The organism is Pseudarthrobacter sp. B907 (assembly GCF_040137805.1).
Lineage (GTDB): Bacteria > Actinomycetota > Actinomycetes > Actinomycetales > Micrococcaceae > Arthrobacter.
On sequence record NZ_JBEEQE010000013.1, the window covers coordinates 1 to 110,351 of the forward strand.

Genomic DNA, 110,351 nt, shown 5'->3' on the forward strand with positions numbered 1-110,351 from the left:
GCGTCTGCAGGCCCGAGGCCAGCGAGTTGTACATCCGCGACAGCACCAGGTTCGACGCCGCCCCGGCGAAACCCAGATCCGATTCCGGCTCAATGAAATTTCCTGTGGCAGTGTTCACGGGATCATTCGCGTACCCGCTGGTCGGCATCGCACCGGCCGCCATCGGCGGATCAATCACCAGCCCGGACCGGTTCGCACTCACCCCTGCGGCCACCAGGGCCTCATTCACCGCCGCGTCCGAAAGCGTCGAGACGCTGCCCTCACCGCCGGCGGCCGCAAACGCATCGGCGATGGTCACCGCCCACTTCGCATCGTTCTCGTTGGCTCTCAGGTACTCCCGGTAAGCCCTGACAACACCCGACGCCTCGATGCGCCCCCAGTAGCAGTTGGAGGCGAAGGAGGACAGCTGCCCCTCCAGGGTGCCAGGAGCCGAGGACACCCCCTCGTCCAGGCCACGCGAGTTAGCCGCGAAAGACCTCAGATTGGCAGGACGCGCCGAGGACGTCCCGCCCCCATACCCGCCGCCGGGCTGCGGGGTATCCCGGGACCCGGTAGCGGCCGCAGCCGGGGCGAACGTCGGAGCCTGACCCGGCTCCGCGTTCGGCCGCGATTCCTCACCGAAGAGCCAGTCACCGGCCTGCTCAAACACATTCCGGTTGTTGTGTTCCCGAACCCACTCGTTGTTCTTCTTCCGCCGGGCGTCCTCTTCCTGCGCGGCGTCGATCATCTGGCCCACGTAACCGGCCACCGTCCGCAGCGCCGATACCAACGCTCTCGCGTCGTTCCTCGCCGTGGCAGCGTTAGCCTCAAAAACCTCCGAAAAGTGCCCCTTGAAGTCCTCCTTCGCCGACGCGACGAACGACACCCGCGAACCCGCCTGCTCTTCAAGCCTTGAGGCCGCCGACTCGAACGCCGACCTCACCGACCCCGCCACGGTGTAGCTGAACCGCCCACCATCAGAAGCATCTGAAGCCGGCAACAACGGCATCTCAACGAACTCGGTCACAACCAAGGCCCCCCACTGGACACGAACTGGAACAACAAGAACTGGAACATCAAGAACAACCATCACGGAAGCCCAAGAAAGACCGGACCGGGCAAACCCAGGGCCGGCCGAAAGACCAAAACGGTGCAATGGCCAGGTAACCGCCCGCTCACCAGAGCGGAGCGGCTACCTGGCCCTCACAAAACCACCGGGAGGCTCAGGCGCCGCCGCCAGCGGAGAAAATGTCCTGCGAAATCTTCTGCAACTGCCCCCGCAGCTGCTCCAGCTCCTCCTTGGCCTTATCCAAGGCAGCCTTCGTCTCCGGCCACGTCGAACCCCGGAACTGCGCAGCCAAGGGACCATCCCAAATATTCGGATCCGACAAAATCTTTCCCTGCGCATCCAGCGCCGAAATCTGATCCGTGAAACCGCCGTTCACGATCGACTGCACCTGCCCGATCGCAGCCTTCGCTTGCTCAGTAGACAACACACGCGACATAGAAAATTCCTCCCCAAAAGACAACCATTTACCGCCGGCCACACACAGGCCGAGGCCCAGACCTCGCTGACGCTACCAACACCAGCCAATAAATCCAACAAAAGCAGAAACACGGTTGCGGTCCATGACCCGGGAACCCAGCTAGTCTTCCGGCCCGCCGACCAGCACAACGGCAGCCGGGGTCACGTCGCGCCAGGAGGCGGTGTTCGACGCGGCGGACCGGGCGCGGGGGGTCTGGGCAGCAGTCACAGAGGTTTCCTCCCGGAGAATCGATTGCAGACTCTAAGCCTGCCACGGCCCTGGCGGTGCACCATGCCAGGTCGTGACCCTCCCGGCGGTGCCAGCATGCCGTCACCGCGGGGCAGGATTCGGTTGAGTAGGGCCACGGTCCGGCGGTGCGCCGTGAACGCCAGGTCTACCGTTCGGGCGGGGTGGAAAAGCAACCACCACGCTGTGAAGGTGCAGGCTGCGAAGAGCGCCATGGTAGCGGCGCCAAAGGCACCTTCAGGCCATGGCAGGACGGCGCCGGGCAACCCGGCGAAGAAGCGGGCGACTGCTCCGACCCCGGCGGCGTAAGCCGCAGCGATGCCCAGCGGCACAGCGGCGAGGGCCGGGGCCAGCGGCACCAGCGGCACGGCCGCGGTCCCCAGCAGCGTGACCGGGGCGACGAGGACCGCGGCGGCCATATTGGCGGGCAGGGCGTAGCTTGAGAACTGCGGCTGCAGCAGCACGATCGCCGGTCCGCAGAAGGCCTGTGCGGACAGCGGCACAGCCAGCCCCGCGGCGAGCCAGCGCGGCACCGCTGCCGGGAACCAGGCCATGATCGGCCTGCCCGCCACCACGATGCCGAGCGTCGCCAGCACGGAGAGAAGGAATCCGAAGCTGGTGGACAGCGCCGGCTGTGCCAGCACCAGCACGATCACGGCCAGGCACAGGAAGCTCAAACCCCGTCCGGGTCGGCCGCCGGCCACGGCCAGGAGCCCGATCGCGCCCATTACGGCGGCCCGCAGGACGCTGGCGTCGGGGCCGACCATCAGGACGAACAGGCCCAGCCCAGCGATGCTGAGGACGGCCGAGAAAGCCCGGCTGAAGCGCAGGCTGCGGGCGGCCAGCATTAGGGCGCCAAGGATTAGGCTGCAGTTGGCGCCGCTCACCGCCGTCAGATGGGTCATCCCCACCGTCTTCATGGCAGCGGCGAGCTGCGGGTCCAGCGCCGCGGTGTCACCGGTCACCATGCCGGGCAGGAGCCCGCGCGCGTCGCCCGGCAGCCCGGCCGCGGCGGCGCTGAAGCCGTGCCGCAGGCCGGCGGGGGCTCGTTGCCAGCCGGCGGGCGTCGACAGCCGGACCGGGGCGGAGGAGGCGGTCAGCATTCCGGCCTCCGCTCCGCCGGCGCCGGCCGGCTTGAGCCTGCCGGTGGTCCGGATCCGCTGGCCCGGTTCGGCAGTTGCCCAGTCGTCCCCGCCCAGCACCAGCAGCGCCGTGCGGGACTCCACCCAGCGGCCGTCAAAGACCAGCACCAGGGCCGTGGCGGGGACCGCCCAGCGGGCGGTGAGTCGGGGGGCCGCCGCTCCCCCGAGCTGCCGCGGCACACCTGCGACTTCCAGTTCGGCTATCACGGAGGCGCCGCCGGCGACTGCCTCCGCGACGGCACCCTCATGCCGTTGCATGGACGCCACCGCCGCGTGGGCGGCAGTCGCGCAGGAGAGCAGCAGCGCCGCGGCCGCGGTGGCTCGCAGGCTGCGGGTGGCGGGCATGGGGCGCCCGCGCCGGTGCCGGTGCCGGTGCCAGTGCCAGTGCCAGTGCCAGTGCCAGGGTGCCAGCAGCGCCAGGGCAGCCGCCACGAGGCCGGTGCACAGGCCTGCGATCGCCGGAGGTTCCAGCCGACCGGCGGCGAGGGCCGTCCCCCAGACCAGCAGCGCCGCGGGCACCAGCCGGAGGTCGGTGCGGCGCCGCCGCCCGGGCTCGGTGGACCCGGTGCTCCGTCCTTGCTGCGCGGCCCGGACACGGTGATGGATCCAGGTCAGGGCGGCCTGTCCGGATCCTGCAGCCCGGATTCCCAGCCGCGCCCAGGCGCCCGGCGCCCCGTCTTCAGGTGCGGTGGCCGGGGCCGTGGTTGCCGCGGCCGCGTCACGGAAGGACTGCCAGCGGCGGCCCTGTTCTCCGGCCATGTCAGACCCGCACCAGCGGTAGCAGGGCCTCGAGCAGTTTAGGGCCCACCCCTTCGACGGCGTCGAGTTCCTCAACGCTGCCGAACCGGCCGTGCTGCTTGCGCCAGTCCACGATCCGCTGGGCCAGGACCGGCCCGACCCGGGGCAGCGTTGCCAACTCTTCGACGTCGGCGGTGTTGAGGTTGACCTTGGCCGGGGGGCCGGTGCCGCCCGGAGCACCCGACCCGTCGGCTCCGGCGCCGGGGACGGCGGCGTCGGCGCTGCCCCGCTCGGGGACAAGGATCTTTTGGCCGTCCTCAAGCAGGGCGGCGAGGTTGAGCCGGTCCAGGTCGGCGGTTCCCGTGCTTCCGCCGGCGGCGGTGATCGCCTCGTGGAGCCGACTGCCCGTCGGGAGCTGCACAATGCCGGGGCGCGCCACGGCACCGGCAACGTGGACCACGATCGAGCCGCCCGTCGCTGTGCCGGAGGGCTCGGCTCCGGCCGGGCCCGAGCCGTCCTGCCCGCCGGGACGCGGCTCACCAGCCCCGGCACCGGCAGGACCCGCACGGTCCTCGGCGCCTGCGCGGGACGGTTCCCCCAGGGGCTGGGCCCGGGGTGCGCCGACGGCGGCCTGCCACCAGAACCAGCCGCCCAGCAGCACCGATAGTGCCGCAAGCAACGCCGTGGCACGGCGGCCGGTCCGCCATCTGAACCTTGCGGCCGGGAGCCCCGCAGCGGCGCCCGCCTCCGGGGCTGCTGTGGTCGGTGCCACCGCCGCCGGCGCGGCGGCGAGCAAAGCGTCCTGCCGCGCCGGGCCCAGGCTGGCGGTCCAGCGGTGCCGGGCTGGGCCCGTGACCGGGTGGACTGCGCTGCGGGCTTCGACTCCCGGATCTCGGCGCGACATGGAACCCAGCCTAGGGACGGCGCCGCACCCTCGGCAGGCGCCGGATCGGCTATGTGGAAAGCGGCCTGGGGCCTCCGAGCCCCCCGGGCCCCGTGGACGCCGCGGCGGGACCGGACGCCCCCGGCAGCGGGGTGCTGCTCTCCCCCACAATCACGGCCAGCACGCCGAGTCCGGCGTGGGCCGCCAGCACGGCGGGCAGCGAACTGATCTGGGCCGGCGGGCAATCCGGAAGCATCCGTGCAAGCCGGGACGCCACTTGCTCCGCCTCGGCCCGGTTGCCGAAGTGGTGCACCGCAATCCGGGCTTCCCCGTCGGGTCTGGTCAGCGCATCCGCTGCGGCGATTTCCTCGAGCCGGGCAATGGCCCGGGCCGCGGAGCGGACCTTTTCCAGCGGCACGACTTTGCCGCCTTCGACCGCGAGTATCGGCTTGATCGAGAACATGGTCCCCCAGAGCGAGGCGGCCGCGCCGATCCGGCCGCCGCGGCGCAGCTGCTCCAGGCTCGGGACGTAGAAGTAGACCTTGGTGCGGGCCAGTCGCTCCTCGGCAAAGGCCTTGACCTCGTCGGCACTCCTGCCGTCGGCGGCCGCGACGACGGCGCTCTGCACGCCCATGCCTTGCGCCATCCCGACGGTGCGGGAATCCAGGACTTCCACCGGTATACCCACCCGGGCCGCCGCGAGGCGCGCCGAGTCGGCGGTGCCGGAGAGTTCGCCGGAAATGTGGATGGAGACCACCGCTTCGAAGCCACGGGCCGCCGCGGCGAGGTACGCCTGTTCAAACTGGCCGGGTGAGGGCCGGGAGGTCCGGACCGGAACCCCGCCGGCCAGGGCGACGGCGATGGTCTCTGCGATGTCGTCCTCGCCCTCGCCGTAGATCTCCTCGCCCACCATCACCGGCATCGGAACCACGCTGAGGCGGCCGTCGGCGGTGAAGTCGCGCACCCAGTCCGCCGGCAGGGCCGCCGCGGAGTCGGTGACCACGGCCGTGCGCACGGCCACCGCCGGCACCGGTTCAGGTACCGCTTCGGGCCGGGCGGCCTGGCGGAGCCGGATGAGGCGCTCGCGCAGCCACGGCCAGCCCGGGGGCTCACGGTCCGGCACGGGGCACCTCCTGGAAAGGGTTCCGGCCGCCGGCGAGTGCCGGCGGCCGGTTCAAACGCTGGCCTGCCCGGCTAGGCCGGGACGATGTTGACCAGTTTAGGCGCCCGCACAATCACGGTGCGGATACCCCGGCCGTCCAGCGCGCGCTGGACGTTCTCCGAGGCCAGCGCCAGTTCGCGCAGTTCGTCCTCGGAGATGCCCGGGGACACCTCGAGGCGGTCGCGCACCTTGCCCTGGACCTGGACGACGGCGGTGACCGTGTCCTGCACCAGGAGGGCTTCTTCGTGCGTGGGCCAGCCGGCATTGGCGACGGACGCCGGGTGCCCCAGCGCGTTCCACAGGTCCTCGGCCGTGTAGGGGGCGAACAGGCTCAGGATGACCGCGACGGCTTCCACCGCTTCGCGCACCGCAGGATCCGCGCCGCCGGCGCCGGCATCAATGGTCTTGCGGGTCGCGTTGACCAGCTCCATCAGCTTGGCCACGACGACGTTGAACTTGTTGGAGTCCAGCAGCGCCTCGGCATCCGCGATGGTGCGGTGCGTGACGGTGCGCAGCGCGCGGTCGCCGGTGGCGAAGTCGACGCCGGGTTCGCTCGTGACGTCCTGGCCCAGCCGCCAGGCGCGGGCCAGGAACTTCGCGGAGCCCGACGGCGAAACATCCGCCCAGTCGACGTCGTCCTCCGGCGGGGACGCGAAGATCATGGTCAGGCGCACGGCGTCGACGCCGAACTTGTCCAGCTGCTCACCCAGGTCCACGCCGTTGCCGAGGGACTTGCTCATGGCCTTGCCGCCGTTGAGTACCTGGCCCTGGTTCAGCAGCGCCCGGAACGGCTCGTCCGCCTCGATCAGGCCCAGATCGTGGATGACCTTGGTGAAGAAGCGGGCGTACAGCAGGTGCAGGATGGCGTGCTCGACGCCGCCGACGTACTGGCCCACCGGCATCCAGTCGTTGATCTTGGCCGGGTCGAACGGGCCCTCGGTGTACTCCGGCGAGACGAAGCGCAGGAAGTACCAGGACGAGTCCACGAAGGTGTCCATGGTGTCCGTGTCGCGCTTGGCCGGACCGTGGCAGCTGGGGCACTCCACGTTGACCCACGCCTCGGCGGCGGCCAGCGGGGACGTCCCCTTCGGGGACAGGTCTTCGCCGCGCAGATTCTCCGGCAGCGTAACAGGCAGCTGCTCGTCCGGGACGGGCACCTCGCCGCACGCCGGGCAGTGGATGATCGGGATCGGGGTGCCCCAGAACCGCTGACGGCTCAGCAGCCAGTCACGCAGGCGGAAGTTCACAAACTTCTCCCCGGTGCCCTGCTGCTCCAGGATCGCAATGGCCGCCGGGATGGCTTCGGCCTTGGGCAGGCCGTCCAGGGCGCCGGAGTTGATCAGCGTTCCTTCGCCGGCCGTTGCCGTGCCGGAGACCGCGGGGTCTTCCTCGCCGGTGTCCAGCACCGCCCGGACCGGCAGGTCAAAGGTCTTGGCGAAGTCCAAGTCACGCTGGTCATGGGCAGGGACTGCCATGATGGCGCCGGTGCCGTAGTCGGCCAGGACGTAGTCGGCGGCCCAGACGGGCAGCTTCTCGCCATTGAGCGGGTTGACGGCATAGCGGCCGGTAAAGACGCCGGTCTTTTCCCGTTCGGTGGACTGCCGCTCGATCTCGGAGAGCGCCTTGACCTGTTCGCGGTACGCGTCCAGGGCCTCGGCGTGTTCCTCGGTGACCAGTTCGACGGCGAGCGGCGCGTCCGCGGCCACCACAAAGAACGTCGCACCGTACAGGGTGTCCGGGCGGGTGGTGAAGACGGTGACGTCCTTGGCGGGCTTGCCGCCGTCGGCCTCGACCACGAAGGTGACGTGGGCGCCCTCGGAGCGGCCGATCCAGTTCTTCTGCATGGCCAGGACCCGCTCGGGCCAGTGCCCGCGCAGCTCGTCCATGTCGTCCAGCAGACGGTCGGCGTAGTCGGTGATCTTGAAGTACCACTGGTTCAGCGACTTTTTCGTCACGGCGGTGCCGCACCGCTCACAGGCGCCGTTGACGACCTGTTCGTTGGCCAGCACGGTCTGGTCCTTGGGGCACCAGTTGACCGGCGAGTCCTTGCGGTAGGCTAGGCCGCGCTCGTAGAAGCGCTTGAACAGCCACTGGGTCCAGCGGTAGTAGCCGGGGTCCGAGGTGTGCAGCCGGCGGGACCAGTCCGCGGAGATGGCGTAACGCTTGAACGATGCCGCCTGCGTATCGATATTGGCGTAGGTCCACTCGCTGGGGTGCGCGTTGCGCTTGATCGCGGCGTTCTCGGCCGGCAGGCCGAAGGAGTCCCAGCCGATCGGGTGCAGCACGTCATAACCCTGCTGGCGCAGGTAGCGCGCGACGACGTCGCCCATCGCGAACGCCTCGGCGTGGCCCATGTGGAGGTCGCCGGACGGGTACGGGAACATGTCCAGCACGTAGCGGCGTTCCTTCGAACCGTCATCCAGGGGCGTGAAGACCTTGAGGTCTTCCCAGACCTGCGGCCACTTGGCCTCCATGGCGGCGAAGCTGTAGGCGCCCTCTTCGGGGCCTTCGTTCGCTGCGGCTGCTGCTGTTCCGGTTTCTGTCTCCGGCTGAACGCTCACTGCTGGCCTCTTCTGTCTTTCAGGCTTGTGTTTCCAAGCGCTGGTCCTGTCAAGCTTCCGCCCCGCCGGGATGGTTTCCCGTCCCCGGCAGCTGATCTTTCGCGGCCTTCCTGCCGCCGGCCCGGGGAGCCCCAGACACACAAAAGCCCCTCGACATGGAGGGGCTGCCGCTCGGCAATCCGAGATGGAGTTCGGGATGCCGGGCGGCTAGCTAAGCAGAAGGATCGCGCGCATGGAACTACTTTAGCGCCTTCGCGCGGCGTCCGGGGCGAGGCCCGCTCGAAATTGGGCCGCACAATCCCCTCGGGCGATACCAAATTGTTATATTCCCCCGGTGAATAGGCGGTGGTACTTACGCCGATATCGGGCCCCCGGACTCCCGTAGCGTAGAAATACGCAACGAGTAATACAACTCTAAAGACAAGTAGCCGGCCGTCAGTTTATGGGTATTGATTCGGTCCTCGGCAAGTAGTTTTTCGGCGGCCGGGAAAGGTACCCGCAGCGGGCGCCACTGAGGCATGATACGGGCGTTTTTGGGGACTGGGCGGGGGAAATCCTGAGAGGTTGCTAAAAGTTTCGAACAGGGACACTATGCACTCAAGATCTCGGGGGGGATTCGTAAATGGTCTCGGGTTGAGGAGCCTGATATGTATCGTTTGCGTGCGTCTGCCCTGCCACAATTCGCTAAACTGCCACCGCGCTCCCGCGCGGCCGGCAGCCGCCCGGAAAAGGTCTAGCCATGTTCGGCTGGATTACCCGGTTCAGTATGCAGTTCCGCATCCTGGTTCTGGCTCTCGCAGCCGGGCTTGTCACCTTCGGCGTTGTCAATGTGCCCCGGATGGCTGTGGACAGCATGCCCGAGTTCGCCCCCGCGCAGGTCGAAATCCAGACCGAGGCCCTGGGCCTCTCCGCTGTTGAAGTCGAACAGCTCATCACCTCACCGATGGAAGCCGACCTCCTCAACGGGGTGGCCTGGCTGGACGAAATCCGCTCGAAATCGGTTCCGGGCCTGTCCTCCATCGAACTCGTCTTCCAGCCGGGCACCGACCTGCTCAGGGCCCGGCAGCTCGTGGCGGAACGGATGACCCAGGCACACGCCCTGCCGAACGTGTCGTCCCCGCCGCTGATCATGCAGCCGATGTCATCGACCAGCCGCGTGATGATGGTCCGGATGAGCTCCAAGCAGCTCTCAGGCATCGAAATGTCCGTCCTGGCCCGGTGGAAGATCAAGCCGCGGCTGATCGGCATCCCGGGGGTGGCGAACGTGGCCATCTGGGGCCAGCGCGAACAGCAGCTGCAGGTGGAGGTTACCCCCACCCAGTTGCAGGAGAAGGGCATCACGCTGGAGCAGGTGATCAAATCCACCGGCAACGCCGTCTGGGTTTCGCCGCTGAGCTTCCTTGAAGCGTCCACGCCGGGCACCGGCGGCTTCGTTGAGTCCCCCAGCCAGCGACTCGGCATCCAGCACGTCCTGCCGATCCGCACCCCGGCGGACCTCTCCAAGGTCAGCGTCGAGGACACCAACCCGCGGTTGCTCCTCGGGGACATTGCCAAGGTCCGCGAGGACCACCAGCCGCTGATCGGCGACGCGGTGGTCGGACAGGATCCGGGCCTGCTGCTGGTGATCGAGAAGTTCCCGGGGACCAGCGCGCTCGAAGTCACCAAGGACATTGAAGCGGCTCTGAAAGACCTCGAACCGGGCCTCGCCGGCGTCCAGATGGACACCTCGGTGTTCCGCCCGGCGGCGGCACTGCAGGACTCGGTGGACGGCCTGGCGCTCGCGCTGCTGTTCAGCCTGCTGATCGCCGTTGCCCTGTTCTGGCTGTTGTTCCGCTCCTGGCGGGTGGCCGTGATCGGCCTGGTTGCCCTGGCCACCTCGGTGACGACGGCAGCCGTGGTCCTGCAGCTGCAGGGGGCCACTTTGAACGTGGCGGTCCTGGTCGGTATCTTCCTGGCCGTCGCCCTGATTGTGGGCGACATCATCGAGGATGTGCAGGCCCAGCGCCGGCGCCGGGCCGACTACGACGGTTCTTCCGACCCTGCCGCGGACTTCCGCTCACGGATCGGGTACGCCGTCCACAGCGTGCGCACCCCGCTGTTCCACGCCTCGCTCATCATGCTGATCCCCCTGGTACCGTTGCTCTTCGCCTCCGGGATCGGCGGGGCGTTCTTCCGTCCGCTGATCTGGGCCCTGGTGCTGGCCCTGCTTGCCTCGCTGATCGTAGGCCTCGCCGTCACACCCGTGCTGGTGCACCTGCTCCTGCCCCGTGACGCGTCCTTCCGGCGGGAATCGGCGGGATTTGACCGGGCCCGCGCCTCCTACCAGCGCACCCTGACGGCAGCCCGCTCCCGCACGGCCCTCGGCATCGCTGCCGTCGCCGTCGTCGGCGTGCTGGGCCTGGCGGCCGCATCCCAGCTGGTTGGCAACCGCCCTGTGGTTCCGACGCTGCCGGACAGGACCCTGCTGGTCCAGTGGGACGCCATGGCGGGCACCTCCAACGCGGAAGTCACCCGGATCGCAGCGCGCGCCTCGGACGAACTCCGGACGGTGCCTGGCGTATCAGGGGTCGGCGGGCACGTCGGCCGGGCGATCGCCGCGGACCAGGTGGTCGGCAACAGTTCCGCGGAACTGTGGGTGTCCATCGCGGCGGACGCGGACTACGCGGCAACCGAAAGCGCCGTCCGTGAAGTCGTCAAGGGCTACCCGGGCATCGCGAACAACGTCGTCAACTACTCCCAGCAGCAGATCGGCGAACTCCGCAGCACCCTGGACCCGGGCTTCGCGGTCCGCGTCTACGGCACGGACATGACCGTGTTGCAGCAGAAGGCCGAGGAAGTCCGGAAGGCAATCGCCGGCGTCAGCGGCGTGGGAAACCCCCGGGTCAACTCGACGCCCAAGACGCCCATCGTGGAGGTCGAAGTCAACCTGGAGGCGGCCCAGAAGGTCGGCATTAAACCAGGTGACGCCCGGCGCGCCGCGGCAGCCCTGATGCAGGGCATCGTCGTTGGCAACCTCTTCGAACAGCAGAAGGTGTTCGAGGTTGTGGTCCGGGGCGCCGTCGATGTCCGGGACGACCTGACCAGCGTGCGGGACCTGCTGCTGGACTCCCCCGACGGCGGCCACGTCAAGCTCGGCGACATCGCCGCGGTGCGGCTGGTTCCCAACGAGGTGGTGATCATGCACGATGACACCTCGCGGAGGATCGACGTGATCGCGGACGTCAGCGGCCGTCCCCTCGCGGACATCCAGCGGGACATCAACGATGCCGTCCGGAAGATCGAGTTCCCGCTCGAGTATCACGCCGAGATCCCGACCAAGTACAGCGAGAACCAGGCGGCCGACACCATGGTGGTCGGTCTGGCCATCGCAGCCTTCCTGGCCGTGCTGATCCTCCTGCAGACGGCGCTGCGGAGCTGGAAGCTCGCCCTCGCGGTCTTCCTGTCCCTGCCGGCGGCCCTGGCCGGCGGCACCGTGGCGGCATGGCTGTCCGGGGCGGTGAATTCGCAGATTGTGCTGACGGCGTTCGCGGCGGTCCTGGCCATCACGGCCCGGAACGCGGCGCTGCTCTCGGCGCGCTGCGACGAACTGTGGCGGGAAGATCCGGCAGCCTCCCGGGCGGCGGTTGTGATGGCGGCAGCCCGCGACCGGATCTCCCCGGTTCTCAAGACCGCCCTGATCACCGTTCTGGTGCTGATCCCGCCGGCTGTCTTCGGCGGAGTCATCGGCCAGACCGTCCTGGGCCCGATGCTGCTGATCATCGTCGGCGGCCTCGTCACCGCGACGCTCTGTGCGCTCTTTGTGTTCCCGCTCCTGGTGTTCTGGTTCGGCCCGAAGGAAGGGCCCGAGGAATGGGAATCCGTCAATGAATCCGAAGTTCCCGTAATGCAGGAAAAGGTGGAAGTAAAATGACCAGCCAAAAGCCCCTCCGGCGTCAGCCCCTGGCGGCCGCTGTCTGTGCAGCACTCCTGAGTTCCCTGCCTGCCTGCGCGGCGACTCCGGCGGCCAGCAGTTCCTCGGTCCAACTGGCCAACGACCCGGCCAAGGTGGAGAAGAACGCCACCACGGGAATCGCCAAGATCACCCTCAATGCCCGCGCTGTGCAGCGGCTTGAGCTGAAGACGGACACGGTCAAGCCGGGAGCGACCGGCACCGAGGTGCTGCTTCCGTACGCGTCCCTGCTCTACGACGCGAGCGGCAAGACCTGGGTGTACACGAATCCGGAGGAACGTGTCTACCAGCGCCAGGCGGTCACGGTCGCGAAGGTCGAAGCCGGCGTCGTGACCGCCACCGCCGGCCCGCCGGCGGGCACCGCCATCGTCACCGTCGGCGCGGCAGAACTGTTCGGCGCAGAGTTCGATACGGCGCACTGACATGCGCCGGATCATTGCGACGAGCCTAAGGTTCCGGTCCATCATCGTTGCGATGGCCGCTGCCTTGATGATCGTAGGCAGTGCCCAGCTCAGCACAGCCTCGGTGGACGTGTTCCCCGAATTCGCGCCGCCCAAGGTCGAGGTGCAGACCGCGTGTCTGGGCCTGACGGCGTCCGAGGTCGAGGAACTCGTCTCTGTCCCGATGGAGGAGGCGTTCAACGGGATCGACGGCCTGGACCACATGCGGTCCAAGTCAGTGTCCCAACTCTCCTCCATCGTGCTCGAGTTCAAACCCGGGACCGATGTCCTCAACGCCCGGCAGATGGTGTCCGAGCGGATGGCGACCGTCATCCCGACGCTGCCCACCTGGGCGGCGCCGCCGGTGATGCTCCAGCCGCTGTCCTCGACGAGCCGGGTCATGAAGATCGGGTTGTCCTCGGACACGCGCTCGCTGATCGAAATGTCGATGATCTCCTACTGGAACATCCGGGCCCACCTGCTGCGGGTACCGGGCGTGGCCAACGTGGCCATCTGGGGTGAGCGCCTGCAGATGTTGCAGGTCCAGGTGGATCCGGCCAAGCTGGCCGCCCACGACGTCACGCTGGAAAACGTGATGAACTCCACCTCGGACGCTTTGGACGCCGGGCTGCTCAAGTACTCCCCCGGCGCCCTGATCGGCACCGGCGGCGCACTCGAGACGCCGAGCCAGAGCCTGAGCATCCGCCACGTCCAGCCGATCACCGGTCCGCAACAACTGGCCCAGGTCGCGCTGGAACAGCGTGAGGGGCAGGAACCGCTGCGCCTCGCCGACGTTGCCACCGTTGTCGAGGACCACCAGCAGCTGATCGGCGACGCCGTCATCAACGGCGGACCCGGCCTGATGCTGATCGTGGAGAAGCTCCCCTGGGGCAACACGCTGGAGGTCACCCGCGGCGTGGAGGAGGCCCTGAAGGAGCTCCAGCCAGGCCTGACCGGCATCGCGGTGGACACCACGCTGTTCCGGCCGGCGACCTTCATCGAGGAATCCCTGGGCAACCTCAGCGTGGCGCTGCTGCTGGGCTGCCTGCTCGTGATCCTGGTCCTCAGCGTGTTCCTGTTCCAGTGGCGCACCGCGCTGGTCAGCGTGGCGGCCATCCCGCTCTCGCTACTCACGGCGGCCCTGGTCCTCTACTGGACAGGAGGCACGGTCAACACGATGGTGCTAGCGGGATTGGTGATCGCCGTCGGGGTGGTGGTGGACGATGCCATTATCGACGTCGAAAACATCGTCCGCCGGCTCCGCCAGCACCGGGCTGCCGGCGGCACCGACAGCGCGGCGCGGGTGGTGGTCAACGCCTCCCTGGAGGTCCGCGGCCCGATTGTCTACGCGACCCTGATCATCGTCGCGGCCACCGTGCCGATCTTCTTCCTGGACGGCCTCACCGGATCCTTCTTCCGCCCGCTAGCCATCTCCTACACCCTGGCCGTGTTCGCGTCCATGCTGGTGGCCCTGACCGTTACCCCGGCCATGGCGTACATCTTCCTGCGCAACGCGAAGCTTGAGGACCGCGACCCGCCCCTGGTTCGGGTCCTCAAGCGCTGGTACGGCGCCGGGCTCCGGCCCATCGTCCGCCGCCCGCTCCCGGGCTACCTGTCGCTGGCCGCGCTGGGTGTGGTGGGCATTGTGGCCGCGCCCCTCCTGGGCCAGTCGCTGCTCCCGTCCTTCAAGGAACGCGACTTCCTGATGCACTGGGTCACCCAGCCGGGAACGTCGAATTCCGAGGAGGTCCGGGTCAGCCAGTTGGCCTGCAAGGAGCTGATGACGGTGCCCGGGGTGCGCAACTGCGGATCCCACATCGGGCAGGCGTTTGCGGCCGATGAAGTCGTCGGCGTCAACTTCGGCGAAAACTGGATCAGCATCGATCCCGCGGCGGACTACGGCAAGACCCTCGCCTCGGTCCAGGAACTGGTGGACGGCTACCCCGGCATCCACCGGGACGTCCAAACCTACCTCAAGGAACGCGTCCGGGAAGTGCTCACCGGCACCGGCTACGCCGTTGTCGTCCGGGTGTACGGCGACGACCTCGCAGTTCTCCGGAAGGAAGCGGACAAGGTCAAGAAAATCCTCGGCGGAATCGAGGGTGCCGTCGGCGCGAAGATTGCGCTGCAGGTGGACGTGCCGCAGATCGACGTCGAAGTGAACCTGGCCGCCGCCAACCAGTACGGGCTCAAGCCGGGTGACGTGCGGCGTGCCGCGGCCACCCTGGTCGCCGGCGAGGAGGTCGGCGACGTCTACCGCGACGGCAAAGCCTACGACGTGCAGGTCTGGAGCCCGCCGGAGACGCGCACCAGCGTCACCAGCATCGAGAACCTGCAGATGGACACCCCGAGCGGGCAGCGGATCAAGCTCGCCGACGTGGCCAAGATCTCGGTCAAGCCGACCCCGAACGTGATCGAGCGTTCGGAGGGCTCACGCCGGCTCGATGTCAGTGCCAACGTCAAGGAGGGCGACCTGGTCAAGGTCGTGGAGGAACTGAAGGGCAACCTCGAAACCGTGGAGTTCCCGACCGGCTACCACGCCGACGTCCTCGGTGAGTACGCGGAACGGCAGGCCGCCTCCCAGCGCCTGCTGGTCTTCTCGGTGGGCGCCATCGCGGTGATCTTCCTGCTGCTGCAGGCGGCTTTCCGCAGCTGGCGGCTGGCGACCCTGGTGATCCTGACCCTGCCGGTGGCCCTGGTGGGCGGTGTCCTCGCAGCGCACCTCAGCGGCGGGATCCTGTCCCTGGGCTCGCTGGTTGGCTTCCTCACGGTGATGGGCATTGCCGCCCGCAACGGCATCCTGCTGATCAACCACTGCCAGCACCTCGAACAATTCGAGGGCGTGCGGTTCGGCCCCGGACTGGTGCTGCGCGGCGCCGCCGAGCGGTTGTCCCCGATCCTGATGACCACCCTGGCCACGGCCCTGGCCCTCGTGCCGCTGGTGGTCATGGGCAACATTCCGGGGCATGAGATCGAGCACCCCATGGCCGTCGTCATCCTCGGCGGCCTGGTCACCTCGACCCTGGTGAACCTGTTTATCGTCCCCTCGCTCTACCTGCGGTTCGCCAAGGGCCGCGCGGAGCGCGAGCACGGGCTCCATGCGGCCCAGCCGGCCACCGCCGGCTAGCCGCGGCACACAACCCCAAAGAGAGGCGTGTTTCATGATTCAGCGACGAAGGCGGTTCACCGCCTACGGCTCGGCTGCCCTGCTGGTGCTGGCGACGTTCACCGCGACGTCGGCACCGGCGGCCGCCGCCGCGCCGTCGGGCCAGGAGCTCTGCGGGCCGGGGTCGGCGATCAGGTTCGACCGGGACGATTATCCGTCGTCGCCGCGGATCGACAATAAGTGGTTCCCGCTGGTCCCCGGCATGCAATTCACCACAACAGGGACGGTCACGGACGCCGGGGGCACAAGCGCCCACACCGTGGTCCACACGGTCACCGGCCTGACCAAGGTGATCGACGGCGTCAAGACCCTCGTGATGTGGGACCGGGACTACTCCGACGGCGAGCTCACCGAGTCCGAACTCGCGTTCTTTGCCCAGTCGGACAAGGGCGACGTCTGGTTGTTCGGCGAATACCCCGAGGAATACGAAAACGGAACATTCGTCGGTGCGCCCAGCACCTTCATCAGCGGCATCCAGCGGGCACAGGCCGGCATCGCGATGCAGGCGGAACCGCACCGCAACACCCCCGCCTACGTGCAGGCCTACGCACCGAAGGTGGACTTCCTGGACTGCGGGGACGTGCTGTACAAAAACCTGCGGGTCTGCGTCCCGACGGGCTGCTACAACGATGTGATGGTGATCGACGAGTTCAACCCGCTGGATCCGCCGAGCGCGGGCCACCAGCGGAAGTACTACGCCCCCGGCATCGGGCTCGTGAAGGTCACGGCTTCCGGCGGTGACAGCCAGGAGTTCATGGACCTCGTCAAGATCAAGAAGCTCAGCCGCGCCGAACTCGAGCATGTGAACGCCCAGGCACTCGCCCTGGACGGGCGGGGCTACACCGTGAGCAAGGACGTCTACGCCAAGACGCCGCGCGCCGTCGTCGCGTATCCGCGTACCGGCTCCTGACGGGCGCGGCCCGCAGCCGGCACCGGCCCGCGGTTCCCGCCCCACACGGAAGAGCTCCGGTCAGCCTGGCTGACCGGAGCTCTTCCGTGCTGCGGGTGACCGCCGGGAGGAAGGCTACTTCACGTCCTCGTCGACCCAGTCCATGGACTTGGTGACGGCCTTCTTCCAGAGACGCATCTGGCGCTCGCGTTCAGCCTGGTCCATCTTCGGTTCCCAGCGCTTATCCTCGGACCAGTTGGCCGAGCACTCGCCCAGGTCCTTCCAGAAGCCGACGGCGAGGCCGGCCGCGTAGGCGGCGCCGAGCGAGGTCGTCTCGACCACCTTCGGCCGGATCACCGGGACACCCAGGATGTCGGCCTGGAACTGCATCAGGGCGTCGTTGGCGACCATGCCGCCGTCGACCTTGAGCTCGGTCAGCGGCACACCGGAGTCGGCGTTGACGGCGTCGAGCACCTCGCGGGTCTGGAAGGCGGTGGCCTCCAGGGCCGCGCGGGCGATGTGGTTCTTGTTCACGAACCGGGTGAGGCCGACGATCGCGCCGCGGGCGTCGGAACGCCAGTACGGGGCGAACAGGCCGGAGAATGCCGGCACGATGTACACGCCGCCGTTGTCCTCGACCGACGCCGCCAGTGCCTCCACTTCCGGGGCGCTGCCGATCATGCCGAGGTTGTCGCGCAGCCACTGCACCAGGGATCCGGTGACGGCGATGGAGCCTTCCAGGGCGTAGTGCGGGGCGGCGTCGCCGAGCTTGTAGCCGACCGTAGTCAGCAGCCCGTTCTTGGAGTGGACGATCTCCTCACCGGTGTTGAAGATGAGGAAGCAGCCCGTGCCGTAGGTGTTCTTGGCCTCGCCGGCGTCGAACGCGGCCTGGCCGAACGTCGCCGCCTGCTGGTCGCCGAGGATGCCGGCCACCGGCACCTCGCGCAGCAGCTGCGACGTGTGGACGGTGCCGTAGACCTCGGAGGAGGACTTGATGGCCGGCATCATCGAGGCCGGGACACCGAAGGCGTCCAGGATTTCCTGGTCCCAGGACAGCGTCTCGAGGTCCATGAACATGGTCCGCGAGGCGTTGGTGACGTCCGTGACGTGCACGCCGCCGTCGGTCCCGCCGGTGAGGTTCCAGAGCACCCAGCAGTCGGTGTTGCCGAAGACCAGGTCCCCGGCCTCGGCCTTGGCGCGGGCGCCCTCGACGTTGTCCAGGATCCACTTAATCTTGGTGCCGGAGAAGTAGGTTGCCAGCGGCAGTCCCACCTTCTGCTTGAAGCGCTCCGGGCCGCCGTCCTTGGCCAGCTCGTCGACGATCGACTGGGTGCGGGTGTCCTGCCAGACGATCGCGTTGTACACCGCCTTGCCGGTGGTCTTGTCCCAGACCACCGCGGTTTCGCGCTGGTTCGTGATGCCGACCGCGGCAATGTCGTGGCGGGTCAGGTTGGCCTTGGACAGTGCGGAGGCGATGACCTCGCGGGTGTTGTTCCAGATCTCGGCGGGGTCGTGTTCCACCCAGCCGGCCTGCGGGAAGATCTGTTCGTGTTCCATCTGGCCGGAGGAAACGATGTTGCCGCTGTGGTCGAACACGATGGCGCGGGTGCTCGTGGTTCCCTGGTCAATGGCGATTACATACTGGTTCATGCTGACGTCCTTGTCGGTTGGGCCTGCGGTTGAAATTGATGCGTACGGCTGTGATTCCTAGGAGGCTGCGGCGGTCGCGATGATCGGCACCACGGCTGCCACGATGCCGGCGAGTCCGCCGCCGACGAGCGGTCCGACCACCGGGATCCACGAGTAGCTCCAGTCGGAGGAACCCTTGCCCTTGATCGGCAGCAGGGCGTGGGCGATGCGCGGGCCCAGGTCACGGGCGGGGTTGATGGCGTAGCCGGTGGGGCCGCCGAGGGAGACACCGATGCCGACGACCAGCAGGGCCACGGCCAGCGGGCCCAGCCCGGAGGGGGTCCCGCCGAAGGTCAGGATGACGAACACGAGGACAAAGGTGCCGATGATTTCCGTGACCAGGTTCCACGGGGTGGAGCGGATGGCCGGGCCGGTGGAGAAGACGCCCAGCTTGCTGGCAGGCTCGGGTTCGACGTCGAAGTGCTGCTTGTGTGCCAGCCACATCACGACGGCGCCCAGGAACGCCCCGAGCAGTTCACCGCCGAAGTAGGTCAGGGTGGAGCCGAAGTCGACCGCGACCCCGGGGGCGTACTCCTTCTTGCCGTTGAGCAGCAGCCCGAAGGTCACGGCGGGGTTCAGGTGCGCGCCCGACTTGGCGGCGACGTAGACACCGGAGAAGACGGCAATGCCCCATCCCCAGGTGACCATCAGGAACCCGCCGTTGTTGCCCTTGGTGCCTTTGAGCGCGACGTTGGCCACAACGCCGCAACCCAGCAGGGTCAGCATTGCGGTGCCGAATACTTCGGACAGGAAAACTATTCCAAGAGACATCTTTGACTCCTCTATTTTCTGTTGTCAGCCCTTCGCGAGTTTGAAGGGCCGTTGGGCCGGCAGCGGTTTCGCGCTGCCGGCCGGCCACTGCCGGGCCCGCCAGGGGCCCTGCAGTCTTTGCGCCCGGACAAACCCGTCCGGACACGCAAGCTTTAGGCGACCAGGCTGTGGACCTGGACACCGTGGAACCATTCGAGCACCTCCTGGGCGTGGTGGATCTCGGCGGTCCGTGCCGCGGCGTCCCAGCCCAGCGGGCCGGACAGGACCTCGGCTACCTCGTTCAGCAGTTCCCCGGTCACCAGGCCGCGGAAGGCGAGCGACGTGCGGCGGATGAGCACGTCAATCAGGTGGCCGAGCTGTTCGTTCTGTGCCATGTACTCCAGTTCCCGCACACTCAGTTCGCGGGTGGAGTGCAGCAGCCGGTCTTCCCCGGCGTCGAGGTAGGCCATCACGTCCGCGGCGCGCGTTCCGTAGCGGGTCAGCAGGACCGCGGTCCGGTCCGCGTCACGGCCGGGGCCCATGTGGGCCTTGATCCAGCGCTGAACGCCATCCTCGGTGCCCGGGAACCCGGCGCCGCCACCGATGGCGAGCTTGGCCGTCGAGACTTTCCGCTCCAGGCCGAGCTCGGCCAGCACGTCGTTGCTCAGGTGCTCGGCGAGGGCCCGGAAGGTGGTCCACTTACCGCCCACGAGGCTGAGCACGACGGGGCCGCCGGCCTCGCGCTGCGCCGAACCCTTGGCCGGGCCGCGGCGTTCGATCCGGTAGTCGCGGCTGACAAAGCCGGGCTGCGTGGCGTCGTGCTTCGGCAGGGGACGGACGCCGGAGAAGGTGTAAACGATCTGCTCCCGGTCCACCCTGATTTCGGGGAAAACGTGGCCGATCAGGTCGAAGAAGTAGTCGATCTCGGCGTCGGTGCAAATGGCGTCCTCGGCCATGTCGGCGTCGACGTCGGTGGTGCCGACGAGGACGCGGTCACCCATCGGGTAGATCAGCACGATCCGGCCGTCCGTGTGCTCGAAGAAGATCTCCCGGCCCTGGCAGGCTTCGAGGAGTTCCGGGTGGTCCAGCACGATGTGCGAGCCCTTGGTGCCACCCATAAAGGCCGAGGCGGCTCCCATGGCCTGGTTGGTCAGGTCCACCCAGGCGCCGGTGGTGTTGACCACAACGTCGGCGCTGAAGTCGAAGACCTCCCCGGTCAGTTCGTCGCGGAGCTGGACCGTGCCGGAGCCTGCGGCCTCCCCCGCCCCGTTCATGGAGACGAGGGACAGGTAGTTGCTGGCGCGGGCACCGTTGCCGCCCGCCTCGCCGGCCTTCTCGCCGTCCTGGAGGACGTCCAGGGTGAGCCGCTCCGGATTGTGCACGGACGCGTCAAAGTAGGTCGCCGCGTATTTGATGCCCGGGTGCAGCCGCGGCAGCTCGGCGAGGGCGCGTTTGCGGCCGCGGAACTGGTGGCGCGGCACGGTGCCGCCGTCGCGGGAGAAGAAGTCGTACATGCTCAGGCCGAGCTTGATCAGGAAGGCGCCGCGTTCCGTGGGCGCGCCCTGCTGCTTGTGGGTCAGGAACCGCAGCGGCGCGGCGAGGATGCCGGAGAAGGTGCTGAAGATCGGGATGGTGGTCTGGAGCGGCTTCACGTAGTGCGGCGCGATGCGCAGCAGCCGGTTGCGTTCGACCACGGATTCCTGGACGAGGCGGAACTCGCCGTTTTCGAGGTACCTGATGCCGCCGTGGATCATGTGCGAGGAGGCGCCGCTGGCGCCCTGGCAGAAGTCGCCGCGTTCCACGAGGGCCACGTCCACGCCCTGCAGGGCCAGGTCACGGAAGGTCCCGACTCCGTTGATGCCGCCGCCGATGATGAGCACCTGCGCGTGCGGCCGGTTCCGCAACTGCTGCACGGATGTGCGCCCGCTGCTCGACGCCGGATGGCCGGATGAAACCTTGTTTCCCAAAACTGCTCCTTGGGGCTTGGTACTGCGCGGCGCGCCGTCTGGCACGTCGCCGTTCAACACTATTCTTTGGAGTAATGGAAAATGGAGTCAAGCACTATGCACAAACGTGCAGAATGGATATGCAATGTCGCCGACCCGCCAGTCCGACGCCCTCCGGGCCGCCCAGCTGTATTACCTCCAGGACCTGACCATGGACGCGATCGCCCGCGAGCTCCGCACCTCCCGGTCGACCGTTTCCCGGCTGCTCTCCGCGGCCCGTGAATCCGGCCTCGTGCAGATCCAGATCCGCAGCCCGCTCGACACGGGCCCCGAACTCGAAGGCATGATCCGGGACGAATACAAGGTCGATGTGCACGTTGTGCCGGTGGTGGACACCCTCAATGAGGCGGAAACGCTGGACCGGGTGGCGATGCAGGCCGCGCGCACCATCGGCCCGCTCGTGGACTCGAACGCCATCATCGGCGTGGCCTGGGGCTCCACGCTGAGCGCGGTCAGCCGGCACCTGACCCGGAAGATCACCCACGACAGCGTCATCGTCCAGCTCAACGGGGCCGGAAACATGCAGACCACCGGCATCACCTACGCCTCGGACATCATGCGGCGCTTCGGCAGCGCCTACGGTGCCCGGGTGGAACAGTTCCCGGTGCCGGCCTTCTTCGACCACGCGGCCACCAAGGAGGCCATGTGGAATGAACGCAGTGTTCAGCGCATCCTGCGGCTGCAGGCCCGGATGAGCATCGCGATCTTCGGCGTCGGATCGGTCGACGCCGACTACCCCAGCCACGTCTACGCCGGCGGCTACCTGGATGAGGACGACCTGAACGTGCTGGCCGGTTCCGACGTCGTCGGGGATGTGGCCACAGTGTTCTTCCGCGCCGACGGCTCCTCCGACGGGATCACCCTCAACGAACGGTCCACCGGGCCGGACCTTGCCCAGCTCCGGCAGGTCCGGCGCCGGATCTGCGTGGTCTCCGGTGCGTCCAAGATCAACGGCCTGCGCGGTGCGTTGGCGGCGGGCCTGGCCACGGACCTCATCCTCGACGAGGCCACGGCCCGGCGCCTGGTCGGAACCGAGCACCCAGCCTGAGTGCCGTTCCGCACCGGCCGGGCCGCCGGAATGGGTAGAGTCGATGCTATGAGAATTTTGCCCCGGCTGACCCTAAACAACGGTGTCCTGATGGACCGCCTCGGGTTCGGGCTCTACAAGGTCCCGCCGGCCGACGCGGCCGGGCTCGTCACCATGGCGCTGGAGGCAGGCTACCGGCACTTGGACACGGCCGCCATGTACGGAAACGAAACCGGCGTCGGGAAAGCTATCGGCGCCCTGTCCGCCTTCGACGGCTCCGCCGGCGGTTCCGGCGAACTGCACCCCCGGCTCGCCCGTGAGGACCTTTTTGTGACCACAAAGCTCTGGAATGACGACCAGGGCTACGACGCGACGCTTCGGGCCTTCGACACCTCCATCGCCAAGCTGGGCCTGGAATACCTTGACCTCTACCTGATCCACTGGCCGTGCGCCCGGCGCGGGCTGTACACGGAGAGCTACCGCGCCCTCGAAACCCTTTACCGCGAAGGCAGGGTCCGCGCGATCGGGGTGTCCAACTTCCAGCCCGCACACCTGGAGAACCTGCTCCAGAGCGCGGAAGTGGTGCCCGCCGTCAACCAGGTCGAGCTGCACCCGTGGCTGCAGCAGGACGAGCTGAGGGCCCTGCACGCCTCGCTGGGCATCACCACCGAGGCCTGGAGCCCGCTGGGCCGGGGCCAGGTGCTGCAGGACCCCGTTGTGCTCGAGCTCGCCGCGGCGCACCGGCGGACGGCCGCGCAGATCATCCTGCGCTGGCACCTGGAACTGGGCAACGTCGTCATTCCGAAAGCCAGCTCCTACACCCGGATCCGGGAGAACCACGACATCTTCGGCTTCAGCCTCGGCACCGCCGACCTGGACGCCCTGGCCGGCCTGGAGCGGGGCCACCGCACCGGCTCGAACCCCGACAACGTCAACTAGGATCCGATCGAATGGAACACGTGGCCACCGAACCATCCCCCGCACCTCCCCTGCTCAGCGCGGAGCTGGCGTCTCGCAGCAGCGCCTCCGCCGTGGACCTGGACGGCACGAGGGTCGCCTACTGGAGCTACGAACCGGTCCGGGAGACACCCGCAACCCGGACCATCCTGGTGATCCATGGGTTCCGCGGCGACCACCATGGCCTGCTCCGCGTGGTCGACCAGCTCCCCGAGATGCGCCTGCTCATGCCGGACCTGCCGGGATTCGGCGCCTCCGGCGCCTTCCCGCCCGGCGGTCACAGCGTGGAGGGCTACGGCCGGTTCATCAAGGACTTTATGGAAGCCCTTGGCCTCGGCCCGGACACCGTGCTGCTGGGCCACTCCTTTGGTTCGATCGTCACCAGCCACTTCGTGGCCGACCACCCCGGCGCGGTCGCCGAACTGATCCTGATCAACCCCATCGCCGCACCGGCCCTCGAGGGGCCCAAGGGACTCATGACCAAGGCGGCTGTGCTGTACTACGAGGCCGCCGCCCGGCTCCCCCGCCGCCTCGGGAACTCCCTGCTGCGCAACCAGCTGATCGTCCGGGTGATGAGCGAGACCATGGCCAAGACCAAGGACCCGGTGGTGCGCGGGTTCGTCCACGCCCAGCACAGCGCCTACTTCTCCGCCTTCGCCGACCGCGACAGCCTGCTGGAAGCCTTCAAGGCCTCCGTCGGCAGCAACGTCGCCGAGGTGGCGCCGCGCCTGGCGCTGCCGGTCCTTCTCGTGGCCGGCGAGAAGGATGAGATCGCCACCCTCCCGGACCAGCACAAGCTGTTGCCGCTGCTGCCGGACGGAACCCTCGAGGTCATTCCCGGCGTCGGGCACCTGATCCACTACGAAACCCCGGAACCCGCCGCGGGCTTCATCCGACGCTTCCTGAAGGACCACGCCGCGTGAAAATCCTCATTGACGCCCGCTTCACCAGGCTCGACCACCACGACGGCATCAGCCGCTACGGCGCCAGCCTCATCGCCGCCACCGCCAAAATCGCGGACGTCTCCATGCTGATCAGCGACACCCGCCAGCTGGCGCTGCTTCCCAACGTGCCGTACACGCTCATCAACAGCCCGCTCTCACCGGCCGAATTGTTCGTCGCGGCCAAGGTCAACCCGCTCGGGGCCGACGTGGTGGTCTGCCCGATGCAGACCATGGGCAGCTGGGGCCGTAACTACGCGCTGGTCCTGACCCTGCACGACCTGATCTACTACGAGCACCCCGCGCCCCCCGGGTTCCTCCCGGCCCCCGTCCGGGTGCTTTGGCGGCTCTACCACAAGGCGTTCTGGCCGCAGCGGGTGCTGCTGAACCGGGCCGACGTCGTCGCGACCATCAGCTCCACCACGGAATCCCTGATGGCGAAGTACCGCCTGACGAAACGGCCGGTGCGGATCGTGGGCAACGCTCCGCAGCCAGGGCTCACGCCGCGGGACCCCGGCGCCGGGGCGGACAAGACCCTGCTCTACATGGGATCGTTTATGCCGTACAAGAACGTGGAAACCATGGTCCGGGGCATGGCCGAGCTCCCGGACATGACCCTGCACCTGCTGAGCCGGATCACGCCCGAACGCCGGTCAGAGCTGGAGGCCCTGGCCCCGGCCGGAGCCAACATCGTGTTCCACAACGGCGTGACGGATACCGAATACGAGGAGCTGCTCGCCCGGACCACCGCGCTGATCAGCCTCTCCAAGGCGGAGGGGTACGGCCTGCCCCTCGTCGAGGCCATGTCCCACGGCACCCCGGTCATTGCCAGCGACATCCCGATTTTCCGCGAAGTCGGCGCGGACGCGGTCAGCTACGTCGATCCGGACTCCCCGGCAGCCTTTGCCGCGGCCGTGCGCGAACTCGAGGCGCCGGAGCAGTGGAAGGACCGATCCGCCCGCGCGGTCCGGCGCGCGGCCGAGTTCAGCTGGGATGCGTCCGCGCAGCGCCTGCTGGCCGCGGCCGAGGAAGCGGTGGCGTTGCGCGCACGCAAGCACCGCTAGAGCACATTGATTAGAGCACGTCCACGCCGTCGAGCCGCAACTGCACCGGGTCGTCGGCACGCTTGGCGGCCGCCGCGGCCTTGACTGCGCGCATGGCCCTGGTGGCGTCGGCGGCCTGGGCATACGGGATAAACATCAGCGTCCGGACGTCCCCGCCGCCGTGCCGCTCGGCGCCCGGCGCCCGTGAAGGCGGGGCGTCCGCCGGCGGCGCCCCGGCCCCGCCGGCGCCCGGCAGCGGCGCGGGTCCGGCCGACCTGAGCACGATGCCCTGCTTCGCCAGCGCCTTCTCGACGGCCTCGGTGAAGTGCCCGACGGCGGTCCGTCCCCCGGTGACGGACGCAATCCTGACCGCCGGCGGCAGCGCGAGCTCCTGCCGCAGGGCGAGCTCCCGCCCGGCGTAGCCCGCCGGGTCCCAGCGCAGCAGCGCCCCGACGCCGGCGGTGTCCTCAGCGGTGATGACCACCAGGCCGCCGTCGGCCGCGGGTCGGACCAGGGCGGCGGCGTTGAACCAGCGCCGGACGGCATCTTCTCCGGCCCGGAGGTTTTCGCGGCGCAGCAGCGAGTCGCCGTCGAGCAGCAGCGCGGCAGCGTAGCCGCCGGCCGCCACCGGCTCGGCGCCGACGGTGGCAACAACCAGGGCCTTGGAGTCCGGGACCGTGGCCAGGACCCGGTCACCGGAGGAGGTGAGGACGGGCTTTCCCGGAAACGCCCGGCCGAGCTCCTCAGCGGTCCGCAGCGCCCCGGTCGCGCCCCGGCGGAGCCGAACCCCGTTGCAGTGCACGCAGCGCCATTCGGGGGCGGCCGCCGAGCACCAGCGGCACACGGGCACGGCTGCGCTGCCGCCAGGTCCGGCGATGGCCAGCGGGCCGTTGCAGGCGGTGCAGCGTGCGGGTTCGCGGCAGCGTTCGCAGGCCAGCGACGGCGCGTAGCCGGCCCGGGCCACCTGGACCAGGACGGGGCCGCGTTCCAGGCCCTCCTTCGCGGCCCGCCACGCGGCGCCCGGCAGCCGCGCGATCCGGGCCAGCGGGTCGCGTTCCTGCTCAAAGCTGTCCGCGGTGTTGAGCACGCGGGGCGCCGTGCGGCGCACCACGGCCCGGTTTGCCTCTACCGGGCGCGCCCAGCCTGATTCCACCAGCCGCTGCGTCTCGGTGCTACGTGCATGGCCCGCGAGCAGGCAGGCGGCGCCTTCGTGCGCCGCCCGGAGCAGGAGGACCTCGCGGGCATGGGCATACGGGGACCGTTGCTCGGTGTGCAGCTCATCGCCGTCGTCCCAGCAGACCACCAGGCCCAGGTTGTGCACCGGCGCGTACGCGGCCGAGCGGGTTCCGACGGCCACGCCCGCGGCGCCGCTGAGCACCCGCAGGAAGCTGCGGTAGCGGGGGGTCGGGCCGTCATCCGCGGTGAGCCTGGCCACGTCGCCGGCCGGCAGCAGCTCCAGCAGGGCTGCCTCCGCCCGGTCCAGGTCGCGGTAGTCCGGGACCACCACGACGGCGCCCCGGCCGGAGCGGCGGACGGCGGCCACGGCCTCGGCGACCAGCCGCGGCCACCCGCCGGGGCCGAATCCCTGCAGGGCGCCCAGCGCGGCGCGGGGCGACTCCCCCGCGCCCAGGTGCTGCAGGAACGCCGGCCCGTTGTGGTACCCCGCCCACCCGGAGGTGCCGGGCTCCGACGGCGCGGCGGGAGCTCCGGCGGGAGCGCCGGCGGGAGGGGCCGCGGCGAAGAGGGCGGGATCCAGCAGGCCGCCGGGAGCGAACTCCTTTTCCAGTTTGGCCATCCGCGGCGGGACGGCGACCCGCAGCACGTCGCTGACCGTGCCGGCGTAGCGCGCCGCGACCCTGCCGGCGAGGTCGGACACCGCCGGAGTGAGCACCGGAACCGGGGACACGACCTTGTACAGCGGCACCAGGGGGTGGCCGGCGTCGGAAGCGGCGGCGCGTTCGAGCAGGTAGCCGCCGAGCTCCTGGCCGCTGAACTTTACCCGGACCCGGACGCCGGGCAGGGCGGCCGCGTCGAGCTCTGCAGGCACGCTGTAGTCGAACGGCCGGTCCAGGTGCGGGAGGGATGACTCCAACTGCACCCGTGCAACCGGCAGATCGGCGGCCAGGGCGGGTCCGGCCGCGGCCGCCGAGGCGGGGAAACCGTGCAGCAGCGAGAGCTGCAGCGGCTCTTCCGGGGCGCCGCTTCGGGCTGGGGTCATGGCGACTGCCTCCCTTCGACGGCTGGTCCGGTCATGAACATTAAGAAAAGTAGCCAGGCCGCCGTTCGGCGGCCTGGCTACAGCACATCACAGGGCTGTGACATTCAGAAAACAGGCAGGGTCCGTCAACACGCTGGAAAAGAGCGCTGACGGGCCTTACGCGTTGAAGTAGGCCTTCAGCTCGTCGACGCGGTCCAGGCGTTCCCAGGTGAAGTCGGGCTCGTCGCGGCCGAAGTGGCCGTGGGCGGCCGTCTTGGCGTAGATCGGCCGCTTCAGGTCGAGCGCGTCGATGATGGCGCGCGGGCGCAGGTCGAAGATCTCCGCGATGGCAGCGCTGATCCTGGCCGGATCCACGGTTTCGGTCCCGAAGGTCTCCACGTACGTGCCGACGGGGCGGGCCTGGCCGATGGCGTAGGCGATCTGAATTTCGGCGCGCTTCGCGAGTCCCGCGGCCACAACGTTCTTGGCTACCCAGCGCATGGCGTACGCGGCCGAGCGGTCCACCTTCGACGGGTCCTTGCCGGAGAAAGCGCCGCCGCCGTGCCGGGCCATGCCGCCATAGGTGTCGACGATGATTTTGCGGCCGGTCAGGCCGGCGTCGCCCACCGGGCCGCCGATCACGAAGGCGCCGGCCGGGTTGAGGATGTTGTGCGAGCGGGAGGTGTCCAGGTTGGACAGCGCCATGACCGGGTTGACCACGTGTTCGGCGAGGTCGGCCCGGAGCTGGTCGAGGCTGGCGCCTTCGGCGTGTTGGCTGGAAATGACGACCGTTTCGACCGAGACCGGGCGGTCGCCGTCGTAGCCCACGGTGACCTGGGTCTTGCCGTCGGGGCGCAGGTACTCCAGCAGGCCGGACTTGCGGACCTCGGTGAGGCGCTCGGACAGCCGGTGCGCGAGCCAGATCGGGACCGGCATGTAGGAGGGGGTTTCGTCGCTGGCATACCCGAACATGAGGCCCTGGTCGCCGGCGCCCTGGAGGTCGTAGTCGTCCTCCTGGCGGCCTTCGCGCGCTTCGAGGGAGTTGAACACACCTCCGGCGATGTCGTTGGACTGCTGGCCGATGGAGACGGAGACGCCGCAGCGGGCGCCGTCGAAGCCGTTCGCGGAGGAGTCGTAGCCGATCCCGAGGATGGTCTCGCGGACGATCTGCGGGATCTCCACGTAGGCGTCCGTGGTGACTTCGCCGGCGACGTGGACCAGGCCGGTGGTCGCCAGGGTTTCCACGGCAACGCGGGACTCGGGGTCCTTGGTCAGCAGGGCGTCGAGGATCGCATCGCTGATCTGGTCACAGATCTTGTCGGGGTGTCCCTCGGTCACCGACTCGGACGTGAAGAGCCGGAGCGAAGCGGGCGTGGATCCGTGGAAGTCTGGGATGTGCAGCGGTAAAGTCACTCAACTACCTTACTGGTTGGGAAACGGACGTCCGGCGGCGTGTGTCCCCCTGCTAAGGAGACGTTGCTTACGCCAGCGCTCAAGCGGGCGGGACAACCCGGCTCAGCTCGGCGCTGATGCGGTCAATCACGGCAGCCGCGACGTCGGATTTGGAACCCGACGCCTCTTGGGGTTCGGAGCCGGTGCGCGAAAGGATGACTACGGCGTTGGTGTCCTCGCCGAACACCTTGTCCTGCCCCACGTGGTTGACCACCAGCAGGTCGCAGGCCTTGCGGCGCAGCTTGGCGGCGGCGTATTCCAGCACGTCCCCGTCGGCGTCGCCGGTCTCCGCCGCGAAGCCCACAATCAGCTGGTTCCGGGAGGCGGCGTCGCGGACTTCGACCAGCTCGCGGAGGATGTCCGGGTTGCGGACCAGGGAAATTACCGGGTCCGCGGTGTCGTCGCGCTTCTTGATTTTGGTTCCGGAGACGTCCGCGGGGCGGAAGTCCGCGACCGCGGCGGCCATGATGACGACGTCGGAGTCCGCGGCTGCGTGGAGAACTGCCTCGCGCAGTTCCAGCGCGGTCTCGACCTTGACGACATCGACGCCGGCGGGGGCCGGGACGTCCATATGCGCCGCGAGCAGCCGGACCCGGGCGCCGGCTTCCCGGGCCGCGACGGCGAGGGCCACGCCCTGCTTGCCGGAGGACCGGTTGCCGAGGAAGCGGACCGGGTCGAGGGGTTCGCGGGTGCCGCCGGCGCTGATCGTCACGGTGAATCCGGCCAGCGGCCGGCCAGCCGAAGGTGCGGCTGTCAGGTCCGACGTCGCCAGGTCCGACGTCGCCAGGTCCGACGTCGTCAGGTCAGGTGCATTGGGCACCCCGGGGGCGCCGGCCAGCGCCAGCGCGGCGGCGAAGATCGCCTCCGGTTCGGGCAGCCTGCCGGGGCCGGAATCCGCTCCGGTCAGCCGGCCGGTGGCGGGCTCCAGCACGGTGATGCCCCGCCTGCGGAGGGTTTCGACGTTGGCCTGGGTTGCCGGGTGGCGCCACATTTCCGTGTGCATGGCCGGGGCCATCAGGACCGGACCGCCCGCCATCAGCAGGGTGTTGGTGAGCAGGTCGTTGGCCTGGCCGGTGGCGGCACGGGCCAGGAGGTCCGCGGTGGCCGGGGCGACGACGATCAGCTCCGCCTCGTGGCCGAGCCTGACGTGGTTGACGGTGTGCACCTCGTCGAAGACGCTGTTGCTGACCGGATGCCCGGACAGGGCCTCCCAGGTGGCCACGCCGACGAACCGGGTGGCGGCCTCGGTGGGGATGACGGTGACGTCATGGCCGGCTTCAGTAAAAAGCCGGAGGAGCGACGCCACCTTGTAGGCGGCAATCCCTCCCCCGACTCCGAGGACTATGCGCACGTGACCTCCGTCAGGCAGCAGCGTGGTTACTCTGCTGCGGCTTCGATCGGCGTGGAAACGAGCTTGCCTTCGTTGATTTCGCGCAGGGCGATGGAAAGCGACTTTTCGTTCAGCTTGGTGTCAACCAGCGGGCCGACGTACTCGAACAGGCCCTCGTGCAGCTGGGCGTAGTAGGCGTTGATCTGCCGGGCGCGCTTGGCACCGAAAATCACCAGTCCGTACTTCGAATCGGCAGCCTTCAGCAGCTCGTCGATCGGCGGGTTGATGATGCCTTCAAGGTTCGTGGACACGAATTCTCCAAATTCTAACGGGCCAATCCGACCCTGCGGTTAATGCGGGTGCGGCGTTAGCCCCATGAGTGAAACAAGCTCATCCGCTGCCCGACGTACGTCATCATTGATGACCGTGTGATCGAACTCCGGTTCAGCGGCTAGTTCTACTTTACCGGTTTCCAGCCGTCGCTGCTGTTCTTCGGCGGATTCAGTGCCGCGCCCCACCAGGCGGCGGACCAATTCTTCCCAGCTGGGCGGGGCGAGGAAGACGAACTGCGCGTCCGGCACGGCCTTCTTCACCTGGCGTGCGCCCTGCAGGTCAATCTCCAGCAGCACCGAGCGGCCCTCGGCAATCGCCGCGTCGACCGTGCTCTTGAGGGTGCCGTAGGTGTTCTGCCCGTGCACCACGGCCCATTCCAGCAGTTCCCCCGCCGCGACGAGGGCGTCGAACTCTTCCTTGGACTTGAAATAGTAGTGCACCCCGTCGATCTCACCCGGCCGCGGCGGACGGGTGGTTGCCGACACTGAAAGCCAGACTTCGGGATAGTTGTCCCGGATGTAGGTGGACACGGTGCCTTTGCCGACGGCCGTCGGACCGGCGAGGACTGTCAGTCCGGGTTTCTTGCTCACGTATTCCTTTGGGCGGTGGTGGAAGCTCGGCGGGCCGGGCTATTTCTCGTCTATAAAATCTACCAGCGCGCGGCGCTGGTGGATTCCCAGGCCCCGCACCCGCCGGGACGCCGCAATGCCAAGCCGCTCCATGATCGCGGCGGCGCGCACCTGGCCGATGCCCGGCAGCGCTTCCAACAGCTCGACGACGCGCATCCGGGCGATCGCCTCGTCCGTCTCGCCCGCGCTGAGCAGCTCCGCGATGGACAGCTCCCCCGCCTTCAGCCGCTCTTTCGCCGCCGCCCGCGCAGCCCGGGCCGCGGCGGCCTTGTGCAGGGCATCGGCACGCTCGTGCGGCGTGAGGGGTCGCAAGCTCACTGACGTCCTCCCTGCATTGTCGGACGGCCCAGGCAAACAGGCCGCCCGGGCGAACCGTCCAGCACCCGGCTGGGACCACGGACTTCTCCTGAACCTACCTTCTGGCACAGGCTGAAATCAATGGATGGTTGCCCCGGCCCGGGCGGGTCCGAAGCGATGGCCGGGCGCAGCACTCGGGCGGCGACCCGGCGGCGGCGCGACTGCGGCCATGCGGCTGCGGCCATTCGCCACAAACGGCCGGAAAGCCGCCGCCCATAGCGGCCACGTGAGTCAAATGGGGCTCCGCAACGCGGGGACGACGCCGGCGCTGCTGCGGTCATTCGTCAAGAATGGCCGGAAAGCGCAGCCAAAGCGGCCATCTGCGACTAATCAGCGCATCTAGGGCCGCGGACTTGCTCCGGCCGTGCCTAGCTGGACCGCAGGCGTCGCCCATTTGTCCCAGGTGGCCGCAATGCGTCGTCCATAACGGCCATCTTTGGCCAATCGGCCCGGCTAAACCCCAAGGCCCGCCCACGCGCCGCTGCGGCCAGGGTCCGGGCTACGCGGTGCGGAGTTCGTCGAGGGTGCGCTGCGCGGCGTCCCGCAGGTCCTGGACCCGCGGGCCGGCGGCAAGGATGTCCCGGCTGGAGGTGCCGAGCACCTGGCCGTAGGCACTCCCGAAGGTCCGGCGCAGGTCAGCCGCGGTGGCGCCCTGCGCGCCCAGGCCCGGGGCCAGGATCGGGCCGCGGACCGCGGCAAGGTCCAGGCCCAGATCCGTCAGGGCCGAACCGACGGTCGCACCGACGACGAGGCCGACGGAACCCAGGTCCCCGGCATCCTGGTCAACGCCGTACCGCTGGTTTTCCGCAGCCGCGGCCCGGACAATCCGCCGGGCCACGGAGTCCGTGCCGCCGACGTGCTGCACGGACGCGCCCTCGGGGTTGGAGGTCAGGGCCAGGACGAACACCCCGCGCCCGGCCTCGGCCGCGAGGTCCAGGGCGGGACGCAGGGACTCGAAGCCCAGGTACGGGCTCAGAGTCACCGAGTCCGCGGCCAGGGCGGAGCCGTCGCGCAGCCACGCGTCGGCGTAGGCGGCCATGGTGGAGCCGATGTCGCCGCGTTTGGCGTCGGCGATGCTGAGCACAGCGGCCTCCGCGGACGCCGCCAGGACCCGTTCCAGCACGGCCATGCCGGCCGAGCCGTGCCGCTCATAGAGCGCCACCTGCGGCTTCACCGCGGCGGCCAAGGAGCCGACGGCCTCGAGAACGGTGAGTGAGAAGCGCTCCAGCCCGGCGGCGTCGTCGTTCAGGCCCCAGCGCTGCAGCAGCGCCGGATGCGGGTCGATGCCCACGCAGAGCGGGCCGCGCTCCGCCATGGCCCGGCCCAGCCGGCAGCCGAAGGACTCCCGGCCGGCCGTGTCAGCGGCAGCCTCAGGCACCGGCCTTCGCTTCCTGCGCGACCCGTTCCTGCGAAGCAGCCAGGGCGGCGGCGTGCTCCTGCAGGCTCGTAACGGACCACTCGTAGGTCCGCATCGCCTCGATGGCCTGGACGGCGGCGTTGAACTCGGCCACCGTGGTGATGCACGGGATGCCGATCGAGGTGGCGGCCGCGCGGATTTCGTAGCCGTCGCCGCGGGCCTCGCCGCCGGACGGGGTGTTGAAGACCATATCGATCTCGCCGGCGACGATCAGGTCCGCGATGGTGCCCTCGCCCTCGGCGCTGGAACCCTCGGCGACCTTGCGGACCGTAGTGGCCTGCAGGCCGTTGCGGCGCAGCACGTCGGCGGTGCCGCCGGTGGACACGATCTCGAACCCGAGGTCCGAGAGGCGCTTGACGGCCATGATGACGGCGCGCTTGTCCCGGTTCGCGACCGAAACGAAGACCTTGCCCTCGGTGGGCAGCGCGTTGTTGGCCGCGGCCTGGCTCTTGGCGAAGGCGGTGTCGAAGTGCTTGTCGATGCCCATGACCTCGCCGGTGGAGCGCATTTCCGGGCCCAGCAGGGAGTCGACGACCTTGCCCTCGAGGGTGCGGAAGCGGCTGAACGGCAGCACCGCTTCCTTGACCGCCACCGGGGCGTCCAGCGGCAGCGTGGAGCCGTCCCCGGATTCCGGCAGCATCTTGTAGGCGGTGCGGAGTTGGTTGACGGTGACGCCGGTGCCGATCAGCGCCGCGGCCTTGGCCATCTGCACGCCGGTGGCCTTGGAGACGAACGGCACCGTGCGGGAGGCGCGCGGGTTGGCTTCGAGCACGTAGAGCACGTCGGAGGCCAGCGCGAACTGGATGTTGATCAGGCCGCGGACGCCGACGCCTTCAGCGATGGCCCGGGTGGCGGTCCGGACCCGGTCGATGACGTTGTTGCCCAGGGTGATGGGCGGCAGCACACAGGCGGAGTCACCGGAGTGGATGCCGGCTTCCTCGATGTGCTCCATGATGCCGCCAAGGTACAGGTCCTTGCCGTCGTAGAGGGCGTCGACGTCGATCTCGACGGCGTCTTCGAGGAAGCGGTCGATCAGGACCGGGTGGTCCGGGGTGATTTCGGTGGCGTTGGCGATGTACCGGGAGAGGTTGGCCTCGTCGTAGACGATCTCCATGCCGCGGCCGCCGAGGACGTAGGAGGGACGGACCAGGACCGGGTAGCCGATCTCGTCGGCGATCTTCTTGGCGTCCTCGAAGGAGACGGCGGTGCCGTTCTTCGGCGAGATCAGTCCGGCCTCGTCGAGCACCCGGGAGAAGGCGCCGCGGTGCTCGGCCAGGTCGATCGCCTCCGGGGAGGTGCCGAGGATCGGGACGCCCGCGTCGGCGAGCTGCTGGGCGAGTTTGAGCGGGGTCTGGCCGCCGAGCTGGACGAACACGCCCATCACGCCACCGGTGCGCTCCTCGGCCGCGATGACCTCGAGGACGTCCTCGAGGGTGAGCGGTTCGAAGTAGAGCCGGGTGGACACGTCGTAGTCGGTGGAGACGGTTTCCGGGTTGCAGTTGACCATCACGGTCTCGTAGCCGGCCTTGCGCAGCGCCATCGAGGCGTGCACGCAGGAGTAGTCGAACTCGATGCCCTGGCCGATCCGGTTCGGCCCGGAGCCGAGGATGATGATGGACGGTTTGGCGTGCAGCGCCACCTCGTCCTCCTCGTCGTACGAGGAGTAGTGGTAGGGGGTGTACGCGGCGAACTCGGCGGCGCAGGTGTCCACAGTCTTGTAGACCGGGCGGATGCCCAGGGCCTGCCGGACGCCGCGGACGACGGCCTCGGAGTTGTGCGTCAGGGCGCCGATCTGCGCGTCGGAGAAGCCGTGCCGCTTGGCGCGCTGCAGCATTTCCTGGGTCAGCGCGGTGGAGCGGCGGATCTCGTTGGAGATCTCGTTCAGCAGCTGGAGCTGGTCCAGGTACCAGGGGTCGATCTTGGTGGCCTCGAAGAGCTGCTCCACGGTGGCGCCGCCGAGCAGGGCGCGCTGGACCTGGTGCAGGCGTTCGGTGCTGGGGCGTTTGGCCTTTTCGATCAGTTCCGGGACTTCCCATTCCGGGACCGGGCCGAAGTCCAGCTGCGAGCCCTTCTGCTCCAGGGACCGGAGCGCCTTCTGCAGGGCCTCGGTGAAGTTCCGGCCCATCGCCATGGCCTCGCCCACCGACTTCATGGTGGTGGTCAGGGTGGAGTCGGCGGCCGGGAACTTCTCGAACGCGAAGCGCGGGACCTTGACGACGACGTAGTCCAGGGTCGGTTCGAAGGACGCCGGGGTCTTCTGCGTGATGTCGTTCGGGATCTCGTCCAGGGTGTAGCCGAGCGAGAGCTTGGTGGCGATCTTGGCGATCGCAAAGCCGGTGGCCTTGGAGGCCAGGGCCGAGGAGCGGGAGACGCGGGGGTTCATCTCGATCACCACAACGCGGCCGGTGTCGGGTTCGACGGCGAACTGGATGTTGCAGCCGCCGGTGTCGACGCCGACCTCGCGGATGACGGCGATCGAGATGTCGCGCAGGCGCTGGTATTCGCGGTCGGTCAGGGTCAGGGCGGGGGCGACGGTGATGGAGTCGCCGGTATGCACGCCCACCGGGTCGAAGTTCTCGATCGAGCAGACCACCACGACGTTGTCGTTCTTGTCCCGCATCATCTCGAGTTCGTATTCCTTCCAGCCGAGGATGCTCTCTTCGAGCAGCACCTCGGAGGTCGGGCTGTACTGCAGGCCCTGGCCGACGATCCGGCGCAGGTCCCCCTCGTTGTAGGCCAGGCCGGAGCCGAGGCCGCCCATGGTGAAGGAGGGCCGGACCACCATCGGGTAGCCCAGGTCTTCGGCCGCGGTGAGGGCCTCGTCCATGCTGTGGATGATGTGGCTGCGCGCGGATTCGGCGCCGCAGCGCTCGACGACGCCCTTGAACTTCTCGCGGTCCTCGCCGAGTTCGATCGCGGCGATGTTGGCGCCGATCAGCTCGACGTTGTACTTCTCCAGGACACCGTTCTTGTCCAGCGCGATCGCCGTGTTCAGGGCCGTCTGGCCGCCCAGGGTGGGCAGCAGGGCGTCGGGGCGTTCCTTGGCGATGATCTTCTCGACCACCTCGGGGGTGATCGGTTCGATGTAGGTGGCGTCGGCGAACTCCGGGTCGGTCATGATGGTGGCCGGGTTGGAGTTGACGAGGATGACGCGCAGGCCTTCCTCCTTGAGGACGCGCAGTGCCTGCGTGCCGGAATAGTCGAATTCGGCCGCCTGGCCGATCACGATCGGGCCGGAACCGATGACCAGGACGCTCTTAAGGTCAGTTCTCTTGGGCATTACTTCTTGTCCTCAGTCTTGGAGTCGGTGGAAGTCTTGGTGTCCGTGGCGGTGGCGGCGCCGGCCTGCTTGGTGTCCGCCATCAGCTCGATGAAGCGGTCGAAGAGGTAGGCGGCGTCGTGCGGGCCGGAAGCGGCTTCGGGGTGGTACTGGACCGAGAAGGCGGGAATGTCCAGGCAGGACAGACCCTCGACGACGTCGTCGTTAAGGCTCACGTGGCTGACCTCGACGCGGCCGAAGCGCTCTTCCGGGGCCTTGGTGGCGCCCTCGAGCGGGGCGTCGACGGCGAAGCCGTGGTTCTGCGAAGTGATTTCGACTTTGCCGGTGCGGCGGTCCATCACGGGCTGGTTGATGCCGCGGTGGCCGTAGCGGAGTTTGTAGGTGCCGAAGCCCAGCGCCCGGCCCAGGATCTGGTTGCCGAAGCAGATGCCGAAGTAGGGCAGCTTGGCGTCCAGTACTGAGCGGAGCAGGTTCACCTGGTTGTCGGCGGTGGCGGGGTCGCCGGGGCCGTTGGACATGAACACGCCGTCGGGTTTGACCGCCTGGACGTCCTCGAGCGTGGCGGTGGCCGGCAGGACGTGGACGCGGACGCCGCGTTCGGCGAAGCGGATCGGGGTCATGCGCTTGATGCCAAGGTCGATCGCGGCGATATTGAACCGCGGCTCCCCTTCCCAGCCCCAGTCGGCCGGTTCGACGGTGTATGCCTCGTCGACGCTGACTTCCTCGGCGAGCCGGGAGCCTTCCATCGGCGCACTCGCCAGCACGGTATCCACGAGTTCCTTGTCCGTGGCCGCGGCGGCGTCGCCGGAGAAGATCCCGGCGCGCATGGTCTTGTGTTCGCGCAGGTGCCGGGTGATGGCGCGGGTGTCGACGCCCTGGATACCGACGATGCCCTGCTCGACGAGTTCCTCGTCGAGGGAGCGTTCCGAGCGCCAGTTGGACGGCCGGCGGGCGGCGTCGCGGACGATGTAGCCGGCCACCCAGATGCGGCGGGATTCGGCGTCGTCGCGGTTCACACCGGTGTTGCCGATGTGCGGGGCGGTCTGCACCACAAGCTGGCGGGCGTAGGAGGGATCGGTGATGGTTTCCTGGTAGCCGGTCATGCCGGTCGCGAAGACTGCTTCGCCGAGCGCGGTGCCGGTGGCGCCGTAGCTGCGGCCGCGGAAGATCCGGCCGTCCTCAAGGACGAGCACGGCGGGGACGGCGGCTGCTGCGTTTTCTGTCATGTTTTCTTCTTCTATCACTGCTGTTTCTGACACTTCGTGGGTTTCCGTCACGTCGTTACTTTCCACTATCGGCATCTGCCTGAGGGGCTGCGGAGATCAAATCTTGGAGGGTGGCCAGGAGCAGGGCCTTGTCCTCGGCCCGGCGGGTGCGGAACCCGGTGTCGAGTTCCCGGGAGCCGAGCATCCAGCTGAGCACCAGCAGACCGTCCTTTTCGACGAACTTTCCGGCCATGCCGCTCTCCTGCCGGACGCCGCTGAGCCGCGCGGCCGGGATAAAGACGGGCCCGGCGCCGGAGCGTTCGAAGAGCACCCCTTCGGGGTGCACGCTGAGCACGGCGTTGGTGCGGATGCCCAGCTGGTGGACGGCGATCCTGTCGAGCCAGTCCCCGGCGGTGGTGGAGGCGACGTACTGGCCGTCGGCGCCCGCCAGCGGGCTGCCCAGCACGGCGGGAACCGCGGGGAGGGGTTCGACGTCGGCCTGGCGCCGCAGCCGGTTCCGCCAGCCGAGCCAGATCAGCGCCAGCGCGGCGGCGATCAGGACCAGGGTGAACAGCAGGGAGAGTTCCTTGACCATCAGGGGCGGCCCGCCGCCGCGGTGTCGGCGGTCTCTGTGCCGTCGGGGAGCCACCGGTACGGGCTGTTGAGTTCGCCGTTCAGCACGGTCGGATGTCCCTTGAAGAAGGTGGCCACCACCTTGCCCGGGAGTTCCCGGCCGGCAAACGGAGAGTTACGGCCCATGGTTGCCATCTTAGAAGGGTCCACGGTCCAGCGCGCAGCCGGGTCCACGAGTGTGACGTTGGCGGGTTCGCCGGGCTCCAGCGGCCGGCCCTGGTCTGCGAGCCGGCCAATCGTGGCGGGAGCGGTGGAGGTCACGCGGGCGAAGTCGGCCCAGGTCATCAGGCCGGTCTCGATCATGGTGTGCTGCACCACCGACAGGGCGGTCTCCAGCCCGGTCATGCCCATCGCGGCCTGCGCCCATTCGCATTCCTTGTGTTCGCTCGGGTGCGGGGCGTGGTCGGTGCCAACGACGTCGATGGTGCCGTCCGCCAGTGCCGCGCGCAGGGCCTGGACATCCTGGTCGGTGCGCAGCGGCGGGTTGACCTTGTAGACCGGGTCGTAGCTGCGGACCAGTTCATCGGTCAGCCAGAGGTGGTGCGGGGTGACCTCGGCCGTGACATTGATGCCGCGGGATTTAGCCCAGCGCACAATTTCCACGGAACCCGCGGTGGACACGTGGCAGACGTGCAGCCGGGATCCGACGTGCTGGGCGAGCAGCACGTCGCGGGCGATGATGCTTTCCTCGGCGACGGCGGGCCAGCCGGTGAGGCCGAGCACCGCGGAGACCACCCCCTCGTTCATTTGCGCACCGGCGGTGAGCCGCGGTTCCTGCGCGTGCTGGGCGACGACGCCGTCGAACGCCTTGACGTATTCCAGGGCCCGGCGCATCAGGACCGGGTCGCTGACACAGATCCCGTCGTCGGAGAAGACCCGCACCTTAGCGCGGGAGTCGGCCATGGCGCCGAGTTCGGCGAGCTGCTCGCCGGCCAGGCCCACGGTGACGGCGCCGACCGGGTGGACGTCCACCCAGCCGGCGGCGCGGCCCAGGGTGAGGACCTGTTCGACGACGCCGGCGGTGTCCGCCACCGGGGTGCTGTTGGCCATCGCGTGCACCGCGGTGTAGCCGCCCAGCGCCGCGGCGCGGGTGCCGGTCTCGACCGTTTCGGCGTCTTCGCGGCCGGGTTCGCGCAGGTGCGTGTGGATGTCCACCATGCCCGGCAGGGCCACGAGGCCGGCGGCGTCAATGACGGTGGCGCCGTCGGCGGCGAGGTCCCGGCCGCGGGCGGCGATGACGCCGTCGCGGATCAGCAGGTCCTCGGCGGCCCCGCCGAGGATCGAGGCTCCCCGGATGAGGTAGGCGCCGGTGCTGCCTGCGTCCTGTTGCTGTGATGCCATCAGTGGCTCTCCTTGGAGTAGGCGGCGGTGGGGGTTGCTGGTTCGCGGGTGTCCCCGGAGAGCAGCAGGTAGAGGGCGGCCATCCGGACGGACACGCCGTTGCGCACCTGTGCCAGCACGGTGGAGCGGGGCGAGTCGGCGGCGGCCGAGGAAATTTCCAGCCCGCGGTTCATCGGGCCGGGGTGCATGATGATGGTGTCCTTCAGGCCCAGGCTGTCGAGCGCGCGGAGCCGGTTGTCGTCAAAGCCCCAACGCCGCGAGTATTCGCGGGTGGTCGGGAAGAACGAGGCGTTCATCCGCTCGCCCTGTACGCGGAGCATCATCATCGCGTCCACGCCCCCGGCGAGGGTCTCGTCAAGGTCGTAGCTGACGGTACACGGCCACTGCTCGACGCCGACCGGCAGCAGGGTGGGCGGGGCAACGAGCGTAACTTCGGCGCCGAGGGTGCGCAGCAGCCAGACGTTGGAACGGGCGACCCGGGAGTGCAGGACGTCCCCGGCGATCGCGACGCGCATGCCTGCCAGGTCGGCCCCGGCCGACGGGGTGCCCGCCAGTTTGGACCAGTGCCGGCGCATGGTGAACGCATCCAGCAGGGCTTGGGTGGGGTGTTCGTGGGTGCCGTCGCCGGCGTTGATCACGGCGGCGTCGATCCAGTCCGTCGCGGCCAGCCGGTGCGGGGCTCCGGAGGCCCAGTGCCGGATCACGACGGCGTCGGCCCCCATCGCGGCGAGCGTCTGGGCCGTGTCCTTGAGAGATTCGCCCTTCGAAACGGAGGAACCCTTGGCGGCGAAGTTGATGACGTCCGCCGAGAGCCGCTTGGCGGCCGCCTCGAAGGAGATGCGGGTGCGGGTGGAGTCCTCGAAAAACAGGTTCACCACGGTGCGGCCGCGCAGCGCCGGGAGCTTCTTGACCTCGCGCTCGCCCACCGCGGCCATCTCTTCGGCGGTGTCGAGGATGCGGATGGCGCTGGCGCGGCTGAGGCCTTCGGTGGAGAGCAGGTGCCTCATGCGGTCGCCTCGATGACAACTTCATTCACGGCGCCGCCGTCGGTGGAATCGGTTTCCTCGAGCCGGACGCGGACCTTTTCCGCGGAGGAGGTGGGGAGGTTTTTGCCGACGTGGTCGGCGCGGATCGGCAGCTCCCGGTGGCCGCGGTCGATCAGGACGGCGAGGCGGACGATCCGGGGCCGGCCGAGGTCGATGATGGCGTCCAGCGCGGCGCGGATGGTGCGCCCGGAGTACAGGACGTCATCGATCAGGACCACGACTTTGTTGTCGATCCCGGTGCGGGGCAGCTGGGTAGGGTACGGCGGCCTGGTCGGCTGGTGCGAGAGGTCGTCGCGGAACATGGTCACATCCAGCTGGCCGACGATCGCGGCAGGGTCCACGGTGGGGTCGGCGGCGGCGATTTTTGCGGCGAGCCGGACGGCGAGCGGGTAACCCCGCCGCGGGATGCCCAGCAGGACCAGGTCCTGGGAGCCCTTGTTGGACTCGAGAATCTCATGGGCGATACGAGTGAGTGCACGGTCAATGTCAGCCTGGTTGAGGACAACCCTGCTGAGCTGGACCTTGGCCGGAACCGGTGCTTCTGGAACAGAAGTCAACGCTCGTCTCCCCTTTCCCCGCCTCACGGGACGGAATTAAAAAAGGATCATTTGCTCTTTCAAATTACCACACAGGCAGCCGCCTCCCGGCGCCGGGAAGGGCGGTGTGCGTCACATCCGCGGCCCCGCGTCTTGGGCCGCGCGGCGCCCGCGCCCTAGGCTCGTGCCATGACAAGCTTCGATCCCCCGCCCGGCCGGCAGGCCCCGCCCGGCCAGAGCCCGCAGCAGGCCAACCCCAGCTGGCTGGGCCAGGTCCAGCCGGAGTACTACCGGCCGGCGCCGGGCCTCGGCCAGACGCCGTCCGCCACCACGTTCGGGCAGCCGGGACTACCGCCGGCATCCACCGCGCCGCGGGCCCGCGCCTCGGCCGGCGGGGCGGCGCTGGTGCTGGGCGGCGGGGTCCTCGCCTTCGTGAGCCTGTTCCTGGTGCTGCCCTATCTGCTGGAAAACACCGGGCCCGGCGGTTTTGTGGTGGGGTTCATCGCCTCGCTGTTGCCGCTCGGCTCGGTCCTGCTGGCGGTCCGCTACATCGACCGCTGGGAGCCCGAGCCGAAGCGGCTGCTGTTCTTCGCGTTCGGCTGGGGCGCGCTGGTCTCGGTGTCCGTCACGATGCTGCTCCAGCCCTTCTTTTCGCTCGCCGCGGGTCCGGCGTCCGGACTGGACTACACGACCTTCGCCGTCACCATCCAGGCGCCGGTTGTGGAGGAGTTCGCAAAGTCGCTCGGATTGTTGTTGCTGCTGGTTTTCGCCCGGAAGCAGTTCGACGGGCCGGTGGACGGCGTCGTTTTCGCGTTCACCATTGCGGGCGGGTTCGCCTTCACCGAGAACATCCTGTACTTCGGCCGGGCCATCGCCGAGTCCAGCACCCCGGGCGTGGACCTGGCCGTGGTGTTTTTCCTGCGCGGGGTGATGTCCCCGTTCGCCCACGCCATCTTTACCGGCACCACCGGACTCATCCTGGGCTTGGCCGCGCGCCGCGGGCACTCGGGCCTCACCCTGCTCGCGTTCCCGGCGGGGCTGGTCCCGGCCATGGTCGTGCACAGCGGCTGGAACTCCATGGGCCAGGATTTCCTGGCGCAGTACATCCTGGTCCAGGTGCCGATCTTCCTGCTTGCCGTGCTGGTGGTGGTGCTGCTCCGCGTGGCCGAGCGCCGGCTGACCCGGCAACGGCTGCAGGAGTACGCGGCGGCGGGGTGGTTCACCGGCCAGGAGGTGGCGATGCTGGCCACCCCGGCAGGGCGCAGCGCGGCGAAGCGCTGGGCCCGGTCAATCGGCCGGGCATCGGACATGAAGGCGTTCCTGCACGCCGCCACCCGGCTGGCCTTCACCCGCCAGCGGATCCTCAGCGGCCGGGACGTTGCGGCGAACCAGCTCGACGAGCGCCACCAGCTGGATGAGGTCCGGGCCCTGCGCGCGGCCCTGCTGCGCTGACCGCCTCGGGACCGAACCCCTTCGGACACGCTGCCCCGGGGCCGGGCAGAAACGCCAAGGGCCGGCGCCCGCCTCGCGGCGGGCTCCGGCCCTTGATGCTGTTTCGGTGCGCGGTGCGGCTAGGCCAGCAGCGACGGCTTGAGCTGCTGGAGGCGGCCCAGCAGGCCGTTGATGAACTGCGGCGACTCGTCGGTCGAGAGTGTCTTGGCCAACGCCACCGCCTCGCTGACGGCAACGCCGTCGGGTACGTCGTCGTTGTAGAGCAGCTCCCAGGTGCCGATCCGCAGGATGATGCGGTCCACCGAGGGCATCCGCTCCAGCGACCAGCCCTGCGAGTAGGTTTCGAGGAACTCGTCGATAGCCGTCTGGTGGGACACAACGCCCTCGACGATTTCCAGCGTGTACGGGTTGATGATCTGGTCCGTCTGTTCACGACGGGAACGCAGCACATCGAAGGCCGAGGTGGAGCGCTGCTCCGCCTCGAAGAGAACATCCAGGGCCCGGTTACGGGCCTTACCGCGGGCGCTCACTAGTCGTTGACCCGGCCAAGGTAGCTGCCGTCGCGGGTGTCGACCTTGACCTTGGTGTTGTTCTCAACGAACAGCGGCACCTGGATCTCGTAGCCGGTCTCGAGCGTGGCGGGCTTGGTACCGGCCGAGGAGCGGTCGCCCTGCAGGCCCGGCTCGGTGTAGGTGATTTCCAGCACGACGCTCGGCGGCAGTTCGATGTACAGCGGGTTGCCCTCGTGGATGGCGATGTTCACCATCTGGTTTTCGAGCATAAAGTTGGTGGCGTCGCCGACGGTGGCGGCGGACACGGTGAGCTGGTCGAAGTCCGAGGTGTCCATGAACACGAAGTCGGCGCCGTCCTGGTACAGGTACTGGTAGTCGCGGCGGTCCACCGTGGCGGTCTCGATCTTGAGGCCGGCGTTGAAGGTCTTGTCGACGACCTTGCCGGACATCACGTTGCGCATCTTGGTCCGCACGAAGGCGCCACCCTTGCCGGGCTTGACGTGCTGGAACTCGATGATGTTCCAGAGCTGGCCCTCAAGCTTCAGCACGGTTCCGTTCTTGATGTCGTTAGTCGTTGCCACAGTATCCTCAGGTTTCCTCGTGGACTGGTTCTAGCTGCCAGCCGCTTATGCCAGGCAGGCGAGCCGAAAAGGGCCTGCCAGCGCGTATTTATCAAAAATCCAAGAACCATTCTACCGGTTTTGCGCCGGGGCTGCCGGACGGGCCGTCAGCAGGCAAGGTCCAGCACGTCCCGGGCGCGTTGCAGCGCCACCGTCGAGGAGTAGATCAGCGACGCGTCCGCGGCGCCGGCCACCCGCAGGTCCAGCGCCCGGGCGAAGGACTCGACGGCGGCGGCGATGTTGCCGGCGGCGAAGTGGGACCGGCCCAGGTGCTGCCGGACGGCCGCCTCTTCCGGGGTGCCTTGCGCCTCGGCGAGGAGCTGGCGGTAGAGTTCGACGGCGCGGTCGAAGCGGTGCGATACCCGCAGGACCTCCGCCTCGAACATCCGCAGCCGGAAGGAGTCCGGGTCCTTGTACCGGGCTTCGGCCAGCAGCTCGGCGGCTTCGCCCGGGTGACCCTCCACAAGGCGCACGAAAATCCGGTCGGTGGGGTCAGTGGAGGCGGCCAGCGCCGCGGCGCAGGCTTCCCCGTTGACGAGCTGCGGCATAAGGGTTTCCGGGTTGATCCGGATGCCGGGGAACCCGCCGTCCGGCCACTCGCTGGTCCCGGCGCTGTCGCTGATCATCAGGACGCGATTTCCTGGTACGCGGCAAAGAGCAGTGAAGTGTCCGGAACGTCCAGGATGCCGGGGCGTCCCACGCCGTCGAGCACCACAAAACGCAGCAGGTCGCCGCGGGACTTCTTATCCCGCCGCATGCCGTCCAGCAGTGCCTGCCAGCGGTCGCGGCGGTAGCTGATGGGAAGCCCGAGGCTTTCCAGGATGTCACGGTGCCGGTCGGCGTCGGCATCGCTGAGCCGGCCGACGCTGCGGGCCAGTTCGGCGGCGAACATCATGCCCACCGAGACGGCGGCGCCGTGGCGCCAGGAGTAGCGTTCGGCGAGTTCGATTGCGTGGCCAAGGGTGTGGCCGTAGTTGAGGATCTCCCGCTGTCCGGTTTCCTTCAGGTCCTCGGAGACCACGCGGGCCTTGACCGTAATGGCGCGCTCGATCAGTTCGCGCAGGATGTCCGAGCGGGGATCCGTGACCGCGGCCGGGTCCTTCTCGATCAGCTCGAGGATGGCGGGGTCCGCGATAAAGCCGCACTTGATGACCTCTGCCATGCCGGAGATGATTTCGTTCTTCGGCAGCGTGTCCAGGGTGTCCAGGTCTGCGAGGACACCGGCCGGCGGATGGAAGACGCCCACGAGGTTTTTGCCCTCGGCGGTGTTGATCCCGGTCTTGCCGCCGACGGCCGCGTCCACCATGCCGAGCAGGCTGGTCGGCATGTGAATGACCTTGACGCCGCGCAGCCAGGTCGCGGCGACGAACCCGGCGAGGTCGGTGACCGCTCCCCCGCCGACGGCGACGATCGCGTCCGAGCGGGTGAAGTCGTTCTGGCCGAGCACCTGCCAGCAGAACGACGCCACCTCGATGTGTTTGCCCTCCTCGGCGTCCGGGATTTCCGCCGTCAGTGCGGTAAAGCCCGCGGTGGACAGCTCTTCCCGGACGGCGTCGCCGGTGAGCCGCAGCGCGCGCGGGTGAATGACCAGGACGCGCTTGACGCGCTCCCCCAGCAGGCCGGGCAGGGCGGCCAGCAGCCCGCGGCCGACCACGACGTCGTAGTTCTCCCCCGGGGCCTGGCCGGTGACTTTGATGACGGTTGATTCGTTGCTCACTATTCAACTTCCTTTGTCGCTGCTGGGGCGGGGGCCGCCGCGGTAGGTGTGGCTGCCCGTTGCTCCAGCGCATCTTCAAGCCGGTGTGCGAGGTCCGTCACGGAACCGCTCCGGACATCGAGAACCAGGTCGGCAAGCCGTTCGTAGACCGGCTGCCGGGTGGCGAACAGCGTCCGCCAGCGTTCCATCGCGTCGCCGGCCAGGAGCGGGCGCCCCGAGTTCCGGGCGATCCGTTCGGAGACGGTGTCGGCGTCGCATTCGAGGTAGACCACGGTGCAGCCTGCGAGCAGCTGCTGGGTTCCCGAATCCAGCACCGCGCCGCCGCCGAGGGAGATGACGGTCGGGGTGACTGCGGTGTTCGTGCCTGCGGCACTGCTGCCGGCGGCGTCCTCGATCGCGTGCGCCACGGCCCGCGCCTCGAGTTCGCGGAAGGCGCATTCCCCCCGGCTGGCGAAAATATCCGCGATGGTGCCGTGCTGGGCGACGACCTCGGCGTCGGTGTCCACGAAGCGGGCGCCGAGGTGCTGGGCCAGCTGCTGCCCGATCGCGGACTTGCCGACCGCCATCGGGCCGATCAGGACGACCGGGCGGTGCTGTGGCGTGCGCAGGTTTTCTGGCGCTGGCACTAGTGCCCGATCGAGTCCAGGGACGCCGGAATGTTGTCCAGGTAACCCTTGATGTTGCGGGCGGTCTCCTGCACGGAGTCCCCGCCGAACTTTTCCGTGACCGCCTCGGCGAGGACCAGGGCCACCATGGCTTCGGCCACGACGCCCGCGGCCGGAACCGCACAGACGTCAGAACGCTGGTGGTGGGCCTTCGCTGCCTCTCCGGTGCTGACGTCCACGGTCCGGAGCGCGCGCGGCACGGTCGCGATGGGCTTCATGGCCGCCCGGACGCGCAGTACGTCGCCGATGCTCATGCCGCCCTCGATGCCGCCCGCGCGGTTGGAGGTGCGGATGATGCGGCCGTCCGCGTCTTTGACGATCTCGTCGTGGGCGGCGGATCCGCGGCGCGCGGCGGTGAGGAACCCGTCGCCGACCTCCACACCCTTAATCGCCTGGATGCCCATCAGGGCAGCGGCCAGGCGTGAGTCGAGGCGGCGGTCCCAGTGGACATAGCTGCCCAGTCCCGGCGGCAGTCCGTAGGCGAGAACCTCGACAACGCCGCCGAGCGTTTCGCCTTCCATGTGCGCCGCGTCCACTTCGGCGACCATGGCGTCCGAGGTTTCACGGTCGAAGCAGCGCAGCGGGTCGGCGTCGAGGGCCAGCACGTTCTCCGGCGCCGGCAACGGTCGGCCCTCCGGGACGGAGACGCTGGCGATGGAGACCGTGTGCGAGACGAGTTTGATGCCGAGCTGTTCGAGGAAGGCGGCGGCGACGGCGCCCAGGGCTACGCGGGTGGCGGTTTCCCGGGCGCTGGCGCGCTCCAGGACGGGCCGGGCCTCGTCGAAGCCGTACTTCTGCATGCCGGTGAAGTCGGCGTGGCCGGGACGGGGGCGGGTGAGGGGTGCGTTGCGGGCCTGGTCGGCCAGGACCTCGGGGTCCACCGGGTCGGCAGACATGATCTGCTCCCACTTGGGCCATTCGGTGTTGCCGACCTGGATGGCGACGGGGCCGCCCTGGGTCAGTCCGTGGCGGACACCGCCGAGTACGGTCACGACGTCCTGTTCGAACTTCATCCGGGCGCCGCGGCCATAACCGAGCCGCCGGCGGGCCAGCGCCTCAACGATTCGGTCACTGCTGAGCTCAACACCGGCGGGGACGCCTTCGATAATTCCGACCAGGGCCGGACCATGGGATTCTCCGGCAGTCAACCAACGCAACATACGATCCATCCTGCCATGCATGGCCCTCAGAACACCCGTCGAGGCACCCCGACTGCGTCACACATCACATCTATGACCTCGGCCGGGACGGGCCAGCCAAGGCCGGTGAAGAGCCGCACCTGCTCGACCGCCTGGTAGAGCAGCATCTCGAGGCCCGGAACCACTTTCCCGCCCGCGGCGGTCCACGCCGCGGCGATCCGGCTGGGCCACGGATCGTAGGCGACATCCAGCAGCACCCCGGCTCCCGTGCCGGGCAGCCGGGTGAGTTCGTCCGCCAGCGGGTCCGCGGCGCGCGGCGGGAGTGTGGAAACCACGACGTCGGCGGCCGCCAGAGCCGTCGCCGCGCCGGCGAGCGGCAGCACCTGCAGTTCCAGTCCGACGGCGGCGGCCGCGGTCCGGGCTTCGGTGGCGCGGCCGGTGTCCCGGACGAAGATTGACGCGGCCGGGGCGTCGAGTTCCTTAAGCGCGGCCACGGCGGCCGCGGCGGTGCCGCCGCCGCCGAGGATGGCGGCCGAGGGCTTCGGGGCAACGCCCGCGTAGCGCAGGGCGTTCACGATTCCCGCGACGTCGGTATTGTAGCCGATGAGCCGGGCGCGGGCGTCGCCCGTCGCGTCCGCGGCGTCGAAGGCCACGGTGTTGATGACCCCCAACTGCCGGGCCACGCCGCGGACCTCATCGACCTCGGCGGCCATGGCACCCTTGAGCGGCATTGTCACCGACAGCCCGCGCCAGCGTCCGTCCGCGCGCACCCCGGCCATAAAGGCCGGGAGCCCGTCGACGGTTACGTCGATGGCCTCGTAGTCCAGGCCGGCGCCGAGCCGGGTGTAGGCGGCGCGGTGCAGGGCCGGGGACTTCGAGTGGCTGATGGGATGGCCGAGGACGGCAGCCCGCAGCGTCACACGCAGCGTCCGGGGTTGGCCTCGCACCAGGCGTTGTACTTGGCCACGTAGCCGTTGTGCTCGGCCAAAGTCTTGGAGAACTTGGTCTCCTTGGTGTCCAGGTTGATGGTGACCCAGTAGAGGTAGTCGTTGGTCTTGGGCTTGGCGGCGGCGTCGATGGCCGTCTTGCCCGGCGAACCAATAGGGCCGGCCGGCAGGCCGGTGTTGGCGTACGTGTTGTACGGGTTGGACTTGTCGGCCTTTTGCGCCGGGTCGATGTGGAAGCTCCGGATACCCAGCCCGTAGGTCACCGTGGCGTCGGACTGGATCAGGCCGGCCGTCTCGGTGTTGTTGGGCTTGAGCCGGTTGTAGATCGCGCCAGCAACGTCACCGTATTCGGCCTGGCCGCCTTCGGCCTGCACAATGCTGGCGACCGTGACGGCGTCGTACTGCTTGGCCGGATCGGTGACCCCCTGAGACTTCAGTTCATCGAGTGTGCTGCCGACGAGCTTCGCCAGGACGTCCTTGGCGCTGGTCCCGACAGGGAACCGGTATTCGCCGGGGAACAGGAAGCCCTCGAGGTTCTTGGCCTTGGCCGGAACGCCGAACTGGGCCGGGGAATCACTGAGCGCCTTGAGTTCCGGCACGGCGACGCCGGTGCCCTGGGAGATGGCCTGGAGCGACTCGTTCAGGCGCATGCCGGCGCTGAGGGCGAAGTACATGACCTTGCCCTGTTCCTTGTTCAGCAGCGCGGCCACGGCGTCCGAGTTGCTCATCTCCTTGCGCATCGTGAAGGTGCCCGGGCTCAACGCTCCCCCGGAGGCAGCGAACTGCTTGAGGAAGGACTCCGAGTTCGCGATGACCTGCTTGGACTGCAGGTCGGTGGCGACGGACTTGGGGCCGGCCCCCGGCGGGACGGTGATGGTCACTTCGCCGGTGCCCGGGCCCGGGTAATCGGCCACGGTGTCGCCGCCGAGCAGGGGTTTGATGAACTGTGCCCCCACGACGATCGCGACCACAAATACTGTCAGCGTCAGGACCAGGGCGAGGAAGCGGCGGCGCCGGCGGACCTTCTTGGACGGTCCCTTGGCGGTGGGGAGGGTTGCTGCCCCGGCCATCAGGGCGTGGCCGGCGCCGTCGTCGTAGCCGTGGGGGTCCTCATCGTCGGCATGCGCCGCGTAGGCCGGGGCGTAGTCAGCGTCGTGGTGGGGATCGTGGCCGTACTGCAGTTCGTCGGCGCGGCGCAGGGTTTCCTCGCGGGTCATCCCCCCGGCGTACTCGTGCACGGGCTCATCGTGGGCGGGTGCGTGCTGCACGGCCTCGTAGGCCGGTTCCTCGTGCACGGGTGCGTGCTCTGCGGCCTCGTAGGCCGGCTCCTCCCGCACGGGCTCCTCGTGGGCGGGTGCGTGCTCCGCAACCTCGGGAACGGGTTCCGCCTGGACGGGCTCCGCGTAGAGGGGTTCCTCGTGGACGGGCTCGTGGACCGTGGGGGCGGCGTCCGGGAGTTCCGGGGCAGCGGCGGGTTCGCCGGCGGCCACAGGGGCCGCGGCCGGTGGCGTCACGTCGGGCGTCTCACGCCCGGTCTCGAAGGCCTGGGGCGGGATGACGTCGTGGCCCTGGGTAGCCAGGGACTTTTCCTGCGCCCTGATTTCCTTGCGCGTCAGCGGACGGCCGGCGCCGCTGTTGGCAACACCAGAGGAGTCGTCATTGTTGACCGGGCTCACTGTAGCCTTCCGTGTTGTGCAGAATGCGTTGTGCAGAATGCGTGTGTACTGCCGGGGCGGCGTTGTCGCAGCCTCCGGTTGGCCCCGGAAGGAGGTCCGCACTGACGCGGTTTCCTACATCCGTTCCCCTGGCCTTTTGCATATCGATCGCATGCTGCAGAATACCTGCTGCCGCAACCTGATCCACTACTTTACGGTGGTCCCTGCTGCTCATGCCAGCTTGGTGCAGGTCGCGGTGGGCTGAAACCGTGCTCAGCCGCTCGTCGACCAGCCTCACCGGCACGCCGGATCCGGCCTCCAATAGTGTGCTGACCAGTAGCTTGGCATACTCGGTGGCCATTCGCGCGGAAGCGTGCTCCTCGCCTTTCATGGTGCGGGGCAGGCCGACGAAGATCTCCACCGCCTCGAGTTCCATCGCGAGCTTTGCGAGGAGCCGCACGTCGGTGTTCTTTTTCACGTTTCGTGCCAGCGTCCGAAGGGGCGTGGCCAGGATGCCGTCGCGGTCGCAGACCGCGACGCCCACCCGCACGGTGCCGACGTCCACCCCGAGTTTCACTCCCCGGGGGTAGGCGCCGGGCACGGCCGCATCAGTCATTCGTGGCCTAGCGCTTGGTGATGGCGTCCACGACAGCGGCGAGGGCCGTGCCGACCTTGGCCGCGTCCGTACCGCCGCCCTGGGCGACGTCGTCCTTGCCGCCGCCGCCGCCGCCGAGGATGCCTGCTGCGAGGCGGACCAGGGCGCCGGCCTTGACCCCCGCGGCGCGGGCGGCCTCGTTGGTGGCGATCAGGATGACCGGGCGGTCGTTGCTGACCCCCGCGACCGCGACGGCGGCCGGCTCGGACCCGAGCCGGGTCCGCAGGTCCAGGGCCAGGCCGCGGAGATCGTCGGCGCCGGTGACCATACCGGCGTCGTGGGCGATGACCCTGACGCCGGCGGCGTCCTTGGCGGTGCCCACAAGCGCGGCGGCCGCCGCGGTGAGCTGTTCCTTGCGCAGCCGCTCCAGCTCCTTCTCGGCCGCCTTGAGCTTCGCCAGGGTGCCGGCGATCCGCTCGGTCAGCAGCCCGGAGGGGACCTTGAGCATCTCGGTGAGTTCGGTCACGAGGGCGCGCTCGGCGGCGAGGTGGCGGAACGCGTCCATGCCCACGAAGGCCTCCACGCGGCGGTTCCCCGACCCGACCGACTGTTCGCCGAGCAGCGACAGGCTGCCGATCAGTGAGGTGTTGGACACGTGGGTGCCGCCGCAAAGTTCACGGGACCAGGCGCCGTCGATCTCCACGACCCGGACCTCGTTGCCGTAGTTCTCGCCGAACAGCGCCATGGCGCCGAGGGCCTTGGCCTCGGCGAGGCCCATCACCTTGGTTTCCACCTGGAAGTTGTTGCGGATGGCGATGTTGGAGACTTCCTCGATTTCGGAGCGGGTGGCGGCGCTGAGGCCCTCACCCCAGGCGAAGTCGAAGCGCAGGTAGCCGGCCTTGTTGAAGGAGCCGCGCTGCAGGGCCTCCGGGCCGAGGATCTGGTGCAGGGCCGCGTGCACAATGTGCGTGCCGGTGTGCGCCTGTTCGGCGGCGTGCCGGCGTTCCCGATCCACGGCAGCCATAACCAGCGAGTCGGCGCCGATTTCGCCTTCACGGACGATGGCCTTGTGCACGCTGAGGCCCTTGATGGGTCGCTGCACGTCCAGGACCTCGACGACGAAGCCATCGCCGGTGATCAGGCCGGTGTCGGCCGCCTGGCCGCCGGCCTCGGCGTAGAACGGGGTCTCGGCGAGGACCAGTTCGATTTCCTCGCCGGTGGACGCCTGGGAGACCTTCCGGCCGCCGGCCAGGATGCCGCGGACCTTGGACTCGCCGGCGAGCTCGGTGTAGCCGGTGAAGACCGTCTCGCCGGCGGAGAGCAGCTCCTGGAAGGCGCTGAGGTCCGCGTGGGCGCCCTTCTTGCCCTTGGCATCGGCCTGGGCGCGCTGGCGCTGTTCGAGCATCAGCTTGCGGAACTCGGGCTCGTCGACCTTGAGCCCGGCCTCCTCGGCCATTTCCAGCGTGAGGTCGATCGGGAAGCCGTAGGTGTCGTGCAGGGCGAAGGCGTCGGCGCCGGAGAGCGGCTGGCCGGCGGCGCGCGATTCCTTCACGGCGTCCTCGAGCCGGGCGGTGCCGGAGGCGATGGTGCGCAGGAATGCCTTTTCCTCGGCGTAGGCGATCCGGCTGATCCGGTCGAAGTCGGTCTCCACGATGGGGTAGACGCCCTTCATCGCGTCACGGGAGGCGGGCAGCAGCTCGGGCAGGCAGGCCTTCTCGACGCCGAGCAGGCGCATGGAGCGCACGGCGCGGCGGATCAGGCGGCGCAGCACGTAGCCGCGGCCTTCGTTGGAGGGGGTGACGCCGTCGGCGATCAGCATCAGGGCCGAGCGGATGTGGTCGGCGACGACGCGCATCCGAACGTCGTCGGTGTGGTGCGGGTCCTCGGGAGTCTCGGCGGAGGTGTATTCCTTGCCCGAGAGCGCGGCGGCCTTGTCGATCACCGGGCGGACCTGGTCGGTCTCGTACATGTTCTCGACGCCCTGCAGGATCATCGCGAGGCGCTCCATGCCGAGGCCGGTGTCGATGTTCTTTTTCGGCAGTTCACCGGTGATGTCAAAGTCCACCTTGGAGCGGACATTGTCGATCTGGTACTGCATGAACACGAGGTTCCAGATTTCGATGTACCGGGTCTCGTCGGCCAGCGGGCCGCCCTCGATGCCGTACGCGGGGCCGCGGTCGTAGTAGATCTCGGAGCAGGGTCCGGCGGGGCCCGGCTGGCCGGTGGACCAGTAGTTGTCCGCCTTGCCCATCCGCTGGATGCGATCGGCCGGCACGCCGGTGTTCTTCAGCCAGAGTTCCTTGGCCTCGTCGTCCTCTTCGTAGACGGTGACCCAGAGGCGCTCCGGCGGCAGGCCGTAGCCGCCGTCGTCGACGCCGGTGGTGAGCAGTTCCCAGGCGAACTTGATGGCGTCCTCCTTGAAGTAGTCGCCGAAGGAGAAGTTGCCGCACATCTGGAAGAAGGTGCCGTGCCGGGCGGTCTTGCCGACTTCCTCGATGTCGCCGGTGCGGATGCACTTCTGCACGCTGGTGGCCCGCAGGTACGGTGCTTCCTCACGCGCGGTCAGGTAAGGAATGAAGGGCACCATTCCGGCCACGGTGAACAGCAGGGACGGGTCGCTGGAGACCAGGGAGGCGGAGGGAACCGCCGTGTGGCCCTTGCTGACGAAAAAGTCGATCCAGCGCTTGGTGATCTCCTGCGACTTCATAACCTGGTTTCTTACCCTTCAATATTCACTGCATTTATATTCACTGCGTCTATCTGCACTGCGTTTGGCGTTCACGCGCCTGGTCCGCGGAACGCCCTGGTTCCGGCCGGTGGCCGAGCCGGTGGCCCGTCAGGCGGCCCGCCAGAGGCACCGCCCTCTATTCATTCTCCCCCGGCTAGCGCCGGGCGACATCCCGGCCGCCGGCGCCCGTCGCGACGCCGGCTTCCATGCCCGTGTCAACGCCGAGGGCGGAGCGGAGTTCGGTCTCCCGCTCGCGCATGCCGACGCGGACGGCGTCGGCGAAGTCGTAGACGCTGTCGGTGAGCCGGCCGACGGCCCGGTTCAGGCCCTCGGGGCCAAGCGTGGACTGCGCCTCGGTGAGCTTGCGAAAAGCGATAACGCCGATCGCGACGCCGATGCCCATCCAGATGATTCTGTTCATGTCAGCTCCTGTCAGGGTTTCAGCGGCTGCGGCGGCCGGTGGCGGGCTTCTTGCGGGCTGAGAACGCGGAGCGTACGCCGTAGCTGAACGCGGCGACCTTGATCAGCGGGGAGCCGACGGTTGCGGCGACCAGCGAGGACAGCGCCGAAATGTTGGCCGAGGCGTCCGAGACGTTGGACGCGATGCCGTCGACCTTCTTCAGCTGCTGGTTGGTGGTGGAGACGGTGGCGGTGACTTCATCCATGAGCGGGGTGGCACCGTCGCTGATCGAGCGGATGGTGCTGCGCACCTCGTCGAACACGCCCCCGAGCTTGAGGATGGGGACGGCGAGCAGCAGGACCAGCAGTGCAAACACTCCGGCCGCGATCAGGCCGGCAATATCGCCACCAGACATAGACGTTCATCTCCTTGAAACTACGTGGATTCCTGCATGGCTCTCCGGCCGCCGGGCGCGGCAAACGGAGAACTCCCCCAAGTACCTTACATACAAAGAAGCCCGCGGCGCTTGCCACGGGCTTCTTTGTAAGGTGTCGCGCTGGATCTAGCGTGCGTAGAATTCCACGACGAGCTGCTCTTCGCAGGTCACGGGGATTTCGGAGCGCTTGGGGCGACGGACCAGGCGTGCCTGCAGGGCGTCGAGCTTGACGTCCAGGTAGGCCGGAACCATGGGCAGGACGTCGCGGTGCGCGCCGGCTGCTGCCACCTGGAACGGAGGCATGGTCTCGCTGCGGCTGTGGACGTGGACCAGCTGGCCCTCACCGACGCGGAAAGACGGGCGGTCAACGCGGATGCCGTCAACGAGGATGTGGCGGTGCACAACCAGCTGGCGGGCCTGGGCGATGGTGCGGGCGAAGCCGGCACGGAGCACGAGGGCGTCGAGACGCATTTCGAGCAGTTCGATCAGGTTTTCACCGGTCAGGCCCTTGGTGCGGCGTGCTTCTTCGAAGGCACGCGTCATCTGGGCTTCGCGGATGCCGTACTGGGCGCGCAGACGCTGCTTTTCGCGCAGACGTACGGCGTAGTCGGAGTCCTGCTTCTTGCGGGCACGGCCATGCTCACCGGGGCCGTACGGGCGGCGCTCCATGTACTTGGCGGCCTTGGGGGTCAGAGCAATGCCGAGTGCACGCGAGAGGCGTGCGGTACGGCGAGCACGAGTGTTGTTAGCCACTTGTGTCCTTCCAATATCTGCGGTGTGTCAGTGTTACTGGCCTCCACGATGGAGAGCATCGGCCAACCGCTGCCTTTTGCTACTGGGCACAGGGCGAACCCATCAAATCAGCAGGAACTGCCGAAAACTGGTGGATTGTGCGTCCGTGCCTTGCCAGACAACGATCTATCCTACCAGAGGATCACTTGCCCCGGATGATCTTCCGTAGCCGCTCCAGCCGGGTGGAGATGTCGCGTTCGGCGCCGTTGCCGGTGGGTTCGTAGTAGTTCCGGCCCACCAGGTCGTCCGGCGGGTACTGCTGGGTGGCGACGGCGTGCGGGGCGTCGTGCGCATACTTGTAGCCTTTGCCGTGGCCCAGTTGCTTGGACCCGGGGTAGTGGGCATCGCGCAGGTGTGCGGGGATGCCGTTGCCCATGCCTGCGCGGACGTCGGCGATCGCCTGGTTGATGCCCAGGTAGGCGGCGTTGGACTTCGGCGCGGTGGCAAGGTGGACCACGGCTTCGGCCAGGATGATCCGGCCTTCGGGCATCCCGATCAGCTGCACCGCCTGGGCAGCGGCCACCGCGGTCTGGAGGGCGGTGGGGTCGGCCATGCCCACGTCCTCGGCAGCGGAGATCACGATCCGCCGGGCCACGAACCGGGGGTCCTCCCCCGCCTCCAGCATCCGGGCCAGGTAGTGCAGGGCGGCGTCAACGTCGGAGCCGCGGATGGACTTGATGAAGGCGCTGGCGACGTCGTAGTGCTGGTCGCCGGCCCGGTCGTAGCGCACCGAGGCGACGTCGAGCGCCCGCTCCGTGTGCTTGAGCTCGATCCTGACCGGGGTTTCGCCGGCACCGCCGCCGGGCCCCCCGGCGTCGTCCGCGTCCCCGAACGCGACGCCGGCCGCGGCCTCCAGCGCCGTCAGCGCCCGGCGCGCGTCCCCGCCGGAGAGCCGGACCAGGTGGGCCAAGGCGTCGTCGTCGAGCTCCACCTTGCCACCCAGGCCACGGGGGTCCGCCGCGGCCCGGAGCAGCAGGCCCTCGACGTCGGCGTCCGTCAGTGGTTTGAGGGTCAACAACAGCGAGCGGGACAGCAGCGGCGAGACTACCGAGAACGACGGGTTCTCCGTGGTGGCCGCGACCAGGACCACCCAGCGGTTCTCGACGCCGGGAAGCAGTGCGTCCTGCTGGGCCTTGTTGAAGCGGTGGATCTCGTCCAGGAACAGCACGGTGGTGGTCTTGTAGAGGTCCCGTGCGGTGAGGGCCTCGTCCATCACCCGGCGGACGTCCTTGACGCCGGCGGTGATGGCGGAAAGTTCGACGAATTTGCGGCCCGGGCCCTTGGCGATCACGTGCGCCAGAGTGGTCTTACCGGTACCCGGGGGTCCCCACAGGATCAGCGAACTCGGCCCGGCCGGGCCGGTGGCGTCGCTGCCGGCCGCGAGCTGCCGCAGCGGCGAGCCCTGGCCGAGGAGGTGCTGCTGGCCCACGACGTCGTCCAGGCTTCGCGGCCGCATCCGGACCGCGAGCGGACTGCGCGGGGCGGAGCGGGCCGGGGTGCCGCCCGGGGAGCTGCCGTAGGCCGGCTCTTCGGCGTCGCCGTCATCGTGCGCGGACGCGTTGTCCTGCCCTGCGCCAAAGAGATCATCCACATAGATAGGCTACTTCTAGTTCCTGCCCGCCCCGGCACGGCGGCCGCACCGCCACCCCGACGCCTGACCCTCACAACGGAGATCCACGCCATGGCCAGCCCCGACACCCGTGTGGCGTTCGTCTCCGGCGGCCGGCTGGCCGGCTGGGTGGAGCGGTTTGGCGCCAGCCACGGGGAATTACGCGAGGTGCCGGACGACGCGGGCCTGCGGCTGCTCGCGGCCGACGGCGCCACCGCCTTGTTGCAGCCACCCTGGCCGGACGGCGGGCGGCCTGGCCGCGGTGCGGATGCCGTGGCCCGGCTCGCGTCGCTGGCCGGTCAGCCGCGGCGGCTCGGCCTGGTCCTGGTGCGCCGCGGCGGGTACTCCGTGGCGGTGGTGTCCGAGGGCCGGGTGCTCGCGGCCAAGACCGGAACCCGGCACGTGCAGTCCCGCACGGCGGCCGGCGGCTGGTCCCAGCAGCGCTTCGCCCGGCGCCGCGCGAACCAGGCGGACGCCCTGGTGGAGGCCGTGGCCGACCACGCCGCCCGCATCTTCGCGGCCCACAGCGTCGAGTATCTCGTCCCGGGCGGCGACCGGACCCTGGCCGAGCAGGTCCTCGCCGAACCCGTACTGAAGGGCTATTCGGCGCTGGTGCGGCTTCCATTCCTGGACGTTCCGGACCCCCGCGCGTCCGTGCTGAAGAAGGCCGCCGCCGACGCCTGCGGGGTCCGGATCGTGGTGACAGATCCGCCGACCGAGTAGTTCCACACCCTAAGTACTCAAGTAGCGTCGCACAAATTAGGTAATTAACAACGAGTATCAACTACTGGTTCAAGGCCAGCATTTCCGTCGTTAGACTCGCCGCATTCGTATTCTCATGAGTCATTCTTTCTTGGGGGTCTCAATGCGGCGCCGTTCTTTATCTCCTGCATGGAAATTGCCCTTCTTCCGCCTTCCTATTTCGGGCTCGCGGCGCATTTTTTCGAAGCAGGGATATACCGGGATGAAATTTCCTCGACGTAGGCGCTGGCTAACGGCAATAATCCTGAGCATCCTGATTCCGTTCAACTTCCTGGTGGGTGTTGCCGGCGCTCCGGCTGTGGCGGCCGGGGAGAACCTGGTAAAAAATCCTTCCCTTGAGGACGGAACCACCGACCCCACCTGCTTCAAACGCTCGGGGTGGGGAACCGCGGGAACCTGGACCTTTGCTCCGGGCCGGACGGGAGGGCGCGCCGTCAGCGTCGCCATCTCGGGCTACACCCAGGGAGACCGGAAGCTGCTCCAGACGGAGAGTGCTGCCTGCGCTCCGACCGTCACGCCCGGCCAGACGTACGAGATGCAGGTCTGGTACAAGTCCACGGCGAAGGTCATGCTGACAATGTTCAGGCACACCGCCCAGGGCTGGAGCTACTGGGGCGACGTCAAAGCACAGGTAGCGGCGACCGACTGGACACTCGCCGCGGCTGACACCCCGGTGATTCCGGACGGAACCGATCAGATTGTCTTTGGACTTTCACTGGCCGCTAATGGCACATTAATTACCGACGACTATTCACTAGCTAATAAAGTAATAGCGCCCCCGCCAAGTACCGGGGAATTAATTTCCAATGGCAATCTTGCGGACGGAACGCCGACACCCACTTGCTTCCGGATTGCCGGCTGGGGAAATAGGCAGCTGACCCCCACAATTACGTCCGACGTTCCGCCGAATTCTACCGCCGGCACCCGGTCCTTCGACATCTCCGTCGCCTCGTACGTCTCCGGGGATGCGAAACTCATCCAGTCCGAGCCTGCGGGGTGCGCCCCCGCGGTGACACCGGGCGCCCAATACGACCTCAAGGTCGATTACAAGTCGACCGCAGCGGGGGCCTCTGGGCTGACGTTGTTCAGCCACTCGTCCACCGGCTGGAAATACTGGACCGACATCAAACAGCTTCCCGCGGTAGCGGCCTGGACCACTGCGCAAGCGCGGACACCAGCGATACCCGCCGGCGTTGACCGCATTGCCTTCGGGCTCTCGATCAGCGGAAACGGATCGCTTAGGACCACCAACTACTCCATGGTCAAGTACGAGCCGGCGTCACCCCCGCCCGCGGGAACACCCGGCTTAGTGGGCTCCTGGGATGTTTTGTCGACTAATCTTCCCATTCGCGCCATCCACTCCACCCTGCTGAACGACGGGCGGCTGCTACTCATCGCGGGCTCAGGCAATTCCGGGGCGAACTTCACCGCCGGCACCTTCAAAGCGATGGTCTGGTCCCCTACCGGCGGCGCGTTCAAGGAAGTCCCGGTGCCGTACGACATGTTTTGCTCCGGACACGTCACCCTCCCGGACGGAAAGGTCCTGATCGCAGGGGGCACGGCGGCCTTCCCCGCTCCAACAGCCGGCCCCACCACTTTCAAGGGATCCAGGAAGAGCTATTACTTTGACCCGGCAGACGACCAGTTCCACCCGCTTAATGACATGGCCGGTGCGCATTGGTACCCCTCCCTGACCAAACTCGGGAACGGCGACATCTGGTCCGCGGGCGGTATCGACGAGAACGCCAAAGGCACGGTCCTCACTGAGATGTTCAGCACCTCGGCGATGAGCTGGCTGCCGCAAACCCAGGTCCCGCAGACCTGGAGCTACTGGGGAACCTACCCGCACATGTTCCTCATGGACGACGGCAAAATGTTCTACACCGGCGGCCACACCTTCGGCAACGGACTGCCCGGCACGGGAGCGAGGCTGTACGACTGGACCACCGCCACAATGTGGGATGTTCCGGGACTCCGGCAAAAAGACATGCGGGACCAGGCCGGATCCGTCTTCATCGGGCCGGCCCAGGATCAGAAACTGATGATCGTCGGCGGAGGCAACACCGACGGCAACACCCCTGCCATCAACCTCGTGGACATCATCGACTTCAAACAAGCGGCTCCTCAGTACGTCCCGGGCCCCGATCTCCCAGGCCCCGGCAAGCTCTATGTCAACCTGATCAACCTGCCCGACCGAACGGTGCTTGCAGCCGACGGGGCCCAGTTGAACCGCACCGGCAACGTACAGACGGCAGCGATCTACAATCCGGCCGTCAACAGCTGGACGTCGATCGACGCCGATCCGGTCGGCCGGAACTACCATTCGACGGCAATCCTGCTGCCGGACGGGCGGGTTGCCATCATGGGGTCGAACCCCCTGGACAATTCCTTCGAGTTCAGGATCTCTGTCTACAGCCCGCCCTACCTCTTCAAGGGCACGCGTCCCACGGTGACCGCGGCACCTGATCGGGCAAGCTACGGGGAATCCATCCAGCTTGGCGTCACCGGCAACGTCACGTCCGCATCCCTGATGTCGCCAATGTCCGCCACCCACCAGACGGACACCAACGCCCGGCTCGTGGACCTGCCACTGTCCGGCACCGATGCCGGCCGCACAGCGCAAATACCAAATAACCGTAACCTCCTTCCGCCCGGACCCTACATGCTCACAGTTCTCACAGCTGACGGGATTCCGAGCGTCGCACGTTGGGTTTGGATCTCATGAAAGCCGATACCGTGAAGCCGCGACGCCGCTTGGGCGTAGCCCTGGCGCTGGCTGCAGCCGCTGCTGCAGTGGCCGCCGCCCTGATCTGGAGCGGGTCGTCGGCGGTTGCCACCGTCGCGGAAGTTGCCGCCAGCGCGGCAGACCGGGCGTCCCGGAACCCGGACGGGCCGGCCGCAGCGCCTGCCTCTCCAGGAACTCCGCAGGCACCCGGCGCCTCCCATCACCAGCAAACTCCCGGCCCCGCCAGCGCACCACCACTGCAGGAAATGCCGCCGGAAACCACCGGCCCGGGTGCGGGCGACAAACCGGAGGTTTCGCTGGAGGAGGCCGGCCGGGCCGAGGTGGGCTACGCCGCCCGTTCCGGTAAGGACCCTTCGCGGAACCTTCCTAAGGCCGGCACTGCAGCCCCCGCCGATATTGTCGGCGCGGCGCCGGCCTTGGGTGGCTGCCTCGCGGAATACGGCGACGCAGGCCAATGCCTCCCGGCGATCCCGCCGAGCCTCGCCCGCCACCTCCAGGAGATGAAGGATGCGGGAGCCGATCCGGCATCCATGCCTCACAGCTGGACGTGCGATGAGGCGCGGAAGTACTTCCCGAACGGAATCCACGTTCGCCAGGCCGGAATCGACCCGCAGAAGCTCGACACCGATGCGGACGGGATCGCCTGCGGGCCGGCCGACTGAGCCCCAGCCCTCCCGAATTCTCCCCGTCCGCCCAATATTCGTGCGCCCGCCTACGTCCTTGGAGCCCCGAAATGTCACTGGTAACTGTGGCCAGCACTTTGGTCATTCTGATCGCCCTCGCGCTGTTTGCCATCGCCCTGTCCACGCTCTACCTGAACACCTACGCGTGGTGGGACCCGAAGACACAGCGCCGCACGTCTTACTCCGGCTTGCAGGAGACAGAAAGCCAGTCCTTCTCGCTGATCATGCCCTGCCGCAACGAACGCGAGGACGTCATGAGGGCCACCCTCGCAGCACTCCTGGCGCAGAGCCACTCGAGCAAGGAAGTGATTATTTCGGTCGGCCACGACGATCCTGAGACGGTGCGGATAGCGCACCGCCTCGCCAACGAGTTCCCCGCTTCGGTGCGCGTCAGTGTTGACGTCAGCGAAACCAAGAACAAGCCACGCCAGCTCAACATGGCATTGTCCCTGTGCCGGAACAGCGTTGTTGGCGTTTTCGATGCCGAGTCAATAGCCGCCAAGGACCTGCTGGCACACATTGATAGTGTCTTCGCAACAAAAAACGCCGACGTCGTCCAAGGCGCCGTGCAACTGATCAATTACCGCGACACCTGGTATTCGCTGCGGAATTGTCTTGAGTACTTCACGTGGTTCAGGTCCAGGCTGCACGCCCACTCCCGCCAGGGGTTCATACCCCTGGGCGGAAACACCGTCTTCATCAAACGCGAACTGCTCAACGAGGTTGGCGGGTGGGACGGTTCATGCCTGGCCGAAGATTGCGATCTCGGTGTCCGCCTGTCAACGCTCGGCCGAAGGATCATCGTCGCGTATGCGCCCGAGCTGGTAACCCGTGAGGAGACACCCGAGAGCCTGTATGCGCTGATCCGCCAGCGCACCCGCTGGTCCCTTGGCTTTATGCAGGTATTCGCCAAGGGTGACTGGAAGCAGCTCCCAACGAGACGCATGCGGACCATTGCTTGGTGGACGCTGATGCAGCAGCATTTCATGGCGCTGGCCGGAATTTGCATTCCGCTGGCAATCCTGGCCGCACTGTGGGGCCGGTTCCCCCTCCTGGTCACGCTCGTGACGTTCCTGCCCCTGATTCCTACGCTCGTCACGGTGGCGTTCGACATTTGCATGCTGCACGAATTCGGCCGCGACCATGGTTTCAAGATCCGCGGGTACGACTACTTCCGGCTCATCGCCGGGACGCCGGTGTACCAGATCATTCTGGCATTTTCCGCCCTGCGTGCGCTGTTCAAGTTCATCCGCCGCGACTTCCTGTGGGAAAAAACTGACCATTCAGGGTCGCATCTGGCCTACGTCCGGCCGACGAGTGCAGGGCTGGCCCGGCCATGACCACCCAGGAACTGTCCACGGCCCAACCCGAGACAACGGAAGTCCTGGAGGCGCCGGTTCGCCCCCCGGCCGGGCCTGCCCCCACAGCATCGGAAGCAACCGGAGACCGTCGACCGGCCCGGCACCGGAGCCCGGCCGGTTCAGCTCCCTTCACACTGACCACCATGACCGTCTGGGACAAGGCAGTACTCTCCGCACTCACGGTCGGGGCAGCCGTACTGGCACTGTGGAACCTGACCGGAGCGCCCAACTATCAAGACGACGAAGGCACCTACACGGCCCAGGCGTACGCAGTCGCGTCCGGAAGCCTGGCCCCCTACACCTATTGGTATGACCATCCCCCGCTGGGGTGGATCCAGCTCGCCGCCCTGAACTGGTTTCCCCATCTGCTGGGGTTGGGCGACGGCACCGCCATCGGCGGGACGCGATACGTGATTGCAATGTATTTCGTCGCCGGCGCCGTACTGCTCTACCTGCTCGCCCGTCGGCTGCGCCTGCGGATCCCGTTTGCGACGATGACTGCCGTCGTGTTCATCCTCTCCCCGCTGTCCCTCGTGCTGGGGCGCCAGGTGTACCTCGACAACATCGGCGTCCCCTGGCTCTTGCTTGCCTTCTACCTGGCGCTGTCGTCCCGGGATGCGCTGTGGCACCACATCGGGGCGGGGATCTGCTTCGCCGTGGCGGTACTCTCGAAGGAGACCCTCGCCATCTTCGGCCCAGCCCTGCTGCTGGCCCTCATCCACCGTCCCAAATGGAGCAACCGATCCTTCTCGGTGGTCGGCTTCCTCGGCGCGGGCGGGCTGGTCCTGGCCTTCTATCCGCTCTCGGCACTGCTGCGAAACGAACTGTTGGCGGGACCCGACCATGTATCACTGCAGACGGCTTTGAGCTATCAGTTCCTGGAGCGCTCCGGCTCCGGCACCATTTTCCAGGCGGGTTCGAGCCGTGCGCAGTTGCTGGCAGGCTGGCTTTACTTCGACAAGTACCTCATTGCTGCCGGCCTCGCTGCCGCCGTCGTTTGCCTGCTCCGACGGCGGGCGCAAGTGGTCACCGCGGCAATCGTCTCCTTTGCCGTCCCCATCGTTGTCGGCCAAGGGTACCTTCCAGCCATGTACGTGATTGGCGTGATTCCGTTTCTCGCCCTTGCTTTGGGAACTGCGGTTGACATCGCCTGGAGCGCCATGGACAAGCTGGGCCGTCGTTCGCCGGGATTCAAACATCCCCTGCGCGCCGCTTTCACGCTCGCCCTCGCCGGATCCTTGGTGCTCATGTCCGTTCCGCAGTGGTTCGAACAGGACCGACTCCTCCTGACCGCGGACAGCAACTCTAATTGGCGGCAAGCCATGACGTGGGTCCAGCGCAATGTGTCGCGCCAGGACGTCGTTCTTGCGCCGTACTCCATGTGGCAGGACTTGAACTCGAGCGGGTGGAACAACGCCTGGACCATGATCGCAACGGAGAAGGCGGACCTCGACAGGCAGTTTAGAACCGAACGCCCCGGAGGCTGGCGCGACATCAAATGGATAATCGTCGGCCCGTCCGTGACGTCCAACATCGACAACCTGGGCCTCCAACTGGCAAAGACAGCGCTGGAAAATTCCGAACCTGTCCAGACGTATGGCGAGTGGTCGATCCGGCGGGTGACGGCTGCCCCGGCCCAGGACGCCAACGGAAAGACGCGGCCATGATGCTCTCAATCATTGTTCCGACCCGCAATGAGGCGCCCAACATCGAAAACCTCATCTGTCGAACTGCTGCGGCCTGCGACGGCCTGGATGCGGAACTGGTTTTCGTCGACGACTCAACGGACCGGACGCCGGAGCTAATCCTCTATTCCGCGTTACACACGGGGTTGCCAGTTCGGCTCATCACACGCCGGTCGCCCACCGGCGGCCTGAGCGGCGCCGTCGCGGATGGCATTGCGTCCAGCAATGCAGAGTACTGCCTCGTGATGCACGGGGACCTCCAGCATCCTCCGGAAGCGATTCCAGCCCTTCTCGCGGAAATCGAAGGCTCGGGCGCAGACGTGGTCGTCGCAGCCCGCGGCATCGGCCGGCCCAGCGGCCAAGACGGCGTCAGAGCCACGTTCCGCCGTGGGGTCTCCCTGGGAGCCAGGGCCCTGACGCGGTGCCTGTTTCCGCTCAGAATGCGCGGCTGTTCCGACCCGATGTCCGGGTTCTTTGCGATCAGGCGGTCGGCCATTGACCAGGAAATCCTCCGGCCCAGCGGCTTCAAGATCCTTCTTGAGATACTGGCCCGGCACCGGCTGCGGATACGGGAAATTCCTATCGGGCAGGACCGGCGAACGGCCGGAGCGTCGAAGGCGCGGCTGCAAACGGGGCTGAGCTTCGTCCGGCAGCTAGGACAACTGCGCGCGGGGACAGCTTTCCTGTTTGCCATCGTGGGCGCTGTGGGCGCCCTCATGAACCTCATGATCATGGCGTTCCTGCATTCGGCCGGCATCCATTACGCTGTCGCCGCGACGGTCGCCGCGGAACTTACCATTTTGTCCAACTTCATCATGCAGGAGCATGTCGTCTTCGGCACGCTGCGCGACAAGGTGAATGGCTGCCGGAAACGGTTCGTCCAGAGCTTCAGCTTTAACAATCTGGAAGCCCTGCTTCGGCTTCCGGTGCTGCTCTTTGCTGTCGATGTACTGCTGATCGACCCGATCGCCGCCCAGGCCGCCACTCTTGTGGGGGCCTTCACGCTCCGCTACGTGTTCCACGCGAAGATCGTCTATTCCTCCGGCTGCGCAACCAGTCCTGCATTGACTCGTCAGTCCAGTGAGCCGGTCGCCCGTATCAACCCCCAGCAGGCCACTCCCTAGCAGCCGGTCAGGTGCCGTTTGGGCCGTTCCTGCCGGTACTGAAAAAGGCCGCCGCCGACGCGTGCGCGGTCCGGATCGTGGTGACGTAGCCGCCGTCGGACACGGGGCTAATCGAAGCGGGTGGCCGTTGTGGCGGTATTGCCCCGGATGAAACCGAATGTCGCGGCGACCGCTCCGATGGCCAGAAGCAGGCTGGGCCCCAGCGCCATGAAGTATCCGGGCCCCGGCCAGGCCACGCGGTAGGCGTCGTTGATTAAGGTCACCATCAGCCAGGCCACGAGGAACCCCAGGCCAGCCGAGAGCAGCAGGACGGTAAGGAGCGGGACGGCCGCTTCGCGAATGATGATCCAGCGCAGGATGGACACCGGCATCCCCATCAGGTGCATCAGGCCAAGGACACGCTTGCGGTCCAGCACGGCGGAGGCGGTGGGTGGCGACGGCCAGTGACAGCCCGGCAATGGCGACGGCGACAAACATCCCCAGGTACGCGAGCCCTGCCAGGCCTTGGATCAGGCGGGATGGACTGCGGTTTGAAGTCCATGGGTGGTCTAACGGCCGTTCCTGGCAAATCGATGGGCGCAGACTCCCCCGCAGGGGCCCTGCCGGCGCCGGCATCGCACCGATCTGACGAGAATGGCCGCCATCCGGGGTGGCTTAGCGGCCATTCCTGGCAAATCGATGGGCACAGACTCCTCGCAGGGGCCCTGCCCGCGCCGGCATCGCACCGATCTGACGAGTGTGGCCCTGTCGCGTTCCCCGGGACTCCGGTACCGGCAGTCCCGGGGAACACTAGACCGATCCCCCTAGCAGCCGGTCAGGTGCCGTTTGGGCCGTTCCTGCCGGTAGAGGTACCGGCCCGACTCCCCGAAGCCGGCCCGGGCGTAGAGTTCCTGCGCCCCGGTATTGGCCGCCGTGACGAGCAGCCAGTAGCCTGCCAGACCCAGGCGTGCGCCCTCCTCCAGCAGTGCCTGCAGCACTCGGGAGGCGTAGCCCCGGCGTCGTAAATCTGGCCGGGTTGCCATGCAGTACAGGCCGCCGTGGCGGGGGCTGCCGGGTTCGGCGTCGGGCAGGGCGAGTCGTCCGGCGGCGGCCGGGGCGCCGTCGTCGTCACGCACGAGGGCGTACAGCGAGGGGCAGCCGGTCAGGATGCCGCGGGCGACGTCCAGGGCCTCAGCGTCGCCGCGCCCGTCCACGCTCCACCAGAGCCGTAGCCACTCCGCCGAAGGCTGACTCGAGATCTCGACGCCGTCGCCCGACGCCGCGGCAGAACCGCCGCCGCGCACCATAACCAGCGTTTCGGACTGGCGGGTGAACCCCTCGGAGTCGAGCACGGCGTTCAGCGGCGCGGAGCGCGGGTCGTCGAAAACCTGGAAGATGAGGGGCAGCCGGCGGGCCCGGTACCACAGCCGTGCGTCCTGGAGCGCCGCGAGCTGCGCGTGGGCATCGACTCCCACCTCACGGGGCCACACCGAGTTGGCGCGCTGCGTCACGCCGGAGGCGGCGCGGAGCACCCAGCCGCCGGAGTCCTCCCGGTCGGCGGCGGGCCAGGCGGCGTCCATCAGCGCCTCCAGCCCGGGCCCGGATTCCGGTTCCAAGGAGTCCCCTTCCTGTCTCAGATCATCACGTCCCGGCCGACAGCAAAGGCCCCCCGGTTGCCCGGGGAGCCTCTGCGGTGGAGCGGGCCGGCTACTTGGAGCCGTCGTCCTTCTTGTCCTGCGGCTTGAAGTCAACGCCGGCTTCCTTGCGCTGCTGCGCCGTGATGGGCGCGGGCGCCTGGGTCAGCGGGTCATAGCCGCCCCCGGACTTCGGGAACGCAATGACGTCGCGGATCGAGTCCACGCCCGCGAGCAGCGAGACAACACGGTCCCAGCCGAATGCGATGCCGCCGTGCGGGGGCGCGCCGAACTTGAAGCCCTCGAGCAGGAAGCCGAACTTCTCCTGGGCGTCTTCGTGCGAGAGGCCCATGACCTTGAAGACGCGCTCCTGGATGTCGCCCTGGTGGATACGGATGGAGCCGCCGCCGATTTCGTTGCCGTTGCAGACAATGTCATAGGCGTACGCCAGGGCGGTTTCCGGGTCCGTGTCGAAGCTGTCCATGAATTCGGGCTTGGGCGAGGTGAAGGCGTGGTGCACGGCCGTCCACTTGCCGCCTCCGACGGCGACGTCACCGGACGCGACGGCGGCCGCGGCGGGTTCGAACATCGGCGCGTCGACCACCCAGCAGAAGGCCCAGTCGCTCGGGTTGATCAGGCCGGTGCGGTGCCCGATCTCGACCCGGGCCGCGCCGAGCAGCGCGCGGGACGGGGTCTTCTCGCCGGCGGCGAAGAAGATGCAGTCGCCGGGCTTGGCGCCGACGGCGTCGGCCAGGCCTGCACGTTCGGTCTCGGTCAGGTTCTTCGCGACCGGGCCGGCAAGTTCGCCGTCCTCCTTGAACAGGACGTAGGCCAGGCCCTTGGCGCCGCGCTGCTTGGCCCATTCCTGCCAGCCGTCGAGGGCGCGGCGGGCCTGCGAGGCACCGCCCGGCATCACCACGGCACCGACGTAGGGGGCCTTGAAAACGCCGAAGTTGGTGTCCTTGAAGAACTTGGTGAGCTCGGTCAGTTCCAGGCCGAAGCGCAGGTCCGGCTTGTCCGAGCCGTACCGGGCCATCGCGTCGTTGTAGGTGATCCGCTGGATCGGGGTGGGGATCTCGACGTCGATCAGCTTCCACAGCGCGGTCACGATGCTCTCGCCGAGCTTGATGATGTCGTCCTGCTCGACGAAGCTGGCTTCGATGTCGAGCTGGGTGAACTCAGGCTGGCGGTCCGCGCGGAAGTCCTCGTCGCGGTAGCAGCGGGCGATCTGGTAGTACTTCTCGAAGCCGCCCACCTGCAGGAGCTGCTTGAACAGCTGCGGGGACTGCGGCAGCGCGTACCAGGAACCCGGCGCGAGGCGCGCGGGGACGACGAAGTCGCGGGCGCCTTCCGGCGTCGACCGCGTCAGCGTGGGGGTCTCGATCTCGACGTAGCCGTCCTGGTGCAGCAGCTCGCGGGCAACCCGGTTGGCCTCGGAACGCAGGCGCAGGTTGCGGGCGGGGCCGGGCCGGCGCAAGTCCAGGTAGCGGTGCTTGAGGCGGGCTTCCTCGCCCACTTCGACGTGCTCGTCGATCTGGAACGGCAGCGGATCGGAGGTGTTGAGGATGGTGACCTTCTCGGCCATGACCTCGATCTCGCCGGTGGCCAGCGCGGGGTTCTCGTTGCCCTCGGGGCGCTTGGCGACGGTGCCGATGACCTGCAGCACGAATTCGTTGCGGAGGCCGTGGAAGACCTCTTCTTCACGAACGACCACCTGGGAGACGCCCGAAGCGTCGCGCAGGTCCACGAATGCGACACCACCGTGGTCACGACGCCGGCCGACCCAGCCGGCGAGGGTTACGGTTTGTCCAATGTGCTCGGAGCGAAGGGATCCGAGGTCGTGTGTGCGCAGCACAGCTCGCCTTTCAGAAGGAAAACAGGGTGGTATTAAATGGGACCGCTACAGGAACGGTCCCGTTCGAGTTTACCCGTTGGAAAGGCCCCGCCTGCCATGGCAATCCCACCACTCCGCCCCGGGCAGCTGCAGCGCCGCCTGGGCGCGGTCGATTCCACCGCGATCGGCCTCGGCTCAATGCTGGGTGCCGGTGTGTTCGTGGTCTTCTCCCCCGCCGCGGCCCTGGCCGGTCCGCTGCTGACCCTCGCCGTGGCCGTGGCCGGCGTGGTGGCCTACTGCAACGCCGTGGCATCGGCGCAGCTGGCGGCCATGTACCCCTCCAGCGGCGGGACCTACGTCTATGGCCGCCGGCAGCTGGGCGAATGGCCGGGGTTCGTCGCCGGCTGGGGCTTTGTCACCGGCAAGACGGCCTCGTGCGCGGCGATGGCGCTGACCTTCGGGCACTATGCGGCACCGGAATTCGCGACGCCGGTGGCGGTGGCCGCCGTCGTTGTGCTGACCGGCGTGAACCTGCTCGACATCACCCGTACGGCGCTGCTGACCAAGGTACTGCTCGCCGTGGTGCTCGCCACCATCGCGTTCGTGGCGGCGGCGGCACTGCTCGGCCCGCACCCGGCGGGCGCCGGGGCCGCTGCCGGAACTGCCGACGGCCAGAACGTGTGGGGTGTGCTGCCCGCCGCCGGACTGGTGTTCTTCGCTTTTGCCGGCTACGCCCGGATCGCCACGCTCGGCGAGGAGGTCAAGGACCCCACCCGCACCATCCCGCGGGCCATCCTCGGCGCGCTCGGCGGAGCCTTTCTGATCTACCTGGGGCTCGCGGCCCTGCTGCAGTGGCACCTTCCCGCGGCTCAACTGGCCGGCTCGACGGCGCCGCTGCTCGACGCCGTCAGCAGCTCAAGGCTCAGCCTCGGCGCTCCGCTGGTCCAGGCCGGGGCGGCGGCAGCGTGCCTCGGAGCACTGCTGGCCCTGATTACGGGGGTGGGCAGGACGGCGATGGCGATGGCCAGGGAACGGGACCTGCCCGCGCCGCTGGCCCGGGTGGGCGGGGCCCACACGGTTCCGATCACCGCCGAACTGACCGTCGCGGCCTCGGTCATCGTGCTGCTGCTGACCACCAACGTCCTGACCGTGGTGGGTTTCTCCAGTTTCGGCGTCCTGGTCTATTACGCAGTGACGAATGCCGCCGCCTTCACCCTCACCTCGCGCCCGTGGCATGCCCCGCGCTGGCTCAATGTGCTGGGGTTCCTCGGCTGCCTGCTGCTGGCAGTGACCCTGCCGCCGGCCTCGGCGCTGGGCATGGCCGCCGTGCTCGCGGCAGGGGCCACCGGCCGGTTCCTGGTGCTGCGGCGGCGGAGGGCCTCGACGGGGTAGGAGGGCTGCGGCCTAAGCCTTCAGGACCCGGACGTGCAGGTCTTCCGCGGCCGGCGCCCAGGTCGCCGGATCGGCGTCGAGCTGTTCACCGGTGCGGATGTCCTTGACCTGGTGCTTGCCGTCGTCGTCGGTGAACCAGACGAAGGGGATGCCGCGGCGGTCCGCGAACTTGATCTGCTTGCCGAACTTCTCAGCCTTGGCCGCGACCTCGGTGGCGATCCCGCGGCCGCGCAGCTGCGCGGCGACGTCCTGCGCCGCGCCCCAGCTGTCGTCCCTGTTGAGGGCCACCAGCACGGCGGTCGGCACGGACCGTGTTGCCTTGGCGAGGTCCTGGCTGAGGATCCGGGAAACCAGCCGGGTCACGCCGATGGAGAGCCCGACGCCGGGGAACTTGCGGTTGCCCTTGCTGGCGAGGGCGTCGTAGCGGCCGCCGGAGCAGATCGAGCCGAGCTGTTCGTGGCCCACGAGCACGGTCTCCACCACGGTGCCCGTGTAGTAGTCCAGGCCGCGGGCGATGCTGAGGTCCGCGACCACCTTGCCCGGGGCGCGCTGGACGGCGGCGGCAATGACCTGTTCCAGCTCGTTCAGGCCTTCCTCCAGCAGCTCGTTGTCCACGCCGAGGACCCGGACCTGCTGCACAAACGAGGTGTCCCCGGTGCGGATCGCGGCCAGCTTGAGCGCGGCCTGCGCCTGTTCCTCGGTGGCTCCGAGTTCGGTCTTGAGCAGTTCGGCCACCTTGGCGGGGCCGATCTTTTCGAGTTTGTCGATGCTGCGCAGCACTCCGGCGGTGTCGGCCAGTCCGATCCCGGTGTAGAAGCCCTCGGCCAGTTTGCGGTTGTTGATCCGGAGCAGGAAGTCCGGGATCGGCAGGGCGCTGAGGGCCTCGGCGATCACCAGCGCGATTTCGACGTCGTAGCGGAACGGCAGTTCGCCGTCGCCGACGATGTCGATGTCCGCCTGGGTGAACTCGCGGGCGCGGCCTTCCTGCGGACGCTCGCCCCGCCAGACTTTCTGGATCTGGTAGCGGCGGAACGGGAAGGCGAGGTAGCCGGCGTTCTCCACCACGTAGCGGGCGAACGGCACGGTGAGGTCGAAGTGCAGGGCCAGGGCGTGCGGGTCGGCCTTATGCGACGGGGACTCTGCGCCCTCGTCGTCCTGCAGCCGGCTCAGCCCGTAGACCTCTTTGTCGATCTCCCCCTTGCGCAGCAGCTGCCCGACGGTCTCCACCGCCCGGGTCTCAATCGAGGAGAAGCCGTGCAGTTCAAAGGTCCGCCGCAGGGTATCCAGCACATGCAACTCCACCAGCCGCTCCTCGGGAAGCCACTCGGGGAATCCGGACAGGGAGGCGGTGCGTGCCATGGTGGAATTTTCTCCTCTGATTACGACGGCGGATACAACGGCCGCGGCGTCGCGCGCAGACCGGCCAGTCGTGCATAAACTGTGTGCGGCAGTCAGTTTATGCTTTTTGCCGCGCGCATCTCTAATGCGCACGCGGCGGGCGGCGCTGCCGCAGCTTGCTTGCTGCACCCCCGACGGCGCCGACGACGCGCCGCCCGGGATGCGGCCCTACAACCAGGAGGACCATTGGCGGCCAGTTCACGGAGCGCCCGCGAAGCCAAGCGGCGCGTCCAGCAGATGGAGGCAAAGCGTGAGCTGCGGCGTGAGCAGGACAAGCGCCGAAAGCGCGACAACGTCCTCGCCATCGCCGGCGGTGCCGCCGTCCTTGCCCTGGCCATTGTGCTGCAGCTGACAGTCTTCGCCGGCAACCCGACCGAGGACGAATTCAAGGCCGCCGAGGCCGGGCTGAAAAGCCCGTCTGCGTCCGCCACCCCGTCCGCCAGCCCAAGCAACGGCGACAACATTCCCAAGCCGGAGACCGCGGCGGGCAAGACCTTCACCGGTGCGCTTGCCCTCAACCGCGGCACCGTCGGTGTGGAACTTGACGGCACCACGGCCCCGCAGGCGGCCGCCGTGTTCAAGTCCCTCGCGGACCAGAACTTCTACAGCGGCGTCAACTGCCACCGGCTCACGACCGCGGAGTCCTTCGGCGTGCTGCAGTGCGGCTCCAAGTCCGGGGACGGCAACAGTGATCCCGCGTTCACCTGGGGTCCGCTGGAAAACACCCCGGCAGACAACAAGTATCCGGCCGGCACCATCGCTGTGGCACGGACCGGCGGCAACGCCTACGGAAACGGAACCCAGTTCTTCATCGTTTACAAGGACACCGTGATCCCGGCGGATGCCGCCGGCGGCTACACAGTGGTCGGCAAGGTCACGTCCGGTCTGGACGTGGTGGCCAATATTGCCGCGGCCGGTGTCAAACCGGGTGCCAGTGCCACGGACGGCGCACCTGTGGAACCAGTCACGATAGACTCGTTCTCTCTGAAGTAACCTGCCGGGGCCCGCGTGGCCGCGGTGCCGGTATTTCCCTCCAAGCGAAAGACTTCTAGCGGTGACAGACAGTCAGAAATCCGACGAAACAGTGGCAGCAGCTGCCAACGAGACCGAAGCCAAGGTTGCGGTGACCGAAGCGGCCAACGAGGCGACCCCGGCCGAGGCCGAGGCCCCGACGGCGGAACCCGCCGCCGAAGCCGCGGCCGAAGAGGCCGCCCCGGCGGAAGCACCCGAGCCAGCCCCCGCTGCGGCCGAGGAGCCCGCCGTCGCACCGGCATCTTCGCCGGTACCTGCGCCTGCCCCGCGCCCGGCGCCGTCGCCCGCCGCCTTTGCGGCCCGACCGAAGGCCTCGCCGTCCGTCGCCGCACCGGCCGCCACCCCTGCCTCCAGCGCCGCATCGCTTGCCGAGGCTGCCCGCTGGGGCCGCGTGGAGGGCGACGGCCAGGTGTTCCTGACCATCGACGGCGAGGAACACGCCGTCGGCCAGTACCCGGGCGTCAGCGATGACGAGGCGCTGGGCTACTTCGCCCGCAAGTACGACGACGTCCTGGCCCAGATCGTCCTGCTGGAGCAGCGAGTGGCCTCCAAGGCACCGGCCGCGGACATGCAGAAGACCGTGACGCACCTGCGCGAGCAGCTGGCCGAACGCAACATGGTCGGTGACCTCCGAGCCGCCGAGGCCCGCCTGGACACCCTGTCCGGCCAGATCACCGCGCTGGAAAAGACCGAAAAGGCCGAACACGACGCCGTCCGCGCCGCCGAACTGGCTGCCCGCGAGGCGATCGTCGCCGAGGCCGAGGAGATCGCCGGGCACGACCCGGCACAGATCCAGTGGAAGACCTCCAGCGCCCGGATGAACGAACTCTTCGAGAGCTGGAAGACGGCGCAGAAGAGCGGCGTCCGGCTGGGCCGGAGCAACGAGGACGCGCTCTGGAAGCGGTTCCGCGCCGCCCGCACGGTCTTCGACCGGCACCGCCGCGCCTACTTCTCCCAGCTGGACAGCAACAACTCCGCCGCCAAGGCCGCCAAGGAAAAGCTGATCACCGAGGCCGAGGCACTGTCCTCCTCGACCGACTGGGGGCACGCCGCCGGCGAGTACCGCCGGCTGATGGACCAGTGGAAGGCCTCCCCGCGCGCCAGCCGCAAGGACGACGACGCTCTCTGGGCCCGGTTCCGGGCCGCACAGGACGTCTTCTTCACGAACCGGCAGGCCGCCAACGAGGAGATCGACCAGGAATACGGCGCGAACCTCGTGGTCAAGGAAGCCCTGCTGGTAGAGGCCAACGAACTGCTCCCGATCAAGGACCTCGCGGCCGCCAAGAAGGCGCTGCAGTCCATCCGCGACCGCTGGGAGGAAGCCGGCAAGGTTCCGCGCGCGGACATGGGCCGGATTGAGGCCGGCCTCCGGAAGGTGGAGGACGCCGTCCGCAACGCCGAGGATGAGAACTGGAAGCGTTCCAATCCCGAAACGAAGGCACGCACCAACAGCGCCCTGTCGCAGCTGGAGGCGGCCATCAGCGGGCTGAAGGACGACCTGGCCAAGGCAGAGAAGGCCGGGGACGAGCGCAAGATCAAGGCGGCGAAGGAAGCCCTCGAGGCACGCCAGGCCTGGTTGGAGCAGCTGGAACGCTCCGCCAGCGAACTCTCCTAGCATTATCCGCTGAAGCAATCTCCGCCGCCGGGTCTGCCCGCCGGCCGCAACAGGCTCCGCCCGGTTATCCACATGACCGGGGCGGGGCCTGTTCCGCGTTCCGGCCAAGACGGCACGATGGCTGAATGGTCCCTGTGCCCGGCAACCCCGCTTCCGGCTTCCGCATCTCCGGACTGCCGGATTGCCGTTCCCCGCGCGAGCCGGCGGGTGCGCCGTCGCCCGTGCTCTACTCCCCCGGGGCGCTGTTCTCCTGGGTTGAACTCCAGGCCATGGCGGCCGACGGCGTGCTGACGAGGCTCTCGCAGCGCGGCTACCTGCCGCCCGGCGCCGCCTCCACCCCGCAGCTGCGGGCGCGGGCGGCGGCCTGCACCATTCCGCCGCCCATCCGGCAACGGGTCGTCGCCGGGCGGATGACGGCAGCGTGGATCTACGGCTGCGCCGGGGAACCGGACCGGATGGCGCTGCTGGTGGATGCCACCCGGCGGGTCTCCAGCCTCAGGGCCACCCGCGGCTGCAGTTTCCACGAAGTGCGGCTCGGCCCGTTCGACGTCGTCAGCCTCGGCGGGCTTATGGTCTCCAGTCCGCTGCGGACGGCGGTGGACATTGCCCTGCACGTCGATCCGGAACGTGCCCTGCCGGCCTTGGGCGCAATGCTGGCCGCGCCCGAACTCGGCGTGAAGCTGAAGCTGCTCATCCGGGCGGTGGAAGCGACGCCGCGGCTGCCGTACAAGAAGGCTGCCCTGGACAAACTTGCGGCCCTTCCCTCCGGCCCGGAACGCGACCGTCTACACGGCTAGCTGCGGCGGCTGTTGCCGGTGGTGCGGTAGACGTCGAAGACGCCGTCGATTCGCCGCACGGCGCTGAGCACATGGCTGAGGTACTTCGGGTCGCCCATCTCGAAGGCGAACTTGGAGATCGCCACCCGGTCCGTGGACGTGTGCACACTCGCCGCCAGGATGTTCACGTGATTCTCCGAGAGGACCCGGGTGACATCGGAGAGCAGCGACTTGCGGTCCAGGGCCTCGACCTGGATTTCCACCAGGAACACACTGGACTGCGTCGGCGCCCACTCGACCTCGACGATCCGGTCCGGCTGATCCATCAGGCCCGACACGTTGGTGCAGTCGGTCCGGTGCACCGAGACTCCGGAGCCGCGGGTCACGAAGCCCAGGATCGGGTCCGGCGGCACCGGGGTGCAGCAGCGTGCCAGCTTCACCCAGACGTCCCCGACGCCGCGGACCACAACCCCAGAGTCGGAGTAGCGGGCCTTGGTGACCTGGGTGGGGATCGAGACCTCGGTCAGGTCATCCTCGGGCGTTTCGTTGCCGCCGAGGCTCTCGACCAGCCGTTCCATCACGGACTGGGCCGAGGTGTGCCCGTCGCCCACCCCGGCGTAGAGTCCGGAGATGTCCGTGTACTTGAAGTCCTCGGCAATCGCGGCGAGGGCATCGTGCGTCATCAGGCGCTGCAGGGGAAGGTTTTGTTTGCGCATCGCCTTGGTGAGCAGTTCCTTGCCGCGGTCGATCGCCTCTTCGCGGCGTTCCTTGCTGAACCACTGCCGGATCTTGTTGCGGGCCCGTGCGCTCTTGACGAAGTGCTGCCAGTCCTGGCTTGGCCCGGCCCCCTCGGCCTTGGAGGTGAAGATCTCCACCCAGTCGCCATGGTTCAGTTCGCTGTTGAGCGGAACCAGCTTGCCGTTCACGCGCGCACCGATGGTCCGGTGCCCCACCTCGGTGTGGACAGCATAGGCGAAGTCCACCGGCGTCGACCCTGCGGGCAGCGCCATCACTTCACCCTTGGGGGTGAAGACGAACACCTCGCGGGCGTTGATTTCAAAGCGCAGCGAGTCGAGGAACTCGCCGGGGTCCGAGGTTTCCTGCTGCCAGTCCACCAGCGACCGCAGCCAGCCCATGTCGCCGTCGCGCGGGCTTCCCGGCCCGGCGGCCGTGCGGTTGGGCTGGTCCTTGTACTTCCAGTGCGCGGCAACGCCGTACTCGGCACGCCGGTGCATTTCATGGGTCCGGATCTGGATCTCCACCGGTTTGCCGCCGGGGCCGATCACGGTCGTGTGCAGCGACTGGTACATGTTGAACTTGGGCATCGCAATGTAGTCCTTGAACCGGCCCGGAAGCGGGTTCCAGCGCGAGTGCATGGCACCGAGCGCGGCGTAACAGTCGCGCACCGAGTCGACCAGGACGCGGACGCCCATCAGGTCGTTGATGTCGTCGAAGTCTTTGTCGCGGACGATCATCTTCTGGTAGATCGAGTAGTAATGCTTGGGCCGGCCGGTGATGGTGGCCTTGATCTTGGCCGCCCGGAGGTCCTCGGTGATCTGGTTGCGGATCACCGCGAGGTTCTTTTCACGCTCCGGCGTCCGATCCCCCACCATCCGCACGATCTCCTCGTAGACCTTGGGGTACAGCGCGGCGAAGGAGAGGTCTTCCAGTTCCCATTTGATCGTGTTCATGCCGAGCCGGTGGGCCAGCGGCGCGAAGATTTCGAGGGTTTCACGCGCCTTGCGGGCCGAAGACTCGGCGGAGACGAAGCGCCAGGTGCGCGCGTTGTGCAGCCGGTCGGCGAGCTTGATCATCAGGACGCGGATGTCTTTGGCCATGGCCACAACCATCTTGCGGACGGTCTCGGACTGGGCGGCCTCACCGAAGCTGACCTTGTCCAGCTTGGTGACGCCGTCCACCAGCATTGCGACTTCCGGGCCGAACTCGCCCTTGAGGTCGTCCAGGGTGTAGGAGGTGTCCTCCACGGTGTCGTGCAGCAGGGCGGCGGCCAGCGTCGTCCCGCTCAGGCCCAGCTCGGCCAGGATGGTCGCAACGGCCACCGGGTGCGTGATGTAGGGGTCCCCGCTCTTGCGCTTTTGCCCGCGGTGGCAGCGTTCCGCCACCACGAAGGCGCGCTGGATGAGCTCGAAGTCGTCCCTGGGGTTGTTGGCCCGCACGGTGCGCAGCAGCGGTTCGAGGATGGGCGAATAGGCGGGTGTTCCGCGGCCGGTCAGGCGCGCGAGCCTGGAGCGGGTACGTTCACGGCGTCCGGGGAAGGTCGGGCGGGTCCCTGAGTTGTCCACCGGAACGGCCGCGTCGGGGCGTCCGGGAGCAGCCAAGCCAGTCTGTGCCCCCTGGCCGGCAGCCTGATCCGCCGGAGCTGCGGGCACCGGCGTCGAACGTTCTTCCAATGAAGCACCTCTCACAACCCGTTAATTATTCAAGTCTATTCCCGTGGCGGGATACTTTTGTAACCGGCGCCCAAAGCCCGACGGGCCGGAGAACGTCGGGGACGTTCTCCGGCCCGTCGGGCGGGTTCGGCGGGACTGGCGGCTAGGCCGTGACCGGGGCCGACTTGGCGGCGTTTTCGGCCCGCCGCTGCTGGACCCGCTTGGCCTGCTTGACCAGATCGGGCTCACCCTGGCGCAGCCAGGCGTACAGCGGGGCGGCGACGAAGATGGTCGCCGCGGTACCGATCAGGATGCCCACGAACAGCGCCAGCGAGAGGTCCCGCAGCGTGCCCGCGCCCAGCAGTCCGGCGCCGATGAAGAGGATGGCGCCGACCGGCAGGATGGCCACCATCATGGTGTTGATGGAGCGCACCAGGGTCTGGTTGACGGCGAGGTTGACCTCTTCGGCAAAGGTGCGCCGGGTGGAGGACTGCAGTTCGGAGGTGTTCTCGCGGATCTTGTCGAAGACCACCACGGTGTCGTACAGCGAGTAGCTGAGCACGGTGAGGAACCCGATGATGGCCGACGGCGTCACCTCGAAGTCGCTGAGGGAGTACACCCCGGCCGTGACGAACATCGTCGCGGCCATGCCGGCGAGGGCGGAAAGCGACATCTTCCAGGTCCGGAAGTACAGCGCCATCAGGACTGCGGCCAGGCCGACGAAAATCGCCAGGCCGATCAGGGCCTGTTTGGTCACGTCCGCGCCCCAGGTGGGTCCGACGAACGTCGAGGTGACCTCGTTGTCGGTCACGCCGTAGGCCTTGGTGAGGCCTTCCTTGACCTTGAGGACCTCTTCGTCGTTCAGCTTGTCCGTCTGGATGCGCATGGTGTTGCCGGCGACGTTCGCGACGCGCGGCAGGCTGCCGGAGACGACCTCCTGGACGGCCTTTTCGCCGAGTGCGGCGTCGCGGTCCTTGACGTTGGACACCGTGAACTCGGAGCCGCCGCGGAACTCGATGCCGAGGTTGAACCCGCCTTTGACGACCGGCAGCAGGATGGACAGGGCGACGGCGACGGCGGCGATCAGGAACCAGATTTTCTTGGAACCGACGAAGTCGTAGGAGCGCTTGCCCGTGTAGAGGTCGTTACCGAAAGTGGCGAAGCTGGCCATTTACTTGCCTTCCTTGGACGCGCTCTTGGAGGAACCGGCGAGCTGCTCCTGTTTTTCCGCGAGACGTCGTTCTGCAATGGTCATCCGGCGTTCGGCCTCGGCCGCGGCCCCGGTGTTCTTGGCGCGCGGCGCCGGGACGGGCTTGTCGTCCGGCGTCCGGATCCGTCCGGCACCCCGGTAGAGGGGCACGGCGCCGAGCCGCTTCGGGTCGAGGCCCGAGAACTTGTGGCCCTCCCCGAAGAACTTGGTCCGGGCCAGCACCTGCAGGGTCGGGTGGGTGAACATAAAGACGACGATCAGGTCGGCGATCGCGGTGAGCCCCAGGGTGAAGGCGAAGCCGCGGACGTTGCCCACGGCTACGAAGTACAGCACGAGGGCGGCGAGCAGGTTGACGGCCTTGGAGGCCAGGACGGTCCGCTTGGCGCGCTTCCAGCCGTTCTCCACCGCCGAGACCAGGCCGCGGCCTTCGCGGAGTTCGTCACGGATGCGTTCGAAGTAGACGATGAAGGAGTCCGCGGTCTGGCCAATCGCCACGATGATGCCGGCGACGCCGGCCAGCGAGAGGCGGTAGTTCTCCGTCCAGCCGAGGATGGCGATGGCCAGGTAGGTGAGCGCACCGGCGACGACGAGCGAGGCGACGGTAACGAAGCCAAGGGCCCGGTACTGGAACAGCGAGTAGACCACAACCAGCAGCAAGCCGATCAGGCCGGCCAGCATGCCCATCCGGAGCTGCTCGCCGCCGAGGGTGGCCGAGATCTGCTGGTCGCTCTGGATCTCGAAGCTGATCGGCAGGGCGCCGAAGCGCAGCTGGTCGGAGAGGGCCTTCGCGGACTTCTCGGTGAAGCCGCCGGTGATCTGCGGGCGGCCATCGGTGATGACGGCCTGGGACCGCGGCGCGGAAATAACCTGGTCGTCAAGGACAATCGCGAACTGCGACTTCGGATCCGAGCCGCTCTGGCCGCCGGCGGCAACGTAGAACTTGTTCAGCCGCTCGGTGATGGTCTTGAACTTGGCCGTGCCCTCGTCGTCGAACTGGATGTCGACGGCCCATTCGTTGGTGACCGCACCCTGCGCGCCGCGCTGCAGCTGGAAGGAGGAGGTCTTGATGTTCGACCCCTTGACCTCTACCGGGCCGAGGATGTACTTGATCGCGGGGCGGCCGTCGGAGGCCGGTTCGCAGGTCACGAGCGGCTTGCCGGGGTCGGAGCGTTCCTGCTTGTCCTGGGACGGGTTGACGCAGTCGAGGGCTTCGAACTTCTTGTAGACGTCCGCGGTGATCCAGTTCTCGTCGCTGCTGTTTGCGGGCGCGGCGGTCGGCTTGGGCAGCTTGTCTTCAGGAGTGCGCGCCTCGACGGGCACGGCAGCGCCGTCGCCGGCCTGGATGACCGGGCGGAAGTTCATGTCCGCGGACGCCTGAATCAGCGCGCGGGTCTCCTTGGACGGAGTGCCCGGGAGGCTGACGACGACGTTGCGGCCGGACTGGGTGCTGATTTCGGCTTCAGCGACACCGGAGCCGTCGACGCGCTGGCGGATGATCGCCACAGCCTGGTTGAGCTGTTCTTCGTTAATGCCCGAACCGCCCTCCACCTTGGGCGCCAGGATCATCTGGGTGCCGCCTTCAAGGTCCAGGGCCAGCTTGGGGGCCCAGCTCGCCTGCCCGGCCATCGTGCCGCCGGCCAGGACGGCGGTCAGGACGGCGAGCATTACGCCAAGCCAGACCAGCACCCTGCGGGCTGAGTTTTTGGGGCCAGTTCGTGCCATTGTCGATCTTTCTATTGTTTACGGAGGAACCGCCGGTGCGTCCAGGTCAGGACCGCACCGGCGGATGCCCGCGCACTGAAGCTCCGCGGGGTTGCTCAGGAGGCAGACTAGCTGTCTTTTTTGCCTTCGTCGTTCAGGCGGCGCAGGGTTTCGTCCGGCGTTTCGGTGCGGTGCGTGTCACCGGCGACGGTGGTGCCCTCGACGGCGGAGCCGGGCTCTTCGGTCTTGCCCAGGGTCAGCGAGGAAGCATCGTCGGGAACTACGGTGGGTTCCTCGACGGCGGCAACCGGCTCGACGATCTTGGTAACGGCCTGGCGGTGCACAGTGGCGGTGTTGCCCGGGGAGAGCTCCAGAACAACCTTGTTCTCGGCCTCGTCAATCTCGACGATGCGGCCGAACAGGCCGAAGCTGGTCATGACCTCAACGCCGGGGCCGAACTTCGACTGGAGCTCCGCCTGCTGCTGCTGCGTCTTCTTGTTGCGGCGGAACATCATAAAGACGAACACGCCGAGCATGACGAACAGGAGAATTGTCATTGGATCCAAGGGGAAAGTTCCGTTCTGTACTTGCGAGCTGGTTTTTCAGCAACGTCCGCTTCGCTCCGGGGCCACCTGGCGTGGAACCTGGCAGGAAACCTGGCAGGCCCGTGGCAGAAAACCCTGCCCTGCCATCGGCGGCTAGCGGGAGCCGCGCACGGAAACAAAGGCCCGAACGTGCCGAGCGTCATACCAGTCTAAAGGGAAAAGGTCACTAGCGAGTGCTATTGACTATTACGGATCCATTCCGGATCGGTGTCGGCTGCCAACCCGGCCGGCCCGCCGACGGCGTCTCCGGCCTGGAACAGGTCCAGCGGATCCTGGCCGAACGCACCGGCCGGCACTGCGAAGCCGAGGTGTGTCCAGGCCGGCGCGAGGGCGATCCGTCCGCGCGGGGTCCGGCCAAGGAGGCCCTCGCGAACCAGGTACGGCTCGGCGACGGTTTCCACGGTTTCGGTTTCCTCGCCTACGGCGATGGCCAGGGTGGACAGGCCCACCGGGCCGCCGCCGAACTTGGTGATCAGCGCCTCGAGGACGGCGCGGTCCAGGCGGTCCAGGCCGCGCTTGTCCACTTCGTACATGTCCAGCGCAGCAGAGGCGGCCCGCGCGTCGATCTGGTCAACCCCGTGCACCAGCGCCCAGTCCCGGACGCGGCGCAGCAGCCGGTTGGCGATGCGGGGAGTGCCCCGGGACCGGCCGGCGATCTCGCTGAACCCGGCGGAGTTCACCTTCAGGTCCAGCAGCCCCGCCGAACGGCGCAGCACCAGCTCCAGCTCCTCGACGGAGTAGAACTCCAGGTGGCCGGTAAAACCGAACCGGTCCCGGAGCGGCCCTGGCAGCAGCCCGGCGCGGGTGGTGGCGCCCACGAGGGTGAATGGCGGCAGTTCCAGCGGAATCGCGGTGGCGCCGGCGCCCTTGCCGACGACGATGTCGACGCGGAAGTCCTCCATCGCCATGTAGAGCATTTCTTCGGCCGGGCGGGACATGCGGTGGATCTCGTCGAGGAAAAGGACTTCCCCTTCGGAGAGCGAGGACAGGATGGCGGCCAGGTCCCCGGCGTGCTGGATCGCCGGCCCGCTGCTGATCCGCAGCGGGGCGTTCATCTCGGCGGCGATGATCATGGACAGCGTGGTCTTGCCCAGGCCTGGCGGACCGGACAGCAGCACGTGGTCGGCGCTGCGCCCGCGCATCCGGGAGGCCTCCAGCACGAGCGAGAGCTGCTTGCGGACCCGGTGCTGGCCCACAAAATCGTGCAGGTTCTTGGGCCGGAGGGCGGCCTCGATGGCCCGTTCCTCCGGTTCCTCTCCCCCGGCGACGAGCGACGGCTCAGCCACGGGCACCTACACGGTTCCCGGCGCGGGCGCCGTCCTGGCCCAGCCAGCGCAGCGTGGCACGGAGGATTTCCGCGACGTTGCCGGCCTCGGCGAGGTCCGGCGATTCCGCCAGCGACTTGTCGATGCTGGAGGTCGCGTCCTTCTCGGACCAGCCGAGGCTGGTCATGGCGGCCACCACCTGGGGCTTCCACACGGCTTCGGCGGACCGGGCCGGGGCGCCGCCGTCGGAGTGGCCCGGGGTGCCGTGCGGCACCAGCTTCCCGGCCAGCTCCAGCACGATCCGGCCGGCGACCTTGGGACCGATGCCGGGGACCTTGGTGAAGGCCTTGCCGTCGCCGGAGTGCGCGGCAACCCGGATCGCTTCGGGGTCGTGGACGGCCAGCACGGCCAACGCCAGCCGCGGCCCCACGCCGCTGACGCTCAGCAGCACGTCGAAGACCTCGCGCTCGTCGTCGGTGGCGAAGCCGAAGAGGGTGAGCGAGTCCTCCCGGACGATCAGGGAGGTGAACAGTTTGCCCTCATCCCCGACGCGGAGACGGCTGAGGGTCTGCGGGGTGGCGTTGACACTCATGCCGGCGCCGTTCAGGTCGATCACCGCCGAGGACAGGCCGACGTGCGCTACGGTTCCGCGGAGAAAACTGATCAAGGCCTGGCTCCTGGTCTTACAGCTGGTTCAGGTCCAGCTGGGTCAAGCCGGCTGGCATGAATCTGCAAGCACCGGCTATCCGAACATATCTACGAATACCCTAGCAAGTGCCCGGACATTTAACGCGCCATTCAGCGTGCACGGCGCGCTTTGGCTTCGGCGTCGGCCCAGGCTCGCTGCGCGGGCGTGAGGGACTGGCTGCCCGGGCCGGTCGTGACTGCGCCGCTACCGGAGGTGCCGCTGCCTGACCGCCACGCGTGGGTGATCGCCAGCGCCAGGGCGTCGGCGGCGTCGGCCGGCCGCGGCGGGGCGTCTAGCCGGAGGATCTTGGTGACCAGCTTGGTGACGGCGTCCTTGTTGGAGGTCCCGCTGCCGGTCACGGCGGCCTTGACCTCCGAGGGCGTGTGCAGCGCCACCGGGATCCCCCGGCGCGCGGCGGCGGCGATCACCACGCCGGAGGCCTGGGCAACGCCCATTACCGTACTGACGTTGAGCTGGGAGAAAACACGTTCGACGGCGAGGACCTGCGGCTCGTACTGATCCAGCCACTGGTCGATGGAGGTGGCGATGACGAGCAGCCGCTGGTCCAGGCTTTCCTCCGGGGAGGTGCCGACGACGCCGAAGGCCACCATGGTGGCGCGGCGGTTCTTCTCGACGTCCACGACGCCGATCCCGCAGCGGGTGAGGCCCGGATCGACGCCGAGGACGCGAAGGGTCACTCGGCTTCCAGTGCGGCCTGCACTTCGTCGCTGAGGTCGGCGTTGCTGTACACGTTCTGGACGTCGTCGAGTTCTTCGAGGGCATCGACGAGCTTCATGAACTTCTTGGCGGCGTCGAGGTCCAGCGGCACCTGCATGGAGGGCACAAATTCGGCCTCGTCGGTGTCGTAGTCGATCCCGGCTTCCTTGAGCGCGTCCCGGATGGCCTGCAGGTCGGTCGGTTCGGAGTGGATCTCGAAGCTGTCGCCGTTGTCCTTGACTTCTTCGGCGCCGGCGTCGAGCACCGCCATCAGCACGTCGTCCTCGGTCAGGCCGTTCTTCGGCAGCGAGACAACACCCTTGCGGGAGAACAGGTAGCTGACCGAGCCGGGATCGGCGATGGTTCCGCCGTTGCGGGAAATGGCAAGCCGGACCTCGGAGGCGGCACGGTTCTTGTTGTCCGTGAGGCACTCGATCAGCAGCGCCGAACCCTGCGGGCCGCGGCATTCGTACATGATCTCGGTGTAATCCACGACCTCGCCGGTGAGGCCGGCGCCGCGCTTGATGGCGCGGTCGATGTTGTCAGCGGGAACCGAGGTCTTTTTGGCCTTGGTGACGGCAAGTTCCAGGCTCGGGTTGCCGGCGAGGTCGGGTCCGCCCATGCGCGCGGCAACTTCGATGTTCTTGATCAGCTTGGCGAACGACTTGGCCCGGCGGCTGTCCAGGATGGCCTTCTTGTGCTTGGTCGTCGCCCATTTGGAGTGGCCTGACATGCTTTACGCTTCTCCTCTGATCATTCGAATAAAGAGTTCATGCACGCGCTTCTCCCCCGTCACTTCCGGGTGGAAGGAGGTGGCCAGCAGCTTGCCGGAACGCACTGCAACAATTCTAGCCGTCCCGTCGAGGGATTCCGGGTGGCCGGCCTTGGACGGTTCCACCTGGGCCAGGACTTCGACGCCCGCGCCGACGCGTTCGACCCAGGGTCCGCGGATGAACACCGCGTGCACCGGGGCCACGGTGCCGTCCTCGGCGCTGAACTCCAGCCCCTTGAACTCCAGGTCTGTCTCGAACGACTCGCGCTGGCGGCCGAACGCGTTGCGGCGCACCGTGATGTCCAGGCCGCCGAAAGTCTGCTGCGGGTTTCCGGCGAGGTCGGTTGCGGGGTCGGCGATCTCTTCGGCCAGCAGGATCATCCCGGCGCAGGAGCCGTAAACAGGCAGCCCTGCCCGGATGCGTTCCCGCAGCGGATCCCGAAGGTCAAAGAGCCGGGCGAGCTTGTCGATGGTGGTCGATTCCCCGCCGGGAATGATGAGGCCGTCGAGGCCCTCCAGCTCGGCGGGGCGACGGACACCAATGCCGGCGGCGCCGGCAGCGTCCACGGCGTGCAGGTGTTCGCGGAAGTCGCCTTGGAGTGCCAGGACGCCGATCCGCAGGCCCGATCCCACGCGGGAAGGAGGCGGCGTAAGGGGGGTGGTCATCCTGCCAGCATAGTCCGCGGGGCCCGCCGGGCCGCACCGGGGCATGCCCCCGGACCAGGTTCCATGCCGCCGCTGGGATATATTACAAAGCATGCTCTACTTCAGCGTTCCGCTCGGCAAGCTCGTCCGCCGGGTCTCCCGGCTCCGGGGCGGAGGCTCCGCTCTTCCCGGCCTGGTAGTCGAAAAAATCGATCCCGGCTTTATGCAGCGGACGCTGTCCACACTGCCGCTGGGAGTCGCCGTCGTCAGCGGCACAAACGGCAAGACCACCACCACCAAGATGGTCGTGGAGCTGCTGGAAAGCCAGGGCCTGAAGGTCTTCACCAACCGGACCGGCAGCAACTTCACCCGCGGCGTCGCCGCGGCGCTTCTCGGCGAGGTGGACTGGCGGGGCCGGCTCGACGCCGATGTCGCCGTCCTGGAACTGGACGAGGCCCACGCCGTGCACTTCGTCAACAGGGTTCCGCCGCGCTACTGCCTGCTGCTGAACGTGCTCCGCGACCAGCTGGACCGCTTCGGCGAGATCGACAAGACCGCGGAGCTGCTGCAGCACATCGCGGCCAAGACCACGGGCACCGTGGTGCTGAACCGCGAGGACCCGCGCGTCGCCCGGATCGCAAATACGCTTAACGGCCCGGAGGTGCTCTACTTCGGCCTCGACGATTCGCTGCTGAGCACCTTCCCGAACGACGACGAGCTGCGGGCCGCACCGGGCAGCCCGGTGCCGCCGGCCCCGGCCAAGCCGCAGGCCGACGTCGTCCTCCGCCGGGTGGGCGCCGATGACGCCGACTTCGAGTACGACGGCGCCACGGTCACCACCGGCATGAAACTCCGCGGGGTCTACAACATCTTCAACGCCGCCGCGGCCCTGACCCTGGCCCGGGCCATCACCGGGGCCCGCGGCACCGGTACCGACCACGCCGGGCTGCTGGCGGCCCTGGCCAAGGTCGCGCCGGCGTTCGGCCGCGGCGAAAGCCTGGTGGTGGACGGGCTGCCGCTGGAGCTTGTCCTGGTCAAGAACCCCAGCGGCTTTCGGCTCGGCCTGAAGTCCTTCCCGGCCACCGGCTACGCGACCATGATCGCGATCAACGACAACTACGCGGACGGACGCGACATGTCCTGGCTCTGGGACGTGGAATTCGACACCCTGCGCGAGGGCGGCGTGGACCAGCTCACCGGCTCCCGCGCCTACGACATGGCCCTGCGGCTGCAGTACGACGACGTTCCAATCGGCGCCGTGGACACGGACATCGCCCCCGCCCTGGCCGCCTTCATCCGCGGGGCGAAGGACCAGCCAAAGCGGATCTTCTGCACCTACACCGCCATGCTGGCCATCCGCCGCGAGCTGTCCAAAATCACCACAGTGGAGGTGGTCTCATGACCCCCGCATCCCCCGACACCCCGGACGGGCTCTCCTTCGGCCATGTTCTGCCGCCCGAAGAGTCCGCTTCCCCAAGCAAGGGCACCATCCGCGTGGTGCAGCTCTATCCGCGGGATATGAACATCTACGGCGACTGGGGCAATGCGCTGGTCCTGGCCCAGCGGCTGCGCTGGCACGGGTACACCCCGGAACTGCTCGAATACAACGTGGGTGACGACTTCCCAACCGACGTGGACCTGATCGTGGGCGGCGGCGGCCAGGACAGCGGCCAACTGGTGATCCAGGACGATCTGCTCTCCCGTGAAACGGTCCTCAAGGAGCTCGCCGAGGACGGCACACCTATGCTCGTGATCTGCGGGCTCTACCAGCTGTTCGGAAAGTTTTTCAAGACCCGGACCGGCTCCGTGATCCCCGGCATCGGGATCCTGGACGTGGAGACCCACGGCACGGACGAGCGGCTGATCGGCAACGTCTCGGTGTCCTCCCCCGAGTTCGGCACCGTGCTGGGCTACGAGAACCACAGCGGCCAGACCACGCTGGGCCCCGGCGTCACGCCGCTGGGCACCACGGCCAAGGGCACCGGCAACAACAGCAGCGACGGCCAGGAGGGTGCACGCTACCGCAACATCGTGGCCAGCTACCTGCACGGCTCGCTGCTGCCCAAGAACCCGGCGCTGGCCGACTTCCTGATCAAGACCGCCGTGGAGCGCAAATACGGCACCTTCGTGCCCGGCGACCCGGACGACTCCTACGCCGCCCTGGCCCGGGAGCACGCGGCCCGCCGCCCCCGCTAACGCCCGGCCTATGATCCTGGTTGCCCGCGACAGCCCGGCTCGTCACGACGTCGTGCGTCTCCTGGATGAGCACCTGGCGGACATGTTCGCGACGTCGCCGGCCGAGAGTGTGCACGCCCTCGATCACGGAGCGCTGGCCGGCCCGGACATCACCTTCTGGACGGCGCGCGACAGCGCTGCGCCGGGCGGCGAAGGGCTGCTGGGCTGCGGGGCGCTGAAGGATCTCGGCACGGAGGAGGGTGAGATCAAGTCGATGCGGACGGCGCAGCACGCCCGCGGCCGGGGCATCGCCGCCCTGCTCCTTGGCCGGATCCTGGACGAGGCCAGGCTGCGCGGCTACCAGCGACTGTTTCTCGAAACCGGGTCGCGGGAGTTCTTCGCCCCGGCGCGGAGGCTCTACGCGCGGCACGGCTTCGTCCCGTGCCCGCCGTTCGCCGGTTACCAGCCCGATCCCAACAGTGTGTTTATGACCCTCAGCCTTGCGGACGCCCTCCCCGGCTGACGGTCAGCGCCGCCGGACTCAGGCGCCGGCAACGCTGTTCCGGAGCAGTTCGGTCAACTCCGCCGGGCGGGTCGCCGGCCACCAGTGGCCGCTGTCCACCCGCACCACTGTCAGGTCCTCCACCCAGTCCTCGAGCCCCTCCACCAGGTCCGGCGACAGGAACGGGTCACGGGTCGGCACCACCACCTGCACCGGTATGGTGACCGTGGCGCGTGCGGCCGGCGTGGGCCGGTTGCGGCCGGGTCCGAAGTTGGCCCGGTAGAGGGCCAGCCCGCGGATCGGGTCGTTCCCGACGCCGCGTTTGGCCAGTTGTTCGTAGCGCCGGTTGAGGAACAGCCGCCAGGCGGCCTCGGGCAGCACCGGGACCAGGAAGGCCGCGATGTACCAGCTGCGCATCAACTGCCCGGCCAGCTGGGGCCAGGTGCGCGGGTTCCGGAACCGTGTGCGCACCCAGCGCGCGAAGTGGCTCAGGTCCGGCCCGGAGATGCTCGTATACCGGCTGATCACGGCGGTGGCTCGCGGATCCTGGACGGCGGCCCAGCCCTGGATGGACCCCCAGTCGTGCCCGACGAGGTGGACGCGGGCGGCGCCGGTGGCCGCCAGGACGGCGAACAGGTCATCCACCAGCGCTGCGAGCGTGAAGTCGCCCGGGCTTGCCAGGACGGCGGACGCGCCGGCGTTGCGCGTGTCGTAGGCGATCAGGTGGTGCGTCTCCGCGAGCTCCCGGATGGCAGGCAGGAACACCCGGTGGTCGTCCGGGTAGCCGTGCACGAAGACGAGGGTCGGCACGTCCGGGCCGGGCTGCCGGCCGTATTCGAAGACGGCCAGTTCCGCCCCGCGCGCCGCGACGCTCCGCCGTCGTTCCATCAGGGTGTCCATGCCTACCGCTCCGTCGTGATCAGCAGTTCGTGGGCGCCGGCGGCTGCCGCCCCCATCGATTCGACCACGGTTTTGGTCCGCAGCCGGGTGGCCGCGTCGGCGGCGGCTCCGGCGCAGGGGCCCTGCGGGGCGTCGGTGGCGACCGAGCACCAGCGGTAGGGCCCTCGGACGATGACCGACGGCGCCCAGGCCAGATCCGACGCGGTCCACGTGCCGGCGGCGTCCTGGCTGAACTGGGCCCGGACCAGCAGTCCCTCGTTGTTCACCACGGAGCTCGGCGAGAGTTCGGTGATCCCGTTGCCGAGGCCGTAGACAATCCAGGTTCCCTTGTACCGTTCGATCGGGAGTACCGAGTGGGTGTGGTGGCCGTAGACCATGGTGAACTGGCCGCTGTCCGCCAGGGCGTGCGCGACGCGCTGCTGCTCGGCGTTGGGCACACTCGCGTACTCATCCCCGGCGTGCATCGCGCCCAGGACGATGTCGGCGCCGAGGGATCTCGCCTTTTTGGCCTTGGCGATCATGGCAGCGGGGTCCAGCATGTCCACCTGCCAGGCAGCTTCCGGGACCTGGCCGTTCAGCCCGTAGGTGCCTTCGATCACGGCAATCTTCGCCGCGGCGGTCGGCAGGATCATGATGCCCTGGGAGTCGGCTTCGCTGCGGTAGGACCCGGTGTGCTGCAGCCCGGCGGCGTCGAGGGCGTCCAGTGTGCGGACCAGCCCGGCGGTGCCGCGGTCAACCGTGTGGTTGCTCGCGGTGGTGCAGGCCTGGTAGCCCACCTGCCGGGCAGCGGTGGTGATCTGCGGCGGGACGTTGAACGAGGGGTAGGCGGAGAACGGCCCCGTGGGGCCGGCCACCGGCGTTTCCTGGTGGCAGATCGCCAGGTCGCTCCTCTCGATGTACCTGCGCTGGCCTTCCAGCAGCGGCCCAAAGTCCAGTCCCTTGGCGCCGGTGGCCAGGGCGTCCGCACGCGCCTGCTCCCAGAGCTGGGCGTGGACCAGCATGTCCCCGGTGACCAGGACCGAGGTGCAGCGGACAGCCGCGCAGGCCGGTCCTTTGCCGGGCGTCGGGGTGGGGGTGGGCGAAGGAGTCAGCGAGGCCGACGGCGTCGCGGTTTCCGTGGTGGACCCGGTCGTGGCTGCGCCGCCCGCGGTGGGAGCATTGCCGTCCGGGCGGGCACCGACGCCGCAGGATGCCAGGGAAACTGCCAGGAGGGATGCTGCTGAGACGGCGAGGAGGCGTCCGCGCAGCGTGGAAGGGATGGGTCGCATGCGGCAATCCTACGGTGGGCCAGATCACAACACGCTTAGCGATTCGTTGAGAACTCCGGCCTCACATGAAAGAGTCATTTCATGACCAATCCCCTGTTGAGCCCCAGCCCCCTGCCCTACGGACTGCCGCCTTTCGCGGACATCGAGGTGCCGCACTACGCCGAAGCGGTCGAGGCCGGCCTGGCCGAACACCTCGCCGAGATCCAGGCGATCGTTGCCGATCCCGAGCCTGCGACCTTCGAGAACACGGCGCTGGCGATGGAGCGCTCCGGACAGCTGCTGCAACGGGCCGCGGCGTCCTTCTTCACCCTGGTCTCCGCGGACGCGTCGGAGGAAATCCGCGAACTGGAAACCCGCCTCTCCCCCGGCTTCTCGGCCCACCAGGACGCCGTGTACCTGAACCGTGGCCTGTTCGAGCGCTTCGCCGCCATCAACACCGACCGGCTCGACGCCGAATCCAGCCGGCTGGTGGAGGAGTATCTCAAGGAGTTCCGCCAGTCCGGCATCCAGCTCGATCCGGCAGGCCAGGAACGGCTGAAGGCCATCAACGCCGAACTGTCCACCCTGGGCACCGAGTTCGGCCAGCGCGTCAAAGAAGGCATGAAGTCCGCCTCGCTGCTGCTGGACGACGCCGCCGAACTCGCCGGCCTCCCCGCCGACGACGTCGCCAGCGCCGCCGAAGCCGCGCGCACCGCCGGGCACGAGGGGAAGTACCTCCTCACCCTGATCCAGCCCAGCAACCAGCCGGCCCTGGCCGCCCTGGAGAACCGGGAGGTGCGGCGCCGGCTCTACGAGGCCTCTGTCGGCCGGGGCAGCGGCGGCGGCAGCCTCGACGTGCTGGACCTGGTCAAGGACATGGTCCGGCTCCGCGCCGAAAAGGCCGGCCTGCTCGGCTTCGCCAACTTTGCCGAACTCAGCGTGGACCAGCAGACCGCCCCCGATTTCGAAGCCGTCCAGGCCATGATGAACCGGCTGGCCCCGGCCGCGGTCCGGAAGGCCGACGCCGAGGCCGAGGCGCTGGCTGAGGTCGCCGGCCACCCGCTGGAAGCCTGGGACTGGGCCTTCTACTCGGCCCGGGTGAAGCGCGAACGGTACTCCGTGGACGAGCATGCCCTGCGGCCGTACTTCGAACTCGACCGGGTGCTGAACGACGGCGTGTTCTTCGCCGCCAACGCCCTCTACGGCATCACCTTCCACGAACGCACCGACCTCGCCGGCTACCACCCGGATGTCCGGGTCTGGGAAGTGAAGAACTCCGACGGGACCGACCTCGGCCTGTTCCTGGGCGACTACTACACCCGGGATTCCAAGCGCGGCGGGGCCTGGATGAACTCGCTCGTGGAACAGTCCGGGCTGTTGAACACCCGGCCCGTGGTGATCAACAACCTCAACATCTCCAAGCCGCCGGCCGGCGAGCCCACGCTGCTGACCCTCGATGAGCTGCGGACCACCTTCCACGAATTCGGCCACGCCCTGCACGGGCTGTTCTCCTCCGTGACGTACCCGCGGTTCGCCGGCACGTCCGTCCCGCGGGACTTCGTCGAGTACCCCTCGCAGGTCAACGAAATGTGGATCATGTGGCCCGAGGTGCTGGCCAACTACGCCCGGCACCACACCACCGGCGAACCGCTGCCGCAGGACGCGGTGGACAAGCTCAACGAGGCAGCGCTGTGGGGCGAGGGCTTCGGCACCACCGAGTACCTTGGCGCGGCGCTGCTGGACCTCGCATGGCACGTGCTCGACGGCACCGAAATCCCGGAGGACGCACTGGAGTTCGAGGCCAAGGCCCTGGCCGCGGCCGGGGTGGCGCACAGCCTGATCCCGCCGCGCTACCGGACCGGCTACTTCCAGCACATCTTTGCCGGCGGTTGGTACGCCGCGGGGTACTACTCCTACATCTGGAGCGAGGTGCTCGACGCCGAGACGGTTGAATGGTTCAAGGACAACGGCGGTCTCAACCGGGCGAACGGCGACTTCTTCCGGGCCGAACTGCTCTCGCGCGGCAACAGCCGCGACCCGCTGGAGTCCTTCCGGGCCTTCCGCGGCCGCGACGCCCGGCTCGAACCCCTGCTCAAGCGCCGCGGCCTGGACTGACCCCCGAAGAACGCAAACGACGCCGGCCCGCCACCTGGAGAGGTGACGGGCCGGGCTCGTTCAATCAGGAGCGCAAGGCGCAGGGCGGTGTGATCCGGCAGAGTGCGTAAAAGGGGCCCCGCGCCCCAACCAGCAGCTCAGCTGCCAACGAAGCGCGGGGAATAGCACTCAGAGGATCAGCGCCGTCCGGCGCCCCCAAATGCGCGAATTACCAGCCGCGCTCGGCGAGGCGGTGCGGCTGCGGGATTTCGTCGACGTTGATGCCCACCATGGCCTCGCCCAGGCCGCGGGAGGCCTTGGCAATTTCGTCCGGGTCGTCGAAGAAGGTGGTGGCCTTCACGACGGCGGCGGCGCGCTGGGCCGGGTTGCCGGACTTGAAGATGCCGGAGCCGACGAACACACCGTCGGCGCCGAGCTGCATCATCATGGCGGCGTCCGCCGGGGTGGCGATGCCGCCGGCGGTGAACAGCACCACCGGGAGCTTGCCGGTGGAGGCAACTTCCTTGACCAGTTCGTACGGGGCCTGCAGTTCCTTGGCGGCGACGTAGAGCTCGTCCTCGGGCAGCGCGGCCAGCTTCAGGATCTCGGCGCGGATCTGGCGCATGTGGGTGGTGGCGTTGGAGACGTCGCCGGTGCCGGCCTCACCCTTGGAGCGGATCATGGCCGCTCCCTCGTTGATGCGCCGGAGCGCTTCGCCCAGGTTCGTGGCGCCGCAGACGAAGGGAACGGTGAACTTCCACTTGTCGATGTGGTTAGTGTAGTCGGCCGGGGTGAGGACCTCGGACTCGTCGATGTAGTCGACGCCGAGGGACTGCAGGACCTGGGCCTCGACGAAGTGGCCGATACGGGCCTTCGCCATGACCGGCACGGAGACGGCGTCGATGATCTTGTCGATCATGTCCGGGTCGCTCATGCGGGAGACGCCGCCCTGGGCGCGGATGTCGGCGGGGACGCGTTCGAGCGCCATCACGGCCACGGCCCCGGCGTCTTCGGCGATGCGGGCCTGCTCGACGTTGACGACGTCCATGATGACGCCGCCCTTGAGCATCTCCGCCATGCCGCGCTTGACGCGGCTGCTGCCCGTAACGTTCTTGGCGGACGCGCCGGCTTCGCTGCTTACATCAGGTGTAGACACAAAAACCCCTATGGGTAGATAGATGACCTCACCGGGGCGCGGGCGGCACGCAGACGACAATCTCGCATACACCGGCTCGCACACACCGGATTACCGGGAACCATTGGCCGGTAAGGCTAATACTAGTCCCACGCCACGGCCGGGTTGAATTCCGGTTACAGCCTCAGGCGGCCTGCTCGGTGGCGGTGTCGCGGGCCTCGTCCAGCGACTGCCGGTGCACGGCGGCGATGCGCTGCACCACCGTCACAAAACTGGCCAGGCCGAGCAGGCACAGGGTGGCGAACAGGATCACCGTGGGGAGCCCGACGCCGGTGAGTCCGGTGACCACCAGGACGGACACCAGCCGTTCGGCGCGCTCCGCGATGCCGACGTTCGCGTGGTACCCCAGCGCCTCTGCCTTCGCCCGGGCGTAAGACACCACCATGCCCAGCACCAGGCAGACGACGGCGGCGATGGCGATGGGGGTGTCGGCGCCGCCGGTGAAATACCAGATGGCGACGCCGGCGAACAGCGCGCCGTCGGCGACGCGGTCCAGGGTGGAATCCAGGAAGTTGCCCCAGCGTCCGCCGCGTTCCTGCATCCGGGCCATGATGCCGTCGATGACGTCGGAGAAGATGAACGCGGTGATGAAGAGCGTCCCCCACCAGAGCTGGCCGAGGGGGTAGAACACGAGGGCACCGACCACAACCCCGACGGTGCCGACGATAGTGACGGCATCCGGCGAGACACCGATCCGCAGCAGCCAGCGGGCCAGCGGCGAGAACAGGGCGGTGAAGAAGCCGCGTGCGTGCTTATTGAGCATCCGTCGCCCCGCTCTCGGTCGGCTCCGGCCACGCCTCGGCGACCTGCTGGCGGACCTCGCCGAGCGTCTGGGTGATCGCCTTGGTCTGCGCGATGATCGGGAAGAAATTGCCGTCCCCGCCCCAGCGCGGCACCACATGCTGGTGCAGGTGGCCCGCGACACCGGCGCCGCCGGTCACGCCCTGGTTCATGCCGAGGTTGAAACCGGTGGGGTTGGCGACCTTGCGCAGCACCCGCATGGCCGTCTGGGTCAGCTCGGCGAACTCCGCGGTCTCCTCGACGGTCAGGTCCGTGTAATCGGGAATATGCCGGTACGGGCAGACCAGCAGGTGGCCCGGGTTGTACGGAAAGAGGTTCAGCACCACGTAGCTGGTCCGCCCGCGGTAGACGATCAGGGAGTCGTCGTCCTCGCGTTCGGGCGCAACGCAGAAGGGACAGTCATCCGGGTTCTTGAACTGGTGCTGGCCGCCCTTGATGTAGGCCATGCGGTGCGGAGTCCACAGGCGCTGGAAGGCGTCCGGCACCCCGGCCAGGCCAAAGTCGTCGGTGATGCCCTCGTCGCCCGGGTATCCCGGGACAGCGCCTGTGGTCTCCTGCACGTGCTGCTCCCCCGCTAGCTGGTCCGGTTGCGGACGGCGTCAACGATCCGGCGGACAGCTTCGGCTACGGGCACGCCGTTGTCCTGGCTGCCGTCACGGAACCGGAAGGACACGGCGCCGGCCTCGGCGTCGTCCCCGCCGGCGATCAGCACAAACGGGATCTTGTCCTTGCTGGCGGTGCGGATCTTCTTCGGGAAGCGGTCCGAGGAGATGTCCACCTCGGCCCGGATCCCGGCGGCCTTGAGCTGGTCGACGACGTCGAACATGTAGTCGTTGAAGGCCTCGGCCACGGGGATGCCGACCACCTGGACCGGAGCCAGCCAGGCCGGGAAGGCGCCGGCGTAGTGCTCGGTCAGGACACCCATGAACCGTTCGATCGAGCCGAAGAGGGCGCGGTGGATCATGACCGGGCGCTGGCGGGTGCCGTCGGCGGCCTGGAACTCGAGCTCAAAGCGCTCGGGCAGGTTGAAGTCCAGCTGGATGGTGGACATCTGCCAGGTCCGGCCGATGGCATCGCGGGCCTGCACCGAGATCTTGGGGCCGTAGAACGCGGCTCCGCCCGGATCCGGGACCAGTTCCAGTCCGGATTCCTTGGCGACCTCCTCGAGGGTGCGGGTGGCTTCCTCCCAGACCTCGTCCGAGCCCACGGACTTCTCCGGGTCCTTGGTGGAGAGTTCCAGGTAGAAGTCCTCCAATCCGTAGTCCTTGAGCAGGCCGAGGACGAAGTTCAGCGTCTTGGTGAGCTCGTCCTTCATCTGCTCGCGGGTGCAGTAGATGTGGGCGTCGTCCTGGGTCATGCCCCGGACGCGGGTGAGGCCGTGCACAACGCCGGACTTCTCGTAGCGGTACACGGAGCCGAATTCGAAGAGCCGGAGCGGCAGTTCGCGGTAGGAGCGGCCGCGGGAACGGAAGATCAGGTTGTGCATGGGGCAGTTCATCGGCTTCAGGTAGTAGTCCTGGCCGGGCTTGCGCACGGTGCCGTCCTCGTTGAGTTCCGCATCGATGTGCATCGGGGGGAACATGCCCTCGCGGTACCAGTCCAGGTGGCCGGAGACTTCGTAGAGGTGGCCCTTGGTGATGTGCGGGGTGTAGACGAACTCGTAGCCGGCGTCGACGTGGCGCTGGCGGGAGTAGTCCTCCATGGCCTTGCGGATGATGCCGCCCTTGGGGTGGAACACCGGCAGGCCGGAGCCCAGTTCGTCCGGGAAGGAGAACAGGTCGAGCTCGGCGCCGAGCTTGCGGTGGTCGCGGCGCTCGGCCTCGGCGATCCGCTCCTGGTAGGCCTTGAGGGCTTCTTTCGTGGGCCACGCGGTGCCGTAGATGCGCTGGAGCTGCTTGTTCTTTTCGCTGCCGCGCCAGTATGCCGCGGAGGAGCGGGTCAGGGCGAAGGCGTTGGAGATCAGCTTGGTGTTGGGCAGGTGCGGGCCGCGGCACAGGTCGCACCAGAGAGTGGTGCCTTCCTTGCGCTCCACGTTGTCGTAAATGCTCAACTCGCCGGCGCCCACCTCTACGGAGGAGCCGTCGGCGTCGGAACCGGCGCCCTTGAGACCGATCAGTTCAAGCTTGTACGGCTCGTCCTTCATGGCTTCGCGCGCCTCGTCCTCGGAAACGACCCGGCGGACGAACTTCTGGTTCTGGTTGATGATCTTCTGCATCATCTTTTCCAGGGTCTTCAGGTCCTCCGGGGTGAACGGCTCAGCGACGTCGAAGTCGAAGTAGAACCCGTCGGTGATGTACGGGCCGATGCCGAGCTTCGCGTCGGGGCGCAGCTGCTGCACGGCCTGGGCCATCACGTGGGCTGTGGAGTGGCGCAGCACGTTGAGGCCGTCCGGGGACTCGATGGTGACGCCCTCGACCGTGGCGCCCTCGGGCAGCGGCTGGTCCAGGTCCTTGAGTTCGCCGTTGACGCGGGCTACAACAACGTCGCGGCGCTCAAAAAAGAGTTCCGCGCCGGTGGTCCCGGTAGTCACCTTGGTCTCTTCGCCGTCGACGAGAAGGGTGATCTGCTGGGCATCTGACACGGGTGTCTCCTATTCAAAGTTAAGGCTTCGTAGCTTGTGGCGTACGGGGACCACAGCCAGCCTCGTCCATGCTATCGGGTTCCGGATAGGCCAACCAACGCGGCCCGCCGCCTGTCGACCGGCCGCCGTTCAGCGGGAGTTCGGGGGGGTCAGCCACCCATGCCGGTGATGGCGAGGTGGCGCCGGATGCCGTCCAGCGGGCCCGGTTCGGAGGGTTCCGACGCCGGCGGTGTCCCCGCCCCGCCGGGTCCTCCGGCAGCCGGTGCGGGGAAGGGCAGGGTCTCGGTGCGGCTGAGGTCCCAGGCCATGGAGGCGCTGATGCTGATGCCGCGAGGCCCGGTCCGCCGGGTGGTGCCGCGGATCAGCAGCAACCGGGTCCCGAAGAGCAGCGGGCCGGACTGCTCCTGGGCCTCGTGGAAGAAGACCGAGTCCACGCAGCCGGTGCCGTCGTCGATGCTGATGAACACCACCCGCCGACCGCCGCGCATCGGCGGGGTCTGGGTGGCCACCCGGACCCCGGCCACCAGCACCTCGGTGCCGTTGCGCAGCCCCAGCAGCTGATCCGCCGTCGTGACGCCAAGTTTCTGCAGCAGGGGCCGGTGGCTGGCCATCAGGTGGCCGCTGACATCCAGGGCCATCAGGTCCAGTTCTGCCCGGACAGTCTCCACCAGTGTGGGGGCCGGCAGCCCGGACTTGATGTTTTTGAGCTCGACGTCGCCAAGCGGCAGGGCCAGCTGCCCTTCGATCACTTCGACACCTTTGCGTTGCGCCCTGCCCTGGAGCTTTTGCAGGTGCTGGACCAGGTCAGCCCGGTTGGCGGTTCCGCCGGAGGACCGGTGCAGCGAGTCGAAGGCGCCCAGCTGGGCCAGGCGCTGGATGCTCGGTTTGCTGATCCGGGAGCGTGCCCGCAGGTCCGCGAGGGAGTCATAGGGCTGGCCGGCCACGATCCTCTTGAGCTCGGCCCCGGAGAGCCCGAAAATGCCGTTGATGCTCAGCCGGATGCCGAGCTTGCCCCGGTCCGGACCGGTTTCCACCCGCTCCACCCGGTATTCGGCCTGGCTGCGGTTGATGTCCAGCGGCAGGATGGGGATCCCCAGCCGGCGGGCCTCGGCGACCAGCAGCCGCTTCGGGTACATGCCGGGGTCGTGTTCCCAGAGCCCGGCGAGGAAGGCCTCGGGGTGGTGGGTCTTGAGCCATGCCGACTGGTAGGTGGGCACGGCGAAGGCGGCGCCGTGGGCCTTGCAGAAGCCGAAGCTGCCGAAAGCCTTCAGGGTCCCCCAGACCTTGTCCACTACTTCAGGTGTGTAGTTCCGGATCCGTGCCTCGCGGCGGAAGAACTCCTCCACCTTGGCTTCGAGCATCTCATTGCCGAGGGCGCGGCGGAATTCATCGGCCCGGGCCAGCCCGCACCCGGTCATCACGTCGAAGGTTTTGAGGATCTGTTCGTGGAAGACCGTCACCCCGTGGGTCTCCTGCAGCACCGGTTTGAGGTCCGGGTGCGGGTAGACCTCCGGCGCAAAGCCGTGCCGGTGCTCCAGGAAGGGACGGACCATGTCCGACTTCATCGGCCCGGGCCGGAACAGCGAGATATCGATGATGAGGTCGTTGAATTCCCGTGGAGCCAGCTTGCCGATCAGTTCCCGCTGCCCCGGGGACTCGATCTGGAAACAGCCCAGGGTATGGGTGCTGCGGATCAGCTCATAGGTGGGTTCGTCGTCGAGCGGGACGGCGTTGAGGTCGATCGTCCCGTCCGCGGCGATGTAGTCCGGTCCGGTGCCGTCCGGCCCTGCCGGGTGGCGGCCGGCGGCCACCACCTCGGCCTTGGAGGGGTGCAGCCGGATTACCTCCCGTACCGCGAAGGCCATGGCGCTCTGCATCCGGACGCCCAGGACGTCGAGTTTGAGCATGCCCATCGGGTCCATGTCGTGCTTGTCGAACTGGCTCATCGGCAGGCCCAGGCCGCTGGGCTGCACGGGGGTGCGGTCCAGCAGGGTGGCATCGCCCAGGATCACCCCGCAGGGGTGCATCGAAATATGGCGCGGCAGCCGGTCCAGCCGTTCGGTCAGGTCCACCAGCAGGTCAAGCTGCTGGTTTTCGGTGAAGTCCCGCTGCTCCACCCGGCCGGCGAATTCCTTCAGCTCCGGCTTTTCCACCAGGGCTTCGCGGAAGTTCCGGGCCGAAAACCGCCACAGCTGCTTGGCGATCTCGTCGATGTCACTGCCGTCCATGCCCAGGGCCAGGCCGGCGTCACGGACGGCCCCGCGGGCGCGGTAGCCGTTCTGCATGCTCATCAGGGTCACTCGTTCGGAGCCGAAGCGCTCAAAAATTTTGCGGTAGACGTTGTGCCGCTCAGCGCTTTCGACGTCGATGTCGATGTCCGGGAGGGTGGCGCGGTCCCGGGACAGGAAGCGTTCGAAGATGAGGTCATGCTGCAGCGGATTCACCTGGCTGACGTCGATCAGGTAGTTGACCAGGCTGGAGGCGCCGGAGCCGCGGGCGGCGGCTCGCACCCCCATGTCCAGGATCATCCGGGAAACCTCGGCGACGGTGAGGAAGTAGGAAGCGAAGCCCAGGCCGTCGATGATCCGCAGCTCATGCTCCAGCCGGGCGTGCAGCTCCTCGGCGGCCTTTCCGGCGATGCCCGGGAACCGCCGGCTGATGCCCGCCTCGCAACGCTGGGTGAGCTCCACCAAAGGGTCCCCCGCAATGCCGATCACTGAGGCTTCCGGAACCACAGGCTGCTTCCACCCCATGTCCGTGACCGGATCCATCCGGCACCGGTCCGCGAGCGCCTCGGTGTGCGCCAGCAGGCTTTTCAGGTCCGCGGCGCCGTACCCGGCGGAGTGCATGATTTCCTTACCCAGGCGCAGCATCTGGGCGGAGGATTTCAGCCAGCCTTGTCCGTTGGGTTGCAGCTGCGGCGCGGCGGAAAGTTCGGGCAGGGACTTCAGGGTGCGGGCGGAGTCGAGCACGTCCGCCGTCGCGGCGCCGTCCTCAGCGCAGTACCTTACGGCGTTGCTCAGCACGGCGGGAACGGCGTGTTCCGCGGCGAGCTTGAGCATCCGTACGGCGTGGGCCGTGCTCAGGGGTTCTCCGGGCGGGCTGAGCTGCGAGACGACCTCTGCGGCGATGGTGCCGGCGGGCATGGTCTCCAGCCAGCGTTTGAAAAGGGTGCGGGGCCGGAGGTAGCGCCGACCGCCCATGGAGCGGCCGACGTCGGAGTCCGGGCCGAGCAGGACGGTCAGGACCGGCTTGAGGGTCTGCGGATCCAGGGTGCGCGAGGCCAGCTCCGCCCGGGTCACGGCGACAGGAACCGCCCCGCCGGCCTTGCCCGTGGTGCGGGCATGGGCGTCGGAGACCAGCCGGCACAGTGCCCGGTAGCCTGCGCCGTGGTTCTGCCCGTGCGCTAGCACCACGACGCGTCCCCCGACCTGGGTGCGGAGGTCGCCGTCGTCGTCGAACACCGCGAGGTCCACCCCGACCACAGGATCGAGCCCGGCGGCCATGCAGGCCTTCAAGTGCTTTACGGTGCCGTAGAGCCCGTCGCGGTCCGTGCAGGCGAGCGCCGTGGCCCCGTCCGCGGCGGCGGCAGCGGCAAGTTCATCCGGCCAGGACACCCCGTAGTGGGCGCTGAATGCGGTGGAGACATGCAGGTGGGTGAAGCTCATGCCGACTCGGGCTTCCGGAGATGGGGCAGGGCATCGTGGATCCGCAGCAGCCGCCAGCGCCCGCTGCCTACGTGCCGGCTCAGGTCCAGGGTGAGGGTCCGCTCCGGATTGGCGGCATCGGTAACCTGGACCCGCCAGATCTCGTGGTCCACCAGGCCCGGGCCGCCGCCCAGCGGGGCACGCTGCTCCTCCGCCCACCACTGGCGCCGCTCGAACCAGCGGACCGGCTCGGCGCACACCTCGTAGTGCCGACCGGCCCAGTCGAGGGACCGGGGCTGGCCGTCCGGGGCGCAGGCGACGTCGACAGACTCGCTGAACATGCCCATAACGTCTCCCGGAAAGTGCCTACTCCCGGCCAGAACACGCGTGGGTGAGAACACCGGGATTCGAATATATCTTCGAACACTTCCAGTCTACGACGCCGTGGTGACAAAACATAGATCGGGGGTGGACGGACGCAGGCGCAGGTAGCAGGATTGAGCCATGAGCTCCCACAGCGCACTCCTGAAGCACGTAAGCATCGCCGCCAAGGATTCAACCTTGGTGGCGAAGTTCGATATAGACGGGAATATTCCGAGTTCCGGGGCCTACGTGGTCGGGCTCGTGGCCGCCACTCCTGACCATTCCCACCAGCGCCGAATGGAAATCGAGTTCATGAACGGCGAGGCTGTGTCATTTTTCTGCTTCAGCCATGACGGCACGGAGGAGAACTTTGACCTCAAGGGCGTGGAGCACTCCGGCAACACCATCACCGGGAACTTTCCGCTCAGCACTGTGATGGGCCTGACCAAGGGCCATCTGATGACGGCGTTCAGCGATTGCGAGGGCCGGGACTACCAGGCCAACGTACCCGTCGAAGAGTCGCTTTAAACCGAGGGGGCAGGCCTTAGCTGGAGGCCTTGTACACGTCCAGCTCGAGCCGGATGAAGGCGTCGATCATGGCCCGGTAGGTTTGCTCCACGATTTCCGCGTCAATGTCTTTCTGCTCCGCCGTGGCCTTGACGTGTTCGAGCACCCGCTCCACACGGCCCGGGGCGCGGACCTCGGCACTGTCGGCCTTGAGCGTCCCGGCGATCCGGATCAGCCGTTCGCGCCGGCCGATCAGTGCGACGATCTGCTCGTCCACCTCGTCGACAGCCACCCGCACGGCGGCGAGCTGTTCCTTGTCGGCCTGGGCGTCTTTGTCGTCTCCGTGATTTGTGGACATGTGCATGACAGTATCGAACGATGCAACCACGAGTCGACTTCATCTCATTGGGTGTCCGCAGCGTTGACGCCTCGCGCCGCTTCTACGCCGAGGGCCTCGGCTGGCCCGTCCACCGCGAGGTGCCCGGCGAGGTGGTCTTCCTGCAGGCCAACCACGGGCTCATCCTCTCGCTCTGGGACGCCGGGCAGATGCAGGCCGAGGCGGGGACCGACGCCCCGGCCGGCGTCCCCTGCATCACGCTCAGCCACAACGTCGGCAGTGCGGCGGAGGTGGACCAGGCACTGCGCCAGGCGGAGGCAGCGGGCGCCCTCGTGGTGGCGGCCCCGAAGACCCAGCCGTGGGGCGGGTACACCGGCTACTTCGCCGACCCGGACGGCTTCCGCTGGGAGGTCGCCTTCAACCCCACCTGGACGGTCGACGCCGGCGGTAAAGTCACGGTCTAGGCCCAGCCCTAGAACAGGCTCCCCACGGGCCGGATCAGCTCCGGGGAGTCGTTCCTGACGTTCCCGACGGCGGTGCCCACGGCGTCGATCGTCCAGCCCTCCGCGACGTCATGCGCGCCAGCCCGCACCACCCCCACGAGGGCGGCGGCGTCGTCCGCGTGCGGATCCAGCCAGGTCGCCGTGGTCTTCCGGTCCATCGGCAGCGGAACCCGGTCGTGCAGGGCCGTCAGTTCCGCGAGCATCCCGTCCGCGTAGCCCTCCGGCGGGGAGTCGGTGGTGAGGATCGACGTCGAGAGCAGCCAGCGCCCCGGATCCCCCTCGGCCTTGGACGGGTCTTTCCACCATTCGTAAAGGCCCGCAAAGACCACCGGGCTGCCGTCCTTCGGGTGGACGTAGTAGGGCTGCTTGCCGCGGCCTTCGCCCTTCCACTCGTAGTAGCCATCCGCCGGGACCGCGCAGCGCCGGGAACGGGTGGCTTTGCGGAATGCGGGCTTCTCCAGCACGCTCTCACTGCGCGCGTTGATCATTTTCGAGCCGATGCGCGGGTCCTTGGCCCAGGACGGCACGAGTCCCCAGCGGGCAATGTGCAGTTGCCGCACCGCCTCCCCGTCCACCAGCCGCTCAAGCAGGATCGGCACGTCCGCCGTCGGTGCCACGTTCCACGACGGCGGAATGACCACCTCCTCCTCGAGTTCGGCGTCGAATTCGGCCAGCAGGTCCCCGACGGCCCGGGCCATCACGTAGCGTCCACACATGGCACCAGCATGCCACCGGGAGCCGCTCGGCCGGAATAGCGTCCGGGAATAGCGGGCCGCAGGTTACGGTTATTGGTAGTGACGTACGACTTTTGTCGGCAACCGGCGCTGCCACCCATCACCGGCGAGCAGCGCCGCCAACCAGCTTTGAGGAGAACTTCGTGGACTTCACCCCCGATTCCGGCACCATCACCATGTTTTCGACCACCTGGTGCGGCTACTGCAACCGGCTGAAGAAGCAGCTGGACGCGCAGGGCATCGGGTACACCGAGATTAACATCGAGGAAGTCGAAGGCACCGCCGAACTCGTGGAGCAGCTCAACGGAGGCAACCGCACCGTCCCCACCGTGCTGTTCCCGGACGGCACCGCGGCCACCAACCCCTCCGCGGCCGAGGTCAAGAGCCGCCTCGCGGCCTAACGCCCCCCCTTTTTAGGACACACCCCACCACACCATTTGCGGCGCGGACTCCCGGCTAATCCCAGGAGCCCGCGCCGTGCCGCTTCCCGCCACGGGAGCGGGATGAGAGGAGCCACCCGCATGGTCCACAAAGTCAAAGGCGCCGTCGTCCGGTCCAAAAACGCCCCCGTCACCCTTGAGACCATCCTCGTCCCGGATCCCGGACCCGGCGAGGCCCTGGTGGACGTCCTCACCTGCGGCGTCTGCCACACCGACCTGCACTACAAGCAGGGCGCCATCAACGACGACTTCCCGTTCCTGCTCGGCCACGAAGCCACCGGCGTGGTCAGCGCCGTCGGCCCCGGCGTCACCGAAGTGGCCCCCGGCGACCGCGTGGTGCTGAACTGGCGGGCCGTCTGCGGCGAATGCCGGGCGTGCCGCCGCGGCGAACCGCAGTACTGCTTCAACACCCACAACGCCACCCAGAACATGACACTCGAGGACGGCACCGAACTCTCCGCAGCGCTGGGCATCGGTGCCTTCGCCGAGAAGACCCTCGTCGCCGCCGGGCAGTGCACCAAGGTGGACCCCGACGCCGACCCAGCCGCAATCGGCCTGCTCGGCTGCGGCGTCATGGCCGGCCTCGGCGCCGCCATCAACACCGGCAACGTCAAGCGCGGGGATTCCGTCGCCGTGATCGGCTGCGGCGGCGTGGGTGTGGCGGCCGTGGCCGGCGCCGCGCTCGCCGGGGCCACCACCGTGATCGCGGTGGACATCGACGCCAAGAAGCTCGAACGCGCCAAGGAACTCGGCGCCACCCACACCGTGGACTCCGCCGCCGTCGACCCGGTCGAGGCGATCCGGGAACTGACCGGCGGTTTCGGCGCCGACGTCGTGATCGACGCCGTCGGGCGTCCCGAGACCTATAAGCAGGCCTTCTACGCCCGCGACCTCGCCGGCACCGTGGTCCTGGTGGGCGTCCCCAGCCCGGACATGACCCTTGAACTGCCACTGCTGGACGTGTTCGGCCGCGGCGGCTCCCTGAAGTCCTCCTGGTACGGCGATTGCCTGCCGTCCCGCGATTTCCCCATGCTGATCGACCTCTACCGGCAGGGCCGGCTGGACCTGGATGCCTTCGTCACGGAACGCATCACGATCGACCAGATCGAGGACGCCTTCGAGAAGATGCACGCCGGCGCCGTCCTCCGCTCGGTGGTGGAACTGTGAGCGGCGCTGCCGGCAGCAGCCTGCGGATCGAGCAGCTGGTCACCTCCGGGACGTTCTCGCTCGACGGCGGCACCTGGGACGTGGACAACAACGTCTGGATCCTCGGCAACGAGGAGGAATGCGTGGTGATCGATCCGGCCCACGACGCCGCAGCCGTCGCCGCCGCCGTCGCAGGCCGGACCGTCACAGCCATCCTGCTCACCCACGGCCACGACGACCACATCGCCGCAGTCGGCGAATTCAGCCGCCTGGTCAAGGCTCCGGTTTACCTGCACCGCGACGACTGGATGCTCTGGGACCGGGTCTTCCCCGGGACCGAGCCGGACCACGGCATCGAGGACGGCGACACGTTCGACGTCGCCGGCGCCCGCCTCACGGCGCTGCACACCCCTGGCCATTCCCCCGGCTCCGTCAGCTTCCACTTGGCGGACGAAGGCACCGTCTTCACCGGCGACACCCTCTTCCAGGGCGGGCCGGGCGCCACCGGGCGGTCCTTCAGCGACTTCCCCACCATCATCGCGTCCATAAAGGCCCGCCTGCTCACGCTCCCGGCGGAGACCGTGGTGCGCACCGGGCACGGGGACTCGACGACCATCGGCGCCGAGGCGCCCCAGCTTGCGGACTGGATCAAGCGGGGCCACTGACCCGGTGGGCAGCGGTTCCCTGTTACCCCACTTCGACGTGAATGTGGTCGTCCCGGTGGAACATGCGCCGGCCCTCCGTGCCGTTGAAGAGGACCCACAACACAGATCCGTCCGGCGTGGCACCGTCCACTGTGCCCCGGCCGAGGTACCTCCTGTCGGCGGTGACCCGAACCGGCAGGCCGCGTGGGAGTGCCGCCCAGGGCAGGCGCACACCCCGCGTGGCGACGCCGGCGGCGCCCTCCGGCGTGGCCATCAACCGCGTCCCGGCGATGTGGCTGCCGGCGCTCCGGCACTTTTGGCCATGCCGGCGGCCGCGTACGGTTCGAGGTTGTTGAACGTGTAGAGGTGGACGCCGGCCAAAGCGGGCCGGACCGCCGACAGCTCGGACACGAGGCGTTGGGGAGAATAGTTGCCGCCGTCCAGCAGCCGACGGGCGAGCGGTCCCCTGCGGCTGATGAAGCGCAGGGACGGCCCCACTCCGATCTTGGTTGCCAGGGAGACGAGCTTGGTCCGGGGTACGGATCCGGCGACTCCGGCCCACACCGGCAGCGTGACACCCTCGCGGCGCAGCAACTCCACGTACCAGCCGATCCGCGCACCCGAGAAACACATCTGCGTGACCACGCTGGAGGCAAGATGCTGTTTTTCCAGCAGCGCATCGAGCATATGGAGTTGGCTCTGCTGCGGGTGCCCTTCCGGGTAGCCGGCGACGCCCGCTGCAATGCGCCCGCCGGAGATCTCGGCAATGTCCTCCAGCAGGCGGGCGCTGCTCGGGTAGGGGCCGGCTGCCTGCGCCGCGTCGCCGCCGACGGCGAAGACCTCGGTGACCCCGGCAGCCTCGCAGACTTTGAGGATGCCTGCGAGTTCCGCGCGGCCTTCGAGGCTGCGGGCCGCGAGGTGGGGCACCACGCGGTAACCGAGCTGGCCCAGCTGGACCGCCGTTTGCACGGTGGGCTTGACCCCGTGATGCGGAAGGCAGGTGACCGTGAGTTTCGAGCCCGCCGGGAGGGCCGCCTGAACCCTGGCGACGATGCCGTCGGTGGGAACGATTTCCAGCCGCGTGGGAAGCTGCGGATCACTACCGGCGGGCCGGGTTGAGGGGGAAGTGGACGTAAGAGAATGAACCGTCACGAGGTACTCCAAGGAATAGCCGGCGCAAGGCGCCGGAGCGGACATGCGAAGCCCCGTATGAGGGGGCTTCGCATGATCGTGGGGACGCGTCAGCGAAGGATGACGGTCCTGTTGCCGGAAAGAATGATTCGTCCTTCGGCATGCCAGCGGACGGCGTTCGTCAGGGCTTTGCATTCGGCGTCCCGGCCCACTGCGACCAGGTCAGCGGGGGTGTAGGTGTGGTCCACCTCGATCACCTGCTGGGCAATGATGGGTCCCTCGTCCAGCTCGGAATTGACGTAGTGCGCGGTGGCCCCGACGGTCTTGACGCCCCGGTCGTACGCCTGGTGGTAGGGCTTGGCGCCCTTGAAGCTCGGCAGGAAGGAATGGTGGATGTTGATGGCCCTGCCGGCGAGGCGGCCCGTGAGGTTGTCACTCAGGACCTGCATGTAGCGGGCGAGGACCACCAGCTCCACCTGGTAGCTATCCACCAGTGAGAGCAGCGTTGCTTCGGCGGCGGGCTTGGTTTGCTGGCTCACCGGCACGTGATGGAACGGAATCCCGTGCCAGGTGACGAGATCCTCGTGGTCCTGGTGGTTGGACACGACGGCCACGATCTCCACGGGCAGTTCGCCGATGCGGGCGCGGAAGAGCAGGTCGTTGAGGCAGTGGCCGTATTTGGACACCATGACCAGAATCCTCTCTTTCCGGCCGTGGCGTTCGAGCCGCCAATTCATGTCCCACTCCCCGGCCACCGGAACGAAATCCTGCCGGAGGGCTTCGACGTCAGCGCCCGCACCCGCTGCGACGAAGTGCACGCGCATAAAGAAGTGCTGTTCCTGCCGGTCGCCGAACTGCTTGATGTCGATGATGTTGCAGCCGTGGGCCAGCAGGAATTCAGAGACGGCGTGGATGATTCCGGGTGACTCGGCGCAGTCGAGGGTGAGGACAAATTCCGTGCCGGGCGCCACCGGCTTTTCCAACGCCGGGAGGGAGGACGGGGTGGCGGGTGTGGCTTCTCCGGTGGTCACAGGCTGTCCACCGCCTGGCGTCCGCCTGCAACATCCTGCTCAGACTGAAGTTCGTCCTTGAACGCCTGGTAGCGAGCCAGGTGCGCGGGACGGCGGCGCAGGACGAACCATGCCGCGCCGAGGATGATGAACCAGATGGGCGTCACCAGAAGCGCTGTGAGGGTGTCCGGCTGGGTGGTCAGGGTCCAGAGCACGAAGGCAAAGAAGGCGAAGACCGCCCAGACCATGGGGATGCCGCCGGGCATCTTGAACTTCGAGGCGGCATGCAGGTGCGGGCGGCGCCGGCGGAAGGCGATGTAGCTGGCCAGTATGATCGACCAGACGAAGACGAAGCAGACGGCGGAAACGGTGGTGACCATCTCAAAGGCCTTGCCGATGTTCTCACCGGCGTACATCAGGACCACACCCGCCAGCAGCAGCACGCAGGACAGGAACAGCGCATTCTGGGGAACCTTGCGGCGCGACAGGGCACCGAAACGGACCGGCGCGTCACCTTCCTGGGCCAAGCCGTAGACCATCCGGGACGTGGAGTAGATTCCGGAGTTGGCCGAGGACATCGCCGAGGAAAGGACCACCAGGTTGACGACCGTGGCAGCGGCCCCGAGGCCGGCCAGGGAGAACATGGCGATGAAGGGGCTGTGTCCGGCGGCGAACTGGGTCCAGGGGATGACGGACATCAGGATGATGAGGGCGCCCACGTAGAAAAGCAGTACACGGATCGGGATGGAGTTGATGGCCCGGGGCAGGTTCTTCTCCGGGTCCTTGGCCTCTGCCGCAGTGGTGCCCACCAGTTCGATGCCCACGAAGGCGAACACGGCGATCTGGAAGCCGGCGACGAAGCCCATGAACTCGTTCGGGAAGAAGCCTCCGTGGCTCCACAGGTTGCTGAAAGTAGCGGGTCCGGCGTCGGAGCTGAATCCGCTGAAAATCATGAACAGGCCCACGATAATCAACGCCGCGATGGCGATGATCTTGATCAGCGCGAACCAGAACTCGGTCTCGCCGAAGGCCTTCACCGTGGTCAGGTTCAGCAGCAGCAGGATGGCGACGGTGACCAGTCCCGGTATCCACAGGGGTAGCCCGGGCCAGAGCTCCTGGGAGTATCCGGCGATGGCGATAACGTCGGCGATGCCGGTGATCACCCAGCAGAACCAGTAGGTCCAGCCTGTGAAGAAGCCGGCCCAGGGGCCAAGCAAGTCCGCCGCGAAATCACTGAAGGACTTGTAGTGGAGGTTGGACAGCAGCAGCTCACCCATGGCCCGCATGACGAAGAACAGCATAAAGCCGATGATCATGTAGACGAAGATTACGGAAGGGCCGGCCGCCGAGATGGTCTTTCCCGAGCCCATAAACAGGCCGGTGCCGATGGCGCCGCCGATCGCGATGAGCTGGATGTGCCGGTTGCTGAGCTGGCGCTCAAGGTGGGGGGCTTCAACCGGAGCCGAAGGTGGTCGTTGAATCGTCATAAGGAACTCCATCGTTCAAGTGGCACTTCGGTGCCACGATGATTCGGGTTCCTCCCCGCTCTGTCTTGGACCTGAGAGTTTCCGCGTTCCTGCCCCCGCAGACCCGCTTGCACCTTCGGTGAGCCAGGAACGTGCCTGGCTGCTTTCCAGAGTTGCCTCGCCACGGCGGTACATGGGCCTGAGAGATTCCTGGGGAGGATTTGCTCCTACGGCGCCTGCTGTATGTACCGGCAGGACTCTCCCGCCGCAGATCATAGGCATGTTCATTTGTGAATGTTACCGACGGCCCTGTGGCGTGGAGGTTAGCTCCGAACAAAGCGCGCCGTCGTGGGTGCGGTGCCCCGAATGTGCCGGGACCTGCACCCACCATGGCCGGATCACCCTCGAAGGACATCGTCCGGCCGACTCAGTGTGTGATGGATCACTCGGGAAAGTCAAGCCCCGCAAATGTGACATTGCCCGGCGGCCGCATTGTTGCCTCTCCCCGGGATGGCGTGTACGGTGTGAGGCGAATCACCACATTCGAATATGCCTTTCGAGCCGTGGCGGGAGAGTCCTCCCCGTCACCAACGGGCAGGCGCCGTAGGAGCAAATCCTCCCCAGGAATCTCTCAGGCCCATGTACCGCCGCGGCGAGGCAACTCTGGAAAGCAGTCAGGAAAGTTCCTGGCTCACCGACGGTGCAAGCGGACAACGGTCCGCGGAATCTCTCAGGTCCAATACAGAGCGGGGAGGAACCCGGTCCCTTCCGGCGCCTTGCGCCGGCCAAACCTTGGAGTTCCTCTTGACGGTTCAATCTCTTTCATCCAATTTCGCTGACCGCCATATTGGCGCCCGCCGCGAGGCCGACGTCGACACCATGCTGAAGGCTGTCGGCTACGACAGTGTCGACGGCCTGGTCGATACTGCTGTCCCCGATTCCATCCGCCAGGAAAAGCCCCTCACCCTGGCCGCGGCGCTGAGCGAAGTCGAAGTCCTCGCCGAGCTGCGCAATCTGGCCGCCAAGAACAAGACCGCCGTGCAGATGATCGGCCAGGGCTACTACGACACCGTCACCCCGGCCGTGATCCGCCGCAACATCCTCGAAGCCCCGGCCTGGTACACCGCGTACACGCCGTACCAGCCGGAAATTTCCCAGGGCCGGCTTGAGGCGCTGCTGAACTTCCAGACCATGGTCCAGGACCTCACCGCGCTTCCGGTTGCCAACGCCTCCCTCCTCGACGAGGCCACCGCCGTCGCCGAGGCCGTGCTGCTGATGCGACGGGCGAAGAAGACCGTAGGTCAGAAAACAGGCGCCCACGACGGTAAAACCGTCCTCGACGCCGATTGCCTCCCGCAGACCATCGCCATCGTCCGGGGCCGCGCCGAGGCCCTCGGCTTCGAGGTTGAGGTCGCCGACCTATCCAAGGGCCTGCCCGAGGGCGTCATCAACGGCGTTGTGCTGCAGCAGCCGGGCGCCTCCGGCCGGGTTTGGGACCAGTCCGGTGTGATCGCCGAGGCCAAGGAGCGCGGCGCACTGGTCACCGTGGCCGCGGACCTGCTGTCCCTGACCCTCATCACTCCCCCGGGCGAGCAGGGCGCGGACATCGCCGTCGGCTCGACCCAGCGCTTCGGCGTGCCGCTGTTCTTCGGCGGCCCGCACGCCGCCTACATGGCGGTCCGCGAGGGCATGGAACGCACGCTCCCGGGCCGGATCGTCGGCGTCTCCAAGGACAACGCCGGCATCCCCGCCTACCGCCTGGCGCTGCAGACCCGCGAGCAGCACATCCGCCGCGAGAAGGCCACCTCCAACATCTGCACCGCCCAGGCGCTGCTGGCCATCGTGTCCTCTTTCTACGCCGTCTACCACGGCCCGGACGGGCTGAAGGCAATCGCCGAGGCCGTCCACAACAACGCCCGCGCCCTGGCCGCCACACTGAAAATTGCCGGCCGCGAACTGGCAAGCGACTCCTTCTTCGACACCCTCACGGTCCGGGTGCCGGGCAAGGCCACGAAGGCTATCGCCGCCGCCGAGGCCCGGGGCATCAACCTGCGGCTCATCGACGCGGACACAGTTGGCGTGTCCGTCGATGAAACCACGACGCCGGAAGTCCTCTCCGCTGTGGTCGTCGCCTTTGGCGCCGGTCCGCTCGTGGAGGCCAAGGGCTTCGAGCTGCCCGACTCGGTGCTGCGCACCTCCGACTACCTGCAGCACCCGGTCTTCAACACCCACCGCTCCGAGACCCAGCTGCTGCGCTACATCCGCCGCCTCTCGGACCGGGACCTCGCACTGGACCGCACCATGATCCCGCTGGGTTCCTGCACCATGAAGCTGAACGCCACGGCCGAGATGGAAGCCATCTCCTGGCCGGAGTTCGCCTCCATCCACCCCTTCGCGCCGGACTCCCAGACCGAAGGGTGGCGCGAACTCATCAGCGGCCTCGAGGCTGACCTCGCCGAAATCACGGGCTACGACCAGGTCTCCATCCAGCCAAACGCCGGCTCCCAGGGTGAACTCGCGGGCCTGCTCGCGATCCGCGGCTACCACCTCTCCCGCGGCGATGCCCAGCGCAACGTCTGCCTGATCCCGGCCTCGGCGCACGGTACCAACGCCGCCTCCGCGGTGCTGGCCGGCATGAAGGTCGTCGTGGTGGCGACAGCTTCGGACGGCACGATCGACCACACGGACCTGCAGGCAAAGATCGAGCTGCACAAGGACGTGCTCTCGGCGATCATGATCACCTACCCGTCCACGCACGGCGTCTACGACGCCGACGTCCGCGAAGTCTGCGACGCCA

General features: G+C 68.1%; 91 protein-coding genes and 3 riboswitches. Of the genes, 29 read left to right on the forward strand and 62 right to left on the reverse strand.

Features of this window, described 5'->3' with window-relative positions:
• From ABLI39_RS11990 to leuS, 6 genes are all read right to left on the reverse strand, one after another.
• On the reverse strand, nt 1–1,069 hold a 1,069-nt coding region (locus ABLI39_RS11990; protein WP_349413658.1), incomplete at its 3' end, for a DUF6531 domain-containing protein.
• A gap of 133 nt (nt 1,070–1,202) precedes the next feature.
• Nucleotides 1,203–1,484, reverse strand: a complete 282-nt coding sequence (locus ABLI39_RS11995; protein WP_349413659.1) for a pyrophosphorylase — start codon at nt 1,482–1,484, stop codon at nt 1,203–1,205.
• Nucleotides 1,485–1,729: 245 nt separating this feature from the next.
• A complete protein-coding gene (locus ABLI39_RS12000; RefSeq protein ID WP_349413660.1) occupies nt 1,730–3,652 on the reverse strand; it encodes a ComEC/Rec2 family competence protein in 1,923 nt (640 codons plus the stop codon).
• Between the two features lies 1 nt (nt 3,653).
• Nucleotides 3,654–4,535, reverse strand: a complete 882-nt coding sequence (locus tag ABLI39_RS12005) for a helix-hairpin-helix domain-containing protein (RefSeq protein WP_349413661.1) — start codon at nt 4,533–4,535, stop codon at nt 3,654–3,656.
• 49 nt (nt 4,536–4,584) lie between these two features.
• The gene (locus ABLI39_RS12010) at nt 4,585–5,637 is read right to left on the reverse strand and encodes a DegV family protein (protein WP_349413662.1); all 1,053 of its coding nucleotides are present in this window, start codon (nt 5,635–5,637) and stop codon (nt 4,585–4,587) included.
• Nucleotides 5,638–5,708: 71 nt separating this feature from the next.
• Complete coding sequence (leuS, locus tag ABLI39_RS12015; protein WP_349413663.1) at nt 5,709–8,237, reverse strand: leucine--tRNA ligase; 2,529 nt, start codon at nt 8,235–8,237, stop codon at nt 5,709–5,711.
• A 739-nt stretch (nt 8,238–8,976) separates the two neighbouring features.
• Between leuS and ABLI39_RS12020 the strand changes: the two genes are divergently transcribed.
• The 4 genes from ABLI39_RS12020 to ABLI39_RS12035 are packed head-to-tail and all read left to right on the forward strand — an operon-like array spanning nt 8,977 to nt 16,702.
• Nucleotides 8,977–12,147 (forward strand): efflux RND transporter permease subunit, encoded by a 3,171-nt coding sequence (locus ABLI39_RS12020; RefSeq protein ID WP_349413664.1) that lies wholly within the window; start codon nt 8,977–8,979, stop codon nt 12,145–12,147.
• A complete protein-coding gene (locus ABLI39_RS12025) occupies nt 12,144–12,608 on the forward strand; it encodes a hypothetical protein (protein WP_349413665.1) in 465 nt (154 codons plus the stop codon). The genes ABLI39_RS12020 and ABLI39_RS12025 overlap by 4 nt, the downstream gene beginning before the upstream one ends.
• 1 nt (nt 12,609) lies before the next feature.
• Nucleotides 12,610–15,753, forward strand: a complete 3,144-nt coding sequence (locus ABLI39_RS12030; RefSeq protein WP_349413666.1) for an efflux RND transporter permease subunit — start codon at nt 12,610–12,612, stop codon at nt 15,751–15,753.
• Nucleotides 15,754–15,787: 34 nt separating this feature from the next.
• The gene (locus ABLI39_RS12035; protein WP_349413667.1) at nt 15,788–16,702 is read left to right on the forward strand and encodes a PHD finger domain-containing protein; all 915 of its coding nucleotides are present in this window, start codon (nt 15,788–15,790) and stop codon (nt 16,700–16,702) included.
• A 114-nt stretch (nt 16,703–16,816) separates the two neighbouring features.
• Here the strand turns inward: ABLI39_RS12035 and glpK are convergent, their stop codons facing one another.
• The 3 genes from glpK to ABLI39_RS12050 all read right to left on the reverse strand — a co-directional run bounded on the left by glpK (nt 16,817) and on the right by ABLI39_RS12050 (nt 21,087).
• Nucleotides 16,817–18,331, reverse strand: coding sequence for a glycerol kinase GlpK (gene glpK, locus ABLI39_RS12040; protein ID WP_349413668.1), 1,515 nt, complete (start codon nt 18,329–18,331; stop codon nt 16,817–16,819).
• Nucleotides 18,332–18,388: 57 nt separating this feature from the next.
• The gene (locus tag ABLI39_RS12045) at nt 18,389–19,141 is read right to left on the reverse strand and encodes an MIP/aquaporin family protein (RefSeq protein ID WP_349413669.1); all 753 of its coding nucleotides are present in this window, start codon (nt 19,139–19,141) and stop codon (nt 18,389–18,391) included.
• A 152-nt stretch (nt 19,142–19,293) separates the two neighbouring features.
• Nucleotides 19,294–21,087, reverse strand: coding sequence for a glycerol-3-phosphate dehydrogenase/oxidase (locus tag ABLI39_RS12050; protein ID WP_349413670.1), 1,794 nt, complete (start codon nt 21,085–21,087; stop codon nt 19,294–19,296).
• A gap of 124 nt (nt 21,088–21,211) precedes the next feature.
• Between ABLI39_RS12050 and ABLI39_RS12055 the strand changes: the two genes are divergently transcribed.
• The 4 genes from ABLI39_RS12055 to ABLI39_RS12070 are packed head-to-tail and all read left to right on the forward strand — an operon-like array spanning nt 21,212 to nt 25,115.
• Nucleotides 21,212–22,174, forward strand: coding sequence for a sugar-binding transcriptional regulator (locus ABLI39_RS12055; protein WP_349413671.1), 963 nt, complete (start codon nt 21,212–21,214; stop codon nt 22,172–22,174).
• Nucleotides 22,175–22,222: 48 nt separating this feature from the next.
• Nucleotides 22,223–23,092 carry an aldo/keto reductase gene (locus ABLI39_RS12060; RefSeq protein WP_349413672.1) on the forward strand — a complete coding sequence of 290 codons (870 nt, stop codon included), beginning with the start codon at nt 22,223–22,225 and terminating at the stop codon, nt 23,090–23,092.
• A gap of 11 nt (nt 23,093–23,103) precedes the next feature.
• Nucleotides 23,104–24,033, forward strand: coding sequence for an alpha/beta fold hydrolase (locus ABLI39_RS12065; protein ID WP_349413673.1), 930 nt, complete (start codon nt 23,104–23,106; stop codon nt 24,031–24,033).
• Nucleotides 24,030–25,115, forward strand: a complete 1,086-nt coding sequence (locus ABLI39_RS12070) for a glycosyltransferase family 4 protein (RefSeq protein WP_349413674.1) — start codon at nt 24,030–24,032, stop codon at nt 25,113–25,115. The genes ABLI39_RS12065 and ABLI39_RS12070 overlap by 4 nt, the downstream gene beginning before the upstream one ends.
• A gap of 10 nt (nt 25,116–25,125) precedes the next feature.
• On the opposite strand, the gene ABLI39_RS12075 is transcribed toward ABLI39_RS12070, so the two are convergent.
• The 13 genes from ABLI39_RS12075 to pyrR all read right to left on the reverse strand — a co-directional run bounded on the left by ABLI39_RS12075 (nt 25,126) and on the right by pyrR (nt 40,871).
• A complete protein-coding gene (locus ABLI39_RS12075) occupies nt 25,126–27,312 on the reverse strand; it encodes a primosomal protein N' (protein ID WP_349413675.1) in 2,187 nt (728 codons plus the stop codon).
• A 156-nt stretch (nt 27,313–27,468) separates the two neighbouring features.
• On the reverse strand, nt 27,469–28,704 hold the full coding sequence (metK, locus tag ABLI39_RS12080; protein WP_349413676.1) for a methionine adenosyltransferase: 1,236 nt from the start codon (nt 28,702–28,704) through the stop codon (nt 27,469–27,471).
• Nucleotides 28,705–28,783: 79 nt separating this feature from the next.
• Entirely contained in the window at nt 28,784–30,094 is a 1,311-nt protein-coding gene (locus ABLI39_RS12085) for a bifunctional phosphopantothenoylcysteine decarboxylase/phosphopantothenate synthase (RefSeq protein WP_349413677.1), read from the reverse strand.
• A gap of 26 nt (nt 30,095–30,120) precedes the next feature.
• A complete protein-coding gene (rpoZ, locus tag ABLI39_RS12090) occupies nt 30,121–30,384 on the reverse strand; it encodes a DNA-directed RNA polymerase subunit omega (RefSeq protein ID WP_138769242.1) in 264 nt (87 codons plus the stop codon).
• A gap of 39 nt (nt 30,385–30,423) precedes the next feature.
• The gene (gmk, locus tag ABLI39_RS12095) at nt 30,424–30,996 is read right to left on the reverse strand and encodes a guanylate kinase (RefSeq protein ID WP_138769241.1); all 573 of its coding nucleotides are present in this window, start codon (nt 30,994–30,996) and stop codon (nt 30,424–30,426) included.
• A gap of 39 nt (nt 30,997–31,035) precedes the next feature.
• Nucleotides 31,036–31,353 carry an integration host factor, actinobacterial type gene (gene mihF, locus ABLI39_RS12100; protein WP_349413678.1) on the reverse strand — a complete coding sequence of 106 codons (318 nt, stop codon included), beginning with the start codon at nt 31,351–31,353 and terminating at the stop codon, nt 31,036–31,038.
• A gap of 538 nt (nt 31,354–31,891) precedes the next feature.
• The gene (pyrF, locus tag ABLI39_RS12105; RefSeq protein ID WP_349413679.1) at nt 31,892–32,770 is read right to left on the reverse strand and encodes an orotidine-5'-phosphate decarboxylase; all 879 of its coding nucleotides are present in this window, start codon (nt 32,768–32,770) and stop codon (nt 31,892–31,894) included.
• Nucleotides 32,763–36,089: a carbamoyl-phosphate synthase large subunit gene (gene carB, locus ABLI39_RS12110; RefSeq protein ID WP_349413680.1), complete on the reverse strand. Its 3,327-nt coding sequence runs from the start codon at nt 36,087–36,089 to the stop codon at nt 32,763–32,765. Before carB ends, pyrF begins: the two co-directional genes overlap by 8 nt.
• A complete protein-coding gene (carA, locus tag ABLI39_RS12115; protein WP_497900177.1) occupies nt 36,089–37,315 on the reverse strand; it encodes a glutamine-hydrolyzing carbamoyl-phosphate synthase small subunit in 1,227 nt (408 codons plus the stop codon). The genes carB and carA overlap by 1 nt, the downstream gene beginning before the upstream one ends.
• 55 nt (nt 37,316–37,370) lie before the next feature.
• Nucleotides 37,371–37,889, reverse strand: coding sequence for a PH-like domain-containing protein (locus ABLI39_RS12120; protein ID WP_349413682.1), 519 nt, complete (start codon nt 37,887–37,889; stop codon nt 37,371–37,373).
• A complete protein-coding gene (locus ABLI39_RS12125; protein WP_349413683.1) occupies nt 37,889–39,268 on the reverse strand; it encodes a dihydroorotase in 1,380 nt (459 codons plus the stop codon). Before ABLI39_RS12125 ends, ABLI39_RS12120 begins: the two co-directional genes overlap by 1 nt.
• Nucleotides 39,268–40,275 (reverse strand): aspartate carbamoyltransferase catalytic subunit, encoded by a 1,008-nt coding sequence (locus ABLI39_RS12130; RefSeq protein WP_349413684.1) that lies wholly within the window; start codon nt 40,273–40,275, stop codon nt 39,268–39,270. The genes ABLI39_RS12125 and ABLI39_RS12130 overlap by 1 nt, the downstream gene beginning before the upstream one ends.
• A complete protein-coding gene (gene pyrR / locus ABLI39_RS12135) occupies nt 40,272–40,871 on the reverse strand; it encodes a bifunctional pyr operon transcriptional regulator/uracil phosphoribosyltransferase PyrR (protein ID WP_349413685.1) in 600 nt (199 codons plus the stop codon). The genes ABLI39_RS12130 and pyrR overlap by 4 nt, the downstream gene beginning before the upstream one ends.
• 168 nt (nt 40,872–41,039) lie before the next feature.
• Between pyrR and ABLI39_RS12140 the strand changes: the two genes are divergently transcribed.
• Complete coding sequence (locus tag ABLI39_RS12140; protein WP_349413686.1) at nt 41,040–42,302, forward strand: PrsW family intramembrane metalloprotease; 1,263 nt, start codon at nt 41,040–41,042, stop codon at nt 42,300–42,302.
• Between the two features lie 119 nt (nt 42,303–42,421).
• Here ABLI39_RS12140 and nusB read toward each other — a convergent pair whose 3' ends face one another.
• The 14 genes from nusB to ABLI39_RS12210 all read right to left on the reverse strand — a co-directional run bounded on the left by nusB (nt 42,422) and on the right by ABLI39_RS12210 (nt 56,099).
• Nucleotides 42,422–42,832, reverse strand: coding sequence for a transcription antitermination factor NusB (gene nusB / locus ABLI39_RS12145; RefSeq protein WP_138769232.1), 411 nt, complete (start codon nt 42,830–42,832; stop codon nt 42,422–42,424).
• Complete coding sequence (gene efp / locus ABLI39_RS12150) at nt 42,832–43,395, reverse strand: elongation factor P (RefSeq protein ID WP_018773146.1); 564 nt, start codon at nt 43,393–43,395, stop codon at nt 42,832–42,834. The genes nusB and efp overlap by 1 nt, the downstream gene beginning before the upstream one ends.
• Nucleotides 43,396–43,541: 146 nt before the next feature.
• Entirely contained in the window at nt 43,542–44,060 is a 519-nt protein-coding gene (locus ABLI39_RS12155) for a tetratricopeptide repeat protein (protein WP_349413687.1), read from the reverse strand.
• Nucleotides 44,060–45,151, reverse strand: coding sequence for a 3-dehydroquinate synthase (gene aroB / locus ABLI39_RS12160; protein ID WP_349413688.1), 1,092 nt, complete (start codon nt 45,149–45,151; stop codon nt 44,060–44,062). The genes ABLI39_RS12155 and aroB overlap by 1 nt, the downstream gene beginning before the upstream one ends.
• On the reverse strand, nt 45,151–45,777 hold the full coding sequence (locus ABLI39_RS12165; RefSeq protein ID WP_502935226.1) for a shikimate kinase: 627 nt from the start codon (nt 45,775–45,777) through the stop codon (nt 45,151–45,153). The genes aroB and ABLI39_RS12165 overlap by 1 nt, the downstream gene beginning before the upstream one ends.
• On the reverse strand, nt 45,777–46,976 hold the full coding sequence (aroC, locus tag ABLI39_RS12170; RefSeq protein ID WP_349413689.1) for a chorismate synthase: 1,200 nt from the start codon (nt 46,974–46,976) through the stop codon (nt 45,777–45,779). Before aroC ends, ABLI39_RS12165 begins: the two co-directional genes overlap by 1 nt.
• A gap of 26 nt (nt 46,977–47,002) precedes the next feature.
• Nucleotides 47,003–47,875: a shikimate dehydrogenase gene (locus tag ABLI39_RS12175; protein ID WP_349413738.1), complete on the reverse strand. Its 873-nt coding sequence runs from the start codon at nt 47,873–47,875 to the stop codon at nt 47,003–47,005.
• Entirely contained in the window at nt 47,872–49,578 is a 1,707-nt protein-coding gene (gene mltG, locus ABLI39_RS12180) for an endolytic transglycosylase MltG (RefSeq protein ID WP_349413690.1), read from the reverse strand. Before mltG ends, ABLI39_RS12175 begins: the two co-directional genes overlap by 4 nt.
• Complete coding sequence (ruvX, locus tag ABLI39_RS12185) at nt 49,559–50,173, reverse strand: Holliday junction resolvase RuvX (RefSeq protein WP_349413691.1); 615 nt, start codon at nt 50,171–50,173, stop codon at nt 49,559–49,561. The genes mltG and ruvX overlap by 20 nt, the downstream gene beginning before the upstream one ends.
• Before the next feature lie 7 nt (nt 50,174–50,180).
• Nucleotides 50,181–52,859, reverse strand: a complete 2,679-nt coding sequence (alaS, locus tag ABLI39_RS12190) for an alanine--tRNA ligase (RefSeq protein ID WP_349413692.1) — start codon at nt 52,857–52,859, stop codon at nt 50,181–50,183.
• A 175-nt stretch (nt 52,860–53,034) separates the two neighbouring features.
• Nucleotides 53,035–53,301: a hypothetical protein gene (locus ABLI39_RS12195; protein WP_502935227.1), complete on the reverse strand. Its 267-nt coding sequence runs from the start codon at nt 53,299–53,301 to the stop codon at nt 53,035–53,037.
• A 19-nt stretch (nt 53,302–53,320) separates the two neighbouring features.
• A complete protein-coding gene (locus tag ABLI39_RS12200) occupies nt 53,321–53,695 on the reverse strand; it encodes a DUF948 domain-containing protein (protein ID WP_175321020.1) in 375 nt (124 codons plus the stop codon).
• A gap of 147 nt (nt 53,696–53,842) precedes the next feature.
• Nucleotides 53,843–54,469 carry a 30S ribosomal protein S4 gene (rpsD, locus tag ABLI39_RS12205; protein WP_091251848.1) on the reverse strand — a complete coding sequence of 209 codons (627 nt, stop codon included), beginning with the start codon at nt 54,467–54,469 and terminating at the stop codon, nt 53,843–53,845.
• Nucleotides 54,470–54,650: 181 nt separating this feature from the next.
• Entirely contained in the window at nt 54,651–56,099 is a 1,449-nt protein-coding gene (locus ABLI39_RS12210; protein ID WP_349413693.1) for a replication-associated recombination protein A, read from the reverse strand.
• A 90-nt stretch (nt 56,100–56,189) separates the two neighbouring features.
• Between ABLI39_RS12210 and ABLI39_RS12215 the strand changes: the two genes are divergently transcribed.
• The 6 genes from ABLI39_RS12215 to ABLI39_RS12240 all read left to right on the forward strand — a co-directional run bounded on the left by ABLI39_RS12215 (nt 56,190) and on the right by ABLI39_RS12240 (nt 64,478).
• On the forward strand, nt 56,190–56,840 hold the full coding sequence (locus tag ABLI39_RS12215) for an acVLRF1 family peptidyl-tRNA hydrolase (RefSeq protein WP_349413694.1): 651 nt from the start codon (nt 56,190–56,192) through the stop codon (nt 56,838–56,840).
• Between the two features lie 241 nt (nt 56,841–57,081).
• On the forward strand, nt 57,082–59,604 hold the full coding sequence (locus ABLI39_RS12220; protein WP_349413695.1) for a galactose oxidase early set domain-containing protein: 2,523 nt from the start codon (nt 57,082–57,084) through the stop codon (nt 59,602–59,604).
• Entirely contained in the window at nt 59,601–60,287 is a 687-nt protein-coding gene (locus ABLI39_RS12225) for an excalibur calcium-binding domain-containing protein (protein ID WP_349413696.1), read from the forward strand. The genes ABLI39_RS12220 and ABLI39_RS12225 overlap by 4 nt, the downstream gene beginning before the upstream one ends.
• Nucleotides 60,288–60,358: 71 nt before the next feature.
• Nucleotides 60,359–61,648 (forward strand): glycosyltransferase family 2 protein, encoded by a 1,290-nt coding sequence (locus ABLI39_RS12230; protein WP_349413697.1) that lies wholly within the window; start codon nt 60,359–60,361, stop codon nt 61,646–61,648.
• A 164-nt stretch (nt 61,649–61,812) separates the two neighbouring features.
• On the forward strand, nt 61,813–63,336 hold the full coding sequence (locus tag ABLI39_RS12235; RefSeq protein ID WP_349413698.1) for an ArnT family glycosyltransferase: 1,524 nt from the start codon (nt 61,813–61,815) through the stop codon (nt 63,334–63,336).
• Complete coding sequence (locus ABLI39_RS12240) at nt 63,333–64,478, forward strand: glycosyltransferase (protein WP_349413699.1); 1,146 nt, start codon at nt 63,333–63,335, stop codon at nt 64,476–64,478. The genes ABLI39_RS12235 and ABLI39_RS12240 overlap by 4 nt, the downstream gene beginning before the upstream one ends.
• A 107-nt stretch (nt 64,479–64,585) precedes the next feature.
• Here ABLI39_RS12240 and ABLI39_RS12245 read toward each other — a convergent pair whose 3' ends face one another.
• The 3 genes from ABLI39_RS12245 to aspS all read right to left on the reverse strand — a co-directional run bounded on the left by ABLI39_RS12245 (nt 64,586) and on the right by aspS (nt 67,946).
• On the reverse strand, nt 64,586–64,894 hold the full coding sequence (locus ABLI39_RS12245) for an FtsX-like permease family protein (RefSeq protein WP_349413701.1): 309 nt from the start codon (nt 64,892–64,894) through the stop codon (nt 64,586–64,588).
• 387 nt (nt 64,895–65,281) lie between these two features.
• A complete protein-coding gene (locus ABLI39_RS12250; protein ID WP_349413740.1) occupies nt 65,282–66,037 on the reverse strand; it encodes a GNAT family N-acetyltransferase in 756 nt (251 codons plus the stop codon).
• A gap of 127 nt (nt 66,038–66,164) precedes the next feature.
• Nucleotides 66,165–67,946 (reverse strand): aspartate--tRNA ligase, encoded by a 1,782-nt coding sequence (gene aspS / locus ABLI39_RS12255; protein WP_349413702.1) that lies wholly within the window; start codon nt 67,944–67,946, stop codon nt 66,165–66,167.
• Between the two features lie 96 nt (nt 67,947–68,042).
• Between aspS and ABLI39_RS12260 the strand changes: the two genes are divergently transcribed.
• On the forward strand, nt 68,043–69,317 hold the full coding sequence (locus ABLI39_RS12260) for an APC family permease (RefSeq protein WP_349413703.1): 1,275 nt from the start codon (nt 68,043–68,045) through the stop codon (nt 69,315–69,317).
• Between the two features lie 12 nt (nt 69,318–69,329).
• Here ABLI39_RS12260 and hisS read toward each other — a convergent pair whose 3' ends face one another.
• Nucleotides 69,330–70,676: a histidine--tRNA ligase gene (hisS, locus tag ABLI39_RS12265; protein ID WP_349413704.1), complete on the reverse strand. Its 1,347-nt coding sequence runs from the start codon at nt 70,674–70,676 to the stop codon at nt 69,330–69,332.
• 225 nt (nt 70,677–70,901) lie between these two features.
• On the opposite strand from hisS, the gene ABLI39_RS12270 reads away from it, so the two are divergent.
• The 3 genes from ABLI39_RS12270 (at nt 70,902) to ABLI39_RS12280 (ending at nt 74,159) form a co-directional block, all read left to right on the forward strand.
• Complete coding sequence (locus ABLI39_RS12270; protein WP_349413705.1) at nt 70,902–71,708, forward strand: peptidylprolyl isomerase; 807 nt, start codon at nt 70,902–70,904, stop codon at nt 71,706–71,708.
• A 61-nt stretch (nt 71,709–71,769) separates the two neighbouring features.
• Complete coding sequence (locus ABLI39_RS12275; RefSeq protein WP_349413706.1) at nt 71,770–73,362, forward strand: DUF349 domain-containing protein; 1,593 nt, start codon at nt 71,770–71,772, stop codon at nt 73,360–73,362.
• Nucleotides 73,363–73,487: 125 nt separating this feature from the next.
• Complete coding sequence (locus tag ABLI39_RS12280) at nt 73,488–74,159, forward strand: type IV toxin-antitoxin system AbiEi family antitoxin (protein ID WP_349413707.1); 672 nt, start codon at nt 73,488–73,490, stop codon at nt 74,157–74,159.
• On the opposite strand, the gene ABLI39_RS12285 is transcribed toward ABLI39_RS12280, so the two are convergent.
• From ABLI39_RS12285 to pdxT, 9 genes are all read right to left on the reverse strand, one after another.
• Nucleotides 74,156–76,549 carry a RelA/SpoT family protein gene (locus ABLI39_RS12285; RefSeq protein WP_502935228.1) on the reverse strand — a complete coding sequence of 798 codons (2,394 nt, stop codon included), beginning with the start codon at nt 76,547–76,549 and terminating at the stop codon, nt 74,156–74,158. The two genes, ABLI39_RS12280 and ABLI39_RS12285, sit on opposite strands and share 4 nt — an antisense overlap.
• A 142-nt stretch (nt 76,550–76,691) precedes the next feature.
• Complete coding sequence (secF, locus tag ABLI39_RS12290; RefSeq protein ID WP_349413709.1) at nt 76,692–77,699, reverse strand: protein translocase subunit SecF; 1,008 nt, start codon at nt 77,697–77,699, stop codon at nt 76,692–76,694.
• On the reverse strand, nt 77,700–79,460 hold the full coding sequence (secD, locus tag ABLI39_RS12295; protein ID WP_349413710.1) for a protein translocase subunit SecD: 1,761 nt from the start codon (nt 79,458–79,460) through the stop codon (nt 77,700–77,702).
• 107 nt (nt 79,461–79,567) lie between these two features.
• The gene (gene yajC, locus ABLI39_RS12300; RefSeq protein ID WP_349413711.1) at nt 79,568–79,996 is read right to left on the reverse strand and encodes a preprotein translocase subunit YajC; all 429 of its coding nucleotides are present in this window, start codon (nt 79,994–79,996) and stop codon (nt 79,568–79,570) included.
• Between the two features lie 224 nt (nt 79,997–80,220).
• A complete protein-coding gene (ruvB, locus tag ABLI39_RS12305) occupies nt 80,221–81,330 on the reverse strand; it encodes a Holliday junction branch migration DNA helicase RuvB (protein WP_349413712.1) in 1,110 nt (369 codons plus the stop codon).
• Nucleotides 81,323–81,976 carry a Holliday junction branch migration protein RuvA gene (gene ruvA / locus ABLI39_RS12310; protein ID WP_349413713.1) on the reverse strand — a complete coding sequence of 218 codons (654 nt, stop codon included), beginning with the start codon at nt 81,974–81,976 and terminating at the stop codon, nt 81,323–81,325. The genes ruvB and ruvA overlap by 8 nt, the downstream gene beginning before the upstream one ends.
• 131 nt (nt 81,977–82,107) lie before the next feature.
• Complete coding sequence (gene ruvC, locus ABLI39_RS12315) at nt 82,108–82,695, reverse strand: crossover junction endodeoxyribonuclease RuvC (RefSeq protein ID WP_349413714.1); 588 nt, start codon at nt 82,693–82,695, stop codon at nt 82,108–82,110.
• Nucleotides 82,692–83,447: a YebC/PmpR family DNA-binding transcriptional regulator gene (locus ABLI39_RS12320; RefSeq protein ID WP_138769205.1), complete on the reverse strand. Its 756-nt coding sequence runs from the start codon at nt 83,445–83,447 to the stop codon at nt 82,692–82,694. Before ABLI39_RS12320 ends, ruvC begins: the two co-directional genes overlap by 4 nt.
• 3 nt (nt 83,448–83,450) lie before the next feature.
• Entirely contained in the window at nt 83,451–84,152 is a 702-nt protein-coding gene (gene pdxT / locus ABLI39_RS12325) for a pyridoxal 5'-phosphate synthase glutaminase subunit PdxT (protein ID WP_349413715.1), read from the reverse strand.
• Nucleotides 84,153–84,243: 91 nt separating this feature from the next.
• On the opposite strand from pdxT, the gene ABLI39_RS12330 reads away from it, so the two are divergent.
• The 3 genes from ABLI39_RS12330 to ABLI39_RS12340 are packed head-to-tail and all read left to right on the forward strand — an operon-like array spanning nt 84,244 to nt 86,829.
• Nucleotides 84,244–85,533 carry a MurT ligase domain-containing protein gene (locus ABLI39_RS12330; protein WP_349413716.1) on the forward strand — a complete coding sequence of 430 codons (1,290 nt, stop codon included), beginning with the start codon at nt 84,244–84,246 and terminating at the stop codon, nt 85,531–85,533.
• On the forward strand, nt 85,530–86,327 hold the full coding sequence (locus ABLI39_RS12335; RefSeq protein ID WP_349413717.1) for a type 1 glutamine amidotransferase: 798 nt from the start codon (nt 85,530–85,532) through the stop codon (nt 86,325–86,327). The genes ABLI39_RS12330 and ABLI39_RS12335 overlap by 4 nt, the downstream gene beginning before the upstream one ends.
• 10 nt (nt 86,328–86,337) lie before the next feature.
• The gene (locus tag ABLI39_RS12340; RefSeq protein ID WP_349413718.1) at nt 86,338–86,829 is read left to right on the forward strand and encodes a GNAT family N-acetyltransferase; all 492 of its coding nucleotides are present in this window, start codon (nt 86,338–86,340) and stop codon (nt 86,827–86,829) included.
• Nucleotides 86,830–86,847: 18 nt separating this feature from the next.
• Here the strand turns inward: ABLI39_RS12340 and ABLI39_RS12345 are convergent, their stop codons facing one another.
• Nucleotides 86,848–87,708 (reverse strand): alpha/beta fold hydrolase, encoded by an 861-nt coding sequence (locus tag ABLI39_RS12345; RefSeq protein ID WP_349413719.1) that lies wholly within the window; start codon nt 87,706–87,708, stop codon nt 86,848–86,850.
• Nucleotides 87,709–87,710: 2 nt separating this feature from the next.
• Nucleotides 87,711–88,976 carry a CapA family protein gene (locus ABLI39_RS12350; protein ID WP_349413720.1) on the reverse strand — a complete coding sequence of 422 codons (1,266 nt, stop codon included), beginning with the start codon at nt 88,974–88,976 and terminating at the stop codon, nt 87,711–87,713.
• 81 nt (nt 88,977–89,057) lie between these two features.
• Here ABLI39_RS12350 and ABLI39_RS12355 point away from each other — a divergent pair, with 81 nt between their 5' ends.
• Nucleotides 89,058–91,070 (forward strand): M3 family metallopeptidase, encoded by a 2,013-nt coding sequence (locus ABLI39_RS12355; RefSeq protein WP_349413721.1) that lies wholly within the window; start codon nt 89,058–89,060, stop codon nt 91,068–91,070.
• Nucleotides 91,071–91,278: 208 nt separating this feature from the next.
• On the opposite strand, the gene pdxS is transcribed toward ABLI39_RS12355, so the two are convergent.
• The 6 genes from pdxS to ABLI39_RS12385 form a co-directional block, all read right to left on the reverse strand.
• On the reverse strand, nt 91,279–92,205 hold the full coding sequence (gene pdxS / locus ABLI39_RS12360) for a pyridoxal 5'-phosphate synthase lyase subunit PdxS (protein WP_349413722.1): 927 nt from the start codon (nt 92,203–92,205) through the stop codon (nt 91,279–91,281).
• A gap of 163 nt (nt 92,206–92,368) precedes the next feature.
• Nucleotides 92,369–93,007 (reverse strand): phosphatidylinositol phosphate synthase, encoded by a 639-nt coding sequence (pgsA, locus tag ABLI39_RS12365; protein WP_349413723.1) that lies wholly within the window; start codon nt 93,005–93,007, stop codon nt 92,369–92,371.
• Nucleotides 92,997–93,605 carry an HIT family protein gene (locus ABLI39_RS12370; RefSeq protein WP_349413724.1) on the reverse strand — a complete coding sequence of 203 codons (609 nt, stop codon included), beginning with the start codon at nt 93,603–93,605 and terminating at the stop codon, nt 92,997–92,999. Before ABLI39_RS12370 ends, pgsA begins: the two co-directional genes overlap by 11 nt.
• A 14-nt stretch (nt 93,606–93,619) precedes the next feature.
• Nucleotides 93,620–95,626, reverse strand: a complete 2,007-nt coding sequence (gene thrS / locus ABLI39_RS12375) for a threonine--tRNA ligase (protein ID WP_349413725.1) — start codon at nt 95,624–95,626, stop codon at nt 93,620–93,622.
• 149 nt (nt 95,627–95,775) lie between these two features.
• Complete coding sequence (locus ABLI39_RS12380; RefSeq protein WP_349413726.1) at nt 95,776–99,294, reverse strand: DNA polymerase III subunit alpha; 3,519 nt, start codon at nt 99,292–99,294, stop codon at nt 95,776–95,778.
• Nucleotides 99,291–99,620 (reverse strand): DUF6504 family protein, encoded by a 330-nt coding sequence (locus ABLI39_RS12385; protein WP_349413727.1) that lies wholly within the window; start codon nt 99,618–99,620, stop codon nt 99,291–99,293. The genes ABLI39_RS12380 and ABLI39_RS12385 overlap by 4 nt, the downstream gene beginning before the upstream one ends.
• Before the next feature lie 157 nt (nt 99,621–99,777).
• Between ABLI39_RS12385 and ABLI39_RS12390 the strand changes: the two genes are divergently transcribed.
• Complete coding sequence (locus ABLI39_RS12390) at nt 99,778–100,164, forward strand: hypothetical protein (RefSeq protein ID WP_349413728.1); 387 nt, start codon at nt 99,778–99,780, stop codon at nt 100,162–100,164.
• 16 nt (nt 100,165–100,180) lie between these two features.
• Here ABLI39_RS12390 and ABLI39_RS12395 read toward each other — a convergent pair whose 3' ends face one another.
• Nucleotides 100,181–100,507: a chorismate mutase gene (locus ABLI39_RS12395; protein ID WP_349413729.1), complete on the reverse strand. Its 327-nt coding sequence runs from the start codon at nt 100,505–100,507 to the stop codon at nt 100,181–100,183.
• Between the two features lie 14 nt (nt 100,508–100,521).
• Here ABLI39_RS12395 and ABLI39_RS12400 point away from each other — a divergent pair, with 14 nt between their 5' ends.
• Entirely contained in the window at nt 100,522–100,944 is a 423-nt protein-coding gene (locus ABLI39_RS12400; RefSeq protein WP_349413730.1) for a VOC family protein, read from the forward strand.
• A gap of 8 nt (nt 100,945–100,952) precedes the next feature.
• On the opposite strand, the gene ABLI39_RS12405 is transcribed toward ABLI39_RS12400, so the two are convergent.
• A complete protein-coding gene (locus ABLI39_RS12405; protein ID WP_349413731.1) occupies nt 100,953–101,699 on the reverse strand; it encodes an SOS response-associated peptidase in 747 nt (248 codons plus the stop codon).
• A 161-nt stretch (nt 101,700–101,860) separates the two neighbouring features.
• Between ABLI39_RS12405 and ABLI39_RS12410 the strand changes: the two genes are divergently transcribed.
• The 3 genes from ABLI39_RS12410 to ABLI39_RS12420 all read left to right on the forward strand — a co-directional run bounded on the left by ABLI39_RS12410 (nt 101,861) and on the right by ABLI39_RS12420 (nt 103,968).
• Entirely contained in the window at nt 101,861–102,118 is a 258-nt protein-coding gene (locus ABLI39_RS12410) for a mycoredoxin (protein WP_056739948.1), read from the forward strand.
• Nucleotides 102,119–102,238: 120 nt separating this feature from the next.
• On the forward strand, nt 102,239–103,324 hold the full coding sequence (locus tag ABLI39_RS12415) for an S-(hydroxymethyl)mycothiol dehydrogenase (RefSeq protein WP_349413732.1): 1,086 nt from the start codon (nt 102,239–102,241) through the stop codon (nt 103,322–103,324).
• Nucleotides 103,321–103,968, forward strand: a complete 648-nt coding sequence (locus ABLI39_RS12420; protein WP_349413733.1) for an MBL fold metallo-hydrolase — start codon at nt 103,321–103,323, stop codon at nt 103,966–103,968. The genes ABLI39_RS12415 and ABLI39_RS12420 overlap by 4 nt, the downstream gene beginning before the upstream one ends.
• Before the next feature lie 252 nt (nt 103,969–104,220).
• Here ABLI39_RS12420 and ABLI39_RS12425 read toward each other — a convergent pair whose 3' ends face one another.
• From ABLI39_RS12425 to ABLI39_RS12435, 3 genes are all read right to left on the reverse strand, one after another.
• Complete coding sequence (locus ABLI39_RS12425; protein WP_349413734.1) at nt 104,221–105,099, reverse strand: methylenetetrahydrofolate reductase; 879 nt, start codon at nt 105,097–105,099, stop codon at nt 104,221–104,223.
• 89 nt (nt 105,100–105,188) lie between these two features.
• Nucleotides 105,189–106,061, reverse strand: coding sequence for a formyltetrahydrofolate deformylase (purU, locus tag ABLI39_RS12430; RefSeq protein WP_349413741.1), 873 nt, complete (start codon nt 106,059–106,061; stop codon nt 105,189–105,191).
• A 44-nt stretch (nt 106,062–106,105) separates the two neighbouring features.
• Entirely contained in the window at nt 106,106–107,575 is a 1,470-nt protein-coding gene (locus ABLI39_RS12435) for an amino acid permease (RefSeq protein ID WP_349413735.1), read from the reverse strand.
• A 156-nt stretch (nt 107,576–107,731) separates the two neighbouring features.
• Nucleotides 107,732–107,829: riboswitch (glycine riboswitch) on the reverse strand.
• Nucleotides 107,830–108,111: 282 nt separating this feature from the next.
• A riboswitch (glycine riboswitch) is annotated at nt 108,112–108,211 on the forward strand.
• Nucleotides 108,212–108,309: riboswitch (glycine riboswitch) on the forward strand.
• Between the two features lie 49 nt (nt 108,310–108,358).
• Here ABLI39_RS12435 and gcvP point away from each other — a divergent pair.
• Nucleotides 108,359–110,351, forward strand: a 1,993-nt coding sequence (gcvP, locus tag ABLI39_RS12440) for an aminomethyl-transferring glycine dehydrogenase (protein ID WP_349413736.1), incomplete at its 3' end; no start/stop codon positions are given.

Excerpts from the sequence above, each read along its gene's own strand:
- ABLI39_RS12035 (WP_349413667.1), top strand. The coding sequence starts at position 15,788 with ATGATTCAGCGACGAAGGCGGTTCACCGCCTACGGCTCGGCTGCCCTG.
- ABLI39_RS12380 (WP_349413726.1), bottom strand. The coding sequence starts at position 99,294 with ATGAGCTTCACCCACCTGCATGTCTCCACCGCATTCAGCGCCCACTAC.
- ABLI39_RS12025 (WP_349413665.1), top strand. The coding sequence starts at position 12,144 with ATGACCAGCCAAAAGCCCCTCCGGCGTCAGCCCCTGGCGGCCGCTGTC.
- ABLI39_RS12000 (WP_349413660.1), bottom strand. The coding sequence starts at position 3,652 with ATGGCCGGAGAACAGGGCCGCCGCTGGCAGTCCTTCCGTGACGCGGCC.
- ABLI39_RS12320 (WP_138769205.1), bottom strand. The coding sequence starts at position 83,447 with ATGTCAGGCCACTCCAAATGGGCGACGACCAAGCACAAGAAGGCCATC.
- ABLI39_RS12330 (WP_349413716.1), top strand. The coding sequence starts at position 84,244 with ATGCTCTACTTCAGCGTTCCGCTCGGCAAGCTCGTCCGCCGGGTCTCC.
- ABLI39_RS12045 (WP_349413669.1), bottom strand. The coding sequence starts at position 19,141 with ATGTCTCTTGGAATAGTTTTCCTGTCCGAAGTATTCGGCACCGCAATG.
- ABLI39_RS12390 (WP_349413728.1), top strand. The coding sequence starts at position 99,778 with ATGAGCTCCCACAGCGCACTCCTGAAGCACGTAAGCATCGCCGCCAAG.
- ABLI39_RS12060 (WP_349413672.1), top strand. The coding sequence starts at position 22,223 with ATGAGAATTTTGCCCCGGCTGACCCTAAACAACGGTGTCCTGATGGAC.
- alaS (WP_349413692.1), bottom strand. The coding sequence starts at position 52,859 with ATGAAGTCGCAGGAGATCACCAAGCGCTGGATCGACTTTTTCGTCAGC.
- ABLI39_RS12005 (WP_349413661.1), bottom strand. The coding sequence starts at position 4,535 with ATGTCGCGCCGAGATCCGGGAGTCGAAGCCCGCAGCGCAGTCCACCCG.
- ABLI39_RS11995 (WP_349413659.1), bottom strand. The coding sequence starts at position 1,484 with ATGTCGCGTGTGTTGTCTACTGAGCAAGCGAAGGCTGCGATCGGGCAG.
- ABLI39_RS12260 (WP_349413703.1), top strand. The coding sequence starts at position 68,043 with ATGGCAATCCCACCACTCCGCCCCGGGCAGCTGCAGCGCCGCCTGGGC.
- ABLI39_RS12140 (WP_349413686.1), top strand. The coding sequence starts at position 41,040 with ATGACAAGCTTCGATCCCCCGCCCGGCCGGCAGGCCCCGCCCGGCCAG.
- ABLI39_RS12125 (WP_349413683.1), bottom strand. The coding sequence starts at position 39,268 with ATGGCATCACAGCAACAGGACGCAGGCAGCACCGGCGCCTACCTCATC.
- ABLI39_RS12220 (WP_349413695.1), top strand. The coding sequence starts at position 57,082 with ATGAAATTTCCTCGACGTAGGCGCTGGCTAACGGCAATAATCCTGAGC.
- pdxT (WP_349413715.1), bottom strand. The coding sequence starts at position 84,152 with ATGACCACCCCCCTTACGCCGCCTCCTTCCCGCGTGGGATCGGGCCTG.
- ABLI39_RS12415 (WP_349413732.1), top strand. The coding sequence starts at position 102,239 with ATGGTCCACAAAGTCAAAGGCGCCGTCGTCCGGTCCAAAAACGCCCCC.
- ABLI39_RS12215 (WP_349413694.1), top strand. The coding sequence starts at position 56,190 with ATGGCCAGCCCCGACACCCGTGTGGCGTTCGTCTCCGGCGGCCGGCTG.
- ABLI39_RS12155 (WP_349413687.1), bottom strand. The coding sequence starts at position 44,060 with ATGATCAGCGACAGCGCCGGGACCAGCGAGTGGCCGGACGGCGGGTTC.
- ABLI39_RS12435 (WP_349413735.1), bottom strand. The coding sequence starts at position 107,575 with ATGACGATTCAACGACCACCTTCGGCTCCGGTTGAAGCCCCCCACCTT.
- aroC (WP_349413689.1), bottom strand. The coding sequence starts at position 46,976 with ATGTTGCGTTGGTTGACTGCCGGAGAATCCCATGGTCCGGCCCTGGTC.
- ABLI39_RS12350 (WP_349413720.1), bottom strand. The coding sequence starts at position 88,976 with ATGCGACCCATCCCTTCCACGCTGCGCGGACGCCTCCTCGCCGTCTCA.
- ABLI39_RS12030 (WP_349413666.1), top strand. The coding sequence starts at position 12,610 with ATGCGCCGGATCATTGCGACGAGCCTAAGGTTCCGGTCCATCATCGTT.
- ABLI39_RS12355 (WP_349413721.1), top strand. The coding sequence starts at position 89,058 with ATGACCAATCCCCTGTTGAGCCCCAGCCCCCTGCCCTACGGACTGCCG.
- ABLI39_RS12395 (WP_349413729.1), bottom strand. The coding sequence starts at position 100,507 with ATGCACATGTCCACAAATCACGGAGACGACAAAGACGCCCAGGCCGAC.
- ABLI39_RS12335 (WP_349413717.1), top strand. The coding sequence starts at position 85,530 with ATGACCCCCGCATCCCCCGACACCCCGGACGGGCTCTCCTTCGGCCAT.
- yajC (WP_349413711.1), bottom strand. The coding sequence starts at position 79,996 with ATGACAATTCTCCTGTTCGTCATGCTCGGCGTGTTCGTCTTTATGATG.
- ABLI39_RS12130 (WP_349413684.1), bottom strand. The coding sequence starts at position 40,275 with ATGAGGCACCTGCTCTCCACCGAAGGCCTCAGCCGCGCCAGCGCCATC.
- ruvX (WP_349413691.1), bottom strand. The coding sequence starts at position 50,173 with ATGACTGATGCGGCCGTGCCCGGCGCCTACCCCCGGGGAGTGAAACTC.
- ABLI39_RS12280 (WP_349413707.1), top strand. The coding sequence starts at position 73,488 with ATGGTCCCTGTGCCCGGCAACCCCGCTTCCGGCTTCCGCATCTCCGGA.
- hisS (WP_349413704.1), bottom strand. The coding sequence starts at position 70,676 with ATGGCACGCACCGCCTCCCTGTCCGGATTCCCCGAGTGGCTTCCCGAG.
- ABLI39_RS12065 (WP_349413673.1), top strand. The coding sequence starts at position 23,104 with ATGGAACACGTGGCCACCGAACCATCCCCCGCACCTCCCCTGCTCAGC.
- ABLI39_RS12340 (WP_349413718.1), top strand. The coding sequence starts at position 86,338 with ATGATCCTGGTTGCCCGCGACAGCCCGGCTCGTCACGACGTCGTGCGT.
- ABLI39_RS12200 (WP_175321020.1), bottom strand. The coding sequence starts at position 53,695 with ATGTCTGGTGGCGATATTGCCGGCCTGATCGCGGCCGGAGTGTTTGCA.
- ABLI39_RS12225 (WP_349413696.1), top strand. The coding sequence starts at position 59,601 with ATGAAAGCCGATACCGTGAAGCCGCGACGCCGCTTGGGCGTAGCCCTG.
- ABLI39_RS12020 (WP_349413664.1), top strand. The coding sequence starts at position 8,977 with ATGTTCGGCTGGATTACCCGGTTCAGTATGCAGTTCCGCATCCTGGTT.
- carB (WP_349413680.1), bottom strand. The coding sequence starts at position 36,089 with ATGCCCAAGAGAACTGACCTTAAGAGCGTCCTGGTCATCGGTTCCGGC.
- ABLI39_RS12120 (WP_349413682.1), bottom strand. The coding sequence starts at position 37,889 with ATGGTCAAGGAACTCTCCCTGCTGTTCACCCTGGTCCTGATCGCCGCC.
- secD (WP_349413710.1), bottom strand. The coding sequence starts at position 79,460 with ATGGCACGAACTGGCCCCAAAAACTCAGCCCGCAGGGTGCTGGTCTGG.
- ABLI39_RS12345 (WP_349413719.1), bottom strand. The coding sequence starts at position 87,708 with ATGGACACCCTGATGGAACGACGGCGGAGCGTCGCGGCGCGCGGGGCG.
- ABLI39_RS12385 (WP_349413727.1), bottom strand. The coding sequence starts at position 99,620 with ATGGGCATGTTCAGCGAGTCTGTCGACGTCGCCTGCGCCCCGGACGGC.
- pgsA (WP_349413723.1), bottom strand. The coding sequence starts at position 93,007 with ATGCTCAATAAGCACGCACGCGGCTTCTTCACCGCCCTGTTCTCGCCG.
- glpK (WP_349413668.1), bottom strand. The coding sequence starts at position 18,331 with ATGAACCAGTATGTAATCGCCATTGACCAGGGAACCACGAGCACCCGC.
- ABLI39_RS12240 (WP_349413699.1), top strand. The coding sequence starts at position 63,333 with ATGATGCTCTCAATCATTGTTCCGACCCGCAATGAGGCGCCCAACATC.
- ABLI39_RS12075 (WP_349413675.1), bottom strand. The coding sequence starts at position 27,312 with ATGACCCCAGCCCGAAGCGGCGCCCCGGAAGAGCCGCTGCAGCTCTCG.
- ABLI39_RS12405 (WP_349413731.1), bottom strand. The coding sequence starts at position 101,699 with ATGTGTGGACGCTACGTGATGGCCCGGGCCGTCGGGGACCTGCTGGCC.
- ABLI39_RS12055 (WP_349413671.1), top strand. The coding sequence starts at position 21,212 with ATGTCGCCGACCCGCCAGTCCGACGCCCTCCGGGCCGCCCAGCTGTAT.
- ABLI39_RS12250 (WP_349413740.1), bottom strand. The coding sequence starts at position 66,037 with ATGGACGCCGCCTGGCCCGCCGCCGACCGGGAGGACTCCGGCGGCTGG.
- ABLI39_RS12230 (WP_349413697.1), top strand. The coding sequence starts at position 60,359 with ATGTCACTGGTAACTGTGGCCAGCACTTTGGTCATTCTGATCGCCCTC.
- ABLI39_RS12195 (WP_502935227.1), bottom strand. The coding sequence starts at position 53,301 with ATGAACAGAATCATCTGGATGGGCATCGGCGTCGCGATCGGCGTTATC.
- ABLI39_RS12235 (WP_349413698.1), top strand. The coding sequence starts at position 61,813 with ATGACCGTCTGGGACAAGGCAGTACTCTCCGCACTCACGGTCGGGGCA.
- ABLI39_RS12400 (WP_349413730.1), top strand. The coding sequence starts at position 100,522 with ATGCAACCACGAGTCGACTTCATCTCATTGGGTGTCCGCAGCGTTGAC.
- secF (WP_349413709.1), bottom strand. The coding sequence starts at position 77,699 with ATGGCCAGCTTCGCCACTTTCGGTAACGACCTCTACACGGGCAAGCGC.
- carA (WP_497900177.1), bottom strand. The coding sequence starts at position 37,315 with ATGACAGAAAACGCAGCAGCCGCCGTCCCCGCCGTGCTCGTCCTTGAG.